General features: G+C 37.5%; 111 protein-coding genes, 6 tRNA genes and 1 other RNA gene (1 of these 118 running past the window's edge). 47 read left to right on the top strand and 71 right to left on the bottom strand.

The window, feature by feature from the left end; all coding sequences use genetic code 11:
• The 5 genes from V7Q04_RS00595 to rpsU all read right to left on the bottom strand — a co-directional run.
• Positions 1-647: the 5' portion of a D-2-hydroxyacid dehydrogenase gene (locus tag V7Q04_RS00595; protein WP_333802982.1), read on the bottom strand. The gene continues 286 nt to the left of window position 1, outside the view; 647 of the gene's 933 nt are visible here — the first part of the coding sequence; its start codon is at positions 645-647; the stop codon falls past the left edge of the window.
• Between the two features lie 3 nt (positions 648-650).
• The gene (locus V7Q04_RS00590; protein WP_333802981.1) at positions 651-1,832 is read right to left on the bottom strand and encodes a glutathionylspermidine synthase family protein; all 1,182 of its coding nucleotides are present in this window, start codon (positions 1,830-1,832) and stop codon (positions 651-653) included.
• 2 nt (positions 1,833-1,834) lie between these two features.
• Positions 1,835-2,470 carry a UPF0323 family lipoprotein gene (locus V7Q04_RS00585; protein WP_333802980.1) on the bottom strand — a complete coding sequence of 212 codons (636 nt, stop codon included), beginning with the start codon at positions 2,468-2,470 and terminating at the stop codon, positions 1,835-1,837.
• 6 nt (positions 2,471-2,476) lie between these two features.
• Positions 2,477-3,190: an integrase gene (locus tag V7Q04_RS00580; RefSeq protein ID WP_333802979.1), complete on the bottom strand. Its 714-nt coding sequence runs from the start codon at positions 3,188-3,190 to the stop codon at positions 2,477-2,479.
• A 132-nt stretch (positions 3,191-3,322) separates the two neighbouring features.
• The gene (gene rpsU, locus V7Q04_RS00575) at positions 3,323-3,535 is read right to left on the bottom strand and encodes a 30S ribosomal protein S21 (RefSeq protein WP_025343347.1); all 213 of its coding nucleotides are present in this window, start codon (positions 3,533-3,535) and stop codon (positions 3,323-3,325) included.
• A 201-nt stretch (positions 3,536-3,736) separates the two neighbouring features.
• On the opposite strand from rpsU, the gene V7Q04_RS00570 reads away from it, so the two are divergent.
• Positions 3,737-4,438 (top strand): recombinase family protein, encoded by a 702-nt coding sequence (locus tag V7Q04_RS00570; protein ID WP_333802978.1) that lies wholly within the window; start codon positions 3,737-3,739, stop codon positions 4,436-4,438.
• Positions 4,425-5,798 carry a cytochrome c oxidase accessory protein CcoG gene (gene ccoG / locus V7Q04_RS00565; protein ID WP_333802977.1) on the top strand — a complete coding sequence of 458 codons (1,374 nt, stop codon included), beginning with the start codon at positions 4,425-4,427 and terminating at the stop codon, positions 5,796-5,798. The genes V7Q04_RS00570 and ccoG overlap by 14 nt, the downstream gene beginning before the upstream one ends.
• A gap of 187 nt (positions 5,799-5,985) precedes the next feature.
• Here ccoG and rplT read toward each other — a convergent pair whose 3' ends face one another.
• The 7 genes from rplT to glmM form a co-directional block, all read right to left on the bottom strand.
• Positions 5,986-6,339, bottom strand: a complete 354-nt coding sequence (gene rplT, locus V7Q04_RS00560) for a 50S ribosomal protein L20 (RefSeq protein ID WP_333802976.1) — start codon at positions 6,337-6,339, stop codon at positions 5,986-5,988.
• 114 nt (positions 6,340-6,453) lie between these two features.
• Positions 6,454-6,648 (bottom strand): 50S ribosomal protein L35, encoded by a 195-nt coding sequence (gene rpmI / locus V7Q04_RS00555; protein WP_037961427.1) that lies wholly within the window; start codon positions 6,646-6,648, stop codon positions 6,454-6,456.
• 127 nt (positions 6,649-6,775) lie between these two features.
• Positions 6,776-7,291 (bottom strand): translation initiation factor IF-3, encoded by a 516-nt coding sequence (infC, locus tag V7Q04_RS00550; protein ID WP_333802975.1) that lies wholly within the window; start codon positions 7,289-7,291, stop codon positions 6,776-6,778.
• On the bottom strand, positions 7,288-9,105 hold the full coding sequence (gene thrS / locus V7Q04_RS00545; protein ID WP_333802974.1) for a threonine--tRNA ligase: 1,818 nt from the start codon (positions 9,103-9,105) through the stop codon (positions 7,288-7,290). Before thrS ends, infC begins: the two co-directional genes overlap by 4 nt.
• A gap of 52 nt (positions 9,106-9,157) precedes the next feature.
• A tRNA-Val gene (locus V7Q04_RS00540) sits at positions 9,158-9,233 on the bottom strand.
• A gap of 72 nt (positions 9,234-9,305) precedes the next feature.
• Positions 9,306-9,752, bottom strand: coding sequence for a signal peptidase II (lspA, locus tag V7Q04_RS00535; protein WP_333802973.1), 447 nt, complete (start codon positions 9,750-9,752; stop codon positions 9,306-9,308).
• Positions 9,745-11,085, bottom strand: coding sequence for a phosphoglucosamine mutase (gene glmM / locus V7Q04_RS00530; RefSeq protein WP_333802972.1), 1,341 nt, complete (start codon positions 11,083-11,085; stop codon positions 9,745-9,747). The genes lspA and glmM overlap by 8 nt, the downstream gene beginning before the upstream one ends.
• Positions 11,086-11,382: 297 nt before the next feature.
• On the opposite strand from glmM, the gene rpsT reads away from it, so the two are divergent.
• Together rpsT and prfA are read left to right on the top strand one after the other, a co-directional pair.
• Positions 11,383-11,658, top strand: a complete 276-nt coding sequence (gene rpsT / locus V7Q04_RS00525) for a 30S ribosomal protein S20 (RefSeq protein ID WP_025343336.1) — start codon at positions 11,383-11,385, stop codon at positions 11,656-11,658.
• Positions 11,659-11,694: 36 nt separating this feature from the next.
• Positions 11,695-12,762 carry a peptide chain release factor 1 gene (gene prfA, locus V7Q04_RS00520; RefSeq protein WP_333802971.1) on the top strand — a complete coding sequence of 356 codons (1,068 nt, stop codon included), beginning with the start codon at positions 11,695-11,697 and terminating at the stop codon, positions 12,760-12,762.
• A 6-nt stretch (positions 12,763-12,768) separates the two neighbouring features.
• On the opposite strand, the gene V7Q04_RS00515 is transcribed toward prfA, so the two are convergent.
• The 3 genes from V7Q04_RS00515 to coaE are packed head-to-tail and all read right to left on the bottom strand — an operon-like array spanning position 12,769 to position 14,822.
• A complete protein-coding gene (locus V7Q04_RS00515) occupies positions 12,769-13,488 on the bottom strand; it encodes a glucosaminidase domain-containing protein (protein WP_333802970.1) in 720 nt (239 codons plus the stop codon).
• A gap of 4 nt (positions 13,489-13,492) precedes the next feature.
• Positions 13,493-14,236 (bottom strand): diaminopimelate epimerase, encoded by a 744-nt coding sequence (dapF, locus tag V7Q04_RS00510; protein ID WP_333802969.1) that lies wholly within the window; start codon positions 14,234-14,236, stop codon positions 13,493-13,495.
• Positions 14,217-14,822, bottom strand: coding sequence for a dephospho-CoA kinase (gene coaE / locus V7Q04_RS00505; RefSeq protein ID WP_333802968.1), 606 nt, complete (start codon positions 14,820-14,822; stop codon positions 14,217-14,219). The genes dapF and coaE overlap by 20 nt, the downstream gene beginning before the upstream one ends.
• A gap of 90 nt (positions 14,823-14,912) precedes the next feature.
• On the opposite strand from coaE, the gene purM reads away from it, so the two are divergent.
• Together purM and V7Q04_RS00495 are read left to right on the top strand one after the other, a co-directional pair.
• Positions 14,913-15,908: a phosphoribosylformylglycinamidine cyclo-ligase gene (gene purM / locus V7Q04_RS00500; RefSeq protein ID WP_333802967.1), complete on the top strand. Its 996-nt coding sequence runs from the start codon at positions 14,913-14,915 to the stop codon at positions 15,906-15,908.
• A gap of 2 nt (positions 15,909-15,910) precedes the next feature.
• Positions 15,911-16,696 (top strand): YdcF family protein, encoded by a 786-nt coding sequence (locus V7Q04_RS00495; RefSeq protein WP_333802966.1) that lies wholly within the window; start codon positions 15,911-15,913, stop codon positions 16,694-16,696.
• Positions 16,697-16,736: 40 nt separating this feature from the next.
• Here V7Q04_RS00495 and V7Q04_RS00490 read toward each other — a convergent pair whose 3' ends face one another.
• Genes V7Q04_RS00490 through rsmA form a run of 7 tightly spaced genes read right to left on the bottom strand, consistent with a single transcriptional unit; the run spans position 16,737 to position 24,652 of the window.
• Complete coding sequence (locus V7Q04_RS00490; protein ID WP_333802965.1) at positions 16,737-17,015, bottom strand: EscU/YscU/HrcU family type III secretion system export apparatus switch protein; 279 nt, start codon at positions 17,013-17,015, stop codon at positions 16,737-16,739.
• On the bottom strand, positions 17,012-18,835 hold the full coding sequence (locus V7Q04_RS00485) for a flagellar hook-length control protein FliK (RefSeq protein ID WP_333802964.1): 1,824 nt from the start codon (positions 18,833-18,835) through the stop codon (positions 17,012-17,014). Before V7Q04_RS00485 ends, V7Q04_RS00490 begins: the two co-directional genes overlap by 4 nt.
• Before the next feature lie 43 nt (positions 18,836-18,878).
• Entirely contained in the window at positions 18,879-20,078 is a 1,200-nt protein-coding gene (locus tag V7Q04_RS00480) for a replication-associated recombination protein A (protein WP_333802963.1), read from the bottom strand.
• A 13-nt stretch (positions 20,079-20,091) separates the two neighbouring features.
• Positions 20,092-20,859 carry a pseudouridine synthase gene (locus V7Q04_RS00475; RefSeq protein ID WP_333803682.1) on the bottom strand — a complete coding sequence of 256 codons (768 nt, stop codon included), beginning with the start codon at positions 20,857-20,859 and terminating at the stop codon, positions 20,092-20,094.
• Between the two features lie 10 nt (positions 20,860-20,869).
• Positions 20,870-21,835: a KpsF/GutQ family sugar-phosphate isomerase gene (locus V7Q04_RS00470; protein WP_333802962.1), complete on the bottom strand. Its 966-nt coding sequence runs from the start codon at positions 21,833-21,835 to the stop codon at positions 20,870-20,872.
• Between the two features lie 8 nt (positions 21,836-21,843).
• Positions 21,844-23,841, bottom strand: coding sequence for a ribonuclease J (locus tag V7Q04_RS00465; RefSeq protein ID WP_333802961.1), 1,998 nt, complete (start codon positions 23,839-23,841; stop codon positions 21,844-21,846).
• A complete protein-coding gene (gene rsmA, locus V7Q04_RS00460) occupies positions 23,807-24,652 on the bottom strand; it encodes a 16S rRNA (adenine(1518)-N(6)/adenine(1519)-N(6))-dimethyltransferase RsmA (protein ID WP_333802960.1) in 846 nt (281 codons plus the stop codon). The genes V7Q04_RS00465 and rsmA overlap by 35 nt, the downstream gene beginning before the upstream one ends.
• A 149-nt stretch (positions 24,653-24,801) precedes the next feature.
• Here rsmA and hisF point away from each other — a divergent pair, with 149 nt between their 5' ends.
• The 3 genes from hisF to rlmN are packed head-to-tail and all read left to right on the top strand — an operon-like array spanning position 24,802 to position 27,188.
• Complete coding sequence (gene hisF / locus V7Q04_RS00455; RefSeq protein WP_333802959.1) at positions 24,802-25,560, top strand: imidazole glycerol phosphate synthase subunit HisF; 759 nt, start codon at positions 24,802-24,804, stop codon at positions 25,558-25,560.
• On the top strand, positions 25,557-26,105 hold the full coding sequence (locus V7Q04_RS00450) for a phosphorylase family protein (protein WP_333802958.1): 549 nt from the start codon (positions 25,557-25,559) through the stop codon (positions 26,103-26,105). Before hisF ends, V7Q04_RS00450 begins: the two co-directional genes overlap by 4 nt.
• A 6-nt stretch (positions 26,106-26,111) precedes the next feature.
• Positions 26,112-27,188 carry a 23S rRNA (adenine(2503)-C(2))-methyltransferase RlmN gene (gene rlmN, locus V7Q04_RS00445; protein WP_333802957.1) on the top strand — a complete coding sequence of 359 codons (1,077 nt, stop codon included), beginning with the start codon at positions 26,112-26,114 and terminating at the stop codon, positions 27,186-27,188.
• Positions 27,189-27,301: 113 nt separating this feature from the next.
• Here the strand turns inward: rlmN and V7Q04_RS00435 are convergent, their stop codons facing one another.
• Both V7Q04_RS00435 and V7Q04_RS00430 read right to left on the bottom strand, forming a co-directional pair.
• Positions 27,302-27,916, bottom strand: a complete 615-nt coding sequence (locus V7Q04_RS00435; protein WP_333802955.1) for a fumarylacetoacetate hydrolase family protein — start codon at positions 27,914-27,916, stop codon at positions 27,302-27,304.
• Between the two features lie 2 nt (positions 27,917-27,918).
• Positions 27,919-28,827, bottom strand: coding sequence for an RluA family pseudouridine synthase (locus tag V7Q04_RS00430; protein ID WP_333802954.1), 909 nt, complete (start codon positions 28,825-28,827; stop codon positions 27,919-27,921).
• 118 nt (positions 28,828-28,945) lie between these two features.
• Here V7Q04_RS00430 and purB point away from each other — a divergent pair, with 118 nt between their 5' ends.
• From purB to V7Q04_RS00385, 9 genes are all read left to right on the top strand, one after another.
• Complete coding sequence (purB, locus tag V7Q04_RS00425; protein ID WP_333802953.1) at positions 28,946-30,274, top strand: adenylosuccinate lyase; 1,329 nt, start codon at positions 28,946-28,948, stop codon at positions 30,272-30,274.
• The gene (locus tag V7Q04_RS00420) at positions 30,274-32,640 is read left to right on the top strand and encodes a ribonucleoside-diphosphate reductase subunit alpha (RefSeq protein WP_333802952.1); all 2,367 of its coding nucleotides are present in this window, start codon (positions 30,274-30,276) and stop codon (positions 32,638-32,640) included. The genes purB and V7Q04_RS00420 overlap by 1 nt, the downstream gene beginning before the upstream one ends.
• Before the next feature lie 22 nt (positions 32,641-32,662).
• On the top strand, positions 32,663-33,361 hold the full coding sequence (locus V7Q04_RS00415) for an aspartate/glutamate racemase family protein (RefSeq protein WP_333802951.1): 699 nt from the start codon (positions 32,663-32,665) through the stop codon (positions 33,359-33,361).
• Between the two features lie 210 nt (positions 33,362-33,571).
• Positions 33,572-35,677 carry a ribonucleoside triphosphate reductase gene (locus tag V7Q04_RS00410; RefSeq protein WP_333802950.1) on the top strand — a complete coding sequence of 702 codons (2,106 nt, stop codon included), beginning with the start codon at positions 33,572-33,574 and terminating at the stop codon, positions 35,675-35,677.
• Positions 35,674-35,838, top strand: coding sequence for an anaerobic ribonucleoside-triphosphate reductase (gene nrdD, locus V7Q04_RS00405; protein WP_263832391.1), 165 nt, complete (start codon positions 35,674-35,676; stop codon positions 35,836-35,838). Before V7Q04_RS00410 ends, nrdD begins: the two co-directional genes overlap by 4 nt.
• A complete protein-coding gene (locus V7Q04_RS00400) occupies positions 35,774-36,511 on the top strand; it encodes an anaerobic ribonucleoside-triphosphate reductase activating protein (RefSeq protein WP_333802949.1) in 738 nt (245 codons plus the stop codon). Before nrdD ends, V7Q04_RS00400 begins: the two co-directional genes overlap by 65 nt.
• 135 nt (positions 36,512-36,646) lie before the next feature.
• Positions 36,647-37,669 (top strand): ribonucleotide-diphosphate reductase subunit beta, encoded by a 1,023-nt coding sequence (locus V7Q04_RS00395; protein ID WP_333802948.1) that lies wholly within the window; start codon positions 36,647-36,649, stop codon positions 37,667-37,669.
• Positions 37,659-38,414 carry a carbon-nitrogen hydrolase family protein gene (locus V7Q04_RS00390; RefSeq protein ID WP_333802947.1) on the top strand — a complete coding sequence of 252 codons (756 nt, stop codon included), beginning with the start codon at positions 37,659-37,661 and terminating at the stop codon, positions 38,412-38,414. Before V7Q04_RS00395 ends, V7Q04_RS00390 begins: the two co-directional genes overlap by 11 nt.
• The gene (locus V7Q04_RS00385) at positions 38,392-39,051 is read left to right on the top strand and encodes a protein-L-isoaspartate(D-aspartate) O-methyltransferase (RefSeq protein WP_333802946.1); all 660 of its coding nucleotides are present in this window, start codon (positions 38,392-38,394) and stop codon (positions 39,049-39,051) included. The genes V7Q04_RS00390 and V7Q04_RS00385 overlap by 23 nt, the downstream gene beginning before the upstream one ends.
• A gap of 106 nt (positions 39,052-39,157) precedes the next feature.
• Here V7Q04_RS00385 and recJ read toward each other — a convergent pair whose 3' ends face one another.
• The 3 genes from recJ to galU form a co-directional block, all read right to left on the bottom strand.
• Positions 39,158-40,741, bottom strand: coding sequence for a single-stranded-DNA-specific exonuclease RecJ (recJ, locus tag V7Q04_RS00380; RefSeq protein WP_333802945.1), 1,584 nt, complete (start codon positions 40,739-40,741; stop codon positions 39,158-39,160).
• Positions 40,734-42,374 (bottom strand): CTP synthase, encoded by a 1,641-nt coding sequence (locus V7Q04_RS00375; RefSeq protein WP_333802944.1) that lies wholly within the window; start codon positions 42,372-42,374, stop codon positions 40,734-40,736. The genes recJ and V7Q04_RS00375 overlap by 8 nt, the downstream gene beginning before the upstream one ends.
• A gap of 138 nt (positions 42,375-42,512) precedes the next feature.
• Positions 42,513-43,382 carry a UTP--glucose-1-phosphate uridylyltransferase GalU gene (gene galU, locus V7Q04_RS00370; protein ID WP_333802943.1) on the bottom strand — a complete coding sequence of 290 codons (870 nt, stop codon included), beginning with the start codon at positions 43,380-43,382 and terminating at the stop codon, positions 42,513-42,515.
• Positions 43,383-43,560: 178 nt separating this feature from the next.
• On the opposite strand from galU, the gene V7Q04_RS00365 reads away from it, so the two are divergent.
• Positions 43,561-45,231, top strand: coding sequence for a methyl-accepting chemotaxis protein (locus tag V7Q04_RS00365; RefSeq protein WP_333802942.1), 1,671 nt, complete (start codon positions 43,561-43,563; stop codon positions 45,229-45,231).
• Positions 45,232-45,592: 361 nt separating this feature from the next.
• Here the strand turns inward: V7Q04_RS00365 and V7Q04_RS00360 are convergent, their stop codons facing one another.
• From V7Q04_RS00360 to ilvD, 3 genes are read right to left on the bottom strand one after another with little or no spacing between them, the layout of a single operon-like run.
• A complete protein-coding gene (locus tag V7Q04_RS00360; RefSeq protein ID WP_333802941.1) occupies positions 45,593-45,793 on the bottom strand; it encodes a hypothetical protein in 201 nt (66 codons plus the stop codon).
• Between the two features lie 12 nt (positions 45,794-45,805).
• A complete protein-coding gene (locus tag V7Q04_RS00355) occupies positions 45,806-46,444 on the bottom strand; it encodes a MarC family protein (protein WP_333802940.1) in 639 nt (212 codons plus the stop codon).
• Positions 46,444-48,123 (bottom strand): dihydroxy-acid dehydratase, encoded by a 1,680-nt coding sequence (gene ilvD, locus V7Q04_RS00350; RefSeq protein WP_333802939.1) that lies wholly within the window; start codon positions 48,121-48,123, stop codon positions 46,444-46,446. The genes V7Q04_RS00355 and ilvD overlap by 1 nt, the downstream gene beginning before the upstream one ends.
• A 129-nt stretch (positions 48,124-48,252) precedes the next feature.
• On the opposite strand from ilvD, the gene V7Q04_RS00345 reads away from it, so the two are divergent.
• From V7Q04_RS00345 to V7Q04_RS00330, 4 genes are all read left to right on the top strand, one after another.
• Positions 48,253-48,327 (top strand) — tRNA-Gly (locus tag V7Q04_RS00345).
• Between the two features lie 27 nt (positions 48,328-48,354).
• Positions 48,355-48,442: transfer RNA gene (locus tag V7Q04_RS00340), tRNA-Leu, on the top strand.
• A 21-nt stretch (positions 48,443-48,463) separates the two neighbouring features.
• Positions 48,464-48,537 (top strand) — tRNA-Cys (locus V7Q04_RS00335).
• Positions 48,538-48,572: 35 nt separating this feature from the next.
• A tRNA-Ser gene (locus V7Q04_RS00330) sits at positions 48,573-48,660 on the top strand.
• A gap of 75 nt (positions 48,661-48,735) precedes the next feature.
• Here the strand turns inward: V7Q04_RS00330 and V7Q04_RS00325 are convergent.
• The 3 genes from V7Q04_RS00325 to V7Q04_RS00315 form a co-directional block, all read right to left on the bottom strand.
• Positions 48,736-49,179 (bottom strand): heme-binding domain-containing protein, encoded by a 444-nt coding sequence (locus V7Q04_RS00325; RefSeq protein WP_333802938.1) that lies wholly within the window; start codon positions 49,177-49,179, stop codon positions 48,736-48,738.
• Positions 49,180-49,281: 102 nt separating this feature from the next.
• Complete coding sequence (locus V7Q04_RS00320; RefSeq protein ID WP_333802937.1) at positions 49,282-51,345, bottom strand: molybdopterin oxidoreductase family protein; 2,064 nt, start codon at positions 51,343-51,345, stop codon at positions 49,282-49,284.
• 2 nt (positions 51,346-51,347) lie between these two features.
• Positions 51,348-51,632 (bottom strand): hypothetical protein, encoded by a 285-nt coding sequence (locus V7Q04_RS00315; RefSeq protein WP_333802936.1) that lies wholly within the window; start codon positions 51,630-51,632, stop codon positions 51,348-51,350.
• 84 nt (positions 51,633-51,716) lie between these two features.
• Between V7Q04_RS00315 and V7Q04_RS00310 the strand changes: the two genes are divergently transcribed.
• Positions 51,717-52,289, top strand: coding sequence for a YqiA/YcfP family alpha/beta fold hydrolase (locus V7Q04_RS00310; protein WP_333802935.1), 573 nt, complete (start codon positions 51,717-51,719; stop codon positions 52,287-52,289).
• On the opposite strand, the gene V7Q04_RS00305 is transcribed toward V7Q04_RS00310, so the two are convergent.
• The 6 genes from V7Q04_RS00305 to V7Q04_RS00280 all read right to left on the bottom strand — a co-directional run bounded on the left by V7Q04_RS00305 (position 52,252) and on the right by V7Q04_RS00280 (position 55,787).
• Positions 52,252-53,151, bottom strand: a complete 900-nt coding sequence (locus V7Q04_RS00305) for a DMT family transporter (RefSeq protein ID WP_333802934.1) — start codon at positions 53,149-53,151, stop codon at positions 52,252-52,254. The two genes, V7Q04_RS00310 and V7Q04_RS00305, sit on opposite strands and share 38 nt — an antisense overlap.
• A gap of 36 nt (positions 53,152-53,187) precedes the next feature.
• On the bottom strand, positions 53,188-53,988 hold the full coding sequence (locus V7Q04_RS00300) for an AraC family transcriptional regulator (RefSeq protein ID WP_333802933.1): 801 nt from the start codon (positions 53,986-53,988) through the stop codon (positions 53,188-53,190).
• A gap of 61 nt (positions 53,989-54,049) precedes the next feature.
• The gene (locus V7Q04_RS00295; protein WP_333802932.1) at positions 54,050-54,463 is read right to left on the bottom strand and encodes a hypothetical protein; all 414 of its coding nucleotides are present in this window, start codon (positions 54,461-54,463) and stop codon (positions 54,050-54,052) included.
• The gene (locus tag V7Q04_RS00290; protein ID WP_333802931.1) at positions 54,426-54,794 is read right to left on the bottom strand and encodes a hypothetical protein; all 369 of its coding nucleotides are present in this window, start codon (positions 54,792-54,794) and stop codon (positions 54,426-54,428) included. Before V7Q04_RS00290 ends, V7Q04_RS00295 begins: the two co-directional genes overlap by 38 nt.
• 53 nt (positions 54,795-54,847) lie before the next feature.
• Positions 54,848-55,246, bottom strand: coding sequence for a hypothetical protein (locus tag V7Q04_RS00285; RefSeq protein WP_333802930.1), 399 nt, complete (start codon positions 55,244-55,246; stop codon positions 54,848-54,850).
• Positions 55,247-55,289: 43 nt separating this feature from the next.
• Positions 55,290-55,787 carry a DUF6622 family protein gene (locus V7Q04_RS00280; protein WP_333802929.1) on the bottom strand — a complete coding sequence of 166 codons (498 nt, stop codon included), beginning with the start codon at positions 55,785-55,787 and terminating at the stop codon, positions 55,290-55,292.
• Between the two features lie 67 nt (positions 55,788-55,854).
• Here V7Q04_RS00280 and amrA point away from each other — a divergent pair, with 67 nt between their 5' ends.
• The 4 genes from amrA (at position 55,855) to V7Q04_RS00260 (ending at position 58,881) form a co-directional block, all read left to right on the top strand.
• Complete coding sequence (gene amrA, locus V7Q04_RS00275) at positions 55,855-56,397, top strand: AmmeMemoRadiSam system protein A (protein WP_333802928.1); 543 nt, start codon at positions 55,855-55,857, stop codon at positions 56,395-56,397.
• Positions 56,397-57,386 carry an AmmeMemoRadiSam system radical SAM enzyme gene (gene amrS, locus V7Q04_RS00270; RefSeq protein ID WP_333802927.1) on the top strand — a complete coding sequence of 330 codons (990 nt, stop codon included), beginning with the start codon at positions 56,397-56,399 and terminating at the stop codon, positions 57,384-57,386. The genes amrA and amrS overlap by 1 nt, the downstream gene beginning before the upstream one ends.
• Complete coding sequence (gene amrB, locus V7Q04_RS00265; protein WP_333802926.1) at positions 57,379-58,173, top strand: AmmeMemoRadiSam system protein B; 795 nt, start codon at positions 57,379-57,381, stop codon at positions 58,171-58,173. The genes amrS and amrB overlap by 8 nt, the downstream gene beginning before the upstream one ends.
• Positions 58,174-58,266: 93 nt before the next feature.
• On the top strand, positions 58,267-58,881 hold the full coding sequence (locus tag V7Q04_RS00260; RefSeq protein ID WP_333802925.1) for a class I SAM-dependent methyltransferase: 615 nt from the start codon (positions 58,267-58,269) through the stop codon (positions 58,879-58,881).
• Positions 58,882-58,979: 98 nt separating this feature from the next.
• Here V7Q04_RS00260 and V7Q04_RS00255 read toward each other — a convergent pair whose 3' ends face one another.
• From V7Q04_RS00255 to V7Q04_RS00245, 3 genes are all read right to left on the bottom strand, one after another.
• A complete protein-coding gene (locus V7Q04_RS00255; RefSeq protein WP_333802924.1) occupies positions 58,980-59,693 on the bottom strand; it encodes a hypothetical protein in 714 nt (237 codons plus the stop codon).
• Positions 59,659-60,516 carry a hypothetical protein gene (locus V7Q04_RS00250; protein ID WP_333802923.1) on the bottom strand — a complete coding sequence of 286 codons (858 nt, stop codon included), beginning with the start codon at positions 60,514-60,516 and terminating at the stop codon, positions 59,659-59,661. The genes V7Q04_RS00255 and V7Q04_RS00250 overlap by 35 nt, the downstream gene beginning before the upstream one ends.
• Before the next feature lie 119 nt (positions 60,517-60,635).
• On the bottom strand, positions 60,636-61,202 hold the full coding sequence (locus V7Q04_RS00245; RefSeq protein ID WP_333802922.1) for a TetR/AcrR family transcriptional regulator: 567 nt from the start codon (positions 61,200-61,202) through the stop codon (positions 60,636-60,638).
• A gap of 219 nt (positions 61,203-61,421) precedes the next feature.
• On the opposite strand from V7Q04_RS00245, the gene V7Q04_RS00240 reads away from it, so the two are divergent.
• From V7Q04_RS00240 to V7Q04_RS00215, 6 genes are all read left to right on the top strand, one after another.
• Positions 61,422-61,991 (top strand): cysteine hydrolase family protein, encoded by a 570-nt coding sequence (locus V7Q04_RS00240; RefSeq protein ID WP_333802921.1) that lies wholly within the window; start codon positions 61,422-61,424, stop codon positions 61,989-61,991.
• Entirely contained in the window at positions 61,982-62,518 is a 537-nt protein-coding gene (locus tag V7Q04_RS00235; RefSeq protein WP_333802920.1) for a carboxymuconolactone decarboxylase family protein, read from the top strand. Before V7Q04_RS00240 ends, V7Q04_RS00235 begins: the two co-directional genes overlap by 10 nt.
• Positions 62,519-62,589: 71 nt before the next feature.
• Positions 62,590-64,173, top strand: a complete 1,584-nt coding sequence (locus V7Q04_RS00230) for an aspartate:alanine exchanger family transporter (protein ID WP_333802919.1) — start codon at positions 62,590-62,592, stop codon at positions 64,171-64,173.
• A 1-nt stretch (position 64,174) separates the two neighbouring features.
• Positions 64,175-64,651, top strand: coding sequence for a cysteine permease (locus V7Q04_RS00225; protein WP_333802918.1), 477 nt, complete (start codon positions 64,175-64,177; stop codon positions 64,649-64,651).
• Between the two features lie 82 nt (positions 64,652-64,733).
• Positions 64,734-65,813: a methyl-accepting chemotaxis protein gene (locus V7Q04_RS00220; RefSeq protein ID WP_333802917.1), complete on the top strand. Its 1,080-nt coding sequence runs from the start codon at positions 64,734-64,736 to the stop codon at positions 65,811-65,813.
• Positions 65,814-65,900: 87 nt separating this feature from the next.
• Positions 65,901-65,988, top strand: a tRNA-Ser gene (locus V7Q04_RS00215).
• Between the two features lie 25 nt (positions 65,989-66,013).
• Here the strand turns inward: V7Q04_RS00215 and V7Q04_RS00210 are convergent.
• Positions 66,014-66,646, bottom strand: coding sequence for a tetratricopeptide repeat protein (locus tag V7Q04_RS00210; RefSeq protein WP_333802916.1), 633 nt, complete (start codon positions 66,644-66,646; stop codon positions 66,014-66,016).
• A gap of 10 nt (positions 66,647-66,656) precedes the next feature.
• Positions 66,657-67,334 (bottom strand): hypothetical protein, encoded by a 678-nt coding sequence (locus V7Q04_RS00205; RefSeq protein ID WP_333802915.1) that lies wholly within the window; start codon positions 67,332-67,334, stop codon positions 66,657-66,659.
• Positions 67,335-67,558: 224 nt separating this feature from the next.
• On the opposite strand from V7Q04_RS00205, the gene V7Q04_RS00200 reads away from it, so the two are divergent.
• Entirely contained in the window at positions 67,559-68,212 is a 654-nt protein-coding gene (locus V7Q04_RS00200; protein ID WP_333802914.1) for a GntR family transcriptional regulator, read from the top strand.
• Between the two features lie 37 nt (positions 68,213-68,249).
• On the opposite strand, the gene ttdB is transcribed toward V7Q04_RS00200, so the two are convergent.
• Genes ttdB through V7Q04_RS00185 form a run of 3 tightly spaced genes read right to left on the bottom strand, consistent with a single transcriptional unit; the run spans position 68,250 to position 71,201 of the window.
• A complete protein-coding gene (ttdB, locus tag V7Q04_RS00195; RefSeq protein ID WP_333802913.1) occupies positions 68,250-68,864 on the bottom strand; it encodes a L(+)-tartrate dehydratase subunit beta in 615 nt (204 codons plus the stop codon).
• Positions 68,861-69,760, bottom strand: coding sequence for a L(+)-tartrate dehydratase subunit alpha (gene ttdA, locus V7Q04_RS00190; protein ID WP_333802912.1), 900 nt, complete (start codon positions 69,758-69,760; stop codon positions 68,861-68,863). Before ttdA ends, ttdB begins: the two co-directional genes overlap by 4 nt.
• A 28-nt stretch (positions 69,761-69,788) precedes the next feature.
• Positions 69,789-71,201 carry a DASS family sodium-coupled anion symporter gene (locus tag V7Q04_RS00185; RefSeq protein ID WP_333802911.1) on the bottom strand — a complete coding sequence of 471 codons (1,413 nt, stop codon included), beginning with the start codon at positions 71,199-71,201 and terminating at the stop codon, positions 69,789-69,791.
• A 322-nt stretch (positions 71,202-71,523) separates the two neighbouring features.
• On the opposite strand from V7Q04_RS00185, the gene V7Q04_RS00180 reads away from it, so the two are divergent.
• Positions 71,524-72,702 carry a multidrug effflux MFS transporter gene (locus V7Q04_RS00180; protein ID WP_333802910.1) on the top strand — a complete coding sequence of 393 codons (1,179 nt, stop codon included), beginning with the start codon at positions 71,524-71,526 and terminating at the stop codon, positions 72,700-72,702.
• Here V7Q04_RS00180 and mutY read toward each other — a convergent pair.
• On the bottom strand, positions 72,664-73,644 hold the full coding sequence (gene mutY / locus V7Q04_RS00175; RefSeq protein WP_333802909.1) for an A/G-specific adenine glycosylase: 981 nt from the start codon (positions 73,642-73,644) through the stop codon (positions 72,664-72,666). The two genes, V7Q04_RS00180 and mutY, sit on opposite strands and share 39 nt — an antisense overlap.
• Positions 73,632-74,318, bottom strand: a complete 687-nt coding sequence (locus V7Q04_RS00170) for a uracil-DNA glycosylase (RefSeq protein WP_333802908.1) — start codon at positions 74,316-74,318, stop codon at positions 73,632-73,634. Before V7Q04_RS00170 ends, mutY begins: the two co-directional genes overlap by 13 nt.
• 161 nt (positions 74,319-74,479) lie before the next feature.
• Between V7Q04_RS00170 and ffs the strand changes: the two genes are divergently transcribed.
• An RNA gene (gene ffs / locus V7Q04_RS00165) (signal recognition particle sRNA small type) lies at positions 74,480-74,577 on the top strand.
• Positions 74,578-74,594: 17 nt separating this feature from the next.
• Here ffs and V7Q04_RS00160 read toward each other — a convergent pair.
• The 6 genes from V7Q04_RS00160 to dnaA all read right to left on the bottom strand — a co-directional run bounded on the left by V7Q04_RS00160 (position 74,595) and on the right by dnaA (position 82,585).
• Positions 74,595-75,806, bottom strand: coding sequence for an HD domain-containing protein (locus V7Q04_RS00160; RefSeq protein ID WP_333802907.1), 1,212 nt, complete (start codon positions 75,804-75,806; stop codon positions 74,595-74,597).
• Complete coding sequence (queF, locus tag V7Q04_RS00155; protein WP_333802906.1) at positions 75,800-76,195, bottom strand: preQ(1) synthase; 396 nt, start codon at positions 76,193-76,195, stop codon at positions 75,800-75,802. The genes V7Q04_RS00160 and queF overlap by 7 nt, the downstream gene beginning before the upstream one ends.
• A complete protein-coding gene (locus V7Q04_RS00150) occupies positions 76,192-77,607 on the bottom strand; it encodes an EAL domain-containing protein (RefSeq protein ID WP_333802905.1) in 1,416 nt (471 codons plus the stop codon). The genes queF and V7Q04_RS00150 overlap by 4 nt, the downstream gene beginning before the upstream one ends.
• A complete protein-coding gene (gene gyrB / locus V7Q04_RS00145) occupies positions 77,607-79,919 on the bottom strand; it encodes a DNA topoisomerase (ATP-hydrolyzing) subunit B (RefSeq protein WP_333802904.1) in 2,313 nt (770 codons plus the stop codon). Before gyrB ends, V7Q04_RS00150 begins: the two co-directional genes overlap by 1 nt.
• Positions 79,920-80,035: 116 nt before the next feature.
• A complete protein-coding gene (gene dnaN, locus V7Q04_RS00140) occupies positions 80,036-81,103 on the bottom strand; it encodes a DNA polymerase III subunit beta (RefSeq protein WP_333802903.1) in 1,068 nt (355 codons plus the stop codon).
• 156 nt (positions 81,104-81,259) lie between these two features.
• On the bottom strand, positions 81,260-82,585 hold the full coding sequence (dnaA, locus tag V7Q04_RS00135; RefSeq protein WP_333802902.1) for a chromosomal replication initiator protein DnaA: 1,326 nt from the start codon (positions 82,583-82,585) through the stop codon (positions 81,260-81,262).
• A gap of 159 nt (positions 82,586-82,744) precedes the next feature.
• On the opposite strand from dnaA, the gene ruvC reads away from it, so the two are divergent.
• Positions 82,745-83,218 carry a crossover junction endodeoxyribonuclease RuvC gene (gene ruvC, locus V7Q04_RS00130; RefSeq protein ID WP_333802901.1) on the top strand — a complete coding sequence of 158 codons (474 nt, stop codon included), beginning with the start codon at positions 82,745-82,747 and terminating at the stop codon, positions 83,216-83,218.
• A 101-nt stretch (positions 83,219-83,319) separates the two neighbouring features.
• On the opposite strand, the gene thyX is transcribed toward ruvC, so the two are convergent.
• The 5 genes from thyX to fliK all read right to left on the bottom strand — a co-directional run bounded on the left by thyX (position 83,320) and on the right by fliK (position 90,967).
• The gene (gene thyX, locus V7Q04_RS00125; protein WP_333802900.1) at positions 83,320-83,934 is read right to left on the bottom strand and encodes an FAD-dependent thymidylate synthase; all 615 of its coding nucleotides are present in this window, start codon (positions 83,932-83,934) and stop codon (positions 83,320-83,322) included.
• A 56-nt stretch (positions 83,935-83,990) separates the two neighbouring features.
• The gene (flgE, locus tag V7Q04_RS00120) at positions 83,991-86,807 is read right to left on the bottom strand and encodes a flagellar hook protein FlgE (RefSeq protein WP_333802899.1); all 2,817 of its coding nucleotides are present in this window, start codon (positions 86,805-86,807) and stop codon (positions 83,991-83,993) included.
• Between the two features lie 87 nt (positions 86,808-86,894).
• Positions 86,895-88,664, bottom strand: a complete 1,770-nt coding sequence (locus V7Q04_RS00115; protein WP_333802898.1) for a flagellar hook-basal body complex protein — start codon at positions 88,662-88,664, stop codon at positions 86,895-86,897.
• Positions 88,665-88,675: 11 nt separating this feature from the next.
• Positions 88,676-89,371, bottom strand: coding sequence for a flagellar hook capping FlgD N-terminal domain-containing protein (locus V7Q04_RS00110; RefSeq protein ID WP_333802897.1), 696 nt, complete (start codon positions 89,369-89,371; stop codon positions 88,676-88,678).
• Positions 89,372-89,392: 21 nt separating this feature from the next.
• Complete coding sequence (gene fliK / locus V7Q04_RS00105) at positions 89,393-90,967, bottom strand: flagellar hook-length control protein FliK (RefSeq protein ID WP_333802896.1); 1,575 nt, start codon at positions 90,965-90,967, stop codon at positions 89,393-89,395.
• Between the two features lie 318 nt (positions 90,968-91,285).
• On the opposite strand from fliK, the gene typA reads away from it, so the two are divergent.
• Positions 91,286-93,085 carry a translational GTPase TypA gene (gene typA, locus V7Q04_RS00100; RefSeq protein ID WP_333802895.1) on the top strand — a complete coding sequence of 600 codons (1,800 nt, stop codon included), beginning with the start codon at positions 91,286-91,288 and terminating at the stop codon, positions 93,083-93,085.
• Between the two features lie 188 nt (positions 93,086-93,273).
• Entirely contained in the window at positions 93,274-93,726 is a 453-nt protein-coding gene (locus tag V7Q04_RS00095) for a flagellar basal body-associated FliL family protein (protein WP_333802894.1), read from the top strand.
• On the opposite strand, the gene V7Q04_RS00090 is transcribed toward V7Q04_RS00095, so the two are convergent.
• Genes V7Q04_RS00090 through secG form a run of 6 tightly spaced genes read right to left on the bottom strand, consistent with a single transcriptional unit; the run spans position 93,710 to position 97,773 of the window.
• The gene (locus V7Q04_RS00090) at positions 93,710-94,801 is read right to left on the bottom strand and encodes an MFS transporter (RefSeq protein ID WP_333802893.1); all 1,092 of its coding nucleotides are present in this window, start codon (positions 94,799-94,801) and stop codon (positions 93,710-93,712) included. The two genes, V7Q04_RS00095 and V7Q04_RS00090, sit on opposite strands and share 17 nt — an antisense overlap.
• A 6-nt stretch (positions 94,802-94,807) precedes the next feature.
• Positions 94,808-95,269 carry an RDD family protein gene (locus V7Q04_RS00085; RefSeq protein WP_333802892.1) on the bottom strand — a complete coding sequence of 154 codons (462 nt, stop codon included), beginning with the start codon at positions 95,267-95,269 and terminating at the stop codon, positions 94,808-94,810.
• A gap of 6 nt (positions 95,270-95,275) precedes the next feature.
• A complete protein-coding gene (gene pyrE / locus V7Q04_RS00080; RefSeq protein ID WP_333802891.1) occupies positions 95,276-95,884 on the bottom strand; it encodes an orotate phosphoribosyltransferase in 609 nt (202 codons plus the stop codon).
• Between the two features lie 8 nt (positions 95,885-95,892).
• Positions 95,893-96,453, bottom strand: coding sequence for a ribosome recycling factor (gene frr / locus V7Q04_RS00075; RefSeq protein ID WP_333802890.1), 561 nt, complete (start codon positions 96,451-96,453; stop codon positions 95,893-95,895).
• 24 nt (positions 96,454-96,477) lie between these two features.
• Positions 96,478-97,431 (bottom strand): polysaccharide deacetylase family protein, encoded by a 954-nt coding sequence (locus V7Q04_RS00070; protein WP_333802889.1) that lies wholly within the window; start codon positions 97,429-97,431, stop codon positions 96,478-96,480.
• Between the two features lie 6 nt (positions 97,432-97,437).
• Entirely contained in the window at positions 97,438-97,773 is a 336-nt protein-coding gene (secG, locus tag V7Q04_RS00065; RefSeq protein WP_333802888.1) for a preprotein translocase subunit SecG, read from the bottom strand.
• Positions 97,774-97,936: 163 nt separating this feature from the next.
• Here secG and V7Q04_RS00060 point away from each other — a divergent pair, with 163 nt between their 5' ends.
• Together V7Q04_RS00060 and V7Q04_RS00055 are read left to right on the top strand one after the other, a co-directional pair.
• Positions 97,937-98,719 carry a hypothetical protein gene (locus tag V7Q04_RS00060; RefSeq protein WP_333802887.1) on the top strand — a complete coding sequence of 261 codons (783 nt, stop codon included), beginning with the start codon at positions 97,937-97,939 and terminating at the stop codon, positions 98,717-98,719.
• A gap of 2 nt (positions 98,720-98,721) precedes the next feature.
• Complete coding sequence (locus tag V7Q04_RS00055) at positions 98,722-99,228, top strand: cyclic nucleotide-binding domain-containing protein (RefSeq protein WP_333802886.1); 507 nt, start codon at positions 98,722-98,724, stop codon at positions 99,226-99,228.
• A 4-nt stretch (positions 99,229-99,232) separates the two neighbouring features.
• Here V7Q04_RS00055 and V7Q04_RS00050 read toward each other — a convergent pair whose 3' ends face one another.
• The 4 genes from V7Q04_RS00050 to V7Q04_RS00035 are packed head-to-tail and all read right to left on the bottom strand — an operon-like array spanning position 99,233 to position 107,543.
• A complete protein-coding gene (locus V7Q04_RS00050; RefSeq protein WP_333802885.1) occupies positions 99,233-101,626 on the bottom strand; it encodes an HD domain-containing phosphohydrolase in 2,394 nt (797 codons plus the stop codon).
• A 2-nt stretch (positions 101,627-101,628) separates the two neighbouring features.
• Positions 101,629-103,803, bottom strand: coding sequence for a CHASE2 domain-containing protein (locus V7Q04_RS00045; protein WP_333803681.1), 2,175 nt, complete (start codon positions 103,801-103,803; stop codon positions 101,629-101,631).
• 45 nt (positions 103,804-103,848) lie between these two features.
• On the bottom strand, positions 103,849-105,168 hold the full coding sequence (locus tag V7Q04_RS00040; RefSeq protein ID WP_333802884.1) for a surface lipoprotein assembly modifier: 1,320 nt from the start codon (positions 105,166-105,168) through the stop codon (positions 103,849-103,851).
• An 11-nt stretch (positions 105,169-105,179) separates the two neighbouring features.
• Positions 105,180-107,543, bottom strand: coding sequence for a FecR domain-containing protein (locus V7Q04_RS00035; RefSeq protein ID WP_333802883.1), 2,364 nt, complete (start codon positions 107,541-107,543; stop codon positions 105,180-105,182).
• A gap of 141 nt (positions 107,544-107,684) precedes the next feature.
• Here V7Q04_RS00035 and V7Q04_RS00030 point away from each other — a divergent pair, with 141 nt between their 5' ends.
• From V7Q04_RS00030 to V7Q04_RS00010, 5 genes are all read left to right on the top strand, one after another.
• Positions 107,685-108,416 carry a methyltransferase domain-containing protein gene (locus V7Q04_RS00030; RefSeq protein ID WP_333802882.1) on the top strand — a complete coding sequence of 244 codons (732 nt, stop codon included), beginning with the start codon at positions 107,685-107,687 and terminating at the stop codon, positions 108,414-108,416.
• 344 nt (positions 108,417-108,760) lie between these two features.
• Positions 108,761-111,100 carry a molybdopterin-containing oxidoreductase family protein gene (locus tag V7Q04_RS00025; RefSeq protein ID WP_333802881.1) on the top strand — a complete coding sequence of 780 codons (2,340 nt, stop codon included), beginning with the start codon at positions 108,761-108,763 and terminating at the stop codon, positions 111,098-111,100.
• 2 nt (positions 111,101-111,102) lie between these two features.
• Positions 111,103-111,666: a 4Fe-4S dicluster domain-containing protein gene (locus V7Q04_RS00020; protein WP_333802880.1), complete on the top strand. Its 564-nt coding sequence runs from the start codon at positions 111,103-111,105 to the stop codon at positions 111,664-111,666.
• 9 nt (positions 111,667-111,675) lie between these two features.
• Positions 111,676-112,848, top strand: a complete 1,173-nt coding sequence (nrfD, locus tag V7Q04_RS00015; protein WP_333802879.1) for an NrfD/PsrC family molybdoenzyme membrane anchor subunit — start codon at positions 111,676-111,678, stop codon at positions 112,846-112,848.
• A gap of 276 nt (positions 112,849-113,124) precedes the next feature.
• Entirely contained in the window at positions 113,125-114,339 is a 1,215-nt protein-coding gene (locus V7Q04_RS00010; RefSeq protein ID WP_333802878.1) for a rhodanese-like domain-containing protein, read from the top strand.
• A gap of 75 nt (positions 114,340-114,414) precedes the next feature.
• On the opposite strand, the gene V7Q04_RS00005 is transcribed toward V7Q04_RS00010, so the two are convergent.
• The gene (locus V7Q04_RS00005; RefSeq protein ID WP_333802877.1) at positions 114,415-115,122 is read right to left on the bottom strand and encodes a Bax inhibitor-1/YccA family protein; all 708 of its coding nucleotides are present in this window, start codon (positions 115,120-115,122) and stop codon (positions 114,415-114,417) included.
• Positions 115,123-115,343 lie beyond the last annotated feature (221 nt).

Raw genomic sequence — 115,343 nt, 5'->3', positions numbered from 1 at the left:
GTAATTAAATTTTGAGTATTTTCATTGAGCGGTGCGTGAATAGAGATAACATCACATGTTTGCATCATTTCCTCTAAACGAACACGTTCATACAAGCTGTCACTATTTACACCACTGGTTGAATAGTAAACCACATGAGCCCCAAAAGCAGTAGCGATTTTAGCAACTTCTCTGCCAATCGTTCCTAGTCCAATGATACCCCAACGCTTCCCTTTAATCTCCCCAAATGGGCGATCTATATGTGTATAAATTGAGCTTTTCGTCCATTCACCCGATGCGACATACTGAGCATAATAAGCACAATGCCCTAAAAGCTCCAACACAAGCATAAACGTAGTTTGTGCTACAGATGCTGTCGAATAACCAGCAACATTTTTAACGACGATACCTTTTTGCTTCGCATACACTAAATCCACATTATTCATACCTGTAGCAGTAATGCAAATAAGCCCTAAATTAGGGCATGCATCCATAACTTCTTTATCAATAATGACTTTATTAGTCAATACGATCTTTGCATCGCCAATATGCTCGATTCTTTGGGACATAACGGTTGTATCAAAGGCTTCAAATACTCCAAACTGCTGAAAAATGCTCAAATCCGCATCATCACCCAATGTTTTGGCATCTAAAAAAACAATTTTCATTCTTTAGTCCTTTATACGGTGTCCCACAAATTTTGAAAAGTTCTCCATAATGAGCCCTCCTCTTCTAAAGCCAAGTCCACACCCTTCATAAGCAAAGAAAACACCTGCTTGGTATGATTTACCTGCACTATCGGTAGGAAGTTCTACATATTCTTGGTATATAGGTTTATAATTGCCATATTCACCATCTGTTTTAGCAATAACAGCCATAGCATCATCATAAATAACCGTGTTAGCCCCTTCTCGACCAAAAGCTCTTTTTTCAACCTGCTTTTTGCCCTTAAGTGGCACATACGATGTCTCTAACAAGAGTGGATGATTTGGGAAAAGATCCCACAACACTTTCATAAACGCTTTACTTTGAAACAAAAGCGTATACGCAGGATTCAAAATAATGGCACGTTGTTCTTGGACTATTTCATTCAACAAAAGTGCTAAATCGCCCTCTTCTATCGCGATATTTTCCCAAGGAATTAGTTTGAACCAAAATTCAAAATTATCATCCCCTTTAAAAATACCTTCCTGCCCATTAAATCCAACCTCATCTACATAGGCAAAGTCTGTATGAAAGCCAGCTTCATTGGCGGCTGATTGAAGCAACCTTGTTGTATTTTCATCTTCAATATTCCCTCGAATAGAAGAAAAAAGAATTTTCCAACCATCATAATATTTAGAAAAATCTTCGGTATTTCCTCCAAGAACTACAAGGCGTTTGAAGTTTTCTTTGAGTGCTTCAAAAACTGTATTAAATTGCTTTGCTTCATCCATACCATTAGCCTTGAGCATCGCCCATTGAATGATGGCTGTTTCATACAATGATGTTGGGGTGTCTGCGTTAAATTCTATGAGTTTGATAGGCTTTCCATCAATTCCTCCTGCAAAATCAAAACGACCATACAAATGCCAATGTACATCATTATCCCAAGAATTTTTAATAAGCTCCACTAAATTAAAAGGAATATTGAGTTCATGAAAAAGATTGTTATCAATCACATACTGCCCTGCTTCTGCAAACATATCGTAAAGGTCATTTGCAGCTTTATAATAAGCTTCAACCTCATTATTTGTTACAAGCACCAACTCATCAGCAATATACGATGTTTGATCTGCATCTGTATGCCAATAAAATCCAATAGATTCTAAAAATTCTTTACTTAACGGTTTAATTTTTTCTATATGTAACATAATTAACTTCCTGAACTTGGTGGGGTACTTGAACTTGATGTGCCACTCGATGAACTACTGCTACTTCCAGAGCCTGAACCAAAATAACCACTGCTTTTAGTTACGCCACTACTGGTAGTTGAGGTAGACATCGGTTTGTTAAAGCTTGTTGAGCTTCGCGAGTATGCCTGTGGACTTGAATAACTAGTAGCTCTTTGGTTTTGATATGTTGGGTTATTGAAAAGTTTTCCACCTATCCAACTACCAATCATTGCACCTGCGATGCTGGAGAGAAGAATTCCTCCCAATCCCATTTGACCAGAGCCAATGCTGGAGTTGGTAAGTGCAGATGTGTTATTGTCAATCTTTTTAGCCTCTTCTTGTACCAAAGCATCAATTTCCGTTTGTGTTAAAATACGCTCACTTCCATCAGGTTTTCGTACAATTACACGTGTCGTGGAACTAGGGTACTCCTCTGCAATTTTATACTGTCCAGGAGAAATTTCATCAACGATCACCAATGCGCCTTGTGTTTTAGCCGCATCAGAAAGTGCATTTTTATTCCCATCTTTTTGATCACAGCCTTGCATGCTTGCAATAACCATAACACCAATACCACCCGCGATCATATAATCTGAAATTGTACGAATGTAACGCATTATCTTTTATTCTCCTAGAATCTCTTTAAGTTTTTTCCCTTTTTTAATAAAAAGCTTGCCATTTTTATCCATGACGTCATTCAACTGACCTACTTTTTTCCCTATCCTATCACTGATGTGTTGCTTCTCTTTTTTTGAAAATCCCTTTTCTTTGAGATAACTGCGCAAATCTCTCCAATCACTATACGACTCAAACGTATCTTCCACGACACCATTCTCTTCATCTTCATCAAGAACATCCGCTTCTTCAAAAGAAAAAGGTGTAACGATGGTATTTTTTGGTGTAGGCATATTCACCGCAGGCGTAGTAGCTGTTCCTGTTTCATTTCCAGTGTGTGTAATTTGTCGATTTGCTAACGAAAGAATAGCTTTGAGTTGTTCATCTCTTTCTTTGTAAATCATTTCAATTTTTTCTTTTGATTCTATCAATAAACGTTCTTTATCCGAAATAAGACGCTCTTTATCGGATTCAAGCTTTTCGTTCTTAAGCTTCATCTCTTCAAGTTGTATTTTTAGCAGTTCTACATATGCACTATCAGTACTACTTTCCAATTTACGGGTACTTGAGCCTTCTTTAATGCTATTTTTTGTTAGTAAGATGTACTTTACTCCATTTTCAACAACACTTTGTAACGACCCTCTTCGCAACCGATTATAGATAGCCTCTTTACTCACGCCCAATAGCTTTGCCGCCTCAATAACGGTTAGTTTTTTATCCATCTCGTAACCTTTTTGCTAACAAAGAGAAATATATTTGCATTCATGTTATCATAGGTTTGTTTAGTTTATTTTGAGAAATTTTTTGAAGAATGAAGAAGAGAAGCCAAGAAGCTAACTTCTTGGCTGTGTGTGTTAGAGTCTCGACTCGTAACGGCGAAGCATATAAAGTCTTTTCAACTGTTTTTTGCGAGCACTAATTTTATCTTTTTTGCGTTTTTCTGTTGCTGTTTCATAGAAACGTCTTGCACGCACTTCAGTTACAACTAGGTTACGATCAACTTGTTTTTTAAACTTTCTATACGCTTCGTCAAACGAGTCGTTAGGATGTACTTTAATTCCTGGCATACTCTATCCACCACCTTTCTGATGAATTTAGGGATGCATTGTACCCAACTACGTTTACATATAAGCTTAAACTATGTAATTATTTTTTATGAATACTATTTTGCAAAAGATTAATGACGTAAAAAATCATTTTATCATTGACTTTTTACGTCATTAGCTGTATACTTTCGCTCATATAAATGATAAAAAGGTGACATTTTTATGAATATTGTCCTTTTAAAAAATAGGAGTGATGATTTCCCCATCATCATTCAACAAAAACAGATTTTAAAATATGCGCATCACCATGATGTCATAATTGACACAACAGAGATTGAAAACTCTGATCCTGCGCTTGAACTCGAAGAGCGTAAAGAGTTTAAAGGTTTCTTACGCTCCCTCTCAAAATATGATCATATTATTATTTTTGATCTTTTTACTTTTTCAAGAAATGTTGAAGAATTGGTCAAAATTTTTGAATGTTTACTCACACGTTCCATTTCTGTCCACATTGCTGATGTTAATGTCTGTATTCATGTTGACTCAAAACCCTTAGTTTTACTTGATTTACTTGTCAAACAGCGAGAACTCAATAAAAAGCTCGATAAGGAAAAAACCCAAGGAAGACCAAAAGGTCGAATGTCCAAATCAAAATTTGACACATATCGTCCTCAAGTCATAGAGCTTCTTGAAAATCGTACATCAATTAGTGAAATTGCAAAGATTTTACAAGTAAGCCGTACATCATTAAAAGATTATGTTAATTCACGGGGCTTGAAAGAGCTTGTAAAAGCAAAAATAACCCTGCTCCAATCATCTCAAAAACAACCACTATCACTTACAAAATCTAATGTTGATAAAGAGTGCTCACTCATAAAACAACCAACAGATCAAACAGAAGGAATACACTATGAATTGCAATAGCGATTGTTCAGTTCAACCTATTTATTATAGATTGAAACGCTATATTAGTTTTGGCATTATTACGTTAATTTCTCTTATTTTGCCATTTATTACAATAGAAGGTAAACACTTTTTTTTACTTAGTTTTGATAAAAAACAGCTGCATCTTCTTTTTACCACTTTTGATATGCAAGAGCTTTACTTAATGCCTTTTGTTATCATGTTATTTTTCTTAGGCATCTTTTTTATAACAACACTTGGTGGTCGCGTTTGGTGCGGTTGGTCTTGCCCTCAAACTATTTTTAGAGTTCTCTTCCGTGATCTTATTCAGACAAAACTATTAGGTATTAGGAAAAACATCCACAACAAACAAAAAGAGCCTGAAAATCAATTCTTTAAACGCTTTTTTGCCATTCTTATTTGGGGTTGTTTAGCACTTCTTGCAGCGTCAAATTTTTTATGGTATTTTATACCCCCTGAAGATTTTTTTGTATACCTCAAAAGCCCTCTTGACAACAGTGTAATGTATGGCTTTCTGATTTGCATCACAGTTTTTTTAGTTTATGACATTGTTGCACTCAAAGAGAATTTTTGTGTCTATATCTGTCCTTATGCTCGTATACAATCAGCACTCTTTGATGAAAACACAATACAAACCATTTATGATGAAAAACGTGGAGGTCAAATTTTTGATGCTAAAGGTATTAAATTAAGCAATAAACCTCCTTTGGCAACGGACGATTGTACGGGATGTGAAGCATGCGTACGCGTATGTCCAACACACATTGATATTCGTAAAGGAATGCAACTTGAATGTATTAACTGCCTAGAATGCGCCGATGCCTGTACTCCTGTTATGGAAAAGCTAGGTAAACCTTCATTAATTACATGGACAAGCTCTAATGCTGTCGAAAAAGGGACTAAAACAGAATACTTCCGTTTTAGAACGATTGCGTATATAGTTGCACTTAGCCTTGCACTCGTTGGACTTTTTGCTATGGGTACACAAAAAGAATATATGCTCTTAAATATTAATCGCACTAGCCAACTCTATAAAATGGGTGACGATGGGAAAACTGTTGAAAATGTTTATACATTCTTGTTCCAAAATACAGATTCAAAAGATCATTTGTATTATTTTGATGTCTCCAATAGTGATATCAAAATTGATAAACCAAGTGAACCTTTCTTGCTCAGTGCCGGTGAAAAAGTAAAAAAAGTGGTTATTCTTGTTTCAGTACCAAAAGAACTTAAGGTTGAAGGTGAAGATCTACCTATTTATATTAAAGCATTTGCCACTGATGCAAAAGAAAAAATTGTTGTTGAACGCCACACCATCTTCATTTATCCGAAGAAAAGTGATATTCAGCCCTCTAAATAGGCATCTCTTTCGCGTAAGGATAATATCCTTACGCACTTCTTTGCTACTAACTTTTTAATTGTTTATGTTTAATTTGAATATACGTGCTGAAATATAGATTTTTTAATTATAAAATGATTGATAGTATAGGGGAAATTAAAAGGAGAGAGACTAGATGATAGAAATACCTATCATCTAGTCTTAGTTATTAAAGCGCTGCTTTTGCTTGTTTTACAACAGTTGCAAAGGCTTCAGGGTCATTCATCGCCATATCTGCAAGAATCTTTCTGTCTAAATTAATATTTGCTTTATTTAGAGCATTGATGAAACGTGAGTAGCTGATGTCGTTAAGTCTGCATGCTGCGTTAATACGTGTGATCCAAAGTCTTCTAAAATCTCTTTTCTTTTGTCTTCTATCACGGAATGCATAAACTAAACTTCTCTCAATTTGCTCTTTCGCTTTTCTAAAGTGTTTTCTTCTTCCACTAAAGAAGCCTCTTGCCATCTTTAAAATTTTCTTGTGACGTCTTCTTCTGACGATACCTGTTTTTACTCTTGCCATGGTGTCTCCTTGACCAAATAAATCAATGTCGGTGTCCCACTAGGGAACTTGCCCTCATAATGAGGGGAACATTACATGTAGGGTGAATGACTCTTGTCAAAAACTCTTTTTAAATTACGCTTTACAAAGCATTAATTTAACGGACTTCTCATCACGTGCATCAACAGATTTAGCAACTTTCAAACCACGCATTCTTTTCGTTGGTTTTTTAGTAAGAATATGACTTCTAAAGGCTGCCCCTCTTTTGATCCTGTTCTTACCAGCTCTAAAACGCTTTGCTGCGCCGCGTACCGTTTTCATTTTCGGCATGCTTACTCCTTGTATTTATTCTAAAATCTAATGGGGAAATATCCCCCTCTAGCATTAGAAAACAGCTATAATAGCTTAATATTCCTTAGAGGGGATTAAAAGAGCGAAAGTTTACGACGAGTTAAGATTACTTTTTAGGAGTTACAAGCATATTAATATAACGTCCTTCAAGTTTTGGAGCTTTCTCGCGCTCAGCGATATCTTCTATCATCGGCCAAAGACTTTCTAAAACTTGCTCACCAATCTCAGGATTAGACATTTCACGGCCTTTTAGAAAAACTCTAAAACGTACATGTTTGCCCTCTTCCAAAAATTCTCTGGCGTGTTTCACTTTATAATGAACATCATTAGCCGCAATTTTAACAGAAAGCTTGATCTCTTTGATCTCAATAATTTTCTGATTTTTACGTGCTTCTTTTAATTTTTTTTCTTGTTGGTACTTGAACTTACCATAGTTCATTATCTTACAAACAGGAGGGTTTGCATCAGGGGCAATCAATACTAAATCAAGTCCAAGCTCATCCGCTTTTGCAAGAGCTTCTTTTCTAGATATGATCCCATATTGGGTTCCATCATCGCCGATACATCTGACTTCGTTTGCTCTGATATCCTCATTAAGCATTACGTCTTTGTCTTTACTCAAAAGTGTACCTCATTCAGTTTTTCCTTCATATTTGATATTAATTCTTCTTTTGTTAAATTATACTGTGTTCTTTCTCTTCTGTCACGTACAGCAACGCTTTGGCTTTCTACTTCAGCATCACCAATAACTAAGATCATCGGTACACGCATTGTTTCAGCGTTTCGGATACGTTTATTTAAACTCTCATTTTTTGATGAAACTTCAACATCAATACCCTCGTACATCAACTCATTTGCTAATTTTTTTGCATAATCTAAATGTGCATCTGAGATAGGGACAATTACTGCTTGAATTGGAGCAATAAAGAAAGGAAACTCACCCGATGTGTGCTCAATCAAAATACCAATAAAACGCTCAAATGAGCCTAAAATAGCACGATGTAACATAACAGGGCGAGCATGTTCATTGTTAGCGTCCACATAAGAAATATCAAAGCGCTCAGGCAAATTAAAATCAACTTGAATAGTGCCGCACTGCCATTTACGTTTGAGTGCATCGGTAATTTTAATATCAATTTTAGGACCATAAAATGCTCCACCACCTTCATCAATGCCATATTTAATGCCATTTTCATCGAGTGCGTGTTTAAGCCCTTCAGTTGCTGCTTCCCAGTATTTTTCATCGCCGATTGATTTTTCAGGACGAGTTGAAATTTCCATCTCATACTTAAACCCAAAAGCTTTCATAATAGAATCGACAAAACTTAAAATTTCTAAAACATTCTCTTTAATTTGATCTGGTGTACAGAAAATATGTGCATCATCTTGAGTAAATTCACGAACCCTAAAAAGTCCATGCAATACTCCACTTTTTTCATGACGATGGACAACGCCATATTCAAAAAACTTCAGTGGTAAGTCACGATAACTTCGAACTTCGCTTTGGAATACTTTAATATGACCTAAACAGTTCATTGGTTTAATACCATACTCTGATTCATCAATCACAGTAAAATACATATTTTCACCATAATTTTGGTAGTGCCCACTAATTTTCCATGCATCTGATTTCAAAAGTTCAGGACCGCGAACAGGTAAATAACCTCGTTTACGATGTGCTTTGAAAAGAAGTTGTTCTAACTTACTTCTAAGTTTTCCACCATTTGGAAGCCAAATAGGAAGTCCTGCTCCTACTTCATCATCAAACGTAAAAAGTTTAAGTTCATTACCAAGTTTACGATGATCTCGTTTTTTAGCCTCTTCAATCATAGTTACATAATCTTTGAGACTCTCTTTATCTGCAAAAGCTATACCATAGATACGTGTAAGCATCTCACGTTTTTCATCGCCACCAAGATATGCACCAGCTACTTTAATTAGTTTAAAAAATCTTAGATATTTGGTATTGGGGACATGAGGTCCACGACATAAATCTTCAAAATCCCCTTGCTTATAGATGGAAACTTCACCATCAGGAATTCTAAGCAAGACTTCTTGCTTAAGATCATCGTGTGCAAAATGTTGAGTAACGGCCGCTTTAGTAGTATAACTCTTCTCAATTGGCAACTTGGCATTCGCGAGCTCTGCCATCTTTTTTTCTATCTCTTTAAGATCAGCATCACCAATCTTTTCATTGACACGAAAATCGTAGTAAAAACCGTCTTCGATAACAGGTCCAACAAAAAATTGTGCATCTTTATACAACGCTTTAATCGCTTGAGCCATTAAATGGGCACACGAGTGACGAATCACTTCAAGGGAATCTTTAGAATTGTCAAATAAGATTTTGTCTTCATAAGTCTTTGAGGAGGCAACAGCAGTTTGCGTGTCGATGACGAGAGCGCCATCTTTGTAGGCTATAACATCATTCATCATAATAAGATCCTTTTACTTGTATGAACTCCCAAACATACGGGAGAACAAAAAATGGTGGTCGCGAGAGGATTCGAACCTCCGACCACTACCTTGTCGAGGTAGTGCTCTACCAACTGAGCTACGCGGCCACACAATTTTAAGAGCTGAGATTATACCAAAAAAAAATGAAAATGCAACTATGTTTTATCAATAAAGTACTTTTAAGCCTCTTTTGGCATTTTCCAAGAACGATACAAAACTAAAAATACTCCAAAATCAATCATAACATCAGCAAAATTAAAAACGGCAAATTCAAATCCATAATGCCAAAAAAAGTAATCAACTACACCCCCATGAATAAATCGGTCATAGATATTGCTAAGTGCAGCACCTGTAATGATACCAATAGCAAGACTATGATAATGAAGTACTTCTTTGTGAAAAAGAAGATAAATCCCTAGAGCGGATACCAAAAATAATTGTAAATATTTAAGATACTCATCCAAAAACGAAAACATTGAAAATGCAACACCTTTATTGTATGTTAAGATCAATGAAAAGAAATTACTATTCCACCTAAAGCCATCTAAAAAAACATTTTTGATTATCTGATCAGATATAAAAATGAAACATACAGAAGCAAGAATGGTAATCCATGTTTTATTCATTTAATGCACTTTTGAAAAACTTGACTGTTTTGTCCATACGATCTTCAAGAAGCTTTTCGTCTTGTCCTTCAAGTAAAATGCGCAATAAATTTTCTGTCCCAGAGTAACGAATAAGCACTCTAATTTTTTTACTTTCCAATTCTGATACTAATATATCATACCCTTTGAGCTCGATAAGAGGAATTTTATTGTCTACTTTTATATTCTGTTGAAGTTGAGGATAAAGATCGAAAGGATTGAACAATTGACTCACTTTTTGTTTTTCTGTGAGCATACAATGCATAACAGCAAGAGCCGCAACTAACGCATCACCTGTTTTAGCAAAATCCGATAAAATAATATGCCCACTTTGCTCGCCACCAAAGTTAATTTTTTCCCGATATAACGCTTCTAAAACATTCTTATCCCCTACGTCACAACGATGAGTTTTAATGTTTGATTTGCTTAAATAATCTTCTAACGCTTGATTACTCATAACAGTAACACATACACCTTTGTTAGCAAGTCTGTTTTGACTTTGTAAAAAGGTTGCTATCTTTCCTAAAAGTTTATCACCATGAATGGGATTGCCATTCTCATCAACAACAACTAACCTATCTGCGTCCCCATCAAATGCAAAACCTATGTCTGCCCTCAAGCGCCTTACCTCTTCACCCAATTCTTCAGGATGCAAGGCACCACAATTAAGATTAATATTACTGCCATTTGGCTCATCATTAATAATAATGACATCAGCCCCAAGTTCATTAAAAATAGTAGGTGCTACTTTATAAGCCGCACCATTGGCAGTATCAAGAACAATACGTAACCCTTTAAGTGTTAAATTCTTTGGAAATGAATTTTTGATTTGCACAATATAACGACCAATCACATCATCGACTCTTTTGGAACGACCAATATCAAACTCGATTTTTTGATTTGCCTCAATAAGAGCATCATCATAATAGATCTTCTCAATTGCTGATTCTTCCGCTTCACCTAGTTTATTGCCAAACGAATCAAAAAACTTAATGCCATTATCAAAATAGGGGTTATGAGATGCACTAATCATAATACCAGCATCACAACGCATATCTTCCGTTAAAAATGCAATGGCCGGTGTCGGCATAGGTCCAATTTGTCTTACATCATAACCAACTGCCGTTAAGCCTGAAACAATTGCATTTTCAATCATATAGCCACTTCGTCTGGTGTCTTTTCCTACTAAAATTTTATTGGTAATTGAATTTTTACGAAAATAGATTCCTGCTGCCATAGCTAATCGCATAGCCATAAAAGCACTCAGTTTTTTACCGGCTTTACCTCTTACTCCATCTGTTCCAAAAAGTTTCATTATTTTTCCTATTTTCTCTTTACATGTAAAATGATTAGCAAATTGTAACAAAACTTTTTTAATCTTTACATGTCACCATATATATGGATAAAATATAAAACTATTATGATGTATAAATATAGAGTCGTTCGCTCAAATATTTATGTAAATTTGGTGTGAAAAAGCATATTTAAACAAAAATCTCCAAAACATGCCAAAGAATTGCTCTTTTAATTTTAAAGTGCCCTTAAAATAAGTTATATTTAATATTTATTTTTATATAATCTACGCCTAAATTTAAAAACGAAAGGCTTATCTATGGCAAACCACAAGTCAGCAGAAAAGCGTATTAGACAAACAAAAAAACGCACTGAGAGAAATAGATTTTATAAAACTAGAATCAAAAATCTAACACGTGCTGTAAGAGAAGCTGTTGAAGCCGGCGATCAAGCAGCAGCTGAAGTTGCGTTGAAAAATGTGAATAAAAACTTTCATTCTTATGCAGGTAAAGGTATTTTAACAAAAAATACAGCTGCTCGTCGTGTAAGTAGATTGTCACAACTTGTTAATACACTAGGTAGTGTTGCTGCATAACTTGCGGCAACTCCCTCTTTATTTTAGTTCCCTCCCATGTTGAAAGATAAATTACTCCCTTTTATTGAACGCTATAATGAGCTCTCTACACTTCTAAGTGATCCTAGTATCGCAACTGATATTAAAAATATGACTGCACTTTCCAAAGAACAGTCTGGCTTAGAAAAAATCAAAGATAAAACACTTGAATATTTTTCAACATTGGAGCAAATCGAAGAAAATAAACTTCTTTTTGACGATGAAGAGTTAGGTGAATTAGCAAAAGACGAACTCAGGGTTCTTGAACCTCGTAAAGAAGAGATTGAAGAAGAGATAAAACTCCTTCTCTTGCCAACCGACCCTAATGATGAACGTAATATATTTTTAGAAATTCGTGCAGGTACGGGTGGTGATGAAGCCGCCATTTTTGCATCTGATCTTTTTAAATCGTATCTTCGTTATGCTGAGAATCGTGGCTGGAAAGTCGAAGTCGTCTCTTTGAGCGAAGGTGTTCTCAATGGTTATAAAGAAGTCATCGCGCTTATTAAAGGGCAGGGTGCTTTTTCACGCTTGAAATATGAAGGTGGTGTACATCGAGTTCAGCGTGTTCCTCTAACTGAATCACAAGGTAGAGTTCATACTTCTGCCGTTACTGTTGCAGTTATGCCCGAAGTCGATGATGTTGAAATTGAAATACTCGAGAAAGATCTAAAAATTGATGTTATGAGATCAAGTGGTAATGGTGGACAATCGGTTAATACAACCGATAGTGCTGTAAGGATTACCCACCTACCAACAGGTCTTGTTGTTGTCAATCAAGATGGTAAGTCACAGCATAAAAACAAAGATGCTGCCATGAAAATTCTTAAAGCAAAACTCTATGATATGCAGATGCAAGAACGCAATGCCAAAGAGAGTGAAGCACGAAAAATTCAAGTAGGATCGGGTGATAGGAGTGCACGTATTCGCACCTATAACTATCCACAAAACCGCATTACCGACCACAGAGTAGGGCTTACATTATATCGCTTGGATGCTATTATGGAAGGTGGTTTGTATGATGAAATCATTGATCCTATTATTACCCACTATCAAGCAGAACTTATGAAAGAGGCTAACCTCTAAAATAACTTATTTATCGTAGATAAGTAGGTTATTTTGCTCGATCATCTCTTTGATCATCTTAATATACTCTTCTTTTAATTCAGAGTAATTCACCATTGTTTTCGAAGCTTCCATTCCTCCAAAACTTTTTCCACTGCTACGCGCTTGCAATCTTTTCTCTCGAAATGCAATATAAGCATCATTGGTGTTAAGATTAAGCATATATGAATTCACGGACTTTTGAAGTGATCCAAAGATACGAATCATATGCGTTTTACCAATGGTTCGATTCTGTGGCATTAAACCAACACCTGAATAGGTCCAGTGACCAAATAGGTTATTGGCTTCCCTTGCAAAGCGACTTTTCCCCCAGCCACTTTCTAACGATGCTTGAGCCAATGCTAAAGAGGTAGGAATGACATCAATCCGTTTAAAATATTCATCCCTATCAAAAAGAGATTCTATACCATATTTATTCCGTAGAGATATCAAATAGCCAACATTTTGCTGATTAAGCCCTCTAAAAGCATCTGGCATTGCTTTTGCAAAAAAATTAGTAATGAATTCTCGATCTTTCTTGATTTCATCATTACCTTTATCAACTAATACTTTAAGCTCACGAATAAATTCTTCTTTCTGCTTTGCACTATCTTCAATCTGATAATAATCAGAAGATAATCCTCCTGCATAAAGGATACTCTGGATGAGTATGCAAGAAGCGATAAAAAAAGTAGAAATAAATTTCACGAAATTAGAGTTCCAACGTCGTTTCAAAGACTTTTTGAACTCTACCTTTGAAAAAGAGTCTCTCATTGTGAATACGTAAAATGAGTTCATCCCCACTGATTGGATAAACCTTGGCACTTGCGCCTATCAATTTCTGACGATATGCACTGTAAAAACATGCAGCCATTCCCGTGCCACACGCCAATGTTTCGTCTTCAACGCCGCGCTCATATGTTCTTACATGTAAAGCATTCTCTTTGAGCATTGCATAATTCACATTGGCATTGTATTTATAGCGCATTTGGCGTGCAATCACTTTGTCAAAGCCGTCAATATCCGCTACAAAAGTAACCAAATGAGGTACACCTGTATCACAAAAATGCCATGTTAACCCATTTTCTTCAAATGACTCACTCAACACTTTTGGTGTTGTTAACTCTGTCTCAACAACATCATTTTCAACCACAGAGGTTATAACGCCTGCTCCTGTTAAAAAGCACATAGATGTCCCTGCTAAGTGGTTTGTAACCGCATAGTGAGCACAGGCTCTCGTACCATTTCCACACATAGATGCAACACTACCATCATTGTTGTAAAATTGCCATTTAAAGTCATACTCATTGTGCGGCAGTAAAATAATCAAACCATCTGCCCCAATACCTTTTTGTCTATCGCATAATTGTTGTGCTAAAACACTTCGGTCAACTTCAATAAAGGTATGAAAAATAATAAAATCATTGCCATTTGCGTTATATTTTGCAATTTGCATATTTACCTCGTACAAATTTAATAAATTTTTCGATTTCACTCTCTAAGAATTTCATATCAAAGGAGTTATTGATGAGAAAATCGGCTAAGATCCTCTTATCTTCAATACTAATCTGCGCATCAATACGTTTTTGTGCCTCTTCTTTGGTGAAATTCTCTCGCACCATTAACCGTTTGCGTTGCACCTCAACAGGGGCATACACAACAGCAACCAGCTTACACGAGTAGCCATCACTCTCAAAATAGAGTGGAATATCGATAATATAAGGCTTCTGTTTCTCTTCTAAAAGATCACAACGTCTAAATATCTCTTGTCGAATTAAAGGATGCAAAAAAGCATTGAGTTTTTCGCGCTCTGCTTTATCATTAAAAATAAGCGTTCCAAGAGCCTTGCGGTCAATTACGCCATCTTTAATCACACGATCTCCAAAAATAGCCTCAACCTCTTTTACATGCAAAGGCAAAACCTCTTTTGCGATCACATCAGCGTCGATTACTTCAAATCCATGAGACCTTAGCATCGTAGAGACAGTACTTTTGCCCGTGGCTATTCCACCTGTTAAAACAATTGCATGTTCATACGCCATTTAATCCTAGTACCTTTTGCTATTTTTATAACGATTTTAACATAGTTTTGTTAAAATCTATTAAACAATAACCTCACTAAAGGCATATCAATGAGCACAGTCAGCTACAAAGACGCTGGTGTCGATATAGACGCGGGAAACCAATTTGTCGAAAATATTAAACCACTGGTCAAATCTACATTTGACAAAAATGTCATCGGAGGCATCGGCTCTTTTGCAGGCGCTTACGAACTGCCATCTGGTTACCAAAAACCTGTTATTTTAGGGGCAACCGATGGTGTTGGAACAAAACTTAAACTTGCCATTGATTCAGGTATTTACGATACTGTAGGTATTGACTTGGTTGCTATGTGTGCAAATGATCTTATATGTAACTTTGGAACTCCACTTTTTTTTCTTGACTACTACGCAATGAGCAAACTTGAAATCGATGCTGCGGTGAGTGTTGTCAAAGGTATTGCTGAGGGGTGTATTCAAGCTGAATGTTCACTTATCGGTGGCGAAACAGCTGAAATGCCTGGTATGTACCAAAGTAAAGATTTTGATCTTGCGGGTTTTGCCGTGGGTATTGCTGAGAAAGATGAAATGAATCGTTTACCCCATGTGAAAGCAGGGGATATACTCATTGCACTTCCAAGCTCTGGCGTTCACTCCAATGGCTTTTCACTTGTGCGTAAACTTTTCTTTGATAAACTAGGGTACACTTTTGAGACAGAATTTGATGGCAAACCACTCATTGAAACTCTTTTAACACCAACACGTATCTACGTTAAACTCTTTAAAGCACTTAAATCTAAAATCAACGCTTTGGCACACATCACAGGTGGTGGCATTGTTGAAAACCTTCCACGCGTTCTTCCTGAAGGTCTACAAGCGCAAGTTTATAAATCTAAAATCAAAACACTCCCTATTTTTGATTTTATGAGTCAATACGTTGAAGAGAGCGAAATGCACCGTACATTTAATATGGGTGTCGGTATGATCCTTGTGGTTAGCCCTGAAAATGTAGATGATATTCTCGCAAATAGCGATGGATATGTGATCGGCGAGCTTAAAGCTGGTCCTAAAAGTGCCATTATGCTCTAATCATGAGTACTATTTACATTCTTTCAAAACTCTTTGCATACCTGGTTTTACCACCAGGTATTTTTATTGTCCTTTTTGTTCTTGCTTCTTTTTATGCCAAACGCTTTCGTATCTTTTTCTTCGCTAATGCTGTCATCTTTTATCTTTTGAGCACAACATATGTGTCGGATTGGCTTTTAGCACCACTAGAGTCTCCTTTTAATAAGACCCTTGAGAAACAGCCTGTAGATGCGGTTATCGTTCTTGGTGGCGGCAATACACTGGGCGTGGCTAATTTACCTCTAAGCACGGATGCTTATAAGCGTGTCATGTGGGGATTAATGGTAGCAAAATCAAATAATCTTCCACTTTTATTTAGTGGAGGAGGAACAAGCAAAGAATATTTGGAAAGTGATGCTTTTTTAGATAGTCTCAAAGAACTCAAACTCTACCTAGAAATTCCAACGCCAACTTCTAAAAGCCTCAATATTAAGGAATTTTCGTTGCACGTAGAAGATAAAAGTATGGATACATACGAGAATGCCAAACTTAGTAAGCTTGCTTTTGAAAAAGTAGGGCTTAATGAGCCAACGATTTACCTTGTAACTTCCGCTTACCATATGATGCGCTCTATTCGACTTTATGAGTATTTTGGATTTAAAGTTATTCCTGCTGCAACTAACTTTAAAATTAGCGCTAAAACAAAAGATGAATGGGATTATCTACCTAACAGTCATGCTTTATATAACAGTTATGTGGCATTACACGAATATGCTGGTTTATTGAGTCTCAAGCTTCGAAAAATTTAATGCGTATTTAATCACAATAATTTTCCCACGCATGTAAAGATTATTTTCGTTTGTCACCGGTTATTTTATAAATAAAACTAAAGACCTCTGCCACAGCTTTGTAGAGCATGGGAGGTATCTCTTTATTAAGCTCTATTTTAGAGAGAAGCTCCACCAAGTCAGCATCTTTTTTAATAAAAATATCGTGCTCTTGCGCTAATTTAATGATATTATTTGCCACTTCACCTTTGCCCGATGCAATAACTTTTGGCGCGCCACTTTTTTCGCGATCGTATTTAAGGGCAACCGCTTTTTGAGGTTTTTGTGTAGGTGTATTCATATGGTAATATTAATCCCAAATTGAAGTTTTTCGCCACTAAAATAGTCATTTTTGACAACACTGACATCTTTATACTCTAACATTTTTACATTGCCCGTTATGAGGCCTACTTCATTAAACGCTTGTTTTAGATAATTTAATTGCCCTGTAATCTTCTCACTCAGCTCTCTTTTCTGGGCAGCAATAGAAATATCAATGTATTTTTCTCCAGAGAGTAAAAGCATCATATTAAGCTTACCATACGCTTCAAGATCAAGATCAAGTTGACAATGGAAGCTATCATCGCTTGATTGTTTCATCATCATGGAACCACCCTTAAGTCCATCCCAATTAAAAGGAACGTATAAATGCGTGGAACTACTCACATATGAAACTAACTGGTGATACTCAATCTGCGTTAAAAGACGATTCGTAATCTCTAAAGCCTCCTTGTTTTGGCCTGAAACGGAGAGGTTATCGCTTAATTTGGTTAAAACCCCTTTCATGTCCGTGAGTAACTCGACATCCGTAGGATCTAACGATAATTTTTGTGCAATTGCTTTACCAACAAACAATTCTGGTTTAATAAGTCCATGAATTTTTTGCTCTAACACACTGCTTTTATCACTAAAATCAGCTTGCTGAGCACTTTTGGGATTGAGAATATCTATTTGTTGTTTTATACGATTGACAACTATTTTTAATGCTTCTTCAATAGTTTCAGGAGGTTTTAGCGCGTTCCCACCCAATGCAGCTGATAAGGAGGTAGAGGAGGGTGTTGACGCTAGTAATTCCTTGACAAGAGTAGTTTCTTCTAACCCATCCGTTGTAGATGCATCCAGAGGTTGTTTGACAGTTTTTAAAACCTCTTCCGCACTTGATGTAAGAGGCGAAGAAGAGGCTAACAACTTTGAGGTAAGGGGGACACTGCTAGTCTCTTTTAAAAGGCTTTCTTTTATTAGTAACGCATCAATCTGGGGTTGAAGCTCATCAAGTTGTAACGTACTTAGGTTTTCTTTGATCAGCTCTAAAAGAACTTTCACTTGTGTTGTAAAGTTTTTTTCAACATTCATACTTGCAGGATAATTCTCTACTTTAGAGTTAATCAAATCCATCTGTTTTACCGCGTAATCAAGCTTTTGAACATTTTGATAAACCTCTTTAAATACAGATGCACCCTCTGATGCAAGCTCTTGTTTCACACTTTGCCGAAAGAGATCCAATAAATTTTTCAAGTTTGCTTGTGCTTCTTTAGATGTAATATCTTGTGATACATTCAAGCGATCCATAATGATATTAATCTCTTTAGCAAGAGGGGAAACCACTTTGTTTGTTCCACTAAAATGTTCTTCTAACTCAGCCGAGAGTGTTTGAATACTCTCGGCTACACCTTTTTGAGTAACGATGTTAGCTAACTTTGATTCAAAAAAAACACCTGAATTTTTAACTTGATCTTGTAAGATTTTGACATCAATTTGTTCAATATTTTTAGAAAACAGTTGTAAAAGTGCTAGCGGTTTTTCAATGGAAGAGTCAAGTTTAACTAAAGAAGTAAGATTTTTGATATCTTCTGCAAAATTACCCATATTTTTAAAAAGTGGATTGTTCTGCAAAGTCTCAAAAATGGCGCTTTTAGATTTTGCTTCGCTGATGGCACTTCCAAGTAACTGACCAAGGACTTCTTGGGCATTACTTGGCATTGCAGTGCTTTTTTGAGCAGTTATCGAAAGCGGTATATCAGCACTATTTTGGATTATCTTTGTAGCATTTTCTTTGGCAGTAGCTTTTGAATCAAGAGTTTGAAGCTGATTGGAAAGAAGAGAAGTCGTTGAAATGTCCATTACAACACTTCCATAACAAAGATGATCATTTCATATTGCCTTTTTAAGACTGTTTATCTTTTGTTTTGATTTTAACGAGCCACTCAGAGAGTGTTTTCTCATACCCTATCGGCAAATTATCATAAAAATGAAGTGGTTTTTCTAAATACTTCTGCTCAACCCAGCCACCAAAATCATGGGGATAGAGATACCCTTTAGGAGAAGGACTTTTGAGATGGGCGGGCACTTTGAGTGCTTTTTCATTTTTCACGTATTCTAAGGCATTATTGATTGCCCTATATGCACTGTTTGACTTTGGGCTACACGCCAAATAGATCAAACATTGCGACAAGATGATACGTGCTTCAGGATAACCAATCTTACTCACACTTGTTAGGGTGCTAGAAGCCAAATTAAGCGCATTGGGGTTAGCATTGCCGATATCTTCACTTGCAAGGATCACAAGGCGTCTAGCGATGAAGTCTGGGCTTTCTCCTCCATCAATAAGACGTGCTAAATAATAGAGTGCCGCATCAACATCTGAGCCTCTAACACTCTTAATCATAGCACTAATTAAGTTATAGTGCGTGTTATCAGAACTCACGCCATCTTTAAGAGCACTGGGACGTAATATTTTGAGTATTTCAAGCTTTACATGTAAATCTACTTTAAGTGCAAACTCCAATAGATTTAATAGTGCTCGACTATCACCAGCACTGGAACTAATTAAATAGTTCAACGCATCTTCATCGACCAAAAAATCAACTTTCTCTCGTACGCGTTCAACAATTGCTTTAAGATCATCATCTTGAAGTGGATAGAATTCAAAGAGCATCATACGTGATCGTATACCAGAACTAAGTACAAAATAAGGATTTTCTGTTGAGGCACCAATAATGGTTGCTTCATGATTTTCCATAGGTAGTAAAAGCACTTCTTGTTGCGTTTTGGAAAGACGATGAATTTCATCGATAAAGATAAGTGGTTTTTGCAATGCTCCTCGATGTTGAGAAAGAATTTTACGTATCTCTTCAACTTTCACACTGGTAGCATCTAGCTCATAAAATGGCAATTGTAACTCACTGGCGACAATCCGTGCCAACGTTGTTTTTCCTACTCCTGCAGGTCCAAAGAAAAGTGAATGACTCATAGAACCTGATTTTAATAATTTGCGAAAAGGACTACTTTCCCCACTAAGATGCTTTTGTCCAGATAACTCTTCAATCGCTTTTGGGCGAAAGAAGAGGGCAAAGTTATTAATCATGACTTTATTAACCTTATTCTTTGCCTTTTTTTATGTACTCAAGATAGTCTCTCAGCGCTGAGTATTCGCTACCTGTGAAATAACGATGTTTACCTGGTTTAAGCATTCCTAAATCAATTTTGCCATAACTCACACGTTTGAGATCAACAACATCAACATCAAAATAACCAAAAAATCGTCTAAGCTCTCTGTTTTTACCCTCATTGATCATCACTTTAATTGTTGAAAAATTAGGGCTATTTTTGATGATACGGTAAGAGAGAAACGGTGCAAAATCCATTGAATGTATTTCACTGTGTGAATGACCACCTTTACGTGCATCCTCTAAAAATAGTCCTTCTTGCATTGCTTTTTCCATAGCAGGCGTTATCATTCCGTTGATTTTGACATAATACACACGCTCTAAATCACCGTGCATTAATGCAGAAACAACAGAGGGTGAATCACACAGAAGCAATAATCCTTCACTTGCAAAGTCCAATCTTCCAACACTCAGGTAATGTCCAAATTGTGCAGGCAATGTTTCGTAAATCGTCTTACGACCACGATCATCCTTCTTACTCACTAACTCACCTTTTTGTTTGTGATAGACAATTACAGAGTAACCATGCTTTTCAAAAAGAGCTTTGCCACCCAGTTCGATTTTATTTTTAAAACTCACCTGTGTGGAGAGGTCTTGTACGACTTGACCGTCGACCTTCACATGTCCTGCTTTGATGAGTTCGTCCGCTTCACGCCTTGAATAATGCGTGTTGTGCGAAATCATTTTATTTAATCTCATTAATTCCATTTTATTTTATTCCTGCTTCCACTAAATGGTGGATATGTAAAACACCTTTAAGCATACCCATTTTATCAGTAATCGCTAAAAGCTGTATTTTGTATGTTTCAATGAACGCTAATGCATCACTTGCTAAAAGCGTTTCATCGTCTAGTTTTTTTGGATTTTTTGTAGCATATTCATACGCAGTTGCATCCATCGTAAAATCATCTCTCATGAGTGCCCTACGTAAATCACCATCACTTAAAATTGCTAACAATTTATTGTTCTTATCTGTTATAAGCACATTGCCCAGTCTGCCCTCACTCATGGTGATAATCGCATCTTTAAGCCTCGTTGTTTCGTTCACAATCGGAAGCTCTTGCGTTAGCATCAAATCTTTCACTTTAACAAAAAGGCGTTTACCTAAACTTCCACCTGGATGGAATGAGGCAAAGTCTTCTTTTTGAAAGTTTTTCTTCTTCATTAAACAAACGGCTAATGCATCACCAAGGGCTAACGTGAGTGTCGTTGAACAGGTTGGGGCAGCATCTAGCGGGCACGCCTCTTTTTCTACATGTAATGGTAAAAAGATATCACTGTAATGTCCTAAAGAAGACTCTTTGGTCCGAGCCATTCCAATAAGTGGAATTTCAAAACGTTTAATGTGTGGTAATATTTTGATGAGCTCTTCGCTCTCTCCGCTATAACTAATCGCTAACACGGCATCTTCTTTACCAACCATTCCAAGATCACCATGCATGGCTTCTGTTGGATGAAGGAAAAAACTACTGGTGCCTGTACTTGCGAGTGTTGCCGCAATTTTTGCACCAATGAGTCCACTTTTACCCACCCCTGTAACGATCAATTTGCCTTTGATGTTAGCGATTAAGTTGGTTGCTTCACTTATCTCATCACCGATCATTTGGGCGGCATTAAGCAACTCTTTTGCTTCAAGCTCTAATACTTCTTTAGCGATAGCTTTGAAATCTTGCATGCCATTCCCTACATCATAAAGATCGTTGGAACGATCGTTGGATATTTTTTCATTTGTCTATAAATATGCTTACGAACTACTTGTCTTACTTCATTTTCCAAGGCTCTTGCATTTTCAAGCAGCTCTGTTTTAGCATTTACAATAAATTGATCAATGACACCTTCCATTTCAATAGAGAATGCTTTATCGTCACGATCAGGAACTAATCCATAACTAATAATTTTTGGTTTAGAAATAAGCTTGTGCTCACTTTTATCAATCTGAATCACTAACATCACCAAACCAGAATCTGCTAATTTTTGACGATCGATAACAACATCATCCGCAATCTGTTCGTTGATTTGGTTATCAATAAACACTTTGCCTGTCTTAATCGTTTTAATTTTTTTCATATATTTAGCACAGACTTCGATCTGATCGCCATCGCTCATTAATACGATATTTCGATCTGGAATACCGCACTGTATTGCAGTCTCTTTGTGTTTTGAAATATGATTGTACTCACCATGTACAGGTAAGAAAAAGCGAGGTTTCACAAGACGTAATATGAGTTTTTGTTCTTCTTGTGCAGCATGCCCACTAACATGGATTTCACTAAAATCTTGGTAAGCAACGTTAGCGCCACTTTTAAGTAAGAAGTTCAATACTTTAGAAACACTTCCTTCATTTCCAGGAATTGCTTTAGCTGAAATAATAATCTGGTCTGTTGGTTTAATCTTAACATGACGATGCTCATCCGTTGCCATTCGGTAAAGTGCGCTCATCGTCTCACCTTGGCTACCTGTTGTGACAATTAGTACATCTTTGTCAGGATATTTGTTGACCTCATGCGGATCAATAAAGATACTTTTATCCAGTTGTATATAGCCTAGATCAATAGCTGTAAAAAGATTTCTCTCCATTGAACGACCGATAACAGAGACTTTTCTACCATATTTCAAACCATAATCAATTGCTTGATAAACCCTATGGATATTTGAAGAGAATGTTGACATAATGACACGACCTTTTGCTTTGGCAAAAATTGAGTCAAATGTTTTTCCAACGGTACTTTCACTACGGGTAATCCCCTCTTTATAAGAGTTTGTACTATCGCTCATTAAACACAATACACCTTTTTCACCATAAGCAGCGAAACGGTTCAAATCTGTTACGAAGCCATCGATAGGCGTGTGGTCGATTTTAAAATCGCCCGTATGAATGATGGTTCCAGCTTCTGTGGTAATAGCAAGAGAAGAGGCATCAATAATAGAGTGGGTAATATGAATCCACTCAACTTCAAAATCACCAATCTTATAAATTTTACGTTTTTCAACAGGTCTAAAATACTTTTTATGCGCTTTCAATCCATGTTCGTCAAATTTATTAGAGATCATTCCAAGAGGAAGAGGGGTTGCATAAAGTGGAAACTGCATCTCTTTAAAAAGGTACGAAATAGCACCAATATGATCTTCGTGAGCATGAGAAATAATAATTCCAGCTATTTTTTTCTTAATTTGTCGCAAATAACTAAAATCAGGAACCAAGATATCCACACCATGCATATCTTCACTTGGGAAACTCATGCCAACATCTAAAACTATCGCTGATGTTTCTGTTTCAAAAACACAAATATTACCACCAATTTCACCGAGCCCACCTAATGGTGTAATTTTAATCTTTCCTTTGGAAACTTGATCAATAAGATTAGAGCGATTGAGTCTGTCTTTATGCATTTTTTGATTGGCTTCAATGGCTTTTTTCATATCACGTTGCCAAAGCTCATTTCCCTCTAGAGAAGCTGTCGGTGATTTATTACCCTTACGTCTTCTGTTATTACGTGGTTTTTTTTCACTTGGTTCACCAGAAGTCTCTTTTGAAGTACTATTTTGTGTGTCTTGACTCACCTGTTTTGCATTGTTTGGATGAGAAGGGCGTTTGTTAGGTTGCCCTTGAGGCTTTGGAGTATTTTCCTTAGGCTTTTCGTTACTGTTATTCTGTTGTTGCGTTACTTCGTTTTCTTGCATCATTCAACCTTAAATGTTTAAATAGTAGATGATGAGACAAGACGCTTATTTCATGAGGACGAATGGTTGCTGGGAGATTTTGCATCTGCATCAAATCTTGCACAGATTGCTTATCAAACTCGGAAGAAATATTTTTCAACCAAGTTTTTCGCGGACTTTGAAAAGAACAACGCAAATATTTTTTAAATTTTTGCAATTGCTCTTTGGTTTCAAAAATACCCGAAAATGACCCTTCAACAAACTCTTTTTGTTTGTCAATTTTGAGAATAGAAGAGACAACTTTAGGTTGTGGATCAAACGATGTTGGATCGACATCAAAAAGTAGTTTTGCAACGCCAACGCTTTGGGCTAAAATGGCTAAAGAAGTAAATTCTTTGGTCTTTGGAGATGCTGCAAATTTCTCTGCAACTTCTTTTTGAACCATCACCTCCATTGATTTACAATAAGGATCTTCTAAAGCATCCAAAATAATGGTTGTCGCAATGTAATAGGGTAAATTCGCCACCAGATCATAAGGTTCGTTGAGCAATGAACCTTTTTCAAACTGGCTTAAAACATCGGTGTGGACCAATGTTAGGCTCCCCTCATCTATCTCTTTTGAGAACTTTTTTCTCAAATAAACGCACAAGTCTTCATCGACCTCGTATGCTACTAAAGGCTTAACCTTCAGTAGTTCTTGCGTCAAATCACCTAAGCCAGGCCCTATCTCAATGAGTTTTCGATCATTTCGGGGCATCGCTTGGATGATTTTACTTAAAACACTGCTATCTTTTAAAAAATTTTGGCCAAATTTCTTTTTTGCCTCTATCAATTTGCACGCCTATTTTCTAAAATTTAACCGATTGTAGCTAATCTTTACTTATAAAAGAGTTATGCTCCCAATTAATCTCTTTTTTCAGAAGTTTTTTTTAATTCTTTCGCTATCATTTATGCCTATATTTATCTAAAAAAGAGAACCTTATGGAGCATTTTGCTAAGCGTATTATCCCTTGTCTGGATGTCAAAAATGGACGTGTTGTTAAGGGTGTTAATTTTGTTGGACTCAAAGATGCAGGCGATCCTGTTGAAATAGCAAAACGATACAATGAAGAAGGTGCAGATGAACTTACTTTTTTAGACATTACAGCAAGTCATGAAGGTCGTGGAACAATTGTAGATATTGTTGAAAAAGTAGCACGTGAAGTTTTTATACCACTAACGGTTGGTGGTGGCATACGAACACTGGAAGATATTTACCGCCTTTTACATGTAGGATGTGACAAAGTAAGCATCAATTCTCCAGCCATCGCTAATCCTCATTTTATAGATGAATCCTCCAAACGCTTTGGCTCGCAATGTATTGTTGTAGCTATTGATGCTAAACGTACAGGTGATTCATGGCATGTTTTTATCAATGGTGGAAGAATTGACACAGGCCTTGATGCACTCGCTTGGGCGAAAGAGGCGCAAGAACGAGGTGCGGGTGAGATACTCTTAACCTCAATGGATTGTGATGGTGCGAAAAATGGCTACGACATCCCACTCACTTCCCAAATGAGTAATATGCTTGATATTCCTGTCATTGCTAGTGGTGGTGCAGGAACAATGGAGCACATTAAAGATGCATTTGTAAATGGTGCTGATGCTGCACTTGCTGCTTCCATCTTTCACTTTAAAGAGATTGATATCATGGATCTTAAACGTTACCTCAGAAATGAGGGGATTGCAGTACGATTATGATTCTTTGCGCAGGGCGAAATGAAACATTTGATTTTGCAAAGCCCATTGGCGTAGGATTGATAGAAAGTGCTATGAACCTCACTAAGCTTGTGCTTGAAGAAAAACCTGCCTTTTTATTTTTTATTGGCACAGCAGGCAGTTATGGGAACTATAAACCTTTAGAACTCATTCATAGTTATAGTGCTGCGAATATTGAACTTGGCTACTTACAAAATCAATGCTATACGCCTTTACAAAACCAAATTGATGCAAACATTATTCATGTTTCACGTGGAACAAATCATCTATCTCCTATTGTTAATTCAAGTAATTACATTACTACTGACTCCACATTGTCTAAGAAAATACTTGAAAAAAATATGGAGTTAGAGAATATGGAGTTCTTTTCTATTGTAAGTGTTGCAAATCAATTTAAATTACCTTGTTCAGGTCTTTTTGTTGTTACGAATTATTGCGATGAAAATGCACACAATGATTTTGTCAAAAACCATACTAAAGCTAAAGAGTTAATTACTTTACACGTAGAAAAAAATATGAAAATTTGAGGTATCATGAAAAAACAAAATATATTCGATCTTTCTAAAGAAGAGTTATCTGAGGTTATAAAACCCTCATTTAGAGCCAAACAAATTTATCAATGGCTTTATCAAAAATATGTTAATTCTTTTGATGAAATGAAAAATCTCCCAAAAGAGTTAAAAGATCAACTCAATTCAACATACTATCTTGATCCACTGACAATTGCTAAAGTTGAAGAGAGTAGGGATGGCAGTAAAAAGTATCTCTTTGAACTCAAAGATGGCAATACTGTAGAATCTGTTCTGCTTCCAATGAAACAAGAGCAAACAGACGAAGAGGGGAAGCTTCTTCATCACACGCGCTACACCATTTGTATATCATCACAAGTTGGCTGTAAAATCGGCTGTGCTTTTTGTCTTACAGGGAAAAGTGGTTTTAAACGTAACCTAACAGCGGGCGAAATAACATCTCAAATTCTAATGATAAAAAGAGATAATGCAATTGCAGAAAATAGACGAGTTAATATTGTTTATATGGGTATGGGTGAACCACTGGATAATCTTGCTAACGTGAGCAAAGCGGTGCGAATTTTTAATGATCTTGATGGCCTTTCTATCTCTCCTCGTAGACAAACAATTTCAACCAGTGGGCTTAGTGCTCAAATAGAGAAACTGGGGCTAATGGACTTAGGTGTTTTGTTAGCTATCTCTCTTCATGCTGTTGATGATGAGCTTAGACAAAAGCTTATGCCTATCAATAAAGCCTATAACATAGAGTCGATTATTAACGCTGTCAAAGCATTCCCCATAGATGCACGTAAACGCGTCATGTTTGAATACTTAGTGATGAAAGGGGTAAACGATGACCAGAAGAGTGCAAAGAAGCTGGTGAAGCTCCTACACGGCATAAAATCGAAAGTTAATCTAATCTATTTTAATCCACATCATGGAAGTGAATTTGGACGTCCTCTTGAGAAAGACATGGTTGCATTTCAACAGTATCTTGTTGATCATGGAGTTCTCTGCACGATTCGTCAATCAAAAGGTTTGGATATCAGTGCGGCCTGTGGTCAATTAAAAGATAAGGAACAAAAAAATGACAATGCTTGATCTTTTTCAACTTGGTTTTTTAATTATTGTCGTGATCGTAGGAGTAGGTGGATTGGTGAGAGTCCTCTTTAAAAAAGAGAAGTAAGAGCTTTACATGTAAAGCTCTTCTAATTTTATTTAGCTATCCATTCTTTAGAAATAATTTCTCTATCTGCAATAAAAATCTTACCTACAAATTTATCACCTTTTATATAACTTCCAACGCCTTTGGGTGTACCACTCATCATAATATCGTTATCAATCAATGTTGAAAAAGAGTTAATCTCTTTGATAACAGATAGCGGTTTGTGAATCATTAGATCAATATTTCCTTCTTGAACTAACATATCGTTAATCCATAATTGCATAGAGAGTTTATCAGTCTCAGATTCTTCAATACTTACAAACTGACTCATAACAGCTGCACCATCAAATGCCTTTGCACGCTCCCATGGTAAGCCTTTTCCTTTAAGCTCACTTTGAAGTTCACGGTTAGTCAAATCAAGTCCAAAAGCAACAGCACTTATCTTTCTTTTTTTGATTAAAAAAGAGATTTCACCTTCATAATGAAGGGGTGTTATTGCACCTGTTATGAGCTCACTACTGAGTGCCGAGTTAGGCTTCATGAACAAGACCATAGAAGTAGGGACCTCATTGTTTAACTCTTTAATATGTTCAACATAATTACGACCAATACACACTACTTTACTCGGGGCTACTCTTACGCCATCAACTATAACTGTTTTCATTTCTATCCTTTCATTAAGTTGTAAAATATTTTTTTAGCATCAAACTTTGATTCTATCTTATACGCAATTCCTTTATACTCAAATGCTAGTGTTTGAGCATGCAAAAGAAGACGTGAACTTTGAGTTATTTCCAATTGCTCTTCTGCACTCATTAACCCATCTAAAAACTTTTCAGCATAATCTTCATCAATACCATAAATTGGATCACCAACAATGTGATGTTTCACGTGGAACAAATGTACTCGTATCTGATGTTGTCTTCCAGTATAAGGAACGGCCTCAACCAACGTAGCATCTTTGTCTGCAAAATAGTGCAGGGGAGTAATTTTGGTTTGAGAAGCTTTCCCTCTTTCATCTACATGCACTTTAAGACGAATTTGGCTTCTTTCAACATCACGCTTTAGTTTTTCATCTATCATGATCACATCATCCATTTTACCATGCACTAAAGCCAAATAACTCTTTTGAACTTGTCTTGTTGCAAAGATGCGCTTAAGATCAATTTCGGCTTGTTTGTGTTTACCAACTAAAACCAACCCACTTGTACTTTTATCAATACGATGCGCTGCATTAGCATCTTTTCCATAAAGTGATTTAATCTCATCATTAAGAGTATATCCATCACTTCTTTTACGTGGATGCATCATCACACCACTTGGCTTTTCAAACACAGCAAAATCTTCTGTCTCGAAAATAGGGAGTAAACCTTTTGAATTTCCCTCAAAAACTATAACACCAATATTCCCAACAATGAGAGCTGATTTTTTCAGAAGTTGTTCGTCCTCAACAAACACTCGCCTTTTATCAACAATTTTTTGTGCTTCGCCCATGCTAATGTCAAACGTATCCATTAAAAAACGAAAGGCAAGTGTTGGTTCTTCAAGAACAAACTTTTTCAAAGTATACGCCAAAATTCAACCCTTTTTTAGTCCGAAATTGTTAAAATAAAGAATCAAAAAAAACACGATTCTATAGATAAATTCAACGTATTTTATCACAGAAAAATCACAAAACAGACAAGGAATAAAAATGGTAGAGCGCTACGCAAGAGAAGAGATGAAAAAGCATTGGACAATTGAGGCAAAATACGACGCATGGCTCAAAGTCGAAAAGGCCGCTACCAAAGCGTGGAACAAACTAGGTCTTATTCCTGATAGTGATTGTGAAAAGATTGTTAAGAATGCCAAGTTCAATATTGAGAGAATTGATGAAATCGAAAAGGTAACACGACATGATGTTATTGCTTTTTTAACCAGTGTGGCTGACAGTCTTGGTGAGGAGAGTAGATGGGTACATTATGGCATGACAAGTTCAGATTGTATCGATACAGCTGTCGCACTTCAAATGCGCGACTCTTTACACGTTATCATTGACGATGTTAAAGTTTTAATGGAATCATTAAAAACGAGAGCAATGGAACACAAGATGACTTTAATGGTTGGAAGAAGTCACGGTATTCATGGTGAGCCTATCACTTTTGGTTTGGTTCTTGCTATTTGGTACGAAGAGATCAAACGAAGTCTTAAAAATCTTGAAAACGTTATGGAAGTTATTTCTGTAGGACAAATCAGTGGTGCAATGGGAAACATGGCTCACTCACCGATTGAACTTGAAGAGTATGTGTGTGCTGACCTTGGTCTAACTCCAGCTCCTGTTTCAAACCAAGTTATTCAAAGAGATCGTTATGCTGCTTTGATGAATGCACTTGCTCTTTTAGCTTCCAGTTGTGAAAAAATTGCTGTAGCAGTTCGTCACTATCAACGCACCGAAGTGTATGAATGTGAAGAGTTCTTTGAAAAAGGACAAAAAGGAAGCTCTGCAATGCCTCACAAGCGCAATCCAGTCCTCAGTGAGAACATTACTGGACTTTGCCGCATGATTCGATCCTACGCGATCCCAGCTATGGAAAACGTTGCATTATGGCATGAGAGAGACATTAGTCACAGCTCGGTTGAGCGTTTTATTCTACCCGATGGGTTTATTACCACAGACTTTATGCTAAACCGCCTCAACAGTGTTATCTCAAAACTGGTTGTTTACCCAGACAATATGATGCGTAACCTTAACCTCACAGGTGGCCTTGTTTTCTCTCAACGCATTCTTCTTGAGCTTCCACTTAAAAATGTATCACGTGAAGATGCCTACAAAATCGTTCAACGTAATGCAATGAAAGTCTGGGAAGATCTTCAACATGGAAAACCAGCACTTAATAGCGATGGTGAAAGTTTATACCTTCAAAACTTACTCGCAGACGAAGACCTTCGAGCAAAACTAAGTGAAACAGAAATCAGAGAGTGTTTTGACTATTCTTACTATACAAAAAATGTTGATAAAATCTTCCAAAGGGTGTTCAAATAATGTTAACCGTCCAAAAGCGTAATGGTCGCATTGAGCCACTAGACATCTCAAAAATCCAAAAATATACCAGCTCTGCTATCAAAGGTTTGGACAACGTCTCTCAAAGTGAACTAGAAGTTGATGCAAAGATTCAATTTCGTGATCAAATCACCACTGAAGAGATTCAAAAAACATTGATTAAAACAGCAGTCGATAAAATTGATATAGATCGCCCAAATTGGACGTATGTTGCTGCACGTCTTTTCCTTTATGACCTTTACCATAAAGTCAATGGCTTTACAGGTTATGGAAGTTTTGCGGAATATTTGGAGCGTGGAGAAAAAGAAGGACGTATTGCTTTGGGCCTTAAAGAAAAATACGACTTAAAAGACTTAGAATCTCACCTCAAACCAGAGCGCGACCTTCAGTTCAATTATCTTGGTATTAAAACACTTCACGATCGCTATTTGATCAAAAATAGACAAGGAAGGCCAATTGAATTGCCGCAGCATATGTTTATGGCAATTTCAATGTTTTTAGCACAAAACGAATTAAACTCCCAAGACTGGGCAAAGAAATTTTACGATGTTATCAGTAAATTTGAAGTGATGCTAGCCACACCAACGCTTTCAAATGCACGAACAACACGTCATCAACTCAGTTCCTGCTACATCGGGAGTACACCGGATAATATCGAAGGTATTTTTGACTCATACAAAGAGATGTCACTGCTCAGTAAATTTGGTGGAGGCATTGGCTGGGACTGGAATCTTGTACGCTCAATGGGTGGTATGATCGATGGTCATAAAAATGCTGCGGGTGGTGTTATACCGTTTTTAAAAATCACCAATGATATTGCTGTAGCGGTTGATCAACTGGGTACAAGGAAAGGCGCTATTGCGGTTTATTTAGAGCCATGGCACATGGACATCTCTGACTTCTTAGACTTGAAGAAAAATTCAGGTGAAGAGAGGCGTCGCGCACATGAGCTTTTCCCAGCACTTTGGATCAACGATCTTTTCATGAAAAGAGTTGAAGCAAATGCTATTTGGACACTTTTTGATCCTGCTGAAACACATGATCTTTGTGAAGTCTTTGGTGAAGAGTTTGAAAGACGATACCTCGCCTATGAGCAAAATGAAAATGTTGCAAAAGAGTATGTCCCGGCAAAAGAGTTGTGGAAGAAAATTCTTACAAGTTACTTTGAAAGCGGAAGCCCCTTTTTATGCTTTAAAGACAATGCCAATAAAGCCAATCCAAATGACCATTCAGGCATTATTCGAAGTTCTAACTTGTGTACAGAGATTTTTCAAAACACACAACCAAACCATTATAAAATCAAAATTGTTTTTAATGATCAAACGTTCATTACATACGAAGAGAGTGATTTGGTTAAAGTAGACAGTGGCATTACCAAAGAGGCTAAGAAAGTAACAGCACTCGATAGCATTGATGGTAAAGATATTTTTATTGTTGAAAAAGAGATGGTAGAGGGTAAAACCGCTGTGTGTAACCTAGCGAGTGTGAACCTTTCCATTATCAATACCAAAGAAGATATTGAGCGAACGATACCAATTGCCATACGAATGTTAGACAACGTTATCGACCTTAACTTCTACCCACACGCAAAAGTCAAACATACTAACCTCAAATCACGTGCAATTGGTTTAGGTGTTATGGGTGAAGCGCAAATGCTCGCAGAAAAGCACATTGCATGGGGAAGTTATGAGCACTTTAGTAAAATCGATGAAGTAATGGAAGCAATCAGCTACAACGTTATCCTTGCCTCTTCTAACTTAGCGATTGAAAAAGGCGCTTATCCAGAATTTGCAGGCTCAAAATGGAGCAGAGGCATTTTCCCAATCGATACAGCCAATGAAGAAGCTAAAAAGTTAGTTGATCGTGGTGGACTTTTTGGTTATATGTATGACTGGGATAGCTTAAAAGAAAAAGTAAAACACAATGGTATGCGTAATGGCTATTTAATGGCTATTGCACCAACAAGCTCTATCTCTATTCTCGTTGGAACTACCCAAACCATTGAACCAGTTTATAAACGTAAATGGTTTGAAGAGAACCTCTCCGGTATGATACCTGTGGTTGCTCCAAATCTTAACCCCGATACCTGGGGATTTTATACTCCAGCGTATGAACTCGATCAAAGAGTACTCATTAAAGCGGGAGCAATTCGTCAAAAATGGATCGATCAAGGACAAAGCCTTAATATCTTTATTACCCTTGATAAAGCCAGTGGAAAGTACCTCAATGATATCTATATGCTAGGATGGAAATTGGGTATTAAATCAACGTATTATCTACGTTCACAATCGCCTGAAAACAAACTTGAAGTAGCGGATCGTAGCATTGAGTGCGAAGGTTGTCAATAAGCGTTACACGCAAAGGTTGCAAATGAAAACAATAGGACTGATCGGTGGTATGAGCTGGGAGTCCACACTAAGTTATTACAAACTTTTAAATGAGGGAGTAAAAGCAAGGTTGGGTGGACTTCATAGTGCAAAAGTCATTCTTCATTCCGTTGACTTTGCACCTATTGCTCAACTGCAAACAGAAGGAAAATGGGAAGAGTCTGCTTTCATCATCAAAGAAGCAGCTCTTTCCCTAGAACGTGCTGGAGTAGATTTTATTCTTCTATGCACCAATACCATGCACAAAGTTCTTCCTTTAGTCACGCCTCATATTAACGTACCTTTTTTACATATTGCAGAAGCAACCGCAAGTGCACTTAATGTTCACGGTGCACATAAAGCAATTCTGCTAGGAACCAAATTTACGATGCAAGAGTCTTTTTACAAAGATATTTTAAATACACACCTAATTGACGTTGTTGTTCCTGATGAAAAATCAATAGAAACAATTAATCAAATTATCTTTCAAGAACTCTGCGTTGGTAAAATTGAAAAAGCTTCAAAAGAGATATTTGTGAAGATTATTGGTGATCTTAAACATTATAATCCAAGCATTGATGCTGTTATTTTAGGGTGCACTGAAATTGGGCTTTTGCTGGATCAGCAAAGCTCGAAAATTCCGTTGTTTGACACCACTCTATTGCACGTAAATGAAGCACTTAATCATGCAATACTAAGCTAGTATATTAATATTTAAATTAATTTTTTATTTTAATATATTTTGGACATAAATAGACTATAATCCCTTTATTTAGAGCCTTGATAGCTTTAAATAAACATGACAAAAAAGCTCTATTTTGAGGCTGTGACATAGTTGTTGCAGCTTAATCATTAAGTTTCTTTAAATTTTACTCTTACTATAATCTTCACTACTTTTAAATCTAGGATAACCATGCTAACCAAAGTACTCAAACGTGACGGAACAACAGAAGAATTCGAACCTTTTAAGATCGAAGATGCCATCAAAAAGGCCTTTAAAAGCGAAGGTGTAACGTACGATGAAAGTATCTTTAAAGAGATCCTAAAGCGCATTGAGAAAAAACGTGTAGCAGCGGTCGAAGACTTCCAAGATATGATCGAACAAGAGCTTTATAAATCTCGTTATTTTGACGTTATGCGCTCATTCATTCTTTACCGACATACACACAAAATGCAACGTGAACACATCTACGGACTTAATGAAGACACAACCTATGTCAATTCGAGTCAAACGATTGAAGAGTACATTGGGAAAAGTGACTGGAGAATTAAAGCAAACTCTAACACTGGTTACTCTAACGCAGGCCTTGTTAATAATACAGCAGGAAAAGTTATAGCCAATTACTGGCTCGATAAAATTTACTCCAAAGAAGAGGGTTTAGCGCACCGCAATGGCGACTATCATATCCATGATTTAGATTGTTTAACCGCTTATTGTGCTGGTTGGAGCCTTAGAGTCCTTTTGGATGAAGGTTTTAACGGGGTCAGAGGTCGTGTTGAAAGTCGCCCTCCAATGCATTTTCGTGAAGCACTCGGGCAAATGGCAAACTTCTTAGGAATCCTTCAAAGTGAGTGGGCAGGCGCACAAGCATTTAGTTCGTTTGATACCTACTTAGCGCCATACGCATTCAAAGACAAAATCTCATACAAAGAGATTAAAAAGGCAATTCGTAGCTTCATTTACAACCTCAATGTTCCTGCGCGTTGGGGACAAAGCCCTTTTACGAACATTACTATTGATTGGACTGTGCCTAAAGACTTAGCAGATCAAATCCCAACGTCAAGTCAACGTCACCTCTTTAAAGAGATTAACGATGCTGATCTTGTAGAAGAGGCTAAAAGAAGAGGGGTTAACTCACTTGAAGCAATGACCTATAAACATTTCCAAAAAGAGATGAATCTTATCAATAGAGCTTACTATGAAGTCATGACAGAAGGTGATAAAACAGGTCAACCGTTTACATTCCCAATTCCTACCGTTAACATCACAGAAGATTTCGATTGGGAAGGCGAGAATACAGAATTACTCTTTGAAAATACCGCAAAAATTGGTTCATCGTATTTCCAAAACTTCATTGGAAGTCAATACGTCAGAGATGCTGAAGGAAAACTTGTTGAAAATCCAAAAGCTTACAAACCAGGTCACGTGCGCTCTATGTGTTGTCGTTTGCAACTCGATCTTAGAGAGCTTTTAAAACGTGGTGGTGGACTTTTCGGAAGTGCTGAGATGACAGGAAGTATTGGTGTTGTCACACTCAATATGGCACGTCTTGGTTATCTTTATAAAGGCAATAAAAAAGAATTGATGGAGCGTTTTGAGTACTTAATGGACCTTGCAAAATCAACGCTAGAGAAAAAGCGTGTTTTTGTTCAAGAGATGTACAACCGTGGGCTTTACCCTTATACAGCACGTTATTTACCAGGATTTAACAGCCATTTCTCAACGATTGGCGTTAATGGTATTAATGAAATGATCCGTAACTTTACGGATGACAAGCATACGATCGCAGATGAATATGGAATGGAATTTGCTCATGAAATATTAGAATTTGTGCGCAATAAAATGGTTGCTTACCAAGAAGAAACGGGAAATCTCTACAATCTTGAAGCAACACCAGCAGAGGGTACAACGTATCGTTTTGCGAAAGAAGATAAAAAGCGTTACCCTGAGATCATCCAAGCAGGATCAGGAAAAAATGTTTATTACACAAACTCCTCTCAACTTCCTGCGAATTATACCGATGATCCTTTTGAAGCATTGGATCTACAAGATGACCTTCAATGCTCCTATACAGGTGGAACCGTTCTGCATCTTTACATGAAAGAGCGCATTAGTTCCAGTGAAGCGTGTAAAAAGTTGGTCAAAAATGTCATTACTAACTACCGTATGCCATACCTAACCATCACACCTGTCTTTTCAGTGTGTGAAAAACATGGTTACATCAGTGGTGAGCATGAGTTTTGTCCTAAATGTGACGAAGAGTTAATTGAACAATACAAAGAAGGAGATGCATCATGAGCAAAACAGAAATTTTAGAGAAATTGAGAGAAAAACGTACGAAATGTATCGTTTACACTCGTGTTATGGGTTATCACAGACCCGTAGAGAGTTTCAATGTTGGAAAAACAGGTGAACACAAAGAGCGAACACAATTTGTTGAGAGATGCTGCCATAAATAAACCCATCCATAGTATTACCAAATTTACGACGCTAGACTATCCTCATCATCTAGCGTCTATTTTTTGGTTTGCAAAGTGCAATATGGCATGCCCCTATTGCTACAATCCTCAAATAGTACGAGATACTGGAACAATAAGCCTCGATGAAGCTCTTCAATTTCTTCAAAGCCGTAAAGGGCGACTTGATAGTGTTGTGTTAAGTGGTGGCGAATGTACCCTATACCCGCATCTTGAAGCATTCTGTGAAGCTATTAAAACCTTAGACTATAAAATCAAAATTGATACCAATGGATCAAATCCACAGCTACTGACAACATTAATAGAGAAAAACCTTGTTGACTACATAGCACTCGACTACAAAGCTCCCCAAGACAAATATGAAACACTAACGCGATATCGGCATTTTGAGCGTTTTGAACAAAGCCTTGAGCTACTGATTCAAAACCATTTTCCTTTTGAAGTACGCACAACACTCCACAGTGATTTACTGAACATACACGACATCAATGCGATCATTGAAAGTCTCCATAAAAAAGGTTATCAAGGTACCTACTTTCTACAAAATTATTTACATGTAGAACAGACCCTTGGAGCAACAAAAGAGCAACAAAATCAGTTTGATTTGAGCAAACTAACCCCTCTTGTGCCCATAGAATTAAGAAATTTTCGATAAAATAGTCTTCAATTAAAAGTCCTACTCGTCAAACTAGCAAAGCTAATTTGGCTATGCTTGCCGCTGTGGTTTCCAAGCTTGCACACTCAGTTGGTAGAGTCAATTTTAAAATAAAAAAGTATACAAGGAATAGCAGTGGAGCGCAAAAAAATCTACAACCCAAACTCAGATGAGAGCTTAAATGATCGCAGAGTCTTTGGCGGAAATCCTCATGGAATTTTAAATTTTACCAAAGCAAAATATACGTGGGCACTCAAACTTTGGGATATGATGGAAGGCAATACATGGTTTCCTAAAGAGGTCGATACCACCAAAGATGTCATCGACTATAACCGCAACTTGACCGATGCTGAAAAACGTATGTATGATCTTGTTTGGTCACAACTTATCAGTATGGACAGTTTCCAGACTAACAACTTGACCGATAACATTAACCCTTACATCACGGCTCCAGAGATTAACGCGTGCCTTTCACGTCAATCGTACGAAGAGGCAAACCACTCCAAATCTTATGCTGTTATGGTCGAAGCGATTTGTGACAACACAGACCTCATTTATGAAATGGAAAAACACGATGAGGTTTTGCGTCGTAAAAATGACTATATTTCAAGCGTTTACGAAGAGTTAGCCGGTGATGTCACCGATGAAAAACTCGTTCTTGCTATGTTTGCAAACCAAATTTTAGAAGGTATCTATTTCTACTCTGGCTTCACCGCGATTTACGCTCTTGCAAGGGCTGGAAGAATGCTTGGTAGTGCTCAGATGATCCGTTTTATTCAACGCGATGAAATCACACATCTTCTCATCTTTCAAAACATGATTAACTCTGTTCAAAAAGAACGCCCTGAACTTTTTACAGCTGAACTTAAAGCCAAAGTCTATGATATGTTCCAAAAAGCGGGCGACCTTGAAATTGAATGGGGTAAATACATCACCCAGAATCAAATTATGGGCTTTACTGACGATATCATCGAAACCTACATTCACTATCTTATTGATGATCGTTTAACAGCAGTTGGTTTTGAGAAACTTTACAATGCAAATCATCCGATCAAATGGGTAGATGACTTCTCAAAATTTAATGATCAAAAAACAAACTTCTTTGAAGGCAATGTCTCGAATTACAGTAAAGGAAGTCTCTCCTTCGATGACTTCTAACAAAATGCTCTGTGCTTTACAATTTGCCTATGAAGGACGAAGCTTTGAAGAGAATTTTGCAACCTTGCAAACTCTTTTAGAGCAAACTCCTGCGCAGAGCATTTCTTTAGCACCAGAACTTTGTTTAAGTGCTTACAGCTACACTCAAATGCAAGAAGCATCAGAATTTTCTGCTGCCATACTTCCAAACCTCGCAAAACTTTCCATATCTAAAACATTTGGGCTTACCCTAATCGAAAAGGCAACTACCGGGTATGTGAATAACTTTAAGCTCTTCCACCAAGGAGAGCTTATCTATACACGCGCTAAAGCAAAACTTTTCACATTGGGTGATGAAGAACACTATTTTAGCTCAGGAAAAGACGAAGATCTCCGTATTATCGAGGTTAATGGAATAAAAATTGCTGTGTTGATATGCTTTGAACTTCGCTTTCCAAAACTTTGGGAGCAAATCAAAGGAGCCGATCTCATTTTAGTACCTGCTTACTGGGGAAACCTTCGTAAAAAGCATTTTGAAGCACTCACGACAGCACTGGCGATTGCCAATCAAGCGTATGTGCTTTGCAGCAATAGTGCTGATGAGAGTATGGGTAAAAGTAGTGCGATTATCTCTCCTTTTGGTGATGTAATCAGCGATGACAACTGTAACCTTATAATGCATCCTTTTGATTTGAATGAGATCAAAAAAATGCGACGATATCTTGACATAGGACTTAATTATAATGCCGCAAACGGCTCACTTTAACACTAAAATACGTTTTCAAAAACACAAAAAAATGGCAGATGAAATTGCCAAAATCTGCCCCATTAGCCCTAATGTCTACGATGCTTTCTGCCAAAGTGAACGTGAGCTTTTTGTACCTCAAGGTATGAGTATGCACGCTTATAAACTCGATGCACTACCTCTTGTCGCCAACCAATGGATCAGCTCACCTTTAACCGTGGCCAAAATGACCGAAGCTCTTAGTCCCAAAGGGGCAGATAGTGTTTTAGAAATTGGGTGTGGAAGTGGCTATCAAGCGCTTATTTTAAGTAAAATCATTCGTAGAGTCTTTACCATTGAACGTATTGAACGATTGCTTAAAGAGGCGCGTGAACGTTTTAAAACATTGGGTATTTCCAACATACACACGCGCTTTGACGATGGTCAAAATGGATGGAGAGAATTTGCTCCTTATGATCGTATTTTATTTTCTGCTTCGACGCCAGAGGTGCCTCAAAAACTTTTTGAACAGTTAAAAATTGGAGGGATTTTAGTAGCACCCATTGAAAAAGGCGATAAACAGATTATTACCCGTTTTATTAAAACAGAAGAGGGTATACGAAAAGAGACAATCGGTGATTGTCTCTTTGTACCTGTTAAAGATGGTCGTGAGTTTTAATGGAGTTCTATGCAGAACTCCTTACACGCTTTTCAAGTAAAACTTAAAAAGCTACGCTACGCTGAGTTTCTTCGGCAGAAAGCCCATGCACCTCTGGTGCATTAATCTAATACTTTTTAACGATTTGCTTGATTAATAACTGAGGTGTCACAAGCCCACGATAGTCATTGCGTGAAACGGTAAAGAGAATATCAAGACGATCCCCTTGTTTGGCTTTCACATCATAATTAAAAAAGAGCGCTTCAAGAGCACTGCTTCCCTCTTGTAAAATGAGCTTGAGATGTTGCCCATCTTTACCAATCAATCGATCAACTTTTACGGCAATATTACGTAACAAAAAGCTTGGTTTTGGATTCTTCTGGCCGTATGGTTCTTGATTTTCCAAAATTTCCAACAATTCAAAATCAATCTGATCGGCAGTGATTTCGCCTAAAAGGTCATTGTCAGCTTCCAATACTTCTTGCGTAAACTGGCTTGAAGCTTTTTCTAAATTTGTACGAAATTGTTCCAAATGCTTGATTTCAATCGAAACACCTGCGGCACCTTTGTGTCCACCAAATCCAAGTAAAATAGATTCTTGGGAACGAATCAATTCTAAAATATCCACATCTCCAATGCCTCTGGCACTTCCTTTTGCTCTCTCATCTCGAATTGAGAAAACAATAGCAGGCTTTTTAAAGCGTTTGGAGAGCCGTGAAGCGACGATCCCAACAATACCCTCATGCCACTCTTCTCCCCATGCCACGATGATATTTGAATCCTCTTTGACGTAAGGAAGCGCTGCTTCAAATAAAAGACGCTCTTCTTCTTTGCGTGCTTCATTGAGAGAGACAATGTAATCAAGCTTTGCTAAAGCATCATTCACATTTTTTGATTTCAAAAATTCATAGGAAAAAATAGCATCTTCCATACGCCCTGAACTGTTAATCAAAGGCGCTATTAAAAATGAAATATCATCGCCCTCTAAAGTCGCTTTACCAAAATACTGTTTTATAGCTTCAAAAGCTACTCGAGGAGAGCGGTTAAGCTCGACAATGCCCTTTTTAACCATAACACGGTTCATTCCAACAAGTTCCATCATATCTGCCATAATGGCAATGCAAAGCAGATCTAAGAAACTGGATAGATTATATTCAATACCCAGCTCTTCTTTGAGTGCAGCAACCAAATACCACGCCACTTGGGCACCGCAAATCTCACAGTGTGGAAAAGCACAATCTTCTTGCTTAGGATTGACAATAGCATATGCTTCAGGCAAAACAGCAGGAATACTATGATGATCGGTAATAATCAGATCAATGCCTTGCTCTTTGCAAATTTGAGCCGCCTCAATGGCAGATATGCCATTGTCGACGGTGATAATAACATGCACATCAAGCTTCGCCACAATATCTGGATTTAAACCATACCCATCGGTAAAACGGTTTGGGATAATCAAGGAGTAATCCACTCCAAGATCATCAAAGAATTGGCTTAAAATAACCGAAGAAATCACACCGTCAACATCATAATCGCCCACAATAGCAATACGTTCACCATTTCGCATCGCATCAGCAATACGTTTTGATGCTCGTGCAATATCTTTGAAAGAGGAAGGCTTAGGAATCTCGTTTAAACAAGTGCATTCGTCACTCTCGAATCTACATTGAAGAATCCGTTTTATCTCCTCTTTGGTTAGTAAACTAACCATTTTGGCGTTGAGTTAAAGCCGCTTTCGCAAATCCTAAAATAGTTTTATTAGGGTTTGTTAAACGTGATGTAAACTCTGGGTGAAACTGAACGCCTAAAAACCATGGATGACCTTGAAGCTCCACTGCTTCGATCAAACCATGACTTTCACCACTCACAATAAGCCCCTCTTTTTCAAAAGCTTCGCGGTACGCAGGGTTTGCTTCGTACCTGTGTCGGTGACGCTCACGAATGACTTTAGCACCATCGTAAACAGATCGTAGCAATGAGTCTGGTTTTGTCTCACACTCATAGCCACCTAAACGCATTGTACCTCCCAATGGACTTTGAAAGGTACGTAACTGTTTTTGACCACTTGCATCCATAAAAGAGTCGATTAAATAGATAATTGGATTTTTACATGTAGGATTAAATTCAGCCGAATTAGCATCTTCAATATTCAAAACATTACGTGCGAATTCAATCATCGCAAGTTGCATACCAAGACAGATACCAAGATATGGTATTTTATGCTCTCTTGCGTAACGAATAGCTGCCATTTTACCCACAACACCGCGCTCTCCAAAACCACCTGCAACCAAGATGCCATCAACATCAGATAAAATCTCTTCGCACCCTTTTTCTTCGATCATTTCTGAATCAACCCAACGAATTTTCACTTTGGCATTCAGATTTGCTCCAGCGTGAATTAACGATTCGGTAAGTGATTTATACGACTCTTTAAGATCAAGGTATTTACCGACAAAAGCGATCATTAACTCATCACGAGGTGCAATCACACGCTTGACTAAAAGATCCCATTCATCCATATGTGGTGTAAGCTCGCCTAAGTTTAATGCCTCTGAGATCGGTACTAAAATGTTCTCTTTGAGAAAACTGAGTGGCACTTGGTAAATCGTTGTCGCGTCTAAACACTCGATGACAGAATTACGCTCAACGCCACACGAAAAAGCCAATTTGTTTTTAAGCTCTTTAGGAAGAGGGTATTCGGAACGACAGATCAACATATCTGGAGTGATACCAATACGACGAAGCTCTTGTACTGAGTGTTGCGTTGGTTTAGTTTTAAGCTCACCTGCTGCTTTGATAAAAGGAACAAGTGTTAAATGAATATTCATAGCCCTTCGTTTGCCAAGCTCACTTTTGAGAGATCGAATCGCCTCTAAAAAAGGCAAGCCTTCGATATCACCTACGGTTCCACCAATCTCTACAATCAAAATGTCTTGACCACGACCTGCTTCTTTAATGCGATTGGCAATCTCATCGACAATGTGAGGAATGACTTGAATGGTTTTACCAAGGTAATCTCCACGTCTTTCTTTTTCAATAACAGAAGAGTAAACACGACCTGTGGTAAAGTTGTTGGCTTGGGTTAGATTTTCATCTAAAAAGCGCTCGTAATGACCAAGATCAAGGTCGGTCTCAGCACCATCATCGGTTACAAACACTTCTCCGTGTTCTAATGGACTCATTGTTCCAGGATCAACGTTGATGTAAGGATCTGCTTTGAGAATGCTGACTTTAAAGCCAACATTTTTTAAAAGTGTAGAGATACTCGCCGCTGCTATGCCTTTACCAAGAGAGCTTAAAACGCCTCCGGTTATAAAAATATACTTTGTTTCCTGATTGGACATAATCTTCCGCCTCATTATTATTTAATGGCAAGATTATAGCTAAGCTAAGCTAATAAAGGGTTTATCTTCATTGTTTGAAGAGAAGTAGAGAAGGGTGCAAAACCTCATAAAAAACCTTATGAGGTTTTGCAAATAAAACTATTTTGCTTTATCGTGGAAGTAGTTTGTTGCTTCAACAAAGCCCTCAATAGAGCCACAATCAAAACGTCTTCCTTGAAATTTATACGCAATAACTTTTCCTTGACGTGCTAGTTCTAAAAGCGCATCAGTAATTTGAATTTCCCCACCTTTGCCAGGTTTTGTATTTTCAATAACATCAAAAATATCAGGAGTCAAGATGTAACGTCCAATGATCGCTAAATTGGTTGGCGCATCTTTAGGGTCTGGTTTTTCTACCATGTTAGAGACACGAAGTACTGATTCATTACCATCAACAATTTTACCGTCAATAACGCCGTATTTATTCGTCTCTTCTTTAGGGACTTCTTCAATAGCAACAACACAACAACGGTATTTTTCATACACTTCGACCATTTGTTTCAAGACAGGATCGTCATCGTTATTGTCACATAAGTCATCCGCCAAAATAACCGCAAATGGCTCATCTCCAATCAATGTTTTTCCAGTAAGAATGGCATGACCCAAACCTTTCATCTCAACTTGTCTGGTATAACTGAAAGTACAATTGTCAATAAGGTTTCTAATTTCGGTAAGGTAACTCTCTTTTGAGGTTCCTTTGATTTGATGCTCTAATTCATAACTGACATCAAAGTGATCTTCAATGGCACGTTTACCACGTCCTGTTACGATAGCCATTGTATCAATACCAGCACTCACTGCCTCTTCGACACCGTATTGAATCAATGGTTTTGTAAGAACAGGCAACATCTCTTTAGGCATTGCTTTGGTTGCAGGAAGAAAACGCGTACCGTAGCCTGCGGCTGGGAAAAGACACTTTTTAACGGATTTTAGACTATTGATTTTGCTATATTTTGAGATACTTGACACTGTATCGCTCCTGAAAATTTAAATGCGAAATTTTATCTTAATTTTGCTCTTTTTTTTATAAGTATCAAAAGTAAACACTCATAAGTCATTTCTTTGTTACAGTTTTATTTTTTCATATTTTTATCATGTTGGTGTGTTACCCTTATAAATTAATCTTAAATGTGAGTCGAGGGACAGGATGCTTCAACACTACTTTTTTAAAATCAGTGCTATTTTTATTTTCTCAGCCATAGGTTTATTATTAGCTACATGGTTTATACTAGAGCCATTTATTGTCATTATTGGCTTATTTATCTTTTTAACCATAGCTATTATGACATTCTATAAGCTTATTATTCAGCCCTTATCTCATTCATTAGAGCTCATTGCTGAATTTGATGCCAGAGATAAAACTTTACGTGAGACCCATCAAAAAGAATTTTTACATGTAACAGAAAAACACACTTTTCTTCATACTATTTTTCCAAGAATCTATAAGCTAGTAACACTTTTAACTTATCTGAGTGAAAATTACTCACAAAGTGCTGGTAAAAACTCTATAGCAACTGCACAATTAATGTATTCAATTGATTCTATGTCTAAAAAGCTGGAAGAAAAAGCACACTCTATCTCAGAGATTTCAAATTCAACTCAAAATATTTTTGAACACGTAAATTTGGTAAGCTCTAATGCGCAAGAAGCTTCATCGTTTGCCAAGCTGTCTATGAAAGAGAGTCAACAAAGCATTGCTGAACTCAATGAAATAATTACACGCATGAATAGCATCAATATACAATCAGCGGATGCCTCTTCCAAAGTCAATGATCTTAAAGAAAAATCCATTACTATCCAAAATGTAACAACCGTGATTGATGATATTGCCGATCAAACCAACCTTTTGGCATTAAATGCTGCTATAGAAGCAGCGCGAGCAGGAGAGCATGGACGTGGTTTTGCTGTCGTTGCCGATGAAGTGCGAAACTTAGCAGAACGTACCTCTAAATCAACCAGCGAGGTCACTATAATTGTTAAGCAAATTCAACAAGATACTAACGATGTATATACCAGCATTGAAGCATTACGGCATGAAATAGAACGAGCAACCCATACCGTACAGCACGTTGGTGATGAAATAAAACTTTTTATTGGTAATGCTGAAAAAATAGAGCATCAAATTGACACCATTGCAAAAAGTTCTGACTATAACAGTGATCAACTTCTTACCATTAAAGAAGCCATTTCAAAAATCAGTGAACAACTTGAAGCAGGAACCAAAGAGATGAAGTCTATTTCAGGGCAAACACAAGCGATTATTTCTGGCGCAGAAGAGGCTCATGAAAATCTCAGTGCTTTTGCAATGGATGAATACCACGAAAACATGTACCAACACTGCTTAAGTGCAAAAAAACGTATTGAAACATTATTTGAAAATGCCATTAGCCATGGAAAACTGTCTACAGAAGCTATCTTTGATACGAATTTTAAACCCATCGCCAATACTAATCCTCAAAAATTTACTACAGCATACGATGCTTTTTCAGACCAAACATTTCCCGATATCATCGATACTTTGATGAAAGAAAATTCACAAAACCTTTTTTATGCTGTAGCTATGCACAAGTCTGGCTACATCTCAACACATAATGCGCGTGCGCCACTTACAGGCAATTACGAAAAAGATCTTTTTGGTAATCGTTCAAAACGTATTTTTACGGACAGTGGTGTGAGAGGTGCAAATCATGAAAAGCGCGTTTTACTTCAAACATATCGAAGAGAAAATGGCGATATTATGCATGATATTTCTATTCCAATTTACGTTAAAGGGCGTCATTGGGGTGGATTTAGAATAGGATATAGGCCAAAATCCTAATAAAAGCCCTGCTTTATATATTATAAATAGCTTAATTTATATATTTAATATTATTATTTTAATCATAAATACAGTGTAAAAAAGTTACCGAAACAGCAATAGAAAAAAAATTATTATTTAATTTATTGTATTTTAAGTTTTAAGTGCATATAATTCCGAAAATGCAAAAAGGAGCTGTTAAGATGAAAAAATTAAATGTTGTTAAAGCTGGAATAGCTATGACTCTTATCAATGCTGTGTTATGTGCGGTTGGCTTTGTATATCTTATGCAGTCACAAACACTTTAATACGACACTAAATATCTATATTATAAACACATAGTGTGGCTATGATGTACTTATCAAAGCCACACTTTTCACATTTATTCTTGTTTATCACCTAACATCTCGCGCATTTTGCGCTCCATTCTCTTTTCAAAGGCCTCGTTAGAAGGTGAATCTTCACATGCAAATTTAGCTTTACCATATAAAACACACCCACGATCTCCAGGATCACACTCTTTTTTGATAATATCGCAAACCCCTTCAACATCATGAGGACAAGTCCAACCACCTTTGTTCATACTCAGTCCTTCTTACATGTAGTGTTTGACAAGCGTACTAATACCACCCACAACAAACTGTACAGCAATAGCTCCAACAATAAGGCCCATCAAACGACTAACAATTTTTTGCCCTGTAATTCCTAGATAATGCCTAATGTAAATACTGTTCTTAAAAGAGAGATAAACACTCAAAGCTACAATCAAATACGCAATAATAAGCGCTGCAAGTGAACTAATACCTTCACTATGTCCACGCAAAATAATGATCGTCGCAAAAATTCCTGGGCCAAAGGTAATAGGTATACCCAAGGGAATAACCGAAAATTCATCGTTTTTAATGGCTTCTTCTCTTTCTTCTTCTGTCTGACTTTTCGATTCCATAGAACCTTGTACCATCTTAATAGCGGTAAGAAGTAAAATAATACCACCCATAACTTTTAACGAGTCAATCTCAATACCAAAAAGATTCAGTAAAAAATTACCTGTTAGCAAAACAACAAAGAAAGCAACGATGATTGTCATCGTCGCTTTGGCTGCAATTTTATTGATATGCTCTTTAGTCGTGCTTTGGGGGAGGAGGGAGAGCATAATCGCACTCACTCCTAAAGGATCAACAATCGCCATCATCGTAATAGTATGTTGTAATAATAAATTAAAAAATTCAACCATTACGCATCAGTCTTTAACACAGCCCCGCTGCTTGCATTTGTAACGAGCTGTCGGTATTGTTTCAACCAACTACCTTGAATTGTTTTCACTTTTGGTTTAAATGCTGCTTTACGACGCGCTAATTCTTCTTCATCAATCAATGCTTCAATTGTATAAGCATCTACATCGATTTGTATGGTATCGCCATCGCTTACAAGACCTATCAGACCTCCCTCGGCTGCCTCAGGACTCACATGACCGATGCTAAGACCTCTGGTAGCTCCTGAAAAGCGTCCATCAGTAATGAGTGCAACATCAGCACCAAGTCCCATACCCATAATTAAACTAGTAGGGGAGAGCATCTCTTGCATTCCTGGTCCTCCACGAGGTCCTTCATAACGAATAACAACAACATCGCCTTTTTTCACTTTTCCACCTACGATACCAGCTAATGCTTCTTGTTGTGAATCAAAACAGACTGCCTTGCCAACAAACTGACGCCCACCGACAATACCTGCAGTTTTAATAACACAGCCCTCAAGTGCCAAGTTACCAAATAAAATTGCAAGACCACCGACTTTTGAGTAAGGATTTTCAAGTGTATGAATAATGGTTGTATCTTTAATCTCAGCATTTGCGATACGTTCACCAACGCTCTCACCTGTCACTGTCAAATTATCTAAAAATAAAATGCCATTGTCGCGTCTACTAACCTCTTTCATAACCGCACTTACACCCCCAGCTCTGTTGATGTCTTCCATATGAACCGTTGAAAGCGAAGGAGCAATTTTTGCAATATGTGAAACATTTTTACTAATTTCATTAATATCTTTGATCGCAAAGTTAACGCCCGCTTCTTTAGCGATTGCTAACATGTGAAGAACCGTATTAGAACTTCCACCCATCGCCATATCTACCGCAAAAGCATTACGGACTGCTTTTTCATTAAGAATATTGCGAATTTTAAAGCGATCATCAATGGCAATCTCACAGATTCGTTTCGCTGCAGCACGTAAAAGAACTTCACGCTCAGGGGTTAAGGCAGGAATCGTTCCATTTCCAGGAAGTGCAATTCCCATCGCTTCCATAAGTGTATTCATACTATTGGCTGTAAACATACCCGAACATGAACCACCACTTGGACATGCATTACACTCAATGTCTTTAAGCTCTGCTTCGTTAATATCGCCTTTTTCAAATTTACCTACGGCTTCAAATGCAGTGGTTAAATCAATCGGTGCTCCCTCTTTAGTGTAACCTTTCTTCATTGGTCCGCCACTGACAAAAACAGTTGGAACATTGACTCGAAGCGCTCCCATAATCATACCTGGAACGATTTTATCGCAGTTTGGAATACAGATCATTGCATCTAACATATGTGCATTCATCATCGTTTCAATCGAATTTGCAATGAGTTCGCGGCTTGGCAGAGAGTAAAGCATACCATCATGCCCCATTGCGATGCCGTCATCTACACCAATCGTGTTGAATTCGAATGGCACACAACCGTTCTTACGAATTTCATCTTTAATGATAACTGCATATTCATGTAAGAAGAAGTGCCCTGGAATAATATCAATGTAAGAGTTGGCTACGCCAATGAACGGTTTGTTAAAATCTTCATCTTTTAGACCTGTTGCCCGAAACAAACTCCTATGTGGCGCTCTGTTATACCCTTTTTTGACTTGATCACTACGCATCAATTCTTCCTTAAAAATTTTCTTAGATTATAGCAAAACCGCTATAAAAAAGTTGTACATGTAAACTTTTTTCACAAACTACTTTACATTACAAAAAAAAAGTGATATACTCTCATCTCTTTTTTAGATGCGGGAATAGCTCAGTGGTAGAGCACGACCTTGCCAAGGTCGGGGTCGCGAGTTCGAACCTCGTTTCCCGCTCCATTTAGTTTTTTAAAAAAGAAATGCGTTGCCCGGATGGCGAAATTGGTAGACGCAAGGGACTTAAAATCCCTCGGGAGTTTTTCCTGTGCCGGTTCAAATCCGGCTCCGGGCACCACCTCGATATAGAGAATACGGTGGCGATATAGCCAAGCGGTAAGGCATGGGCCTGCAAAGCCTTGATCCCCGGTTCAAATCCGGGTGTCGCCTCCACCTTTTGTATTATGTATCATCTATAAAATTTCTGTCGGGAGATGGCAGAGCGGCTTAATGCGGCGGTCTTGAAAACCGTTGAGGGTAATACCTCCGGGGGTTCAAATCCCTCTCTCCCGGCCACTCCTTTAAAAACTTCAAAGAAAACAGATCCTCAACTTATTTTCAGTATAAAAATAAAAACAATCACTTTTGAAATTATGACTTTTTGAGTTGTTGTAATTGTTGATCAAAAAATTGATCGAGTATTTTTTTGTCCTCTTGCTTTAAATGTGCGTTTTCATGCATCCATAAATAGCTTCCTTTAGGCATCAATCCATTGTCAATAAGTTGTTTTGCGCGTTTAACTCTTATTGTTCTTATATCAGCATCCATGTTTGCCCATTGGGAAAAGTTGAGTGCTTTTCGACCTTGGTCAATATGACCCGCCATTGCCCAAGAAATAGGTGCAACATTGTGGTACCAAGGATACTTTGTTTCATCAGAATGACAATCATAACAGGCATTTTTCAAAAGACTTATCACTTTTTCATCTGCCTGCAATGCAATTCTTTCATCAATTTTTGGATTATTGAAATGTGGTTTTATAAATTGAATAACTACTAAAATGCCCACCAAGCCTACAAATATCTTTTTTACCATTTATGCCACCTTTATTAAAATGTCATCATTTTAACACTACTCATTAAACAATAGGTAAAAAGTCGGCATTAAATGACCATTCTATTTGCTTTAAAAAAGGCTTTATAAATTGACTACTTCTACTTTTATCGATTTAAATGCTGCTGTTAAAATAAGTTCATCACATCTATCGCCAAAAAGATTATTGATTTTTGATTTTGCATGATGGAACGTAGCGAAAAGCGTTTTCGGTTGCACTTTGTCGGTAAATTTTACTGTAAGTGGTGCACTTTGCCCAAATTCGGTTTTTAATATCACTTTATCACTGGTAAAATCCCCCGCATCATCTTCATGTACCAATAAAATCGTTTCATCATAACGCTTATTGAGTCTCTCGCTGCGACTGGTTTGCGAAGCATTGTTATACTGCGCCAGTGTTCGCCCAGTGGTGAGATGATAGCCTGTGAGTCTTTTTTCACGTATCTCTTGCACCATGCCACGAAGCTCATACTGGTGGTAATGAAACTCACCATAGCCGTCTTCGGTTCTAAAGTCTAGTTGGTGCAAGATCGGTGTATCTTCGGTGTGTACGGGCCATTGCAGTCCACGAACGCGGTGGCGCTCCAATCTGTTGTAACTTGCACCTGAAAAACGTCTGTACGCTACTTCTCTGACTTCATCCCATATCTGTTTTGAGTCTTCATAAGTATAACTTCCACCCATTTTATTATCGAGTAGTTTGATGACTTCCCAGTCATCAGGAAGGTCAGACTTGACAAGGGGTTGCGAGAGATGAAGGCGACGCATAGCATTGACATAAACACCTGTTTTTTCATAGGCAGATTTTACACCGATGACAATGTCTGCTCGATTGGCGATTTCAGTCATAAAAAGCTCTTGCACCATGATAAATTCAACATTATCCAGTGCGCGGTTGACTTTGTTACTGTTAGGGTGAACATGGGTGAGGTCTTCACCCATATTGATCACCGCTTTGATGCGACCCTCTAGCATCTCATTGACCAGATCAGGTGTCATCAATCCTATCTCTTTAGGTGTTTGATAATCGGGGTCGTAGTAAGGTAGCATACCCATATCACAAGCACCTTGAACGTTATTTTGCCCACGAAGTGGCATAAGCCCAGCTCCAGGTTTTCCGATATTACCTGTCATCAGTGCCAAATGGGTAATCGCCATAACTGCGTATGAGCCATCAATATGCTCTGTTATGCCAAGTCCCCAGAAAATCATCGATTTTTTGAGGGCATATTCGCGTGCCACTTTAGGGATGAGTTTACTTAAGCTTTCATAGCCTTCAATTTGCTCAAAATACTTTGGATTGGCATAAGGGTCATTCAAGATTTTCTCTTTGAAAGCTTCAAACCCTTTAGTACGATCCGCTAGGAAATGCTCATTGTAAAGCTCTTCAGTGATGATGACATACGCCATCATGTTTAAGACAAGTAAATTGGCTTCATGCGGAATAATGCCTTTGTATTTGGCAAAGCGGTGTAGGGTGATTTCTCGCACATCAAAAACAGCTAAATTGTCATGCTTCCCTGCCACATCGACAATGCGGTTAGAGATAATCGGGTGTGCTTCGGTAGTATTTGAGCCAAAAACGATCATAAATTCGGCATTGTAGATGTCATTGTAAGGATTGGTCGCGGCACCCTCACCAATGGTCGTACGCATACCTTTAAGGCTTGGAGAGTGGCAGATGCGCGCACAGTTATCAACATGCGGAGAGTTTAGTGTATGACGAGTGAATTTTTGAAGCAAATAAGAACTCTCACACGATGTTCGTGCCCCACCAATGGAGCAGATACTCTTTCTGCCATACCGAGTTTGAATCTCTTGTAGTTTCATCGCCGCCGCCGTGGTGGCAGCATCCAAAGTCGTTTCATACCATGTCTCATCACACGTAACCAATGTTTCAGAAATTGCTTCTTTGATAGCTGAGTTTTGAGCCAAAAAACTTTTGCGAATACGTGGAATTCTAAGGCGATCAGGTGCATCGACAAACTCAAAACCGTATTTGCCCTTAACGCACAAATTGCCCTCTGATACCACGCCTTCAGGGTGGGCAAAGATGCTTTGAATTTTGTTGTCCTTAACATTGGCAGCGATGTCACAACCCACACCACAATAGGTACAAACACTGTCTATAACGTCAACGTGTTCCATCGTTATTCACCTTTGGTATAGAAAAAGTCTCCATGCACAGACTCGTTTTTGATCTTTTTAGTCGCACTTGCTTTGAGCGCTTCATAACGTACCGCATCAATTTTGAGTTCGATCATCGCTGTTTCTTTATTGTTTCCACATGCCTCAGTATTGAGAACTTCACACTCTTTTTTAGTCAATCTTTTCTTTAAAAGCAGTGCCAATTCTTCATCGCTTTTGGTTAATACCCGCTTATCACCCATCACCATCTGGATAATTTTTCTAGCTTCCAATTCTTGTAATTTCATGTAGACCCTTTTAGTTATTGCGCGTATTATAGCCTAACGAAACTTTTGCTATACTCACCTTTATTTGTTACATAAAGGTTAACCATGATTATCTACATTCACGGATTTGGCTCTAGTGGAGAGGCAAGCAAAGCAAAAATGCTTCGTGCTTATTGCCAAGAAAATAAAATTCGCTTTATTGCACCATCTTTGCCTACAATTCCCGATCTTGCGATTAAAACACTTAGTGAGCTTATCGAATCTTATCAGGACAATGAGCCTGTATACCTCATGGGTTCATCACTTGGTGGCTATTATTCACTTTATCTTAGTGATAAATACAACCTCAAAGCCGTGCTAATAAACCCAGCAGTCAATGCGTCTGAAACACTCCAAAGAGCACTCGGACATGGGGTGAATTACTATGACAACTCTGCATACGAATGGAATGCATCACATCTGGAAATGCTTGAAAGCTATGAGATTGAAGAACCCAACCTTGAAAATATTTTGCTGCTTTTACAAAAAGGCGATGAAGTCCTTGACTACGAAGAGGCGCTTGATTTTTTAGAGGGTGCAAAGATGGTCGTAGAAGAGGGTGGCAATCACAGCTTTGAAGGGCTTGACCGCCACTTTGAGACTATTCAACGCTTTTTCGGCGTCGCTTTAAAATTGTAATATTATTGAGTATTTTCACCGCATAAAGCGTTAAAAGTGTGCCTATGATGATGAAAAGATCTACTTTTTCATCCAAAAATATGGCACTGAGTATGATCGCCGAAAATGGCACTAGAAAAACGAACGAACTCACTTCGGCTGCACCTAATTTTTCAATTCCTAAAAAATAGATTGTATTGGAAAAGGTGGAGGCAGCCAAGGAAATCAAAAATGTATTAATCCAAAAGATACTATCAAACGACTCAAAAGGTATAGCCTTCACATCCACAAATAAAGCCCAATCCAACACAACCGTGACAATATACATATAAAACGTAAAAACAATCGGTGAAATCTTCGTTGATTTGGAGCTAATAATCGTCAAAACTGCCCAAAAAACAGCTGCCAATAAAAAGTAAAGATTCTGAATGACTAAGATATGGGCTAGATCAAACGTCCAAATATGAAGCATCGTCAAAACACCCACGGCGCCCAGACCAAGTGCAAACATATCTTTGGAGCTCACTTTTTTTGCCCCCATCAGTGCGAGTAAAATAAAGGTCAATATAGGAATCATCGTCGTTACCATCGCCCCACCGAGCGAAGCAGTGCCAAACTTCGTACCAAGATAATAATATTTATTGTAAAAAATCAATGCGACAGCAACAAGTACTACCAAGCCAAAACTTTTTAGGTCTATCTTGAACGAGTGTTTAAGCCATATGATGATGGGAACCATCGTAATCGCCGTAATGCCAAAACGTAAAAAGATCATCTCAAATGCACTAATGTAATGCCCTATAACTTTCACATTGACCCACGAACCACCCCATGCGACCATCGCGAGGAAGAGTAGGAAGAAAAAAAGATTTTTATTGACCATGGTAACTCCTTGGCGCGAATTTTACTCTTTTTACGATTATTTATATAGAATAAAATTGCTTTTTTGAAGCAGTGTTTTGGGAGAATAGCCGTAAATTTTTCGAAAAGAGCGGATAAAATGCGACTGATCGCTAAAGCCTGCATGAAGTCCTGCAAGACTTAAAGGCGCACCCTCTAAAACAAGCTCTTTGGCTTTATGAATACGCTCTGCAATAATGTATTGATGAGGTGTCAAACCCATGTAATCCTTAAAAAGCCTTAAAAAATGGTACTTGCTCACCATCGCTGCTTCGGAGAGATCGTCCAGTGAAATCTCACTCTCTAGATGTTCATGGATATACTCAACCACCATCGACATGGTATTTTTTGCTTTACATGTCAAAGGGTAGGGTGTCGCTAAACGCGTGTAGTGCGTGATCAAGTACGAAAGAGCATCGATGAGTTTAGACTCGCAAAGCATTGTTGCTTCATGCGCATAAACACTGCGAAAAAAAGAGACCAAAAGCTTATATAAGACCTCGTCTTGGATGATGTGTTTTTCAAAAATCGGCATCTTCTTCTCACCATACATCTGCTCATAAAGACTGCTTAAGAGTTCAACGCTAGGGTAAAAGTTAGTGTATTGCCATGCGTGCGAATCTCCACAATGCACTTCACCAGGATTAATCACACGTGTGGAGTATTGGTAAGCGAGGGTTGCTTTATGTTCGTGGATGGACTTGAACATACCATCATGCGTGAGTCCAATGGTGTAGGTGTTATGAAAATGGTTGGTGAATTGACCATTGGAATTGGTGATATTCTCAAAAATAGTATCGTTTAGAAGTGAGGGTTTCATGGTTTTAGTATAACGCAATTTTGAACGTAACAATAGAACAAAATTGCGTTTATAGTTTTAGTTATTGCTGTATTTCACACTGGCGAGCTTGCGCTATACGCAATAAAGGCTCTCGCATCTGGTCACTTTCTTGGTAGTCTTTACTTAAAGCTGGATTATCGCTAATAAGAAGCATGGCTGGTGAAAAAACAGTAATGCCTGTAAATGCCTTTGATTGATTATCCGATTGCATACTTAATACATCTTTTTCAAGCTGCTTAAGATGCTCCCTCGTATTAGCTAAAACAAGCGTTAGCTCTTTACAATCAAGCTTATACTCAGAAGATTCCATATCTCCTGGTAACAATCTCATGGATGGTGGCAAATGACTCATATCAGGCGGTAAATCTCTTGCAGAATGAGCACAACCACTACACAATAAACCAATACATACTAAACTAATTATCTGTAAATTGAATTGCTCGACCCTTACCATCCAAACTCCCCCAACTAAGTGCTGAAATACCCACTGTTCCATAACGCACATAAATAACAGCGTCTGCTCCGAGTTTTGCTGCTTCTTCTTTTAGCTTACTATCCACCATTTCTCTAGTCGGTTCTGGATGAAAAATAGTGGTTTTATTGACCGTCACAGAGAGATCTCCAAGTGAAATATACGGACGATTTGTAATATCACCTTCTGTTAGCTTAACCTGCTCAGGAGTAACCTGCTTTATTTCTCGTACTGCCGTATTGGGGTTTAAAACTTCACTTTGAGACCATGTAGCACACCCTGATAATAAAAGGCTAACTGCAAGACTCCCCATTAAAAACTTGAAAGACATCTCTACTCCTTATTAAAAGTTTTAATACTCTAGAATTAATAGCGTGTAAACTTAACCGCTTGAGCTTTGCCTTCGATGCCACTCCAGCGATTGTACGAAACGCCAACTTTGGTGTAGCGAACATAAATAAGTGCGTCTGCACCTTTTTTCAAAGCTTCTTCTTTGAGTTTAGCTTCAGCATCCGATTGTTTTGGATCTTCACCCCATGGGTTAAGTTTTGTGACACTGACACTTACTTCACCAAGACTGGTATAAGGGCGATCGGTAATGTCTAAATCATACATCAAAACAGTACTAGGCAGAGCAATTTTGACTTCTTTAACAGTAGGGGCTGGCGCTTCAGGTGCTTTTTGGCTCCAAAAGTTATAGTTAAAACTCATGCTACATCCTGAGAAAAGACCGATACACATCGCTATTGTCATCCACTGTTTCATCCATCACTCCTTAAAAATCATACGATAGTCTAGCAAAACTGTATTAATGTTTGACCTGTATGCTCTTGATCTTCCATAAAATGACCATTCGCACCAAAAAAACACCACTCAGTAACCCATAGCAAAGACTTATACTCAAAATAAACCAAGGCTCATAAACGATGTCTAATTGACGGGCAAGTGCCACACCTACAGCAAATTTTAGCCAAAAGATAATCATCATAAGCGCTAACCAAAGCCAACTCCCTTTGATGGCGAAAGCTTTATGTTCTTCCATAAAAACAGCATTGTAAAAAACTCTTATACGAATGCCCAGTGCCAGCACTATCATCATGCCTATACTCCATGCAACAATGCCGATGCTCATACCAAAGGCAGAAACCACCCCATAAATCGAAAAAAGCATCATAATACATGGCAGTATAAATGCCCTAAAATAGGGCACAAGACGATCACGGCTCTGCATCCATCCTAAAATTAATAATACAAAAAAAAGTACATAAACCCACAAAGGTGTGTGCTGTAAAATTGCCATGAACATGAAAACTCCTTTTCCTATAACCTATTAGCCATTTTATCATATAATAAAGCTCTCCAAAGGAGGCGCTATGCTAAACGTGATCCTAGATATTGCTAAAAATGCCATCAAAGATGGTTTTAGTCACACTTCCACGATTGATAAAAAAGCTTTATTGGAGCTCTATCCCGAACTCTCTAAACTCAAAGCAACCTTTGTGACCCTCACACTAGACCGACAGCTTCGCGGATGCATCGGTTCACTCATCGCACATCGCACACTTTTAGATGATCTCATTCATAATGCCCAATCTGCGGCATTTGAAGACCCCAGATTTTATCCGCTCAATCCCGAAGAGTTTTCGCGCATAATCATCGAAGTCTCCCTGCTAAGTGAACCTGAACTTATCACGTATGAAAATAGCGACGATCTCAAAACTAAAGTCACCGTGGGAACAGATGGCATCATCCTTCAAAAAGGAAGTAAAAAGGCGACTTTTTTACCCCAAGTGTGGGAACAACTGCCTACCTTTGAGCTTTTCTTTTCGCACCTGTGTCAAAAAGCAGGGTTGGAGCCTGATTGCTTAGAGAGTCATCCTGACATATGGCATTATAAAGTTGAAAAGGTGAAATAATGGTCTATTTTAAGCCCGAAGGTGCGCGTCTGGTGTGTTTACTCTGTGCGCATTATTGTCATCTCAAAGAGGGGCAAAAAGGCATTTGCGGTGTAAACCAAAGTGTTGATGGCGCCATCAAAAATCTTGTCTATGGCTATCCTGTCGCAATGCACGTTGACCCCGTGGAAAAAAAACCACTCTACCACTTTTTGCCAGATACCAGAGCTTTTTCACTCGGTACGATTGGCTGCAATTTCAAGTGTCCTTTCTGTCAAAACTGGAGTATTTCGCAAGAAAAAACCGTACATTCTAAAGAGTATTTTGAGCCTTGTAACATTGTGGAGATGGCACTCAAATACGAATGTGCCTCCATCGCTTACACCTACAATGAACCGACCATCTTTTACCCCTATGCCAAAGACATAGCCCTTTTAGCCCATGAAAAGGGCATCAAAAATATCTTCGTCACCAATGGTTTTGAATCCAGTGAAGTGATAGATGATATGGTGGGTATCATCGATGCGGCAAATATTGATCTCAAATCGTTCAACCACGACTACTACAAAAAAGAACTAGGTGGTGGACTAGAAGTCATCTTGGAGAACCTTAAACATTTTAAACGAAACGGCATTTGGGTGGAAGTAACCACGCTCATCGTACCTACAAAAAATGACTCAGACACGGAGCTAAACGCCATTGCTTCGTTTATCGCCAAAGAACTGGGCAAAGAGACGCCATGGCATATCAGCGCGTTTCATCCTGATTATCATGAGCAAGGGCTTCCAGCAACCTCTGTGGAAACACTCAAACGTGCCGAAGCCATTGGTCAAAGAGCAGGGCTGAAACACATATATATTGGCAATGTCGGGCTTGAAAATCCAACGAAGTGCGTTACCTGTAACGCTGTTTTAATAGAACGCAAACGATTTGAAGTGATGGAAAACTATCTGGAAGATGGATGCTGTCCACACTGCAAAACCAAACTCGCAGGAGTTTTTGATGAATAAATACCGAAAAAGTGCCGTTGCAGGTATGTTTTACCCCGATATGTGCAGTGAGATTAAACATTACATTGCTCATTTTGATAAAGCAATGCCCGAAGTGAAACTGGATGTTTTACCCCGTGCGCTCATCGTACCTCATGCGGGCTACGTTTACAGTGGCTATACCGCCAATCTTGCTTACCACTTCACCGCATCAATGCGCTCTGACATCGAACGTGTGGTCGTCATGGGTCCTAGCCATCGTATCTATGTTTCAGGTGCTTCAGTAGCCCTTTTTGAAGCCTATCATACGCCATGCGGTGAGATAGAGATAGACCTAAACTATAGCCATGTACTTCAAAAGAAGTTTGCCTTTTTAGACTTTCAACCCTTAGCCCATGAAGAACACTCCACAGAAGTACAGATGCCTTTTATTCGTCAGTATTTTAAACAGGCAAAAGTCGTTGAGATCGTCTATGGTGACATTTCACACAGCGAACTCTCTTTACTTATCGACGAAGTGCTTCACGATGAAAAAACGCTGGTGGTTATTAGTACCGATCTCAGCCATTTTTACACCGAAGAAGAAGCCAACAGACTGGACAATCTCTGCATCGAAGCTATCAAAAACTTAGACCTTCATGCGCTCTCTCATGGCTGTGAAGCTTGTGGACTTACGGGAGTTAAAGCCATGGTACACAGTGCCCTTTCACACAATTTCAAAGCGTATTTTTTAGACTACCGCACCAGTTTTGCACGTACCAAAGATGCCAGTCGCGTTGTGGGATATGCCTCATTTGTAGTAGGTTAAACACGAGCAAAAAGATTGTATTTAGTTTTTGGGGTTAATTTTTTTGCTTAAATGGCTGTGTTATACTCTCTCATCCACTCAAAAAGGTCATTCATGCAACCACCCAAAGACTATTTTCACGAAAAATCAAAAATCTATGAAACAGAACCTGCACGGGTTGACAATGTCACGAACATCGCCGATGCTATTTTGGACAAACTTACATACGATAAAACAAACACACATATTATGGATTTTGGCTCAGGTACAGGGCTTTTGACCGCAAAGATTGCACCCCATGTGAAAAAAGTTACCACCGTCGATGTTTCACCCTCCATGAATGACCAACTCCGCGCTAAACAAGATACATTTCCGTGTGAACTTGCTATGTTAGAACTTGACCTTTCAACAACAGAACTCGATGAGACATTTGATAGCATCATCTCCTCGATGACCATTCATCACGTCGAAGACACACTCGCACTTTTTAAAAAATTTCACCGTATGCTCAACAACGGTGGCACTATCGCTTTGGCAGATTTAGATAAAGAAGATGGCACATTCCACACCGAAGATATGGGCGTTTTTCACTTTGGTTTTGACCAAGAAGCATTTGCCGCACTCGCTCAAAAAGCAGGCTTTGAGGATGTGAACATTGAAATCGTTAGTGTGGCAAAAAAGCCTTATGGGGAGTATCCTATTTTCTTGCTAACAGCGCGTAAATATTAATCTGATAAGAGATTAATAGAGAAATCAAAATACTCTATAATTGCTAACTTTCTGGAATGCAATACAAAATTAAGATTACAAAGAATTAATAAATTTTATTATTTTACTATTTCCAATATAGAATCTCTTATAGAAGAAAAACCACTAAGATCTTCTGCCATATTTTTTATATTTTTTGTAATCGTTGCTCCATCACCAGTTATATCAGCAACAATACCTGTAAAACTTTTGACAGAATGAAGGTATTTCATAATTCCATTTTTTGCACTATCTTTTTTTTCTGGGTGTATTTGTAATTTTGAAACTAAAATATTCGCAAGTTTATCTATATTATTTTCATTTAAATTTAATACAAAAAAACTACTCATCCATTCTTGTCCATTAATTTTTAATTCATTAATGATTTCTTCTCGATCTGCATTAAAACCAATTTCATAAATATCTTTTTCACAATCATTTAAATTATAGCTATGTGTTTCATGACAATGATAACATCCATAACAAGTAGCGATATTGTCTTCTATTTCACTTTCATCAACAGAACCTGCATCTTCTAGCAAACTATGCTGACATTTAAAAACATAATATTTATTTACAAATTCACTTTGCTCTGAAAAAGCCGTTAATAATTGAATAGCTTTATCTTCGCCTATTCCAGAAAAGATATCAATTGCTTTTGCAGATAGTGCAATATTTTTTTGTTTTTTAGAAAGGTTAGCGACATAATTAAGCAATGCAAGATGTAAAATACATTGTAAATCTTCTAATCCATTTTCTTTACAAAAATCGGATAATATCTGCTTTAAACTCATCTGTTTGTTCCCAATTTGCTTTATTCCATATTTTAATCAAATCTGTAGAAAACAACTCTAATCTAATTTTTGATTTATCATGATCTAATCGCATTCTCTCAAGATTGATTTTCTTCTCTTTAACTTGAGTATATAGATCTTCATCTGCAAGGCTATCTTTTGGATTTTGAGCAATTGTATCATAAGTTCTCTTTGAAATTTGATCAATTGCTTTTGTTCGTGTTGGTCTAATTATTCCTTTCTCAACCATCGAATATATAGCATTATCTATATCTAAAATTATAAAATAATCATTAAAATTTATACCTATATTTGAAAAAACTGTTCTCAAATATATTTTTATATCCTCAGCTATTTTTGCACCATCACCTATAGGATCAATTGTTAAAATAAGAAGATTTTTATCTATTAAAAATTTAAGATGCAAAACTTTTCTAAATAAAGCTGTGTTTAATGTTTTTGTTTTTCCATCACTACTTAATTCCCACACTTCTTCTGCAACATAAAAATTTGACAGAATATCAAAGCCTGAAGTAGTAATTGAAATTTCTGCAATTTCAAGACTATTCTGTCCAAGTTTAGAAGGGATATTAGGTGCATAAGATTTATTCTTGAGGTTAGATATTAGAGATGAAATATCAATATTATCTTTTACTTTGTATAATTCGATATATTTTGAACCATTAACATCAGCAATGCGCAATATTTTTTTAAAATCAGATTCCGATATTACATTTTCAAATGCAAGATTAATACCGAGTAATTTTGGTAATCTTGTATAATCAGATTTATTGAGTCTACGTGCAATTTCAATTTTATACATATTCCTTCTCCTGATAATCTAAATTAATTTTAATACACCTGATACCATTTAAAACTTCAAAAAATATTACCATAAATATTGAAAAAAAATCAGATTGACATATATAATATTATTAAATCTTACCGCTTCCCCTCAATATGCTCAATCAACTCTTCGATCACATCGACATAATCTTGTTCATTTCCACTCGCTTTGGCTGCGAGTATGGCACCTTCTATGGTTGAAGTAATAAAAAGAGCTAGTTTTTGGGTATCGCAGGGTTTCATCTCTTTTACTTCGATGGCTTTATCCAAAATGGATTTGATATTAGCACGGAAAGCCCCATAAATGGACTTCATGAGGGTATTGAAATCTTCATCGATGTTGGACATCTCTTGGACAATGTTGGCGATAGGACAGCCTCGCTTGAAGTCCCGTACCGATGTGTCGCGCAAACGTGTGTAAAACTCTTCAAGGAAACCGCTGGTATAGGTCTTTACATAACTGTATTTGTCCATATTTTTTTGAATGATTGTCTCTTGTATGGCAGCAAGTGCCATCTCTTTTTTATTGGCAAAGAAGTGGTACATAGAGCCTTTATGCACACCCGCTTTGGCTAAGATGTCTGTGAGTGCTGCACCTTGGTAGCCGTGTGAAAAGACCTCGTCAAAGGTTGCACGGATAAGCTTGTCACGTGTGGTTTCCATTTAGTTTATTTTCCTTTTATACACTTTATAACACGTTTTCAAAGCAAAGCTTCTCAAACTACGTTAACACTGGGTTTTCTCTAGCAGAGTGCCCGCGCACCCTTGGTGCTTTTATGTGTAATCTAAGCTGATTATACCATACTTTTGTATCACTTGACTAAACGGTCAATTTTAGTTAAAATGGCACTTGACTAAACAGTCAAGTTGTAAGGAGGTTTTATGAAACGAGCTCTCATCGTCATCGATGTCCAAAATGAATACTTTGAAGGTGGTGCGCTACCCATTACGTATCCGCCGAACAGTTTTGAGCATATCAAAACTGCTATTGCTGAAGCGCAAAAAGAGGGTGTAATGATCGTTTTCGTACAACACACATCCCTGAAAGAAGATGCAAAGTCCTTTGCAAAAGGAAGCGCATCATGGGAATTTCACGATGAAATCAAAGCAATTAACCCTGATCTTTATATCGAGAAAAACCATGCAAGCTCTTTTGTAGGAACCGATTTGAACTACAGACTACGAAATCTTGGTGTCGATACGGTTGCCATCATAGGCTACATGACTCAAAATTGCTCTGATGCTACCGCGAGAGATGCTTCACAGCTTGGTTATAACGTCGAGTTTTTGAGCGACGCGAATGGAACATTGGCATTTAAAAATGAAGCAGGAGAAGTAAGTGCGAAAGAGTTACATAGAGCTTTTTTAGTCGCACAAGCGTTTGGATTTAGTCGCGTTTTAACGCTTAATGAATGGATACCATTACTTTCAAAGGAAAACTCATGCCATTAATCAATACAGTCAAACCCGAAAACGCTACAGGCGAGCTCGCTGAACTCTATGGAAAAATAGAAGCAATGCGAGGGCGGGTGAGTAACTCCGCGCAAATTTTCAGTGCAAGTCCTGAGCTTATCAAACAACAAATGAGTTTCATCGAATACTACATGGTAAAACAAAAAAGCCTCTCCATGCCTTTATTAGCAAGCATTCGTATGCTTGTTTCTGATAAAAATAGCTGTAGTTATTGTGTCGATATGAATGCTTCTATACTTATCAATATGCTTGGCTGGACACCTAAAGATGTTGAAGCTATGCGTGCCAATCCGAACGACGCGAAACTTGATGCAAAAGAGAAAGCGATGCTTCTGTTTGTTCTCAAAGCGGTACGCACACCCCATGATGTTGAAGCAAAAGATGTTCAAACACTTCGTGATCTTGGCTATACCGATGGTGAAATACTGGATGCAACCAATCATGGTGCACGTATGTCTGCTATCGACATTATCTTTGATGCATTTAAAATCGAGAAAGATTTTTAGGCATTTGTGCCTTAAAAGTAACGACCAAATTAAGGTATAATTCGTCTAATTCTTTTAAGGCACTATTTTTTATGATAAATAACGAAATTTTTTACCTCTTTGCCATCATTTCAGTTGGCTACATCTTAGGCAATATCAAAGTCAGAGGCTTCTCTCTTGATGTAACGGCTATGCTCATCGTAGCGCTTATTGCAGGGCATTTTGGCATGGTTATCTCTGACGCATTTCAGTACTTTGGACTGGCAATTTTTATCTATGCTGTTGGACTTCAGTCAGGTCCTGGTTTTTTTGACACCATCAAACATGAAGGTCTCAAACTTAACCTTATAGCAACCGCACTTTTAGTACTGCTTTTTGTCATTATTTTTGGATTTGGTTACTTTTTTGACCTTCCTAAAACGATCATCGATGGTATTTTTACAGGAGCACTTACAAGCGTTCCAGCCCTTGCAGCAGCACTTGAGATCAAACATACCGCAACCACTTCGGTTATTTTTGGTCTTGTCTATCCGTTTGGCATCGTAGCAACAGTACTTTTTATTCGCATACTTCCAGTACTTTTTAATGTCGATTTGCAAAAAGAGGTTGAAGATTACGAATCAAGCCAAAAAGCGCGTTTTCCAGACATTCACACCCGAAATTTTCGCATTACCAATGAAAACTTTAGAAATACCGAGATCAAAAAATCCAAAATTGAGAGCATGACATCGACTGTCATCGAGCGTATGACATCAGATGGTCAAGTTGACCATACTACGGAAGATGTTTCTCTGAGCTATGGTGATGTCATCAGAGTTGCAGGAACGGATGAACAACTGGCAAATCTGAGCATTGTTTTGGGTCAAGAGATCGGTGAAGAACACGAATTTCAAGACAATATGGCGGTTTTAAGACTTCTTACAACCAATAAAGAGATTGTCGGTAAAAAAATTGGTATGATCAAAGAGCTAAAATCTCTTCGCGCCGTCATCACCAAAGTACGACGTGCGGGTATCGACATTCCTGCATATCCTGATTTGACATTGCGCCTTGGCGATAAACTTTATGTCGTTGCACCTGAAACTTACACTGAAAAAGTGACAAAACTCATCGGTAATGACCTTTTAAAATACCCAGCCGCAGACTTCTTGCCTATTTCTCTGGGTGTTGTTTTTGGTATTTTACTGGGTAGTATTCCGCTCTATATTCCTGGCGTTGGCGACATTAAATTAAGCTTCGTTGGTGGCATTTTGATTACCGCGTTGGTACTTGGAAGGTTAGGGCGTGTTGGACCTATCGTATGGAACCTTTCACCGCATTCTACCACACTTTTAAAAACACTTGGTCAGCTTATCTTTATTGCAACCCTCGGAACCAATGCAGGAAAATACCTTGTTGAGTCATTGGAAAATAACGGTGTTTTACCTATTGTCCTTGCCCTTGGTGCGCTTATCGTCTCTTTAGGTATTATCACTTTTACATGTCGAAAAATTTTAAAGATGAATTTCCTCGATATCTTAGGTCTGCTCTCAGGTGCTATGACATCAACACCTTCTCTTACGATGGCAAATAATATGACCAAAACAGACTACCCGTCCATCGCTTATGCGGCTGTATATCCTCTTGGATTAGTACTCGTCATTGTTCTGGCACAACTGGGTATGAAGATCATGTAACATGCAGATGGACATTCTGACGCACAATCATTGGCTGAACAATTATGTTTTAAACAAAGAGTTTAGCCTACTTGCGGGGATTTCATCCAATGCATACCGTTATTGGAAAAGTGTCGAAGCCGCAAAGTTTGATGATGCACGCGTTGTTTTTTTGCGTAAAGATACAATCATCCCCAAGTACAAAGAAATTCTCAAACAATGTACTGATCTTACGGGAATGGTACAGTCTCAAGCCTTTTGCAAATACACAGGGCTAGCACCTTCACACCTTATCGAACACAATAACTCCTGTATCTACAAGGCCTTAGAAATCATCGATGTGTGCGATGTCAAGCTAGTCAATCTCAAAAAATTCTACGATGATTTAAAGCTGGACTATAACTACCATATCTACATCGAAAAATGTAAGTATTTTGGTCCTTCACCTTTTGAGAAAAAAATTAGCCTGTCTAATGGTATTTGTGTAGGTTACTATTAATTTTTGATACTCGTTCCTAAAATGTAACGTAAAAGTCACACTTATTGGTTATAATTATTTCAACTTAACCAAAGGAGTAAAAATGTTTGGCGGACGACGTATAGCAGAATTAGAAAATGAAAATCAGGCACTTAAGAACGAACTTCAAACCCTAAAAAACGAAGTTATACAATGTGAACAATCCCATCAAAAAACTTTAGAAGAACAAAATAATGTGACACCTATCAATCAAACAAAAGAAGAACTTTTAACGATCCTGCTGGGAAGCTATGAAGATGGTATGAACTTTCTCCAAAATACGATTGAAGAGAGTTTGACAATGCTCAATGAAATCAACACACTCAACGATGCTTCACTAAAAGGTGGCGAAAATATTGAAGTGCAAACAAAAGACATCTCCAAATCTCTCGAAAAAGTGCAGGAACTCACACAAAAATTTACACACGATGTTGAAAACCTCTCAAATAGCGTTTCAGCTATCAGTGACATCATCAACCTTATCAAAGATATCTCAGACCAAACCAACCTTCTAGCGCTCAATGCGGCTATCGAAGCTGCACGTGCAGGAGAGCATGGACGAGGTTTTGCTGTTGTGGCCGATGAAGTACGAAAACTGGCGGAACGAACTCAAAAAGCGACTTTAGAAGTTGAGTCAAATATCAGTATATTAAAACAAAACACCAATTCTATGGCAGATACCAGTGAAACATTCCAAAACGAATCACACACCTCTATGAAAGTACTCGAAGAATTTAGCATTGAAATTACAACCATGCTTCAAAATTCCCAAAATATCACCAACAAATGTGACAATGTCACCAATGAAATTTCTGTCAGTAATGGTAAAATAGATCACATCTTACTCAAACTCCAAGGCTACAATGCCGCACTTTCACAGAAAAAAGTTGATATTTTGGGTCACACTGCGTGCCGCTTTGGTAAATGGTTTGGAAGCATTAGCTCTAAACTCAATAATGCAACCATACAAGAGGTCAACAACCATCATATCAGTGTTCATGATGGCTTGAAAAAAGCAATTGAAGCATTTGCCACACATGCGGACTCAAGGGAAGGCATCGAAATATTTCGTACCGTTGAGAAGTCAAGTAAAATTGGCTTTGAAAAACTCATTGAAGCCTTCAAAAGTATTCGTAAATCATAATTACACGATTAATGGCATTTCATCGATAAAATGCCATTAATCCTCAAATAAGCACAAAATCGTTATACTTCCAATCCTATCCAAAATGGGCAGATGGGAGAGTGGTTTAATCCAGTCGCCTGGAACGCGGCCGTGGGGCAACTCACCGGGGGTTCGAATCCCCCTCTGCCCGCCATTTTTTTAACCTCTATTCCAACTCTTTATTGCATCTCGCTTCTAAGTTTTCCATAGTTTTTACATGCAACCGAGAGATTTTGCTCACAAGCTTTCTTAAAAAGTTCAAGTGCTTGTTCTTGGCTTTGAATAACACCTTGGCCATCGCGGTACATAACACCTAAGTTGAAACACCCTTTTTCGTACTCTTCATCACACGCTTGTTTAAAAAGTTTTGCTGCTTTAATGTAGTCTTTTTGCACACCTTGCGCTTTATAGTACATAATACCAAGGTTATAACACCCTCTTATATGCCCTTTTTCACAGGTTTGATTGAAAAGTATAAAAGCCTTCATACTATCTTTAGCAACACCTTCACCTTTGTCATACATCATGCCAAGGTTGTAACAACTTCCCATAAAGCCACCATCACATGCTTTTGTAAAAAGTTCCACTGCTTTTTGATCGTCTTTATAAACACCAAGTCCTTCATCATACATATTGGCAAGGTTATAGCATGCCTCAGCATTTCCACTCTCGCATGAACTTTGAAAAAATTGTACAGCACTACCATAGTCATTTTTCTCATAGGCCGATAGTCCGTCCATAAGATCGTCTGCATACGATACGTGTGTACCAACAAGTGCCATAACACATAAGAGTTGTAAAAATAATTTCATTCAAAACTCCTTATTTATACTTGCCATTGTAGGCAACTTCATTAAATAGCAACTCTTCAATCAGTTCAGGAAATAACCGAATGGTTAAAAAAAGTGCTACATTTTTAGCAATCGAAAGTGGATTGTTGGCATTTGAAATAGACTCTGCTAAAAATTCTTGATCTGCTTTACTAAAACGCTTAATGGAATAGATAAAATCTTTCACATTTTCTTTTGAACTCGAATCCGTGGCACTCGCTTTATAATCATCCTGTAGTTTTTCAAAATTCCATACGGTTGTTGAAAACAACGTCCCAATACTTTTATTGGCAAGAAACTCTTTAAAAGCCACTTTGACATCAAAATCAATGATAAGGCTTGGCTTTTCTTCTCCAATAAAATAGATATTTTCTTTTGCTATTGTCCCGCCATATACATTTTTATCTTTGAATGTATGCGCTATAAAAACAACTTTTTTATTAATTCGTGCAGAGACAACATCACCACTTTGCATTTTTTTCCATGAAAGTTCTTGGTACATTTTAGAATCATTGATACTTTTTAAAACTTCTTTCTTAATGACGTTTTTAACTTCAGTATCAATAGTTTGAGTCCCCTGTTCCTGAGTTATTTTTTTTTCTTCTTCTTTGCTTGTACAACCCGTGAGAATGAGTAACGCCATCGCAAACATCATCATATTTCGTAGCATAACACTGCTCCTTTTTTAGGTATAACTTCATTGATATACTCATTGTATAACGGTAAGACTTAAACCATTAAAAACTTAGATGTTTAGATAAATACAAAAAATTCATATGTAAAGAAAACTTGTAACGTCTTCCAGCACTCTAATACCCATAGAATCAATCACTTTCTTGAAAAGATAGCCTTGTCATGCTATACTAAATAAAACAGTCTATTAAAGAGTATCTTATGATCAATCTTAGAAAAATACAAATGTTACCAGCTCGTGAACAAGTAGCGTCTATTTTACGCTCTTCAATTCTCTCAGGTGGCATCAGCAAAGGTCAATCGATCACACTTGATAGCATCGGCGAACAAGTGGGTATGTCTCGTACACCCGTACGTGAAGCATTTCAAATTCTTGCCAATGAAGGGCTGATAGAACTTCGTCAAAATCGTTGTGCCATCGTTAAAGGCATCTCCGAAGAAGCCATCAAAGACCACTATGAAATGCGCATTTTACTTGAAACCGAAGCATTAAGACGTGCGTGTCTCCACATGAATGATGAGACACTTAAAGCAATTCAAAAAGTGAATGAACAAGGAAGACGTGCGAAAGAAAGTAGCGATACCGAAGCCTATAACCTTGCAAACCAAGCATTTCATATGACCATTTGGGAAGCAGCCGATAGTGAAAAACTAAAATCTTTTCTTGCTTTATTATGGAATGGTCTATCTATGAATCACCTTGTAACGGCACAAGAATATGCAGCTACCTCATTAACAGAACATGACAAAATTGTTGAGAAATTAGAGAAAAAAGATTATGAGGGAGCCTGCGAGGCTATGCGTCAACATATTATACGTAGTATGAACAGCACACTAAAAAACTGCAAAAACTAAATAAAAGGACACCCACAAAAGTGTCCTTTTATAAGAGTTAACTCTTTGCGATCATTGAAACAATATGTTTTGCTGTCTCATTTAGCGCTTTTTCTTTACGTTCATTAAACGTTATTTTGTTGGTTTCAAACAGGTTATTTCCCTCGGTATCGATAGAAATAATTAAGGGTCCAAACTCTTTGACTTTAAGTATCCAAAAGGCTTCTGGCATACCAAACTCTGGCCACTCTTTACCTTCAATTTTTTCTACCTCTTCAGCAGCTACCACGCCACAACCACCAGGGAAGACCGCGTGAACGGCAGTACTTTCTTTGCATCCTTCTGCTGTTTTAGCCCCCATACCACCTTTGCCAATTACCAGCTTAACACCGGTTTTTGCTAAAAATTCTTTTTCATAACGCTCCATACGCATACTCGTAGTCGGTCCAATGGAAACCATCTCCCACCCACCATCAACGTCTTTAACAATAGGTCCTGCATGAAAAATAGCAATGCGATCCATCGGTAATTTTGGCATAATTCCCTCAGCAATAATACGTCTGTGCCCTTCATCTCTACACGTAACCAATGTTCCACTTAAATAAACGATATCGCCAACTTTCAGCGACTTGATATCTTCATCCGAAATTGGGGTTGTCAAAATCTTTTTCATAGAGTAACTCCTTTGTGCGAAACAATTTCATAATTCATATGTTCATCAAAACGAATAATGCCATGGCGATTTGCCCAGCAACCAATGGTCACCCCCACACCTAAAACTGAAGGGTGATGTGCCATGCCCTCGACATGAACTGCCATAACACTGTTTTTACCCGAAATACCTTGTGGTCCAAGACCGATGTCATTGAGACCTTTTTCAATGGTTCTTTCCATTTCTGCTGCTTTTGGATGAGGATTGGACGAGCCAACCGGTCGAAGCATCGCTTTTTTAGACAGTAGAGCAGATGAATTAGAACACGTTCCAATACCGATGCCTACAATAAGAGGAGGGCATGCATTGATACCCCAGTTTACGACCGTATCAAAAACAAATTGCATTGCACCCTCATAACCCGCAAGTGGAGGTAAAACAATGGAGCGACCTGGAAGTGAACAACCACCACCTGCTTGATAGACCTCTATCTCAACATTGGTACTATCATCAACGATGTCCCACGTGATGTAAGGTACATCGGTTCCAACATTGGTTCCAGTATTGACTTCATCAAAAACTTCAACGGCATTCAAACGCAGTGGAGCACTTTTGGTGGTAAGAATCGTAGCCTCTTTTAAAATCTCTCGCAATTGTCCCAAATAGGGAAATTTAGCACCTGTGCGCACAAAATATTGGATGACTCCCGTATCTTGGCACGTTGGGCGACTTAGCTTTTTAGCTTTATCCATATTTTCAAACATAACATCGTAAATGGCTTTTGCCAAAGGTTGCTCTTCTTTAGCTCGAAGCTCTGTAAGCTTTGCCATCACATCATCGGGAAGTTCTTTGGAGACCATATCCCCAAATTTTCCCAAAGTTTGAATCATCATCTCTTTTTTATCGAGTACAAACATTGTTCTATCCTTTATATTTAAATAGTATTTAGAGAAAAATCAAAACGCCTATTAAAAGTACGGCTATAAAAATAGCTGCAAAAACAGCCCCTAGTGCCCACCATCTACCCTGAGAAATATACCCAGCACCATACCAAATAGGAGAAGGTCCTGTTCCATAAGGGGTAATAATTCCCATTAAGCCAATGGTGCTGGTCAATAAAATCATAAAGGTCATCAACTGCTCAGGCGCAATAAGTTTTGCCGCAATCACAATAAAAATAGGCAACAAAGCTGTCGTATGTGCCGTTAAGCTAGCAAAAAAGTAGTGCAATAAGAAGAAAAGCACTATCATTGCCAGCATGAGCATTGTTGGGCTTAGTCCAGAGAGGTAAGCTTCTGTACTTTTACCCATCCATCCCAAAATACCGACGTCTTTAAGCCCTGAAGCAAGCGCCACAAGTGTTGCAAACCATACCAAAATATTCCACGCTGGCTTATTACCAATGACATCATCCCAAGAGACAACATTGGTTAAGACCATAAGCACCGTAATAGAAATCGCAGCCATTGTTGCATCCACATTGAGTTCTTTACCAAAAACCCAAAGGATGAGTGCAAGAAAAGCAAACGATCCCATTAAAATTTCTTTAAAAGAAATGCGACCCATCTTTTTTAGCTCATCTCTTGCCCATGCAGGTGCTTCAGGGGATTGTTTTTGAGTGGGTGGATAAATCCAATAAACCAAAAGTGGCGTTACAAGAAAAAGTGGTAACATGAGTGGTACCATAACTTTTGCCCATGCACCCCAAGTTATAGAGATGTTTGCTCCTTTTGCAATGAGATCAATAGCAAGAAGGTTGGGTGCAAGTGCTGTTAGAAACATCGAACTGGTTACACAGGTGGCAGTCATGGCTATCCATGTAATATATGCACCCATTTTACGAGGTTCATTCTCAGGTGTCGAATTGAAAATAATGGGGATGTTAATCGCAATAGGGAAAATCGTTCCTCCACCTCTTGCTGTGTTGGAAGGCATAAAAGGGGCAAGCACAAGATCTGCAAAGGCTACTGCATAACCAAGCCCGAGCGAACTTTTACCCATATAACGAATCATAATAAGCGATATTCTCTTTCCTAGCCCTGTTTTTTGGTAACCCATTGCAAACATAAAGGCTGCAAAAATCAACCAAATCGTCGAGTTTGAAAAACCTGAAAGTGCCCATTGAACATTGGCAGAAGGCGTTTTGCCAGCAAGCCCAGCTAAAGCTATCAGCGAAACACCTATTAACCCCACTAACGCTGTAGGAACAGGCTCAATGACAAGCCCAACGATGACCGCCAAGAAAATAGCCATATAGTGCCATGCCCCAAGAGTTAAACCCGAAGGAACAGGGGAAAACCAGGCCATACATAAAACCAAAACTGGGATCAGCATTAAAACTGATTTTTTCGACATCATGAAACCTCCCTTGTGATAAATTTACAACTATATTTCAATGCTATAAAGATAGAAAAATGAAATCTATCATTAAAAACCACCTCTATTTTTAATTTTAGATTAGCAAGATGGACATTTTGCAAAAGGCTTCTTAATATGTGATATTTTATCACATATTACAGATTGATAAATTCTAGGTCAAAATCACTTAAAAATATATTAATGTACAAACTTGAAAAGAATTTGCTTAGATGATCTACCCATAATTCCATATCTATTAACAGAGGATTTAAACTATTAATCTATAATGACATTAAAATTCTCCATGAAAGAATCTCAATTGATGTCTAAATCCCTCACAGAGCGCCAAATTGTTTTAACGCTCGCATCCTTATCGGCGATAACGCCTCTGGCGATTGATATGTATTTACCTTCATTCCCAGCAATTGCTACGGATCTTCAAACCTCTATACCCAATGTCGAATTTAGCTTAAGCCTTTACTTCTTTGGTATGGCATTAGGGCAACTTTTTGGAGGGCCAATTTCAGATGCATACGGTAGACGTCCGATGGTTATTATTGGATTGATACTTTTTGGATTGAGCAGTTTTTTCATCTCAATTACACATCAAATAGAAACTTTTTGGATTCTTCGTGCACTTCAATCTTTTGGAGGAGGCATCGCTACTGTCAATGTTTCAGCCACGGTTAAAGACATGTTCAGTGGCAAAGAGAGTGCGCGTATCTTTTCGCTTATCGCTATGGTTATGCTTATGGCACCGCTTCTTGCACCAACACTTGGATCGTTTGTTCTCAAATTCTTTGAATGGGAAATGATCTTTTTATTTTTAGGGTTTTACACTCTTTTTGCATTAGCTTTTTATCTTTTTCGTTTTCCTTCCGTTAAACAAGAACGCTCCAAAATAACGCCCATACAAAACTATAAAACCGTTTTAAGCCACAAACTTGCAATGCTTTTTATCATTTCTCAAATTCTCTGCACCTCTGGTATGTACACGTTTATTACCTCTTCATCATTCATCTATATGGAGCACTTTAATGTAAGTCCAAGTAAATTTGCACTCTTTTTTGGTGCTAGTGTCTTGATGATGATGTTTTTTGGACGACTTAATGCATGGATTGTCAAAGGGAAAGAGCCTCTAACACTACTTCGAATTGGTGTGAGTGCACAAGCTATTTTTGGTATTTTGCTCTTTGTATTTCAAAACAGCAATGTTTATGTACTTTTCCCTTTAATCGGACTTTATATAGGAATGCTTGGATTTATTTTTTCCAATTCTATTTCATTGACACTGGAATTTTTTCCAACCATTAGTGCTTCTGCCAATGCTATCATTGGTGTTTTGCAGTACAGCGTAGGTGCGCTTATGGGATTTGTTGCCAGTTTTTTACACGATGGCACACTTTTCCCTATAACGGGTGTTATGATGACAGTCAGTCTATGTGGTGCAGTACTTTTACTCTTAGGAAGTAAGGGCTACATTCCTCATCATGGTAGGTAGAGCTAAGATTTTTTTATCAACGGTGGAGAGTGCTAGTTTTGCAATCTGTTCATTTGTAAAATAGCCATCTACCTTTGCATGTAAATCTTCACACGTTATGATTATAGCTTCCAATTCAAGTTTAAAATGACTATAGGTATGACTTACTTTTCCTAAACTCTTCGCATGCTTAGGACACTCTTCACTTTGTATAAATCCCCAAAGACCATGAAGCAGTCGCTCTGTGCGCTGGATAAGCCCTAATTTTCCCTCTTTCTCAATGATAAGAGCAAAGCGTTTTTTAGTAGGAATTTTCGCTTTTTTAAGTGGCATAGGATAGTTTTGTGGTGCACTTTTGCCTTTACAGGAAAACGCAAGCGGACACGCCAAACAGTTTGGATTTTTAGGCGTACATAAAGTAGCACCAATATCCATCATCGCTTGATTGTGTTCATACGGATGTTTTTCATTTAAAAGTTCCCACGCTTTTTCCCACAAAACATTCTCTATCTTTACATGTAATGCAAAATAACGGCACAAAATGCGCTTAACATTGGCATCTAAAATGGGAAGTGCTTGATGATGGGCAAAAGCACAAATAGCATTTGCTGTACTTTTGCCAATACCTTTAAGCCCACTCAGCGCTTCAGGAGTTTTAGGCAAAACACCCTCACATGTAATGGCAGTGTGGTGAAGATTTTTAGCCCTTGTGTAGTAGCCTAAACCTTCCCACATCTTTAAAATATCATCAAGTGGAGCCTCCGCCACACTTTGAAGTGTAGGAAATCGTTCTAAAAAAGGGAAATAAAAACGTTCTTGTACGGTTTTTACTTGTGTTTGTTGGAGCATGATCTCGCTGAGGTATATTTTATACGCATCATCACTCTGTCTCCATGGAAGATCATGCCTTCCATTCTTTTGATACCACGTGTAAATCGCCTCTTTTACATTCAAATCAAACACCAATTAATAGGCTTTTTGCCATGAGATATAAGGTATTCGTTGCTCTTTGAAAATGGTTTAGAACCAAAAAATCCACGGTATGAAGAGAGAGGAGAAGGGTGAGGAGCTCGTAAAATGAGATGTTTTTTACTATCAATAAGTGATGCTTTTGCCCCTGCTGGAGCACCCCAAAGAATGAATACTAAATGCTCTTTTTGAGTACTTAATGTTTTAATCACCGCGTCTGTAAAATTTTCCCACCCTTGACCACGATGAGAATTGGCTTCGCTAGCACGCACCGTTAAAACCGTGTTAAGCAAAAAAATGCCCTGTTTTGCCCATGCCGTTAGATTACCACTTTGAGGAATAGTATAACCCAAATCATCGCGTAACTCTTTGAAAATATTTTGTAGGGAAGGGGGATGCTGTATGCCATCTTGAACAGAAAAAGAGAGTCCATGTGCTTGATTGGCTCCATGGTATGGGTCTTGCCCCAAAATGACCACTTTAACGTTATCAAAGGGGGTATTATCAAATGCTGCAAAGATATTGGTACTACTTGGGTAAACTGTATGTGATTTTTTTTCTTCGATTAAAAAACTTTTTAAGCTCTCAAAATAGGGCTTTTGAAACTCATCCAATAAAACATTTTTCCAACTCTCTTCAATTTTTGGATCAACCATGAATATCCTCATTATCTATATTCTTGTCTTTCAAGTAAAGCTTAAAAGAGTGTGCTAACCACTAGGGCACAAAATAAGAGCTAAAAGCTCGACGTTTCTATAAAAAGCTTGCCACCAAAGAGACAGAATAATTCTTTTGTTTAAGAATTTTTGGGTAAAATACGCTTCGCCTTCTTCTAGACCTGTGCAATGTCTTTTAAGAGTAACGCTTCAGGGTGGGAACACAGCAGAGCGCTTTTTTTAGGTGTGTGCCGCAGTCATCTGGAAGAGGGTTTTTTACATTAAACCCTAAACTCCCAAATACTTCTCAATCTCCAGCGCCAATTCATAAAAATCAACCGTACCAATTTTGCCTTTTTCTTTCAACTTATTGCGAATATGCTCTTTGCCCTGTATCAGCTCTTTAGACCTAACGCCATGTGAAATAGAGAGCGTTGCTTCGATAAATGCAGCTAAATTATCACAATTTTTGAGTGCTTTTCCATCAATAGCATTGTATTTATCTTCATTGTAAAGAGAAACATCTTCAACCATTTTGATTTCATGTTCATTGATCCGGTTCATAAATTCATCTTTTTGATTATCACCGTACAGACCCAAAAGATATTTAAACTCTTTTACCAATCCCTCGGGAAGATAAGGGAGGATTTCTTCTTCAATCATCTTAATCTCAAACTCACTGATAATATCATCTAACCCACTCACCGAATACTTCACTGGAGAGATGATGTCACGGGTAAGCGCTTCAGGAAAATCGTGAAAAAGTGCGCAAAAAAAGTTATTTGCAAGACGTCCATCGCATGCTTTAGTGGAAAGTGAATAGAAATAACCCAAAATGGCAACAATGAGCATATGCCCTAATACAGAAGTTTCCGGAATACGTGGTGTTTGTGCCCAACGCTTTTGAAAACGAAGTCGTCCGCTTAAATCAACAATTTTGGAGATTTTTTTATTCATTGCCATTTTACGAACACTGATAAGTTCGTAATAATCCTCTATTTCCTCTTCAACAGCATCTTTTACACGATCAATATTGTTAAGAAATTGGCTGGTTTGATAGACAATCGAAAATTCCCAACGTGTTGCCATATACGAAGCTGCTTTAAGAACAAAACGCTCTTTTTTGTACATAGAGCTATCACTCAGATACATTTTAAAACGCTCGTAAAAAGCACCTTCTTCAATATCATTTAGTGAATCATACAGTTGTTCTAACACCCAAGTGTTAATCTCTTTTTCTTTTTTTTGAAGTGCTTTACGAAAAACATCAGGGCGAATGTCGGTAACAACCACACGACGTAAAAATTCAAAAATACCCGCTTCAATTAAAGAGCGCATATCAATGCTCTCTTTGGGTTCCATTTTCGCAATAAAATAGGCGATGATGAACTTATGCGCTTGTTTATCAAGCTCCACCAACTCGACCATGCGCGGATAATCATTCCAACGCTGAATCGAAGCAGCCCCAAAGAACTGCTCTATAAGTTTAGGACTTAACACGAACTCTCGTTTCGTACTTGTTTTGAGTCAATTTCAATCACCGTATGTACATTGCCTCTAGGATTAAAATCTGCAACAACTTTAAGCCATTTTGGCTTAAGCTTTGAATCCAATAGATCATAAATTTCATTGGCACTATTCTCATGGCTAATGTTACGATTCATAAAGCTATTGATGTAAAGCTTGATTGCTTTAAGTTCAACTACAAGCTCATTGGGAATATAATCAATATAAATTGTTGCAAAATCAGGGTACCCACTTCTAGGGCATAAACAACAAAACTCAGGCAATGTAAGTTTAATCACATAATTTTTTTTGTGTTGATTTGGCCAGATTTCTAAATCTTTTTCAACATCAAATTCTTTAATAATTTGTTCACCGTATTTCATAAAATATCTCCTAGTATATGTTCTAAATTTTTTGGTTTTGAAATAAAAAACCCTTGTATAAAGTCAGGTTTAAACTCTTTCATTTTTTCGAAATGTACCTCTTTATCAACAAATTTTACCATACTTTGAATGCGAAGTGTTTGTATAAGTGAAACATAGTGTAAAAGAAGCTGTTGATACTTTGCATCATCGATTTTTTTAGTAAATTCAATATCAAATTTTACTAAATCAATGGGTAATTGTTTAAGGTATTCAAAACCACAATTATTCCCACCAAAACTGCCAAGTGCTATTTTAAAGCCCACTTCTTGATAACTTTCAATAATCTCTTTAAAACGGTGTATATTCTCATAGCTTTTTTGCTCTGTTATCTCCAGTATAAAACGATGAGGATCAATTCCTTTTTGTTTAAAAAGATTTATGAGGTAGCGTTTGAAGTTTATATTTCGCAGTGTAACGGGTGTCACTTCAACACTAAAAAGTACTTTTTTTTCCATTAAAGGAGAAATTTCTTCCAGTAAAAATTCAAAGACTTTTTCATCAAATTCTCTCTCATACCCTATATGATTGACAATGCGTTGAATTTGCTGTTTTGAGAGTGATCCGTATGTTTGCGATTCTATACGCGTTAAAACTTCTAATAAAATAATTTGATCTGTTTGAAGTGATAAAGAAGGTTGATATTTAAAAAAGAATTTATGATGGTTAATCGCTTCATCCATCATCGCTTTAAACTGATTAACTTTAATATCGGGTATGGTTTCTTCACTCTTTTTTTGCGTTTCTATCAACATTAAAAGTTGTTCTATCACGTTATTGGGATTTTTATCGTATGCTGCATTTAAAAGCGAAAAAGTTACTTTCACTTCAATATTAGCAATACCCACATTTTGAATACTTTTAATAAAAATAGTTAAAAGATGACGTAGTTCACGGCTAGGATGTTTAACATAAAACAAAAAACTATCGTTGCTATATCTTCCAATAGCCACATTTTTAAAATGATGCTCTCGTAAAAATAGTTCCAACTTTTGAATAAATTGACTAAGAACCATATCACCGTTATTCGTTCCATAACGTTCGTTAATATCACTTAAATTATTGATATGTAAATAACTAATTGTAGTATTTTTACAATCCCCTATTTTAGCAATTTTAGCAATTATTTCACTTCTGTTAAATGTCTTTGTTATAGGATCAATCAATGTTGTTTGAAAACCATGATAAATCAGATATACCGTGTAATAAACATAAATGGGTATCAATAAAATAAAGAGAATAAAATCAATTGTAGTATGTGAAAAAAGTTTAAATGACTGTAAAAAAATGCCTATGAGAAGAAGAAAAGGAAAAGCGATTTTAAGAGCAATTATAAATCGATTTTCTCTCTCCTTTATCTCAGAATAGAGCATTAAACGTCCAAGTGTTTTACATCTTTAGCATGATCTTGAATATACTGACGGCGAGGTTCAACTTCATCGCCCATAAAAAGGGTAAAGGTTTCACTTGCTGCTTCTGCATCTTCAACTTTAACCTGCAATAATCGTCTATTTTCAGGATTCATGGTTGTTTCCCAAAGCTGTTCAGGATTCATTTCACCAAGACCTTTGTAACGTTGAACATAAGCACCTTTTTTAGCACTTTTTTCAATTTCATCTAAAACTTCAACAGGATCTTTGCCATCAAAGACATCAAAATCACGCTCTTGAATTTTAGTATAAATATAACGTGCCTCTTCATACAGTGGATTAGTATAAAACGTCTCATCTAAAAGGAGTTCTTCCAAACCATCTTTGGTTTGAATAAAGAGATGGATACCCTCATCGTTGATATAATGGTTCAAAATATTGTAACCAAGTGCTTTGATAAAGTTTTCAATTTCTACAAACAGTTTATCAGTTGGAAGGGTAATTAAATCTGGATTTTCAATCAAATAACGAATCACTTCAATCATTGAAAAACGTTTTTCAAGCTCTTTTAAGATACCACGATAGGCAGAGATAATTTTAAAGAAATCCACTAAATCAGGTGTACCAACACCTTCAATAGAGATACTATCCATACCTGATTCAATTAAAAAGGCATTCATTTCACTATCATCTTTCAGATAAATCTCTTTTTTACCTTTTTTATAACGATACAATGGTGGTTGAGCCAAATAAACATAGCCATTATCCACAACAGGACGTAGAAAACGGAATAAAAATGTTAAAAGAAGTGTTTGAATGTGGCTACCATCGACATCCGCATCGGTCATAATGATAAGCTTGTGATAACGAAGTTTTTCTTCATTAAACTCTTCACCAATACCACAACCAAGAGCCGTAATCATATTTTTAATCTCATCCGATTTCAAAATTTTATCTAAACGACTTTTTTCAACGTTAAGAATTTTACCTTTAAGAGGTAAAATCGCTTGGAAAACACGATCACGTCCTTGTTTTGCAGAACCGCCCGCACTATCGCCCTCTACAAGATAAAGTTCACAAATAGACGGATCTTTACTTTGACAATCTGCTAACTTTCCAGGAAGCGTACCGATACTCATGGCATCTTTACGGCGTGTCAAATCTCTTGCATTTTTAGCCGCTTCTCTACCACGTGCTGCCGCAAGTGCTTTGTTCATAATGGCTTTTGCTTCGATAGGGTTTTCTTCAAAATATTTAACGAGTTGCTCATAAACCAATTTTTGAACGATTGGTTTAACGTAAGAGCTACCCAATTTACCCTTTGTTTGACCCTCAAATTGAGGCTCAGGAACTTTAACACTTACAATAGCGATCAAACCTTCACGAACATCATCGCCTGTGATTTTGACATCTTTTTCACGAATACCTGCATTTAAAGAGATATAGTTAGTAATGGCACGTGTTAAACCCGCTCTAAAACCACTTTCATGCGTTCCACCATCAATGGTTTTAATATTATTTACAAATGAATAAAGAATTTCGCTATAAGTTGAGTTGTACATCATAGCAACGTCAACTTCAACATCTTCAACACTTGCAGTGTAGTGAACAGCTTCAGCTACTTTTTCTTTTTTGTTAAGATCTAAAACAAACTGCTTAATACCACCTTCAAAATGATAAACTTCAGAGCGTCCATCTCTTTGATCTTTAAGTTCTATGGTTATTTTTGGATTAAGATAGGCAAGTTCTTTAAAACGTGTTTGCAAAATTTCAAATTGGAACTCGGTTGTCTCAAAAATTGTACCATCTGGCCAAAATTCAATCATTGTACCTGTACGATTGGTTGTTTTAACGACATCAAGAGGTGTTTGAGGAATACCCGCAGCAAATTCTTGACGATGCTCATTTCCTTCACGTTTAATCGTCGCAACGAGTTTTGATGAAAGGGCATTTACAACTGAAACACCAACACCGTGCAAACCACCACTTACTTTATAGGTATCTTTATCAAACTTTCCACCTGCGTGAAGTACGGTTAAAACAACCGTAGCTGCTGACATGTTTTCGCCCTCATGCCAACCAACAGGAATACCACGACCGTTATCGGTTACAATACATGAACCTTCACGAGTGAGTTCTACTTTAATTAAATCACAATAGCCCGCCATTGCCTCATCAATAGAGTTATCAACCACTTCATAAATAAGGTGATGAAGACCGTTGATATTGGTATCACCAATATACATACCCGGACGTTTTCGAACTGCTTCAAGACCTTTTAGAACTTTAATATTGTCTGCACCGTAAGTACTCATATTTTCTCCACTTCTTATTTGTAATTCTTTAATACGCTTTTAAAGCAAAGCTCTAAAAGCTACGCTAACGCTAAGTTCACTTGATCAGTGAACTCACGCACTATGTGCTTAATTTTTTAAATCATAATTGGCATAACGATGGTTGTAAAGTTATCACTCTCTAAAGTGAATGGCAAACCACTATCATTAAAACCTAAGGTAAAGTTACTATTTTCGATATTAGATAAAAAATCTAAAATATAACGACTGTTAACTGCAAGGTAAATATCACTATCTAACCCTGTTTTAAAATCAATTTCTGTCTTTGCTTCAATATTATCATCATTTAAACTTTCAAAGACAATTTTTTCAGGTTTGAAAGTGATTTTAATTTCAGGAGAAATAATTGAAATTTGTTTAATAGCATCCACCATAGATTCACGATTGAGTAAAATTCTGTAGTTTTTATTCTTAGGGATGATGCGTTGGTAATCAGGAAATTTTCCATTGATAAGTTTAGTATAAAATGTAAAATGAGCTGATGAAGCAATAAGTGTATTTTCATCGTAAAAAATTTCAATATTATCAAAAAAGAGTTTTTGAATTTCGCTGATTGCTTTTTTAGGAATAATAAGTGTAAAGTTATGTTCAGTTGGTTGTTCAATTTGTACAATAGCTAAGCGTTTAGTGTCAGTAGCTACTAAATTGATACTGTTATCTTTAATATCAATTAAAGAACCATTAAGTTCAAATTTTGGATTGTTGTTATCAATTGCTGGAGCTATTTTTTTAATAGAACGAACGAGTGTGTTGCTATTGATGTCAAATTTAGGCTTAGCGTCAATTTGTGGGAAAAGTGGGAAATCAGTAGGGCTTAGCATCGGGAGTTTAAATTTAGAGCTATTCTGTTTGATATAGAGGTAATCATTGATTGTTTCTAAAACGACTTCGTCATCTTTTAAACCTTTAATAATATCCAGAAGCTTTTTACCATTAGCTGTTGCACTACCAGAAGTAACGATTTTTATTTCAGGTGTGTGGTAACTTAAACCGATTTCATAATCAGTTGCTTTAATTTCAAATTGACTCTCTTCAGTGATTAATAAAACATGAGATGTAATTTGACTCAAATCTTTTTTTTCTAAATAAGGTTGAATGTTTAACAACATGTTTTCGAGAATGCTTTTTTTAATCGAAACTTTCATAGAGTCTCCTTTTATTATTTAATTTAAAGATAGATGAAGTAGTAGATTGGGATGAATTTGTGAAAACATCAATATTATACCTCAAAATAGGGATTATTGGCGTGAAAGATTTGTTGTGAGTTTTTCACATCTCGTCACACTTGTTATTAAAACTTTTTACATTTGCTTCGTTAAGATTTTATTTTTTAGATCTTCAACTTTGAGTTTGAAAGATTCATTGGTATCAATTAGTTCATTAATTTTTTTAATGTTATGTGAAACAGCTGTATGATCTTTCATTCCAAAATATGCTGCTAACGATGGCATAGAATTTGGTGTAAGTGTTCGCGCTAAATAAATACCAATACGTCTAGCTTCTACGATGTTTTTGCTACGTTTTGTTGATTTTATTTCACTTGGTTTAATATTGAGATCTTTGGCAATAATTTGAATAATATCTTCAAGACTAATATTTTCACGACGTTCTTTAATCTGTTCGCGCATAACATTTTTTGCAAAATCAAGGGTAATTTCTTGACGCATAAGCGATGCATAGGCATTGAGGTTAATGATAGCACTTTCAATTTCGCGAATATTGTCGCCCATATTAGCTGCGATATAATTGACAATATCACTGTTAAGATTAATACCATCGAGTTCACACTTCTTTTTGATGATGGCAATTTTAGTTTCTAATTCTGGTAATCCAATATCAGCAATCAAGCCCCATTCAAAACGACTTTTAAGACGATCTTCCAGTCCATTAATCATCTTTGGCGGTTTATCAGACGTTAAAACAATCTGTTTGCCCGCAGAGTGGAGTTCATTGAACGTATGAAAAAACTCTTCTTGTGTTTGAATTTTATTGGATAAAAATTGTGTATCGTCAATGAGTAAAACATCGCAGTTGCGGTATTTTTCACGAAAACGATCCATAGATTGGTTTCGTAGATTGTAGGTAAAGTCATTCATAAACTGTTCAATCGTCGCATAAATAACAATTTTGCCTTTTGCTTGAGCATAATTTCCAATCGCATGAATAAGGTGAGTTTTACCGAGTCCCGTAGGTCCATAAATGAAGACGGGGTTATACATTACACCTGGTTTTTCAGCAATGGATTTAGCGGCGGTGTAAGCGTATTGGTTGGAGCTTCCCACAACAAAGCTATTAAACGTATAAGATGGATTTAAAATAGTGTTTTTAGTGCTTTTAATGGAATCAATTATTTCAACAGGTGTTGATTTAGCTTTGGTTGATTTTAGATGTTCTTTAAGAACAATTTTGACTTCAGGTTTTTTACCGGTTTTGAGTTCAAACAGATGGGCAATTTTGTCAGCATATTTTGTTCTTACCCAATTTGCAATGAGAATATTGGGAGCAAGAAAGACCATTTGGTCGGAGTTAGAGGCTTTTTCATGGAATTTTAGTTGTTTAATATAGCGATCATATTCTAAAGAAGAGATCTCTTCTTTTAAAAGTTCTATGACATTATCTGCTAGCAAACACACTCCTTAAAAAAGTCTTCACCCTGTGAATAACATGTGAATAAGTTTGTTTTATTTTATCTAAACTATTATTAGTTATATGTTAAAGCGGGTATGGGTATAATGTGAAGAAAGTTATTCACCCTGTGAACAAACATGTGAATAAAGGACAAAAAATTGGTTATTTTAGGAATTGATCCAGGTACTCGTAATTGTGGCTACTCCATACTTAAAAAAGAAAAAAACAGTCTCATTTTGATTGAAGCAGGGCTTATAAAAATCAAAGAAAAGATGCTTCAGCATCAGATTATGGAATTGGTTGAGGGACTTGATACCATCTTTAAACAACATACCATTGATGAAGTTGCTATTGAAGATATTTTTTATGCTTACAATCCTCAAACGGTCATAAAACTAGCCCAATTTAGAGGGGCTCTAAGTTTGAAAATTTTACAAACCATTGGAAATTTTAGTGAATATACTGCGCTTCAAGTGAAAAAAGCAGTTACTGGTAATGGAAAAGCAGCCAAAGAGCAAGTGGCGTTTATGGTGAAGAAGATTTTAGGAATCAAACAAGAGATAAAACCTTTGGACATTACAGACGCTATTGCCATAGCCATCACGCATGCCCAAAGGGTTAAAGTTGTTTAAAACTATTGATACGTGCTTAAAGCGAAGCTTTAAACACTACGTTAACACTGGGTTTTCTTCGGCAGAAAGCCCACGCACCTTTGGTGCTTTTTTATAAAACTCTAATCATTAATTTTAATGTTAAAGAGGTATTTGTGATCTTCTGGTAATGCATCGTAAAGTGCATGGGCTAGATTTTGAATTTCCCAGAGTGCGCTTTTGTCACTTCTAAGGGTTAAAAAGTTTTGAAGGCTTCTGGCATTAACTGTCCATGTAAGTTCGGTCTTATAGCTCTCTGGAAGGCAGTATTTTGCCTTATCGTTGCTAATGCCTTCTACGAGTACCAAGCGAAGGTTTTCGAGGGCTTTGATGCTCATCTCATCTACCATCTCCACACCTGTTAAAACGAGGTACTTTGAGGCACGTTCCACATCTTTACATGTAAAAGTCTCTTCGTTCTTTAACTCTTTGAGTGTGTAGCGTGTAGATTTGACGGAGAGTGAAGCCATACGGTGACGTGCCAGCTCTTGAAGCAGGGCACGGGAAACGCCTTCGATGTAGAAGTTATACACCAAATGCTCTAGGGTTGAGGCGTGTTTAAATTTATTACCAACACGATCAATGAGTTCTTTGTCTTTTTCGCCACCTTCGTCGCTTTTGTCAAAACTTTGCCAGCAAGTACGAATAGCATCGGCACAAATGAGTAGGGGAGTGTAGTGGTTAAGTGTGATTTTCATGTGTTGAGTCCCAAGAATATTTTGGGACTCATTGTATTACATGTAAGCTAAAACTGTTATTTGAGTTGGAGAAGGGTGTTCAGCATTTCATCTGAAGTTGTAATCGTTTTTGAGTTGGCTTGGTAACCTCTTTGGATGACGATCAACTGTGTTAAAGAGCGTGAAAGATCCACGTTACTCATCTCAAGCGAGCTTGATTTGATGGAGCCTTTACCACCTGTACTAGCTTGACCGATAATAGGGTCACCTGAGTTTGATGTTTGAGTAAAGCAGTTACCACCATCACTTTCCAAACCACCGTTGTTGGTAAATGTTGCCATGGAAACTTGTGCTAAACCGAAACTACGTCCATTGGTAAAGCTACCGATGATAGTACCTGTTTCATCAACGCTGATACCATTGAGGTCACCACCAGCATAACCATCTTGGCTGATGCCGCTAACACTGGATGTTTTATCAAAGCTTGTTACACCATCCAATTGTCCTACCGTACCAAAATTGAGTTGGACATTTTGGTTTGCCGTAGAGCCATTGTTGGCTGTAAATGTTAGGTTTCTAGGTGTGTAGGTTGACAATGAACCATCCGAGTTAAACTGGATAGAACCTGTGACGACGTTTTTAGGGCTTTGACCGAGGTTGATGTCGCCAGGTTCTGCAACAGAAATGGCTACTGACCACTCTGTACCACCTGTTGCTGTGAAGCCTGTTTTAGTATATTGGAAACGAATGGTATGTTTTGAACCCAGTGAATCATAGATATCAGTACTGGATGCAAGGCTTGCTGTATAAATACCTTGTGAGGTACGTGTTGCAGTGCCACTTTGCAGGGTTCCTCCTATAGAGCTTAGTGTTGAGACAAATTTATCATTTGCAGAGATATTCGTTCCATCTGTCATACTTGTTATGGTCAAGTATAAATCATGGTCATCTTCGGATAAAAAGTTTGTTCCTTTGGCAAGTGTTGACGTTGTTGTTGTCGATGGTATAATATAATCTGATGTTAAAGCACCCGATACAGTTGCCGATGATCCTTGTGGAATAATCGATGTTGAAGTCATGGTACCACCACCTGGGATGGTTTGACCAGCATAGTAGGTTCCTGTACTTGTAGTGATGCTTCCATTAAAGCTTGATGCTAGGGTAATATTAGCACCTATGGTTGTACCCGCAAGAATAACAACATCACCCGTGGTTAAAGCTGTATTAAGCGTTGCAGCAGCAGCTCCTGTAGTAGCTGTTCCTATAATAGAGCCTTTAGGTATAGTAACATCTGCTGCTAATGGACTTAAAGCTATAGGAATGGGAGTGGTCGCGTTATATGTTGTACCACCAATAATAACATTGGAGGAAGGATAAATTGGTTCTCCAAAGCTTGTCCCTGTGGTAAAGAGTACATCGCCTTTTGCTAAAGCAGCCGTTAGTGAAGCTGAACTTCGTGGAGTAGATGTTAACGTAGTATAATCACCATCGTCTGAATTAAAAGCATCACCTTTTGGATTGGAGATGACATATTGACCTGCACTGTTAACGGTTATGGCAACACCATCATTGGCATCAGGGGTACCATCTCCTGTATAATCAACTCTGAGTCTAGCATCATATTGCATCGCTTCACGCAAATCCTCGGTGCTTGTGAAGGTACGCTCTTGAGCATCGCTGTAGGTATGGTTGGTACTTCCTGTTGTCTTACTATAGGTGTATCTATAGGCTGTGATAACATTGATATCTTCAAGCGGTGCATTGTTTGTTAATCGGTTTGTTAAAGATGAACTGGTTGCTGTTGTATCAATGGTTGCTTTGATGTTTTTTGTTGATTCGGTTGTTCCTGTACCGTTTTCGTTGCTAAGGGTAATGTAATTTCCAGCAGACACGGTTGCTGTAACACCGGTTAGTTTAGTTTGCGCATTAATCGCAGTTTCAATAGCCTGTGCTACAGCAGCGTTTTTCTCGGCTGTTGTGGCATAAGATGTGGTTGGTGTTGAAATGTCACCTGTGGAAATTTTTGTACCATTGATAGTCATGGTGAGTTTTGTGATATTAGTTGTTGTATCTGCTAGAACTTGCATTTTTTGAGACTGAGCTTTTGCATAACTTATCCATGCACCTTGACCATCGGTTAAATTAAGAGCCTTACCATCAGAATTAAATAAAACACCAAAGTCAATGCCTCTTTCATTGATTTGGGTGTCACTGTTGAACAAAGTATTGGCAGTATCATTTTCATCATGGGTTTCACCTGCATTTTCAATACCATCGTTGTTAAGGTCAACCCATCCGCTGTGAGAGTCTAAAGCGTAAATGGTTGTTTTATTTTTTCCAACATCAATACCAGAATCAAGATTGGCTTTAACTGTAACAACGGATGTTGCATTGGCAGGTGTTGTCAGTCCTGGTGGAATTGTAATATTGGAGATAGGTGAGGTTGTGTCTATTTGTCCAGTGGTTTCATTTTTTAACCATCCTTGAACGATGTACCCATTGGCATCTACAAAGTTACCATTGGCATCAAAGGCAAAATCGCCACTGCGGGTGTATTTGTAGGTTGTTCCACCATCCGGAGAAACGACATAAAAACCATCACCACTGATGGCTAAATCGGTTGTTTTATCGGTTGTTTCGATGGAGCCTTGTTTAAAAATTTTTGTGACGGAACTGACTTGTGTTCCAAGACCAATTTGTGTGGCATTTTTACCACCTAATTCACCTTGTGGCGCAGTTGCAATTGATACGGTCTGATTTAAGAGATTCGAGAAATTGGCTCTGCTGTACTTAAAACCTGATGTATTAACGTTCGCAATATTATTTGATTCAACGTCCATTGCAATTTGGTGTGCTTGCAATCCGGTAACGCCGGCCCAAAGTGATCTCATCATAGCGTATCCTTTTTAAAGTTACTGATTATTTTTATAAATTTCGTACAAAATGAAAGCAATTTTTATTCCACTAAAATGTCATTTACTTTAGCTTTTCATGTTGATAGCATTTTTAATAAGCTCATCGCTGGTGGTAATACTTTTAGAGCTAGCATCAAATGCTTTTTGAACGATGATAAGCTCTGTTAATGCTGTTGCCATACTGACATTACTACCTTCTAATTTGTTATTAAAAATGGTAGAACCTAGAAAACTTTCGCCATTTTTATTGGTATAAAAAATAGCTTTACCGCTATTAGCAGATTCTTCAAAAAGTGTTGCAGAATCTGATAATAGCCCTTGATCATTTTGAAAATGATAGATTGCAACTTTGGCGATAGCCGAGCTTTTACCATTGCTAAATTCTGCAACAACGTTACCGTTACTATCCATGGTATAGTCTGTTAAAAAGCCTTCCATAGAACCATTGGCTGTTACAACATTGGATTTTTTGATGGTGGTACTGGAAATGAGTCCATCATACTTACCAACTGTTCCAAGGTTTAGCTCTAAAGGTGTTCCTCCATTATTAAGCGCTGGTAGAGAGTTTGATAAGAGCTGTCCTGCCCCTCCAAATGTAAGTGTTCCCGTTTGTGTATCGACAATGTCATAGACTTTTTTGCTTGTAGTGTCGATATAATATTTTGTAGGGTCATAAATTTTTGTAACTGTACCTTTTGCTGTATCTACATTATAAACTGAAGGGTCGTATGTTTTTGTAGCATCGTAATTTTCAACAACATAATCTTCAAGATAACTTAGTATCTTAATACTAGCATCCCATGTGCTACCCGATGAACCTTGAGGAACTTGTTTTGTAAAGGTCATATCGATAATGTCTTTTGTACCATCGGGGGCAATGATTCCTGTAGTATAATGCTCAGTATTTGCAACTTCTTGCGTTGACGTAACCGAAACGCTTGCTGTTAAGTTTGAAGTGATATTTAAGCTACTCACATCTAAATTTGAAATACTCCATGTAAGAGAGGAATCAAGTTTTGTGGAAACTTTCTGTGTTTTCCCATCAATATCTGTGAATGTAATACTAACGGAGTCCCCTTCTTTAGGCTTTTGGAGAGCTACTGTATTACTTACTGTTCCATTCAGACTGGCTTTTCCTAAACTAGTTGGCGTTACTACTGCGGTATAATCAGCCACGTTAAGAGGTACAATAACAGCATCTGTGGTAATTTTAGGGTCAAGATTTGCACCGTAAGAGACTTTTGATGTTGCAATAGGTGGGTAGTATAGAATATCAGGTAATGTTACTTTTGTTTGTCCGCCAACGCTTCCCAAAGGAATATCTGTCATAGGTGTAACGGTATAGGGTGTTACGGGAGATGATGTTTGGGCCTTGTAATACGTTCCAAATTTAGCAAGCGTCGCTGCATCAAGCGAGGTAGGTATTATATTATTACCAGAAGTTGCCATAAGGTAATAACCATCAGCATTGACCAAAGAGCCTTTTCCATCCAGCGTAAAAGCGCCTGCCCGTGTGTAATAGGTTTTGGTCGTATCTTGCCCTTTAACACCAAACCAACCTTCTCCTTGAATAGCAAGGTCAAATGTGCTGTCGGTATTTTGAAGAATACCTTGCCCCATATTGAGGGCTGTTGTTTGGCTTTGCGCTCCAAGACCTTTATCGTTAGCATAAGAGGCATAAGCACCCGTCAGTGCTGTTGAAAAAAGGGATGAAATTTCTGGGCTACTGTATTTATAGCCATTAGTGTTTACATTTGCAATGTTGTTAGATTGGACATCCATGGCAAATTGTTGGGTCTTGATACCAGAAACACCATTGTAGAAAGAGCTATTCATTGGAGATCCCTTTATTTGTCATAAAATTCGACAACATCGCTCATAGCATAATATTTAGAACCTAACTTAATATAGGTTGCTCCTGAGTCATAACGTACGGATTCAACAGGATAAACACCAAATGCGGTTGTTTTTGCAGCACCCGTAGCGTCTAGATACGTTGCAGTAACACGATATGCTCCATCATCTAATTGTGAACCTTCATTAGATTTACCATCCCAGTCAAACGTTAAAACACCACTTTTACCAGCAGCTACCGTGCTAAGGTCAACGGTTTTAACAGTAGTGCCTTTACTATCTGCAATGGTAAGTGTACCCGTTTTAATTTCCGTTGGAAAATAGACTTCATAAGTTGATTTACCACCGGAGAGTGCAATAGCATCACTGCCGATGCTTCCCATTTTACCAATGACGGATGTTGCATTAGAGTTAACGCTCTGTTTGAGTTGTGCTGCTAAATTATCTAAAGCGGTGTTTGTTTTAGTGGATGATTCTAACGTAGCAAGCTGAGACGTTTGGCTTAAGATTTTATCGGAATCCATAGGACTGGTTGGGTCTTGGTGTTGAAGTTCTGTCAAAAGAAGTTTTAAAAAATCATCTTTTCCTAAAGTATCAGCACTTCCTGTTTTAGCTGCAGCTGTTGTTGTTGTCGAACTTGTTGCACCTGGGGTGATAATGCTTTCATAACCTTTTGTATTGATAGCCATCATGTATCCTTTACTTATATTTTATACGTATTGAGGAATGACAATCTCTAAAAGAGCGGTTTCATCCTCATTGAACTCTTCAAAGTTCCCATTGTTTTGTTTTTGGTTGTTCTGTTGTGGTTGTTCTTTATTGTTTTGATCGCTAAAATTCATCTCCAAATTGGTAAAGCCCATGCCAACAAGGGCATTTTTAACATCGTTTTGATTTTGGGTAAAAAGTGACATGGTTGTTGTGTTGGAAGAGATGTTGACATGTAAATTATTGCCACGTGTGAGCAAGGTAACATCAACGTCACCTAGATTTTTAGGGCTTAATGAGAGCTCTACTTTCATAATAGGCGGTTTATAGGCTTCTATTTTTTCTTTCAAGTCACTTGCAAATTGATTTAAACTCTCTTTTACAGGCGTATTTTTTACTGAAGTGTCTTGTTTTGCAGTTGCTTTGACATCCGTTTTTACGTCTTGTATGCTTTGTGTCTCTTCTGATGAGGTTTTTGTGGTGTCTTTTTCTTCTGTTTTTGCTATTTTTTGTATTTGTGTTGCCTCTTCACCTGTTGTATCAGTTGCTGTTTTATCGTTTTTAATCGTTTTTAAAACGGTATCTTGGGTGTCTTCTGTGGTCTTACCTAAAGCTTCTTTTTTAACTTCATTGACACGAGTGGAGGCTGTTTGAACAGGCTCTTCTGGCGTAATAACCTCTGTTGGTTCTGTTTGTGTTACCGTTGTTTTTTTAGTTTCATTGGTATTGACCACTTTTTGCGTTATGGTTTCAATCGGCGCTGTTGTTGCTTGAATGCTCTCTTCTTGCGGTGCTTGAAGTGCTTGTGCTAAAGTATTTTGTTGCTTTTCATTTACTATGATTGGCTCTTCGACAATAGGCATAGTATCTGGAACATTATTTTGTTCTACCACTTTTGGTGGTGTCGTTTTTGAAATAAGTTCACTTAACATTGAAGTCGGAGTTACGTCTGTTTTGGGAGGCTGCTTGTCTAAAAGGCTCATAATATTGGTAGTAGTTGCTTTTGTTGTTTCATTATTTTGCGAGTTTTGCGCTGTATCAAGTGCTGTTTGCAGGTCATTAAAAAAATTATTTTGCGCAAGTTTTGGAAATTTTGTTTGAAGGGTGTCTAAACTTTCTTGAGAGATTGAAAGTTTTTCTAAACCAAGGTTGTATTTTTTTGATAAATCCATCAAATCACTGACATTTTTTACATTAGCAAAATCTTGACGCGCGGTTTCACTTCCAAGAATTTTCTCTAACGTCGAAGAAGCTTTAAGTGTAGGAAAAATCGTTGTTTGAGAGTTTTGTTGAAGTGCATTAACAACGCTAAGTAAGTCATCTAAAAGGTGTTCATCCACACTTTTGGCTTCTTGATCGTTTGATGTACTTAGCTCAAGGTTTGGTGTTGTTGGAACCCCTTCTGCAAGATCCGTAAGTGAAACTTGTTTGCTTTCTTTGGTAAATTCACCAAGAATTACGGAAAAAAAACTTTCAGAAAAAGAGCCATCAAGACTATCAGTTTTAGGTGCTGCATTCGTAGAAGGCGCAAGAGTTGTAGGGCTTGGAGCCTGAACAAAGGAGAGTATATCTTGCATCGCCGTTACCTTGTTTTTTATTTTTCATAATGTTTGTCAAGCTAAGCTTGAGAAACTACGTTAGCCACTGGGGCACTGAAGCTTGCCTCTTTGAGGGAGAAATATCACCAGCCATTTTGAGTGCTTAGAGATAACTTCACACTTTTGATAAGCAATACTCATTCCAGTTTTAACCCAATGTGTTCAAAATTGATTTACATGTAAGGATGTTTTAATTTTAGTAAGAACGTGGTATAATGAAGCATATTTACTTCATCAAACTACACCAATCCCGTACGTTTTATATGAGATGTAAAAGTTATATTCGAGGAGAATTTTTTGCAAGAGTTTAGAAATATTGCCGTCATCGCACACGTTGATCACGGAAAAACAACCTTAGTCGATGAGCTGTTGAAACAATCAGGAACCTATACAGCACACCAAAAAGTAGAAGAAAGAGCAATGGACAGTAACGATCTTGAAAAAGAGCGTGGTATTACCATTCTTTCTAAAAATACAGCGATTCGTTATAAAGAGACTAAAATTAACATTATCGACACTCCAGGCCACGCCGACTTTGGTGGTGAGGTTGAGCGTGTTTTAAAAATGGTTGATGGTGTTTTACTTCTTGTTGATGCACAAGAAGGTGTTATGCCCCAAACAAAATTCGTTGTTAAAAAAGCATTGAGTCTTGGTCTTTGCCCAATCGTTGTTGTAAACAAGATTGACAAACCAGCGGCTGATGCTGAGCGCGTTGTTGATGAAGTGTTTGACCTTTTAGTGGCGCTTGGTGCCAATGATGATCAACTTGAATTCCCTATCATTTATGCAGCAGCACGCGATGGTTATGCAAAATACAATATGAGTGATGAGAATAAAAATTTTGAACCTCTTTTTGAAACAATCATCAAGCATGTTCCTGCACCTTCTGGTAAAGCAGAAAATCCACTTCAACTTCAAGTTTTCACCCTTGATTACGATAACTATGTTGGAAAAATTGGTATTGCACGTATTTTTAACGGAACCATTAAGAAAAATGAGACTGTGTTACTTGCAAAAGCAGATGGCGAACAAGTTCGTGGACGTGTATCGAAACTGATCGGATTTCATGGTTTGGATAGAATTGATATTAATGAAGCAGAGAGTGGTGACATCGTTGCTGTTGCTGGTTTTGAGACACTAGACGTTGGTGATAGTTTGGTTGATCCTGCTAATCCTATGCCACTTGATCCTTTGCACATTGAAGAGCCAACATTATCCGTTGTGTTTGGTGTTAATGATTCTCCTTTCGCGGGACTTGATGGTAAATATGTCACTTCCAATAAAATCGCTGAGCGTTTAGAAGCTGAGATGAAAACAAACATTGCGATGAAATATGAGAGTGCAGGGGAAGGTAAATTTAAAGTTTCAGGTCGTGGTGAGCTTCAAATTACAATTTTAGCTGAAAACATGAGACGTGAAGGTTTTGAGTTTTCTCTTGGACGTCCTGAAGTTATTATCAGAGAAGAAAACGGCGTAAAAATGGAACCATTTGAGCACTTAGTTATTGACGTGCCAGATGAATTTACGGGTGCTGTTATCGAAAAATTGGGTCGTAAAAAAGCAGAAATGAAAGCGATGAACCCAACAGGTGATGGTCAAACACGTATTGAGTTTGAAATTCCTGCACGTGGTTTGATTGGTTTTCGTGGTCAGTTTTTGACAGATACCAAAGGTGAGGGTGTTATGAACCACTCATTCTTAGATTTCCGTCCACTCAGTGGAGAAGTTGAACACCGTAAAAATGGTGCGCTTATCTCTATGGAAACGGGTACAGCTATGGGATATTCACTCTTCAGTTTACAAGAAAGAGGTACACTTTTTGTTGATGTGCAATATAAAGTTTACGCTGGTATGATTATTGGTGAACATTCACGTCCAAATGACTTAGATGTTAACCCTATTAAAGGTAAGCCACAAAGTAACGTTAGAAGCAGTGGTGCCGATGAAGCAATTAAACTTGTTCCACCACGCAAAATGAACCTTGAATTGGCGCTTGAGTGGATTGAAAATGATGAATTGGTTGAAGTTACACCTATCAACATTCGTATTCGTAAAAAATACCTTGATCCAACGCAACGTAAGCGTATGAGTCGCTAAGAAGTTTCTACCTGTAAAGATTTTGCCAACAGTCTGTTGGCAAAATCTTACAATTGCACTAAAAATATCAATACCTCACTATTCTTCTACTTCTTTATTCATTTTACGAAGCATTACACTAAACTATACTTTTAGCCGATATTATTCCATTATAAAAACTTAATGAAAAACTATGGAGTACCTATTCGATGTTTAATGAAAAACTACTCAAAATCTCTTTAGGGTTTATTGCACTGTTAATTGTTATTGGGTTTATTACAATCAATTATATGCTCAAGGAAGATAACACTCAATCATCTTATGAAACTGTTCCTGTCAAGAAAACGACGAATACCAGTACAGATGCCAAAGAAGTAAGTTTAGATACCATTTACATCAATATTAGATCGCAAAAATACAAAATCTTAAAAGCAGACATAGCATTGGTTTTAAAAAATAAAGCAGCTAAAAAAGCGATACAGGGCAATATGGACAATGTTCGTAACGCTGTATTGCAGTATCTTAATACCATGGATGCAAATGGTTTAGAAACCGTTAATGGAAAAGAGCGATTGAAAGAAGAGCTAAGTGATATGATAGAAAATACCTTTGGGTATCAGGTTGAGACGATTTATATTAAGAATTTTATTCTTTCCCCTTGAAAAGCATTAAGCTTCCAAGTGAAAGTAGTGCAACGAAACTCGTGTACAGGTAAAGATACTCACCATAAAAATACCCTGCAAGCAGTGCTCCTACAAAACCTCCTAACCCAAATGAAAAGCCATAGTAAAATTGAGCGGCTAGTTTTTTATGGGCATAGAGTGTATACAAAAGACTCAATGCTGCGGTATGATGGAGTGCAAAACTAAAGGCATGAAGTGATTGAGCGGCATAAGAAACAAAAAGAGATGAAGGAAATAGGAAGAGTAATAACCAACGAGATGCTGTTGCAAAAACACCAAATTTTACCAACGATAAAAGGCTAAAGCGCTGTAATAAGGGTGCTTGAAAATAGAACAAAACAATTTCGCATATAACGCCAAATGCCCATAAATAACTTGTGACTTCAAGACTGATACCATGCGCTGTCTCATAGATGGTAAAAAAGTTATAAAACCCTCCAAAACTTACTTGCATCAAAAACAGACTGATCCATAAATACTTTACATGTAAGAAGTTAAAAGCTTCTTCTTTGACAACACTTGAGGTCATAAAATGGGTATTGTTGTGTGTCAGCCAGTAGGCAAAAAAAGCAGTTAAACTGATTGCAAGAAGTAAATAATGCAGTCCATTGGTATAGTCCTCTAAATGACGAGCCAGAATAATACCTATGAGCATGAACCCAATGGAGCCGAACAGGCGAGACTTACCAAAACGTTCTTTTTGCAGATGCTCCATCGCGTAAGTTTCAATATAAGGCAGGATCATGCCTAAACAAGCACCTAAAAGCATATTTGGGAGCATAAAGAGATAGAAGTGATGAATGGTTGGGTAAAACATCACAATGGCAAAGAGTGCCCCACCAAGGGCTATGTAAAATACTTTTTGTGTTAGTTCAAAATGTTTAAGAAAGAAAAAAGGGACAAAAAAGCGCATCAAAGGCGCAAGCGCAAAGATGGCTCCGATATGCAGTGCACTGTAACCTAACATCTGTAAAATCTTAGGCATAAAAATAACATAAACGCCTGTTACGACAAAATAGAAAAAGAAAAAGCCAGAAATTTTAAAAAAAATCATGAATGCTCACTTGTAAATAGGAGCACTGCGACTTCCGAGATCATAAAGTGAAAGCTTGTCTTTACGCATGAGCGGTACGAAGATGCCAATGATAGTACACACAGTGAGAAGCATTAAAATATAGCGTAAAAAAAGGTGTGATACAGAAGTGCTTTGTCCTGTGCTAAGATCAATGAGGGTTAGATCATATGCTTTATAACCAGGGGTTTGACCACTTCGTTTTAGAAAAATGATAGTTACGATGCCATAAGGAATTAAAATAAGAAGCCAGCCTTGAAACATATGTGCCGCAAAGCCTTCACGGGAGCCATAAATCATATAAAAAATAATGTAGAGAATGGGCATCAACAGCATAAAAGAATCAACGACAAAAGCTTTGAATCGTTTTTGAAAAGGTGCGATGGCGTAAGAAGGCAAAGTGCTTTTTTGCTCTTTTCTGCCTCCTTTTTTAGTAGCTCTCCATCGCATTAAAATTTAGTTTCCTCTACTGCCTGGCTTGTGCGCAGTGCTTCCTTCTTTACATAAAGGGCATTCACTTGGTTCATAAATGTCAAATTCAAAATCAGCCAGTGCAAAAAATGGAGCATCATTTGGAAGTTTACAAGTAGGCTTACCTTCTAGGTTACTGCCGACACGTTTACAAAAACCGCGGTTTGCAAGGGCTGCAAAGCCAACAATAACGCCACCCATACTTTCAGCAATTTTAGCAGCTTCCAAAGCAGATCCACCTGTTGTGATGATGTCTTCACACACAAGGATTTTTTCACCTTTTTTGACTTCAAAGCCTCTGCGAATCGTCATTTCACCGTTGACACGTTCTGCAAAAATAAAACGTTTTCCAAGAGCACGTGCAAGCTCATAACCTGCTAAAACACCACCAAGTGCTGGTGAGCAGATAGTATCGATTTCAAGGTTAGACGCTTGAATCATTTTTGCTAATTCAACCGCTAGTTTCTCAGCTACTTTAGGATCTTCCAAAACTTTCGCACTTTGAAGATAATATCGGGAGTGTTTACCACTGCTCAGTAAAAAATGTCCCTCTAAAAGGGCATTGGCGTCTTTATAAATTTTTTCAACTTGCATATTTACCCTTAAATTTTTAGGAGTTCAGATTCTTTTTCTCTTACGAGTTCATCGACTTTAGAAACGGTTGCGTCAGTGATTTTTTGAACTTCATCTTGACCTTTTTTAGAGCCATCTTCGGTAATCAATTTATCTTTTTCCAATTTTTTAACTTGGTCATTAGAGTCTTTACGCACATTTCGGATGGCAATTTTAGCTTTATCGCCCATAGCTTTAGCTTGTTTTGCACCTTCTTTTCGTTGCTCAGTTGTCATTGGTGGAAAGAAGAGTTTAATACTTTCGCCATCGTTGTTTGGATTGACACCGATGTTAGCTTGCATAATCGCTTTTTCGATCTCTCTGAGCATTTTTTTCTCCCAAGGAGAAATTGTGATGGTTGTCGCATCGGTTGCTAGAACAGTTGCCACTTGGCTAAGACCAGTTGGTGTTCCGTAGTAATCCACATGGATATTATCTAAAATTGTTGTAGAGACTTTACCACTACGAATGGTCATAAAGTCACGTTTGAGTGCCGCGATACATTTTTCCATATGCTCTTTTTGTTCAGCATAGATTTTGTTTAATTCCATTTTGTACCTCTTTGTAAGTTAAAATTATTTACTAAACTTGTCTTTGACAAGCAATTTTGTTGAAATTTTGTTGCCCACGGAAACAATAATCCGTGTACGATCTTTGGTGAGTATTTTATTAATTTGAGCTTCAAATACGCCATCACTTAAACTGACTTCTTGATAGCCGTGTTCGCTGATGTATATACCACCTTTGGTTGCATTGGTCACAGCTTTTACATGCAAAGATGCAAGCTTGCCATCACTCAGTAACACGTTGGGCTCAAACCATGTGGCTTCAAGAGCTTTGTATTTCAGAAATCCTGCTAAATCACTTCTCCCAACAAGCGCCGAGCGATCTAAATCCAGCGGGTCACTGAAACTTGCAACAGCACCCATTGTCTGGTTTAAGATCGCTTCAAAACCATAGCTTGTTGCAATCGCTTTGACCCGAGGACTAAATTCGCCAAAAGGGTAAGAGAAGTAATGAGGTTTAATACCAAGACGTTTTTCAAATAAATTCAAACCTTCATCGAAGTCTTTTTTAAGTGCTTCATCACTGAGTTCTGTCATGTGGGGATGGTTTAGTGAGTGAAATTCTAAAGAACCGTATTTGCTGGTTTCTTTAAGTTGTTCCCAACTCATAAAATCGCCGTATTTTTGCTCGGTGGCTCCGACATAAACGAACATTGTGAAGGGGTAATTGTACTCTTTAAAAAGTGCTAAACCATGCTCATAAAAACTTTTGTAGTTATCATCAATTGTAAGAACAATCCAATTGTCAGGAATGGTTTCCTTGTTGTGAAGAGCACGTACAAGTTTTTCAAGAGGAATGACTTCATAACCATTTTTTTTGAAGTAGTCGAACTCTTTGCGAAGTTCTTCAAGGGTTGTGTTGGTGGTGGGATATCTGGAATCGTTAAAACGGTGGTAGATGAAGATATGGGCATCTGCCCATACCATCACACTCAAACACAACACAAGCCAAAAAGATTTCATGCGAGGTTATTTAGATGTAGGCGCTTCAGGAGCTGCTGGAGCAGATGTCACAGGAGCTGGAACGCTTGGTACAACGCTTTTTTCGATTTTAATATCTTCTGCAATCGATACTTTTTTATCTTGATTGTAAAAATAACCCAAAGCAAGTGTATTTACAATAAAAAGTGTTGCAATGATGAAAGTAAATTTTGCCATAAAACCCGCTGGTCCTTTTGCACCAAAGAGGGATTCGTTGCTTCCACTGTAAGCACCAAGACCGATAGATGAGCTTTTTTGTAGAAGTACAGAAACAGTTAAAATAGCGGTTAATACAAATTGTAAAACCAATAAAACGGTGGTCATAAGGGATGTCCTTTGTTTTCAAAATAATGTAGAACTAAGGATTATATCCAAAACGTGTTAAAGAATCGTTAAACATTAAGAAATCACTTTTAAAAGAGGCAAGAAATAGTTTAATAAGACCGCGCTTTTTGTTATAATCATAATAGATAGAGAGGGAGTGTAAATGATGATAGATAATACAATGAATGAGCCTCTGGATGGATTAGAAGCTGAAGCTTCAGAACTTGTTTTTGATCTCATAGCAATTATTGAAGATTTTACACAGACATATTTTAATGATGAGTATGAAGTTTTAAAATTTAATATCAACTTTTTAGAGAGCAATGGATTTGCGTACCAAAAAAAAGTTGATTATATGAAACTCAATCGCTTCATTGCAGCAGCTTACAATACTATCGGTGCTAATGATGTTCAAGCCATTGATGGGTTACTTTCTAAATTTTACAAAGATATTGTTTTCCTCAATAATTTTTATAAAAATTTTCTTGAAAAATCTAAAGATATTTCTATTGTGTTTAAATACCATTTTTTAAAGTCTGTAGGCGACCTTGATGGGCTCCATACACGTTTAAGTGAAAAGGAGGCTAAACGAACTGGTAAAATGGAACACTTACAAAACGATGAAGAGCGTACGGAATTTGGGGCGTATATCAAAGAACAATTTTTACGCGAGTTTAAAAAAGAACGTGATGCGTATGCTGAAAATTTACGTTCTATTATCAACACGAAAACATATTATTTCGATAAATTGTTGTGGAATGAAGCAAAAAAAAGTGCTTCTATTAGAGATTTTTTTAAAAAATCAAGGCGAATTGATGGAGATTTGACAGAAGAGTTATCGACCAAAATATTTGTAAAACAATATTTGCAAACGGTTGATTTTTCACACGCTAAAGATATCAAGTGGCATACCTATCTTCAAAATGTACTAACACTAATGGATTAACAATGGTCATTAAACATACAAATTACACCAAAGAAGAGATTGCGCGTATTTTAGAAGCGGGACATGCGCATAAACTCTCTGTTTCCCAAGAAAAACTCTTAGAGATTAGTGATAAAATTTATCTGTTTGATGGGATTAAACAGGAAGATATTATCCGTATGACCACCAATGTCAAGTTTAAACGCTATGCCAAAGGTGACGTGATTATGAATGCGGGGGATGCCACTAAAGATATTTATTTTATTTTAAATGGTATGGGTGTTGTTGTCGTTGATGGCAAAAAAATTGTTGCAACGATTGATTCTGGGAATATGTTTGGTGAAATGGCATTTTTAACCAAAAAACCCAGAAATGCAACCATCCTTTCGTATAAAGAGGGGACAACCATTATCTCTTTTGAGATTAATGGTGAGAAGTGCAATGAAATTTATTCTTATCCTTTTGCGCTTTTGTATCAAAATATTGCATTAGATTTGACACGAAAAATCGAAATAGCCAACAAAAAATAAGACACTATAATGTATTGAAATCCACGGTAACGGTGTCAATGCTCGATGCAGGAAGCACCTCTTTTGCATAGTGTAAATAGAGCCCAGAATCGTAGAAAAACTTTACAAGCTCTTTGTCCAGCTCTTCTTCTTTTGCCATACTGTGAAGAATTTTCATTGCCAAGGAAAGAGGCATACCTGCTTTATACGGGCGATCACTGGCAGTCAGGGCTTCAAAAATATCGGCAATGGCTAAAATACGCGCTTCAAAGCTGATTTCAGCACCTTTGAGTCCTTGTGGGTAGCCTTTCCCATTGATTTTTTCATGGTGATTTCCTGAAATTTGAGGAATCTGTTGGTATTTTTTAGGGAATGGCAAACGGTTTAAAATGTCAACGCTTAGTTGCGCGTGATCGTTAATGATTTTGCGCTCTTCATAGGTGAGTGTACCTTTTTGGGTGCTAAGATGATACGCCTCATCTTCTGTGAGAATGCTATAGTTTTCTTCTCCTATGTGCCATGACTCTTTTGCCAGTGATTGAACCTTCGCAACAGTCTCATTATGCAGAAATGTGTCACCTTTGTTGCTCGACTGGATAAGTGTAAAGGTATTCTTTAAGGTTTCAAGATCGTGATGATACGTCTCTTCTAACGCTTGCATATCGCCTTTTTGTCTACCTTCCATGATAGCAATTTTATCTTCTAAAAATTTTACACGTAAAGCTTTTTCAACTGTTTTAATACGACATTCAATGATATAAATACGATCAACGATAGCTTCTAATTTTGTCGCTTTGTCGACGACTTGTTCAGGTGTTGCTAATTTTCCAATGTCATGCATCAGTGCCGCAAAATTGATCTGCTTGATCTCTTCTTCGGTGAAGTGTTTTTTTGCATATAAAGAGTCATCTTGATTGATCGCCTCAGCGATCATGACACTAAGTTTTACCATACGTTCAATGTGCCCAGCCGTGTAAGGTGATTTTTTACTGATAGCAAAAATGATGCTTTTAAGAAAAGACTCTAAAAGATTTTCAAGTCCTTGGATAAGCGATGTGTTGGTAATAGCAATGGCAGCTTGCGATGCGAGAGAAAGGGTGATTTTTTCATCTTCAACGTTAAATGCTCTCACTTCATGCGTTTGTGCATCAATTTTATTTAAAAGCTGCAATACGCCAATAATTTCATGCTCGTGGTTTTTCATGGGAATAACGAGCATTGATTTGGAGCGATACCCTGTTCCTTGATCGAATTTTTTGGTACCCTCAAAAGAAAATCCTACGGCTTCATAGACATCAGGGATGTTGACAAGTCGATCTTCTAAAGCACATGTCGCGGCTACCATAGCTTTATTGGGTGTGCCATTTTCGAGATAGAGTGGGAGTGGTGGCCATGTTATTTTGTCGCTCTTGCCTCCCATTTTGATATTTAACGAGTCTGTTTGAATAACTTGAAAACGTAGTTCATCTTTTTCAAGCAAGTAGAGTGTTCCTCCATCTGCTCCTGTGAGATTTTTGGCTTCGGTGACGATCATTTCTAAAAGTGCATCAAGGTTCTCATTGGCAGAAAGCGCTGTTCCTATCTCCGTGAGTTTTTGAACACGTTCATCGATGCTTACAGGCATAATGTATTGTAAATGACCCGTGGCGAGATCTATACTTCCACCATCGTGTAAAACAGCTTCTTGTGCAATGCCAATAGCACTTAATTCTTGTGTGATTTGTTCAGCATAAAAAGGTTTAAGATGGTTGATATAAAGATGCACATCATTACGTTTGAGGTGTTTCATCCCTTCGGCTAAAAAGTGTGGTGTCAGATGTTTACTTTCGGTTGCAATTTTCACAAAATGATTTGGGAAAGAGACATCGATGATAAGCGCTTTAATTTCAGATCTTTCGTTCAGTAACTCCCACAATGCTTCATTACTAAAGGTATCTCCTGAGAAGAGCAGAGCGCTTTTATTTTGCTCTATAATATAACCACAGCAAGGAACTGTATGATTGGCTAAAAAAGGAGTGAGTGTTATACCTTCTTCAACGACATAACTTTGTTGTGGTTCAATCGTCACATAAGTAATAGCAGGTATTTTGCTGTTTGGTAGATGAAGTTTACTAAAATCAGGCCAGACAACATTGTTAAAAAGATGTGTTTGCAGTGCTTTAATTGTTGCTGGGAGTCCATAAAGTGTGAGTGTTTCTGTACGTTTGGCAAAAAAATTATCGACCATGAATGCCGTATCGATGATATGGTCCAAATGAGCATGCGAGAAAAAAATATGGTTGATATGAAAAGCATCTTCGCCAAGGGAATGCATAATATTACCCGCATCAATCAACGTGTGTTTGCTCACTTGAATACATGTGCTAAAAGACTCTTTGGATCTGCTTCCAGAAGCACCTAAAATACGAATATAACTCATTATTATCCTTTAGTAGTGTGCACAAAAACACCATTAAATGCACTTGGTGGGAAAGTAATATAGTGTGAACAACGCTCACAATAGATTGTGTAAATGGCTTGATTGGTTTTCGTTTCTCTTTTTTGCAGTGTTTCAAAATAAGCAAGTGCTTCAGTGAAACGAGCTTCTTTATAAAGTGCGATAGCCTCATGATGAAGCTTTAACTCTTCTTGGAGCTCTTCATAGCTTACTGCATAGAGTGGTTCATGTTGAGGTGCATCAAAATCATGAACTTGCCAGACTTCCACAGGTTCATTTTTACCTTTGACGGTCACTAAGTCTAAAAAGCGAAAAATGTAAGCATCTTTGAGTTGGGCTTTGGTAAAGTTAGAGATGGTTAGATGGGAGTTATAGTATTTGCATAATGACTCCAATCGAGAACCTAAGTTGATTGGATCACCAATGACAGTGTAGTCACTACGATTCGTTGTACCCATTTCTCCAACAATCGCGACACCTGTGTTAATTCCAATGCCAATGTCAATGATAGGCTTACCTTTTTGCTCGGCCATCGAAGCAATGTTTTCAAATTCTGGATTGGCTTTTAATTCAGCATTAAGAGATTTGAGATGGTGCAATTGCTGAAGAGCCGCTGTTACAGCTTTATCGGCATGATCTTTTATGCTAATAGGAGCATTCCAATACGCCATGATGGCATCACCAATAAATTTATCTACCGTACCACCCGAGCGAATAATAATTTGGCTCATAGGATCCATATAGGCATTCATAAGATGAATCAAGCGCTTTGCATCACCTGATGCTTCGGAAATGGCTGTGAAATCACGTACATCAGAAAAAAAGATGGTGATCTCTTTTTCAATGCCTTGCAGAACATCGCCTTCGCTCGCGAGAATATTATTCATAACAGCAGGGCTTACTTTACTTGCGAATTTATGTTTGATGAGCTCTTTTTGTCTTATTTCAAGAAAATAGTTAATCGCTTGACCTACGATAAAAAGAATATTAATTGCTACCAATGGTAGAAGTGTATTGAATAAGATTCCTTGGTAAATCATACTGTAGTAGTGTGCCAGAATGAGAATAAGATTTAACATTATAAGGGTAGTAAAGCTTAATAAGGCACTTGGTAAAAGTAAAATGGCAAATGTGATGATACAACACGCAATAATACTGAGTAGATCAACACCCCGTGTCCAAATAGGTTTTGCAATGTACTCTTGATGTAAGATGTTATCAATAGCGTTGGCGTGGACTTCAACACCTGCATAAACACTCTCAAATGGTGTACTTCTAAGATCAAGTAAGCCTGCAGCGGAAGTTCCTACAAGAGCGATTTTATCTTTGACACGTAAAGGATCGACACTGTTCGTGTAGACATCAAGAGCGGAAATATACTTATAACTGTGTTGCTTACCTCGATAATTTACCATCAAACGTCCAAAAAAGTCGGTAGGAATAACATGTTCGCCAATTTCAATTTGACGAATACCACTTTCGTCATAAGCAATCGTAATTTTTTTTTCATTCAGTGCAATACGCACCATTTCAAGGCTTAGCGAAGGGTAAAGAATACCATCATACTCCATAATAAGTGGAATACTACGCACAATACCATCACCATCCGGAATGGTGTTAAAGTAGCCACTTGAGTACGCCTGTTTTTGAATGTTCGGAGTGTTTAAAATGGCGCGATAAGGTTTGATGAGTGAAGAGTGTACTGGGCGATTTTGCTCTACAATAATAGCGGCAGATTTAGGGCTTCCTTCAGGCTCGATGGCATCTGAGGTTAAAGCAAAAACATATCCTACAATTGTAGGTGTTTCGTGAATTGTTTGTGCAAAAATTGCATCATAATCGGGTGCATTTTGATACGAAAGCCCTAATTGTTTTAAGACTTTTTGAGGTGAGCTGTTGTCTGCTTCTGCAAAAACAACATCAAGTCCTATGATGGCGACACCAAGATCGGAGAGATTTTGCAGGAGCTTTGCTATTTTATCTCTACTCCATGGCCATTGTCCAAGAGATTTGAGGCTTTTTTCATCAATGTCAATGATAATAATATTTTCATCACCTTTGATTTCACCTCTCCTTTGAAGCATGATATCTTTGATTTTATATTCAAAGGGTTGCCAAAAGGAGCTGTAATGAAGATAACCTATACTACAGCTTCCCATAATGATGAGAGCGAAGAGAAGCTGTGTTAGGCTTTTACGCATAGGCTAAAACGAGTAAATGTACGAAAGAGTCGTAACATTTTTTTTGTAAGTGTACAGAGCATTGTTGGAAGTATGGTCACTGTAAGCGTAGCCTAGCATGATTGAAGATTGTTTATCGAGCATGTATGAAAGTGAAGCGGTATAGTAATCTTCAGTATCTTTACGTTTGAGATTAAAAAGTGCATCAAATTCTTTGTACGTGGTATCTTTATAGGCATATCCAATTGCAGCTCGAAAATCTTTGAAAACCTCTTTTGAAAGTTCCAAACGATAGTTCCACTCATCCGATGAAACACCATATTGTGCCGCTGTTTTGTTTCGCTCGTTTTCATCTTTGTAGGTGACATAGGCCGCAATAATCCATGGATCTTGTGGGTTGAGTGCGTAACGTAGTCCCATAGTATAAACAGTTGCATCAGAATCAGTGGTGTTAGAACTTTGCGTGTGGAGGCTGCGTTTTTGAGTAATGTCCGTTTCTAACATTAACTCGGGAGTCAGAATTGTTTTAAGGTTAAGCGCGACACGGCTTATATTCATATAATCATCAGATTCTAAGCGAACTTTGTCATAAATGGCTTGAAGTGAAAGTTTATAAATATCATAAGTATAGCTCGGTCCTGTTGCTAACGAAAAAAGCATAAGGTCTTTGTCCGAGTACTGTGTAAGATTTTTATTGTAAGCTAAAAAGGTACTTTCCCAAGCAAAGCCACCTTTTTCACCCATATCGTAGCTGTGGTTTAAAACCAATGTTTGTGCAAGACCAGCACTTTTACGTCGATTATTTCCAGGTAAATCTATAATGTTGGGTATGTTTTGAGTTACACCTCGTCCCACATCATTACCAATATTGGTATCGTAATCCCATGCTAAAATTAAAGCACCACCAAACGTGTGTTTTGCTCTTTGTTGCTCAATAGCGCTTTTGAGTGCAATCACATTTTCTTGCACAGTAAGGGGCAATTGCTCTTGCAATACACCATCTAAAAGAGATTGAGCGGTGTCGTATTGTTGGATTTCAAAATAAAGGCGCGCTAATTCCAGCTTGGTTCGTACATGTGAAGGATTCAGGATAAGAACACGATCAAACGCGCTTACCGCATCATCATAATGTTTAAGCTCCAACGCTGCTCTTCCAAGATAAAAATTGACTTCAACATTCTCAGGTGATATTTCACTCAGCGTGTAAAACTGTTGATAGGCATTTAAAAAATCTTGCGCATTATAAGCCTTTAGTGCAAGAGTATAGTCACTTTTGAAAGTCTCTAAAGAACTCGCTGAGAGTGAAGCAATGGTGATAAAACAAAAAATTAAAATTTTTCTCATGGTGTTAGCCCTTATTTAATTGCTTTGAATGAGCCAGAAGCTATATCATCAGAAGTTTTTGACAAATTGAAACTACCTGCAAGAGCATTAGCTGCTGGTCCGTAAAAATTTCCCTTTAAGCTTCCATTAGAGTTTCCACTCGCCAAATTAGCTGTAAAGCTAGATGAACTGGCTGTTAGAGCACTTGTTGTGACCGTACTGCTCCATGATCGATTGTTGCTGGTCTTAAATGCTATGGTGCCTGAGATAGGATTTACGTTTGCAAAATTGATGGCAAGATTGACACTATTGCTCGCATCATTTAAGATGTATCCCCATACACCACAGTCTCTAGCAGCACCAATCACTGTACCGCTGTAACTGTAAGATGCTGTATTTGTGACAAGATTTTGGATCACACTTGGATCAGTTTTTGTTCCCGCAACCCAAGTACTAAAAGGTGATGTTTGTCTCTCTATTCGGTCTACATTGTTGAGTTGATTATTTCCCCAGTATCCCCATGAAACATAGTCATCTTGCGTTGTGAGTGGGATGGCAATAAGATAGTTTTGAAGTAAGGGTGTTGAATTGTCATGAGTATCTATCGTGATAGCCGCAAAATAGTCATCGTGAATGTATGCTGATTTACTAGACGAGCCTGTTCCATCGATGGTAAGTGAAGATGAGGCAACACTAATCGCACCTGTGTTTTTATTGATTTGAATGGTCAAGTCACTGTTGCCTGAGCTGTTAGTAATAAGTCCTTCTAGTGTTTGTACCGTGTTATACCTTTGAGAGGCAATAGGTGTTGAAGTCGTTGTTTTCACTGCAATACCCGTTGTTGTGCTATAGCTAGGGATATAACCACCATCATAATTATAAGTTGTTTCTATCCCATTGACACCAATAGCTTGATTTGTACTACCGTAAAGTGCTCCTGACAAACTAGCATATGCCCAGTGATTAATGTAATTTGAATTCGGTGAATTGACGAGCGTATAGTCTTTTAAGGTTAGGCTATTATGACTATCAACCGTTCCAAGGGTGATAATAAGGCTATTGTCACTTCCATCTAATGAAAATCCAAGCGCATTACGATTGGTTGTATTGATCGCTAAAGCATTCAACGAGCCTGTTAATTCAGGATAATTCAGTGCTGCAATGGAATCAAACGGATCTGCATAATAGAGAATAGTTGAGGTAGAAAGCGTAGAAGACTGTCGTCCAATAATAAATTTTTGAGTGTAGAAAACATCCTCATTTCTCAGAGATGCGATAAAGAGTTCTTGATTGGCATCTTGTATCAAAGCATAATTCGATAATGTCATATTGTTGCTGTTGTGTGAAAGTGTTACGGGGGTATTGGAAGTGTTATGGGGCTTGGTTAAGTAACTAAAATCTGTTATCTCTGCATTGAGATTATTTAAATTGGTCCAACCGTTTGTTCCAATAAGTGGAATATCACTAAGTATCAATGTTGTATATGAATGTAAATGGGTATATTCACTTGGATGATACCCCAAAACAAGTGTCAATGTTGAATTAATCCCTTTTGCATAATAATCGATGGAGCTTTCAAATGGATTATAATCCAACGTACCACCTGTAAGCCCAACGCTAGGGGTAAAATGTGATTGATTGTTCACGGCAGTAGTAGCAGAATTGTCTACAGTGCTTTGCGTTGATTGTTGTAAGGTGTTATTTGCAACATCATTGACTTGATTAGTAGTCGATGTTGTTGAAGAAGAGGCAAGGATGACATTTCCACTTTGTGTTGGTTGTGACGAACTTGATGCTGTCGAATTTAGAGGGGTGGCACTGAGTGGTTTTGGTGCGGAGGGTGCTTGATTTGGTGAGACTGTTGTTGCAAAACCAGCACCTATTTCAACAGACCCCATAGGTGTTACAACAACGATTTTACCTGAAGAACATCCAATAATATCGGGCTGTTCGAGACCATCTTTCGGAGGCATACTGGTTTGTCCCAGCACTGTTGTTCCTCTGATTCCAATGGTTGCAGTTTTTGTTTCGAGATTAAAGTTCTCAGGTGCTTGTTTTCCGATATTGCCCGTAATGCTTTTGAATGTGCCTTGATTAAATTTAAATTTAGCCTTCGGTTCTTGAGCATCATTCAAATACTGATTAATATCTAGGATACTTTCACTTCCAAGTGTGATGACAGTTTTATCTTCAAACGTAAGCTGAATTTGGCTGTTGGCTCGTGTTGCGATAAGATCATGTTCTTCAAGAGTTGTACCATTGGAGAGTGGCATCGTTTGATTATTGCGAGTTGCAGATGCTTCGCCCTTTAAAAGAGAAACTTTACCGATTGATGCCCATAGTTGTGTGCTTAAAATAAGACACATCAAAATCCCTAAACGCCCCCATTTAGACATCGTGGCCCCTTATTATGAGTATTATTAGATATTTTATGAAAAAAATTCTTAAACTATTATTGTCCTTTCTTACTAAAGAGTATAATAAAAGATGAAACAGTCATTTTTTAGGCACTGCAGAGTATAATTTTTAGAAAAAAAGTGAATAGTAATAGACATATGATTGCAAAACATATTAAAGAATTTTCTAAAAATGCACATAGTTATGATGACTATACCTCTTTACAGCGTGAAATTGCGCATTATTTAGTTTCACATATTGATTCGCAACCTAAAAAAATCCTGGATTTAGGGTGTGGGAGCGGAGCCGTTTTCAAAAATATTACGTGGGATATAGAGCATTTTACAGGTGTAGATAATGCGCTTAAAATGTGCCAGTTACATCCTATCTGTAAAGAAGTGGAAATTATCTGCGAAAATTTTGAAGCACCTGCTTTGTTAGAACAATTAAGCCCATCGTATGATCTTCTTATTTCTTCATCCGCGCTTCAATGGGCAAGTGATATTGAAGCATTGATTTCCAAATTAGCAATAAGATGTCATGAAGGAGCATTTGCCATTTTTACGGATAAAACCTTTGAAACAATCCATACGATGAGTGGTCAATCCACTTTTTTACCTCATGCAAAAACACTCATGGAAATATTTGAAACATACTTTACATGTACACATGAAGTCAAAACATTTCGCCTCTTTTTTGAAGACAACCTTTCTAAATTTCGTTATATTAAAAAGAGTGGTGTTAGTGGTGGTGAAAGGCATTTGAATGTGGCTCAAACAAAAGCATTGATCCAAAATTATCCGCATGAATACCTCGAGTTTGAAGTTCTTTTTATTTGGGGCGTGTCAAAAAAGTCTAAAAAGGTTAATTAAATATAACCTAAATTTATATAATCTCTCAAAATAGCCTCTAAAACTTAAAAGAAATGCAGGCTTTCTTTAGACAATTTATCTCTAAATTATAAAAATATTTCCAATAAAGTACATAAAAATTTACCTTTTGTAATACAATTTATGACAAAGTATCATATTTTTTTATCTTATAAAATCACCTTATCTAGGGATTTTGACTCTCTTTAAAGATTATTTGTATATTTTTTTTAACCTTTTGTAAGTTCTTTCTAAGATTTATGCTTTACAATGGATATATAAAGACACACTTTTAGGCCTCATCTGAAAGTGTGAAACTTAAAGGCAAAAGATAACAAGGAGACGCGATGAAAGTAGAGATCTCAAGAAGGAGATTTCTTCAAGGTAGTGTAGCGATGTCAATAGCAGGCGGAGTGAGCCTTAGTTCCTCTTCCGTTATAGCAAATGCTACAACACCAGCCAAAAAAGTTGGCAATGAAGATAAAAAAATAGCAACACTCTGTGAGATGTGTGTTAATAAATGTGCTGCCATTGCGCATGTTCACAATGGTGTTATTGAAAAACTTGATCCAAACCCACTTTTTCCAAAATCACGTAATATGCTTTGCCCTCGTGGTAATTCGGGCATACAAGCAGTATATGATCCTGATCGTTTGAAATACCCACTCATCCGTGATGGTGAAAAAGGGAGTGGAAAGTTTAAGCGCGTCAGTTGGGACGAAGCATACGCTTACATTAACGAAAAACTCACCAAAATTTTGGATGAAGAGAAAGATAACCGCTCAACGGTGGCTTTTTGTGCGGGCGAGGGCATGGCGGAGCACACCTTTAAAAGTTTCTTCACAATGTTCGGTTCTTCACACTTTTTAAACCATGCAAGTCTTTGTCTTGCAACCACTGTTTCGGGTTATTCTCTTACTATTGGTGGTTATGGGCAGGCTGATTTGGATAATGCCAAATATGTCATCATGGCAGGTGCAAATCGTGCTGAAGCGATTGTTACACCAGATACGATGGACTTCTTTAAACGCACAACCGGACGTGGTGCCAAACTGATTACCGTTGATCCTCGTTTTACCAATACGGCGGCTAAAAGTGATAAATGGCTGGCGATCAATGTAGGCACTGACTTAGCTTTTGTTTTAGCACTGACTTATGTTGTTATCAAAGAAGAGCGTTACAATAAGCCATTTGTTGAAAATTATTTCAACGGATTTGATGCCTATAAAGAGCATATTTTAAGTAACAACTATACCCCAGAGTGGGCTGAAAAAATTACGGGTATTAAAGCAGCAGATATTTACCAAGTTGCGCGTGATTTTATGGCAAATGCACCTCAAGCGATTTATTATCAAGGACGACGTACAACATGGTCTAAAAATGACTTCCAACTTCGCCGTGCTCAAGCTATTTTCTCGGCTCTTGGTGGTGGTATTGATGTGAAAGGTGGTATCTGTTTTGGTAAGAGCTTACCACTGGTAGAACATGACGCAGTTGCTCCTATGTATGCACAAGCAAAACCTCGTATCGAAAAAGATGAAGCCGCCGTTGTGGGCGGGTCTGGCTCATGGGTTGCTTTTAGAAATATGGTTTTGGAAAACAGAAGTCCGTATCCTATTCGTGCACTTTTTAACTACAAACACAATCCAATGCAAAATATGCCAAATAATGCCAAAACAGCAGAATTTTTGAAAAAATTAGATTTGGTTGTAACCATTGATACAATGCCAAGTGACACGGTTATGCTCAGCGATGTGATTTTACCAGAGTGTACTTATTTGGAGAGAACTGATCCAGTGGTCTCTTTTGGTGGTATTGAGCCAGCCATTGCACAACGCAATAAAGTCATTGACCCTATGTTTGAAAGCAAACCTGTCATGGAAATCATGAGAGGTTTGAGTGCGAAACTAACAAAACCTCTTTTTGAGATTACGAAAAAATACGATGAAGATGTTCAAGCATCTATTGAAGATGATGGTGAAGAAAAAGTCTATGCTGACTTTGACTTGAGCAAACCTTTTGTGCACGATCAAGAAGAACTCAATGCCCATGCTGTCGAAAAGTATGAAGGCGCAGCAGAGATTCTTAAAGAAAAGGGTGTCTTTTACCCTAATATGAATGAATACTTCAAAAAAGTGAGTGTGAATGACTATGAATACTATCCCGAAGCGAAACGTGCCTATTCGGTACGTAATTTAAAATTTGCTACACCATCGGGAAAAATTGAGTGTGCTGTACCTGCTCTTGCTAAGAAAGGCATCGATGCAATGCCTGTTTGGAAAAAAGAGTATGAAATGGCAATTCCTGCAGGTAAATTTAGATTTATCACAGGGCGTCATGCGCAGTTTACGCAATCAGGAACAGCGAATAACCGAATGCTTCTTAACCTTGTGCCACAAAACTATGCATGGATCAATAAACGTGTAGCCGATAAGTTAGGCATTAAGTTTGGTGATAAGCTGGAAGTTGCCAGCAAAGTAGGAAAAACAACCATCAAAGCGTATCCCACAGAAAAAATTGGACCAGACACACTCTTTTTTGTGCATGGTTTTGGCGTTTACTCAAAAGCGCTTAGCCTTGGATACAACAATGGCGGTAATGATGCAGCTATTATAGAAGATGGCATTGAGCCGATGCACGGATCAACCTGTCTTCATGACACAATCGTAGAAATTAGAAAGGTTTAATCATGGCACGTTATGGAATGGCACTAAACTACAAAAATTGTATTAATTGTAGAGCATGTGAAAGTGCATGTAAAGAAGAGAATGGCGTTTTACTCCTCCAAGATCATTATCGTATCTGGGTTGGCGTTAAAGAGGCGGAAGGGCAATTCCCGAACATCTCTATTGCTTCGCAAACGTATCATCCGAGTCAATGTCAACATTGTGAAAACGCACCCTGTCAACAAGTCTGCCCAACCAATGCGACTTATTATGGCAAAGGTGGCATGGTCATGGTTGATCCAACGAAATGTATTTTATGTACCTATTGTATCAACGCCTGTCCTTATGATGCGCGTTATGTCGATAATCGAACCAACACGGTTGATAAATGTACTTTCTGTTCCGATACCAGACTTGCCAATGGCGAAACAACTACAGCGTGCCAAGCAACGTGTCCAACGAAAGTTCGGGTATTTGGTGATTTAGATGATCCAAACAGCGAGATTTCTGTATTGCTTGCTAACAAAGAGTACCGTCAAGTGAAAGAACACTTGGGTACTAAACCAAAATTATTTTATATTTTGTAGGAGTTTATGATGCAAACAATTTCTTTGAAAAAACTCTTTTATTTTGACAAAACGCCCCTTAATCTAGGGATAGCCATTGTAACCGTAGCACTTCTTGCCGCTTTTATGGCAGGTGCGGTTGCGTATATCTTACATGGACACCATGTTTACAATGTTACAAGACAACATCCGTGGGGTTTACTCATTGCGATGTACGTTTTCTTTGTTGTTTCCAGTACGGGTCTTTGTATTATCTCCTCTATTGGGCATGTTTTTGGAATTCCTGAGTTTCAGCAAATCGGTAAGCGCGCTATTGCAGGTGCGATTATCACCATCAGTTCAGGTTTTGCCGTTATTGGCTTGGAAATTGGTCATCCGATGACGATGCTGATTTACAATGTTTTAACCCCAGGACTCACTTCGGCTATTTGGTGGATGGGAACACTGTATGGTCTTTACTTAACATTCATCTGTTTGGAATTTTTCTTTCTAGCCATTAAAGTCAACCACACGTTTTCTAAAATCTTTGGTATTTGCGGTCTCCTAGTTGGTCTTGCAGCACACTCTAATCTTGGAGCTGTATTTGGCTTTTTAATTTCAAGACCTTCGGCTAATGGTGTTTTTTATCCTGTTTATTTCATTCTTTCCGCGATGATTACAGGGTGTTATTTGGTCTTTTTGATGTATGGTTTTAGGTACAAAATGAATTTTCCTGAAAAAATAAGTGTTATGCTTGTGAAGCTTTCAAAAATTTTGGGCATGTTACTAGCTGTGCTTATTTTCTTTGAGGCCTGGAAAATTTTAACAGCGTTGTATGGCGATATGCCAGAGCGTGCAGCAACAATTTTCCACGCTATCAAAAATCCAAGTTTTTGGTTTGGTGAATTGATTTTAGGAATGTTGATTCCCTTTACAATTATTTTAGTGAGCAATGCAAAAGCCATTAAAGCAACGGTTTATGCTTCTATTACGGGAATGGTTGGTATCTTTTTTATGCGTTATGATTTAGTGCATGATACTTTACTGTACCCAATGACAACACTTAAGAGAGTAGAATATCAAGTCGCGCCTACGTTTGTAGAGTATTTCCCTTCTGCGGCTGAATTTGCAATAGGATTTGGCGGTATCGGTGTGGCGTTGTTTCTGTATTATCTTGCGGATAAAATATTTAATCTTGATGATACGGAAAGTGCGCATCACTAAATAGTAATTTTAGACTATACAGTGGAAAAATATTCACTGTATAGTACTTTATTTCAACCTCATTGATCTTCTATGCTACTCAAAGTAAAAAATAATTACCTTCTTCAATTTTTTTTAAATATTTAAACCTTCTTAAGTAATAAAGTAAGATAATTATTATATTTTATTTATATAATAATTAGGAAAATGTCTTTGGTGTCACAAAAGTGATTAACATTAATTAGGTATCTTGAGGCTAGTGAGTCTGTACAAGAGATATAATAAAGAGGAGATAAGATGAAACTCAAAGTAATTAGTGCAAGCATTGTTGTTGCAGGTTTATTATTTTCTGGATGTACGACACAACCAGAAGCCAGTGCAACTCCAAGTGCCAAAGTATTGACAGCCCCAACAGAGCATGTTAAAGGGCTAATGGAGCAGTATAAGCTCGTTAATGTAGATTATGACTATGTGAAGCAAGCAATTGGAAATGGAACTCGAGAAGGTGCCAAAGCACTTCTTATTGATGCCCGTCCTAATCCAAAATATTTAAGTAGCACAATCCCTTCAAGTATCAATATTCCTGATACACAAATTGATAAGTTTATTGGTCAACTGGATAAAGTAGCTAAAGATAAAGAGATTATTGTCTTTTGTGGCGGATGGGATTGTGAAAAAAGCCCAATTGTAGCCAATCATTTAAAGAGCATAGGTTTTACAAATGTAAAACTTTATCAAGCCGGTGAACCAGAATGGATCAGTAAAAATTATCCAGAGATTGGATTACCAGTAGCTCAAGCCATTTTTAAAAACAATAGTGCAGTTATGATGGATGCACGCCCGTACGCAAAATATATAGCAGGAACGATCCCTGGTGCGCTTTATATGAGTGATGAAGAGGTTGATAAACTTAAAGGTCGTTTACCTGCGGATAAGACAACACCTATTGTGGCATTTTGTGAAGGGTATTCATGTGCAAAATCACACAATCTTGCTAAAAAGCTTCAGTTATTTGGTTATGAAAAAATTAGTGTTTATTCAGGTGGGTATCCTGAATGGAAAGAAGCAGGGCTCCAAACAACTGCCGGTAGTGTGAAAAAAGTAGAAGCAGCTCCAGCTTCTAAAAAAGATGCCTTTGTTGAGGGCGTTAAATTGGGCGAAGATGAAGGAAGTGTTGATGGTGAATGGTATAAAGCATTGATCATGAGTGATAAAATTCCTGCAAATGTAGCTGTTATAGATGTGCGTACCGCAGGAGAATTTGCCAATGGTCATATCAAAGGAGCTGTTAATATTGAAGCTGGAAAATTAGATGCAAAAGATTTAGCGGCAAAATTACCTAAAGCTAAGGTGGTTATTTTTAACTGTTCTGCCGGAGGACGTTCTATGGAAGCATTTATGAAACTTAAAGATGCAAAAATTGATGTAAGTAAAATCCTCTATTTTGATGCAAATATCAAATGTGAAAAGAATGGTAAATGTGAGATTAAGGTCAATGAACCTTTAGGTTAATGTTTTACATGTAAATGCAAAAGGGGGCGAGAGGATTTATCCTCTCGCCCCCTTTTTTTATGCCTCTTTCAAACCTTATTCGTCGCGTGATCCAAAAATACCAAGAATTTGGAGCAATGAAATAAAGAGATTTAAAAAGTCTAAATACAATGCAATAGCACCTTCAATAGGTGTTTCATAAGCACCTTTGATAATATTTTGTGTATCATAAAGAATGAAAGCACTAAACAAAATAGAGCTAATACTTGCAATGGCAAGTTGTAGTATTGGGCTATGAAAAAAGATATTGATGATCCCTGCAACCACAATAACAATTAATGTAATAAATAACATTTTACCCATTGATGAAAAATCTCTTTTAGTATTCATTGCAAACACTGAAAGTCCACCAAAAGCAACGGTTGTTAGAATAAAAGCGTTCGCAACAATACTCGCACCACCTGCCATACCTAATGTATGAGAGAGTAAAGGTACCAGTGTTAATCCACTAATAAACGTAAAACCAAACAGTAAAACCATATTAAGACCTGGTTTTCTTTTGGCAGCATATAGCCCAAATAAAAAAACAAACTCTAAAATAACAAGACCCCAATACCAAGAAGAGATAGTCTTTGCCATACCAATCCCGATATAAGCACCCGCACTTGCAGCAAGCAGTGAGGCTGCAAACAGTTGATAAGTCTGTTTAATAAAAACTCCCATAGAGCTTTCATTGACTCTTGTATGCTCATAACTATTTTCATTTGAGCGATCTTGTATGTAATTTCTGTCATACAGTCCCATAGTAATTCTCCTTGTGATATGTACTAATACATGTTAAATCAAAACGCATTCTATCAAATTCAAAAGCTGGAATGCAATTTTTAAGATCTCTATTATATGGAAAGAGAGTAAACAAAAAATAAATCAAATTGAGAGGGATAAAAAAACTACTTAAATCGTATTGCCTTTTAACCTTCTTTTAAGGTGTAAGTCTATATAATTTCGTCCTCGTTTGAGAGAAC

Source organism: Sulfurospirillum sp. (assembly GCF_036802865.1).
In the GTDB taxonomy this organism is placed as follows: Bacteria; Campylobacterota; Campylobacteria; order Campylobacterales; family Sulfurospirillaceae; genus Sulfurospirillum.
The sequence above is the reverse complement of the archived record's forward strand: the minus strand, read 5'-3'. Positions and strand labels throughout refer to the sequence as shown.

Bases quoted from the DNA above. Each gene is read 5' to 3' on its own strand.
- V7Q04_RS00465 (WP_333802961.1), bottom strand. From the start codon at position 23,841: ATGCAAGAAAACGAAGTAACGCAACAACAGAATAACAGTAACGAAAAG.
- flgE (WP_333802899.1), bottom strand. From the start codon at position 86,807: ATGATGAGATCACTTTGGGCCGGCGTTACCGGATTGCAAGCACACCAA.
- amrS (WP_333802927.1), top strand. From the start codon at position 56,397: ATGGTCTATTTTAAGCCCGAAGGTGCGCGTCTGGTGTGTTTACTCTGT.
- V7Q04_RS00410 (WP_333802950.1), top strand. From the start codon at position 33,572: ATGCTAACCAAAGTACTCAAACGTGACGGAACAACAGAAGAATTCGAA.
- hisF (WP_333802959.1), top strand. From the start codon at position 24,802: ATGGAGCATTTTGCTAAGCGTATTATCCCTTGTCTGGATGTCAAAAAT.
- V7Q04_RS00010 (WP_333802878.1), top strand. From the start codon at position 113,125: ATGAAACTCAAAGTAATTAGTGCAAGCATTGTTGTTGCAGGTTTATTA.
- V7Q04_RS00390 (WP_333802947.1), top strand. From the start codon at position 37,659: ATGACTTCTAACAAAATGCTCTGTGCTTTACAATTTGCCTATGAAGGA.
- V7Q04_RS00200 (WP_333802914.1), top strand. From the start codon at position 67,559: ATGATCAATCTTAGAAAAATACAAATGTTACCAGCTCGTGAACAAGTA.
- V7Q04_RS00300 (WP_333802933.1), bottom strand. From the start codon at position 53,988: ATGAAACCCTCACTTCTAAACGATACTATTTTTGAGAATATCACCAAT.
- V7Q04_RS00095 (WP_333802894.1), top strand. From the start codon at position 93,274: ATGTTTAATGAAAAACTACTCAAAATCTCTTTAGGGTTTATTGCACTG.
- V7Q04_RS00485 (WP_333802964.1), bottom strand. From the start codon at position 18,835: ATGGACATTTCAACGACTTCTCTTCTTTCCAATCAGCTTCAAACTCTT.
- V7Q04_RS00170 (WP_333802908.1), bottom strand. From the start codon at position 74,318: ATGAGGATATTCATGGTTGATCCAAAAATTGAAGAGAGTTGGAAAAAT.
- V7Q04_RS00315 (WP_333802936.1), bottom strand. From the start codon at position 51,632: ATGAAATTACAAGAATTGGAAGCTAGAAAAATTATCCAGATGGTGATG.
- V7Q04_RS00420 (WP_333802952.1), top strand. From the start codon at position 30,274: ATGTTAACCGTCCAAAAGCGTAATGGTCGCATTGAGCCACTAGACATC.
- rpmI (WP_037961427.1), bottom strand. From the start codon at position 6,648: ATGCCGAAAATGAAAACGGTACGCGGCGCAGCAAAGCGTTTTAGAGCT.
- thyX (WP_333802900.1), bottom strand. From the start codon at position 83,934: ATGAAAATCACACTTAACCACTACACTCCCCTACTCATTTGTGCCGAT.
- V7Q04_RS00260 (WP_333802925.1), top strand. From the start codon at position 58,267: ATGCAACCACCCAAAGACTATTTTCACGAAAAATCAAAAATCTATGAA.
- V7Q04_RS00210 (WP_333802916.1), bottom strand. From the start codon at position 66,646: ATGAAATTATTTTTACAACTCTTATGTGTTATGGCACTTGTTGGTACA.
- V7Q04_RS00150 (WP_333802905.1), bottom strand. From the start codon at position 77,607: ATGCTCTATTCTGAGATAAAGGAGAGAGAAAATCGATTTATAATTGCT.
- V7Q04_RS00325 (WP_333802938.1), bottom strand. From the start codon at position 49,179: ATGGTAAAAAAGATATTTGTAGGCTTGGTGGGCATTTTAGTAGTTATT.
- V7Q04_RS00035 (WP_333802883.1), bottom strand. From the start codon at position 107,543: ATGTCTAAATGGGGGCGTTTAGGGATTTTGATGTGTCTTATTTTAAGC.
- V7Q04_RS00495 (WP_333802966.1), top strand. From the start codon at position 15,911: ATGAGTACTATTTACATTCTTTCAAAACTCTTTGCATACCTGGTTTTA.
- rlmN (WP_333802957.1), top strand. From the start codon at position 26,112: ATGAAAAAACAAAATATATTCGATCTTTCTAAAGAAGAGTTATCTGAG.
- pyrE (WP_333802891.1), bottom strand. From the start codon at position 95,884: ATGCAAGTTGAAAAAATTTATAAAGACGCCAATGCCCTTTTAGAGGGA.
- V7Q04_RS00045 (WP_333803681.1), bottom strand. From the start codon at position 103,803: ATGGGAAGCTGTAGTATAGGTTATCTTCATTACAGCTCCTTTTGGCAA.
- V7Q04_RS00385 (WP_333802946.1), top strand. From the start codon at position 38,392: ATGCCGCAAACGGCTCACTTTAACACTAAAATACGTTTTCAAAAACAC.
- V7Q04_RS00590 (WP_333802981.1), bottom strand. From the start codon at position 1,832: ATGTTACATATAGAAAAAATTAAACCGTTAAGTAAAGAATTTTTAGAA.
- ccoG (WP_333802977.1), top strand. From the start codon at position 4,425: ATGAATTGCAATAGCGATTGTTCAGTTCAACCTATTTATTATAGATTG.
- V7Q04_RS00490 (WP_333802965.1), bottom strand. From the start codon at position 17,015: ATGAATACACCTACACAAAAACCTCAAAAAGCGGTTGCCCTTAAATAC.
- V7Q04_RS00185 (WP_333802911.1), bottom strand. From the start codon at position 71,201: ATGATGTCGAAAAAATCAGTTTTAATGCTGATCCCAGTTTTGGTTTTA.
- nrdD (WP_263832391.1), top strand. From the start codon at position 35,674: ATGAGCAAAACAGAAATTTTAGAGAAATTGAGAGAAAAACGTACGAAA.
- amrA (WP_333802928.1), top strand. From the start codon at position 55,855: ATGCTAAACGTGATCCTAGATATTGCTAAAAATGCCATCAAAGATGGT.
- V7Q04_RS00110 (WP_333802897.1), bottom strand. From the start codon at position 89,371: ATGGCTATCAATACAAAAGGTTATGAAAGCATTATCACCCCAGGTGCA.
- dapF (WP_333802969.1), bottom strand. From the start codon at position 14,236: ATGCAAATTGCAAAATATAACGCAAATGGCAATGATTTTATTATTTTT.
- queF (WP_333802906.1), bottom strand. From the start codon at position 76,195: ATGAAATACGGTGAACAAATTATTAAAGAATTTGATGTTGAAAAAGAT.
- V7Q04_RS00295 (WP_333802932.1), bottom strand. From the start codon at position 54,463: ATGGTAAGGGTCGAGCAATTCAATTTACAGATAATTAGTTTAGTATGT.
- V7Q04_RS00240 (WP_333802921.1), top strand. From the start codon at position 61,422: ATGAAACGAGCTCTCATCGTCATCGATGTCCAAAATGAATACTTTGAA.
- V7Q04_RS00480 (WP_333802963.1), bottom strand. From the start codon at position 20,078: ATGATTAATAACTTTGCCCTCTTCTTTCGCCCAAAAGCGATTGAAGAG.
- V7Q04_RS00005 (WP_333802877.1), bottom strand. From the start codon at position 115,122: ATGGGACTGTATGACAGAAATTACATACAAGATCGCTCAAATGAAAAT.
- V7Q04_RS00365 (WP_333802942.1), top strand. From the start codon at position 43,561: ATGCTTCAACACTACTTTTTTAAAATCAGTGCTATTTTTATTTTCTCA.
- frr (WP_333802890.1), bottom strand. From the start codon at position 96,453: ATGGAATTAAACAAAATCTATGCTGAACAAAAAGAGCATATGGAAAAA.
- V7Q04_RS00355 (WP_333802940.1), bottom strand. From the start codon at position 46,444: ATGGTTGAATTTTTTAATTTATTATTACAACATACTATTACGATGATG.
- V7Q04_RS00400 (WP_333802949.1), top strand. From the start codon at position 35,774: ATGTTGGAAAAACAGGTGAACACAAAGAGCGAACACAATTTGTTGAGA.
- ttdA (WP_333802912.1), bottom strand. From the start codon at position 69,760: ATGTTTGTACTCGATAAAAAAGAGATGATGATTCAAACTTTGGGAAAA.
- V7Q04_RS00220 (WP_333802917.1), top strand. From the start codon at position 64,734: ATGTTTGGCGGACGACGTATAGCAGAATTAGAAAATGAAAATCAGGCA.
- V7Q04_RS00435 (WP_333802955.1), bottom strand. From the start codon at position 27,916: ATGAAAACAGTTATAGTTGATGGCGTAAGAGTAGCCCCGAGTAAAGTA.
- ilvD (WP_333802939.1), bottom strand. From the start codon at position 48,123: ATGCGTAGTGATCAAGTCAAAAAAGGGTATAACAGAGCGCCACATAGG.
- lspA (WP_333802973.1), bottom strand. From the start codon at position 9,752: ATGAATAAAACATGGATTACCATTCTTGCTTCTGTATGTTTCATTTTT.
- coaE (WP_333802968.1), bottom strand. From the start codon at position 14,822: ATGGCGTATGAACATGCAATTGTTTTAACAGGTGGAATAGCCACGGGC.
- V7Q04_RS00085 (WP_333802892.1), bottom strand. From the start codon at position 95,269: ATGCGATGGAGAGCTACTAAAAAAGGAGGCAGAAAAGAGCAAAAAAGC.
- V7Q04_RS00225 (WP_333802918.1), top strand. From the start codon at position 64,175: ATGCAGATGGACATTCTGACGCACAATCATTGGCTGAACAATTATGTT.
- ttdB (WP_333802913.1), bottom strand. From the start codon at position 68,864: ATGAAAAAGATTTTGACAACCCCAATTTCGGATGAAGATATCAAGTCG.
- V7Q04_RS00255 (WP_333802924.1), bottom strand. From the start codon at position 59,693: ATGAGTTTAAAGCAGATATTATCCGATTTTTGTAAAGAAAATGGATTA.
- amrB (WP_333802926.1), top strand. From the start codon at position 57,379: ATGAATAAATACCGAAAAAGTGCCGTTGCAGGTATGTTTTACCCCGAT.
- V7Q04_RS00250 (WP_333802923.1), bottom strand. From the start codon at position 60,516: ATGTATAAAATTGAAATTGCACGTAGACTCAATAAATCTGATTATACA.
- V7Q04_RS00235 (WP_333802920.1), top strand. From the start codon at position 61,982: ATGCCATTAATCAATACAGTCAAACCCGAAAACGCTACAGGCGAGCTC.
- V7Q04_RS00585 (WP_333802980.1), bottom strand. From the start codon at position 2,470: ATGCGTTACATTCGTACAATTTCAGATTATATGATCGCGGGTGGTATT.
- purM (WP_333802967.1), top strand. From the start codon at position 14,913: ATGAGCACAGTCAGCTACAAAGACGCTGGTGTCGATATAGACGCGGGA.
- prfA (WP_333802971.1), top strand. From the start codon at position 11,695: ATGTTGAAAGATAAATTACTCCCTTTTATTGAACGCTATAATGAGCTC.
- purB (WP_333802953.1), top strand. From the start codon at position 28,946: ATGGTAGAGCGCTACGCAAGAGAAGAGATGAAAAAGCATTGGACAATT.
- V7Q04_RS00050 (WP_333802885.1), bottom strand. From the start codon at position 101,626: ATGAGTTATATTCGTATTTTAGGTGCTTCTGGAAGCAGATCCAAAGAG.
- V7Q04_RS00360 (WP_333802941.1), bottom strand. From the start codon at position 45,793: ATGAACAAAGGTGGTTGGACTTGTCCTCATGATGTTGAAGGGGTTTGC.
- V7Q04_RS00580 (WP_333802979.1), bottom strand. From the start codon at position 3,190: ATGGATAAAAAACTAACCGTTATTGAGGCGGCAAAGCTATTGGGCGTG.
- rpsU (WP_025343347.1), bottom strand. From the start codon at position 3,535: ATGCCAGGAATTAAAGTACATCCTAACGACTCGTTTGACGAAGCGTAT.
- V7Q04_RS00070 (WP_333802889.1), bottom strand. From the start codon at position 97,431: ATGAAATCTTTTTGGCTTGTGTTGTGTTTGAGTGTGATGGTATGGGCA.
- glmM (WP_333802972.1), bottom strand. From the start codon at position 11,085: ATGAAACTTTTTGGAACAGATGGAGTAAGAGGTAAAGCCGGTAAAAAA.
- V7Q04_RS00055 (WP_333802886.1), top strand. From the start codon at position 98,722: ATGGTCATTAAACATACAAATTACACCAAAGAAGAGATTGCGCGTATT.
- thrS (WP_333802974.1), bottom strand. From the start codon at position 9,105: ATGATGAATGATGTTATAGCCTACAAAGATGGCGCTCTCGTCATCGAC.
- V7Q04_RS00180 (WP_333802910.1), top strand. From the start codon at position 71,524: ATGTCTAAATCCCTCACAGAGCGCCAAATTGTTTTAACGCTCGCATCC.
- V7Q04_RS00025 (WP_333802881.1), top strand. From the start codon at position 108,761: ATGAAAGTAGAGATCTCAAGAAGGAGATTTCTTCAAGGTAGTGTAGCG.
- V7Q04_RS00245 (WP_333802922.1), bottom strand. From the start codon at position 61,202: ATGGAAACCACACGTGACAAGCTTATCCGTGCAACCTTTGACGAGGTC.
- V7Q04_RS00280 (WP_333802929.1), bottom strand. From the start codon at position 55,787: ATGTTCATGGCAATTTTACAGCACACACCTTTGTGGGTTTATGTACTT.
- V7Q04_RS00375 (WP_333802944.1), bottom strand. From the start codon at position 42,374: ATGTCCAATCAGGAAACAAAGTATATTTTTATAACCGGAGGCGTTTTA.
- V7Q04_RS00450 (WP_333802958.1), top strand. From the start codon at position 25,557: ATGATTCTTTGCGCAGGGCGAAATGAAACATTTGATTTTGCAAAGCCC.
- V7Q04_RS00415 (WP_333802951.1), top strand. From the start codon at position 32,663: ATGAAAACAATAGGACTGATCGGTGGTATGAGCTGGGAGTCCACACTA.
- V7Q04_RS00115 (WP_333802898.1), bottom strand. From the start codon at position 88,664: ATGAATAGCTCTTTCTACAATGGTGTTTCTGGTATCAAGACCCAACAA.
- V7Q04_RS00285 (WP_333802930.1), bottom strand. From the start codon at position 55,246: ATGAAACAGTGGATGACAATAGCGATGTGTATCGGTCTTTTCTCAGGA.
- rplT (WP_333802976.1), bottom strand. From the start codon at position 6,339: ATGGCAAGAGTAAAAACAGGTATCGTCAGAAGAAGACGTCACAAGAAA.
- V7Q04_RS00040 (WP_333802884.1), bottom strand. From the start codon at position 105,168: ATGAGAAAAATTTTAATTTTTTGTTTTATCACCATTGCTTCACTCTCA.
- V7Q04_RS00305 (WP_333802934.1), bottom strand. From the start codon at position 53,151: ATGGTCAATAAAAATCTTTTTTTCTTCCTACTCTTCCTCGCGATGGTC.
- nrfD (WP_333802879.1), top strand. From the start codon at position 111,676: ATGCAAACAATTTCTTTGAAAAAACTCTTTTATTTTGACAAAACGCCC.
- V7Q04_RS00230 (WP_333802919.1), top strand. From the start codon at position 62,590: ATGATAAATAACGAAATTTTTTACCTCTTTGCCATCATTTCAGTTGGC.
- V7Q04_RS00470 (WP_333802962.1), bottom strand. From the start codon at position 21,835: ATGCAAGATTTCAAAGCTATCGCTAAAGAAGTATTAGAGCTTGAAGCA.
- recJ (WP_333802945.1), bottom strand. From the start codon at position 40,741: ATGGTTAGTTTACTAACCAAAGAGGAGATAAAACGGATTCTTCAATGT.
- V7Q04_RS00570 (WP_333802978.1), top strand. From the start codon at position 3,737: ATGAATATTGTCCTTTTAAAAAATAGGAGTGATGATTTCCCCATCATC.
- secG (WP_333802888.1), bottom strand. From the start codon at position 97,773: ATGACCACCGTTTTATTGGTTTTACAATTTGTATTAACCGCTATTTTA.
- V7Q04_RS00060 (WP_333802887.1), top strand. From the start codon at position 97,937: ATGATGATAGATAATACAATGAATGAGCCTCTGGATGGATTAGAAGCT.
- V7Q04_RS00090 (WP_333802893.1), bottom strand. From the start codon at position 94,801: ATGATTTTTTTTAAAATTTCTGGCTTTTTCTTTTTCTATTTTGTCGTA.
- V7Q04_RS00020 (WP_333802880.1), top strand. From the start codon at position 111,103: ATGGCACGTTATGGAATGGCACTAAACTACAAAAATTGTATTAATTGT.
- V7Q04_RS00290 (WP_333802931.1), bottom strand. From the start codon at position 54,794: ATGGGGAGTCTTGCAGTTAGCCTTTTATTATCAGGGTGTGCTACATGG.
- fliK (WP_333802896.1), bottom strand. From the start codon at position 90,967: ATGCAAGATATACTCTCCTTTGTTCAGGCTCCAAGCCCTACAACTCTT.
- V7Q04_RS00310 (WP_333802935.1), top strand. From the start codon at position 51,717: ATGATTATCTACATTCACGGATTTGGCTCTAGTGGAGAGGCAAGCAAA.
- dnaN (WP_333802903.1), bottom strand. From the start codon at position 81,103: ATGAAAGTTTCGATTAAAAAAAGCATTCTCGAAAACATGTTGTTAAAC.
- V7Q04_RS00205 (WP_333802915.1), bottom strand. From the start codon at position 67,334: ATGCTACGAAATATGATGATGTTTGCGATGGCGTTACTCATTCTCACG.
- V7Q04_RS00320 (WP_333802937.1), bottom strand. From the start codon at position 51,345: ATGGAACACGTTGACGTTATAGACAGTGTTTGTACCTATTGTGGTGTG.
- gyrB (WP_333802904.1), bottom strand. From the start codon at position 79,919: ATGAGTACTTACGGTGCAGACAATATTAAAGTTCTAAAAGGTCTTGAA.
- V7Q04_RS00475 (WP_333803682.1), bottom strand. From the start codon at position 20,859: ATGAGATTAAATAAAATGATTTCGCACAACACGCATTATTCAAGGCGT.
- rpsT (WP_025343336.1), top strand. From the start codon at position 11,383: ATGGCAAACCACAAGTCAGCAGAAAAGCGTATTAGACAAACAAAAAAA.